This is a genomic window from Limosilactobacillus secaliphilus (assembly GCF_001437055.1).
Taxonomy (GTDB): domain Bacteria; phylum Bacillota; class Bacilli; order Lactobacillales; family Lactobacillaceae; genus Limosilactobacillus; species Limosilactobacillus secaliphilus.
Window position 1 is genome coordinate 1 of record NZ_JQBW01000004.1, and the last position, 115,343, is coordinate 115,343.

Annotated in this window: 123 protein-coding genes and 1 other annotated feature (1 of these 124 running past the window's edge); of the genes, 26 read left to right on the top strand and 97 right to left on the bottom strand. The window is 47.2% G+C overall.

What is annotated here, in order from left to right; translation table 11 throughout:
- Nucleotides 1-444 precede the first annotated feature (444 nt).
- Nucleotides 445-1,149: a VTT domain-containing protein gene (locus tag IV45_RS00025; protein ID WP_057739413.1), complete on the top strand. Its 705-nt coding sequence runs from the start codon at nucleotides 445-447 to the stop codon at nucleotides 1,147-1,149.
- Here IV45_RS00025 and IV45_RS00030 read toward each other — a convergent pair.
- From IV45_RS00030 to IV45_RS00110, 18 genes are all read right to left on the bottom strand, one after another.
- The gene (locus IV45_RS00030) at nucleotides 1,142-1,771 is read right to left on the bottom strand and encodes a TIGR01906 family membrane protein (protein WP_057739415.1); all 630 of its coding nucleotides are present in this window, start codon (nucleotides 1,769-1,771) and stop codon (nucleotides 1,142-1,144) included. The two genes, IV45_RS00025 and IV45_RS00030, sit on opposite strands and share 8 nt — an antisense overlap.
- A complete protein-coding gene (locus tag IV45_RS00035; protein WP_057739416.1) occupies nucleotides 1,752-2,537 on the bottom strand; it encodes a TIGR01457 family HAD-type hydrolase in 786 nt (261 codons plus the stop codon). The genes IV45_RS00030 and IV45_RS00035 overlap by 20 nt, the downstream gene beginning before the upstream one ends.
- Nucleotides 2,534-3,106 carry a YutD family protein gene (locus IV45_RS00040; RefSeq protein WP_057739418.1) on the bottom strand — a complete coding sequence of 191 codons (573 nt, stop codon included), beginning with the start codon at nucleotides 3,104-3,106 and terminating at the stop codon, nucleotides 2,534-2,536. The genes IV45_RS00035 and IV45_RS00040 overlap by 4 nt, the downstream gene beginning before the upstream one ends.
- The gene (locus tag IV45_RS00045; RefSeq protein WP_057739420.1) at nucleotides 3,103-3,732 is read right to left on the bottom strand and encodes a metallophosphoesterase; all 630 of its coding nucleotides are present in this window, start codon (nucleotides 3,730-3,732) and stop codon (nucleotides 3,103-3,105) included. The genes IV45_RS00040 and IV45_RS00045 overlap by 4 nt, the downstream gene beginning before the upstream one ends.
- A gap of 75 nt (nucleotides 3,733-3,807) precedes the next feature.
- On the bottom strand, nucleotides 3,808-5,007 hold the full coding sequence (locus IV45_RS00050; RefSeq protein WP_057739423.1) for an acetate/propionate family kinase: 1,200 nt from the start codon (nucleotides 5,005-5,007) through the stop codon (nucleotides 3,808-3,810).
- Between the two features lie 28 nt (nucleotides 5,008-5,035).
- On the bottom strand, nucleotides 5,036-6,052 hold the full coding sequence (locus tag IV45_RS00055) for a class I SAM-dependent methyltransferase (RefSeq protein WP_169790368.1): 1,017 nt from the start codon (nucleotides 6,050-6,052) through the stop codon (nucleotides 5,036-5,038).
- Between the two features lie 108 nt (nucleotides 6,053-6,160).
- The gene (locus IV45_RS00060; protein ID WP_162257102.1) at nucleotides 6,161-6,328 is read right to left on the bottom strand and encodes a hypothetical protein; all 168 of its coding nucleotides are present in this window, start codon (nucleotides 6,326-6,328) and stop codon (nucleotides 6,161-6,163) included.
- On the bottom strand, nucleotides 6,306-6,806 hold the full coding sequence (locus IV45_RS07835) for a hypothetical protein (RefSeq protein ID WP_162257103.1): 501 nt from the start codon (nucleotides 6,804-6,806) through the stop codon (nucleotides 6,306-6,308). The genes IV45_RS00060 and IV45_RS07835 overlap by 23 nt, the downstream gene beginning before the upstream one ends.
- Nucleotides 6,794-7,066, bottom strand: a complete 273-nt coding sequence (locus IV45_RS00065) for a hypothetical protein (protein ID WP_057739427.1) — start codon at nucleotides 7,064-7,066, stop codon at nucleotides 6,794-6,796. The genes IV45_RS07835 and IV45_RS00065 overlap by 13 nt, the downstream gene beginning before the upstream one ends.
- Nucleotides 7,038-7,466 (bottom strand): prepilin-type N-terminal cleavage/methylation domain-containing protein, encoded by a 429-nt coding sequence (locus IV45_RS08070; protein WP_057739429.1) that lies wholly within the window; start codon nucleotides 7,464-7,466, stop codon nucleotides 7,038-7,040. The genes IV45_RS00065 and IV45_RS08070 overlap by 29 nt, the downstream gene beginning before the upstream one ends.
- A complete protein-coding gene (gene comGC / locus IV45_RS00075) occupies nucleotides 7,463-7,774 on the bottom strand; it encodes a competence type IV pilus major pilin ComGC (RefSeq protein ID WP_057739431.1) in 312 nt (103 codons plus the stop codon). The genes IV45_RS08070 and comGC overlap by 4 nt, the downstream gene beginning before the upstream one ends.
- Nucleotides 7,771-8,835 carry a type II secretion system F family protein gene (locus tag IV45_RS00080; protein WP_083487208.1) on the bottom strand — a complete coding sequence of 355 codons (1,065 nt, stop codon included), beginning with the start codon at nucleotides 8,833-8,835 and terminating at the stop codon, nucleotides 7,771-7,773. Before IV45_RS00080 ends, comGC begins: the two co-directional genes overlap by 4 nt.
- A complete protein-coding gene (comGA, locus tag IV45_RS00085) occupies nucleotides 8,756-9,724 on the bottom strand; it encodes a competence type IV pilus ATPase ComGA (protein ID WP_235807639.1) in 969 nt (322 codons plus the stop codon). The genes IV45_RS00080 and comGA overlap by 80 nt, the downstream gene beginning before the upstream one ends.
- 98 nt (nucleotides 9,725-9,822) lie before the next feature.
- A complete protein-coding gene (locus IV45_RS00090) occupies nucleotides 9,823-10,563 on the bottom strand; it encodes a YebC/PmpR family DNA-binding transcriptional regulator (protein WP_057739435.1) in 741 nt (246 codons plus the stop codon).
- A 69-nt stretch (nucleotides 10,564-10,632) separates the two neighbouring features.
- Nucleotides 10,633-11,457, bottom strand: coding sequence for a hypothetical protein (locus tag IV45_RS00095; protein WP_057739437.1), 825 nt, complete (start codon nucleotides 11,455-11,457; stop codon nucleotides 10,633-10,635).
- Between the two features lie 11 nt (nucleotides 11,458-11,468).
- Nucleotides 11,469-12,476: a catabolite control protein A gene (ccpA, locus tag IV45_RS00100; RefSeq protein ID WP_057739439.1), complete on the bottom strand. Its 1,008-nt coding sequence runs from the start codon at nucleotides 12,474-12,476 to the stop codon at nucleotides 11,469-11,471.
- A 169-nt stretch (nucleotides 12,477-12,645) separates the two neighbouring features.
- Complete coding sequence (locus tag IV45_RS00105) at nucleotides 12,646-13,023, bottom strand: hypothetical protein (RefSeq protein ID WP_057739441.1); 378 nt, start codon at nucleotides 13,021-13,023, stop codon at nucleotides 12,646-12,648.
- On the bottom strand, nucleotides 13,023-13,445 hold the full coding sequence (locus IV45_RS00110; protein WP_057739443.1) for a DUF948 domain-containing protein: 423 nt from the start codon (nucleotides 13,443-13,445) through the stop codon (nucleotides 13,023-13,025). The genes IV45_RS00105 and IV45_RS00110 overlap by 1 nt, the downstream gene beginning before the upstream one ends.
- 129 nt (nucleotides 13,446-13,574) lie before the next feature.
- Between IV45_RS00110 and IV45_RS00115 the strand changes: the two genes are divergently transcribed.
- A complete protein-coding gene (locus IV45_RS00115) occupies nucleotides 13,575-14,417 on the top strand; it encodes a mechanosensitive ion channel family protein (RefSeq protein ID WP_057739445.1) in 843 nt (280 codons plus the stop codon).
- An 86-nt stretch (nucleotides 14,418-14,503) separates the two neighbouring features.
- Here the strand turns inward: IV45_RS00115 and murI are convergent, their stop codons facing one another.
- Nucleotides 14,504-15,304 (bottom strand): glutamate racemase, encoded by an 801-nt coding sequence (gene murI, locus IV45_RS00120; protein WP_057739447.1) that lies wholly within the window; start codon nucleotides 15,302-15,304, stop codon nucleotides 14,504-14,506.
- Between the two features lie 135 nt (nucleotides 15,305-15,439).
- Here murI and IV45_RS00125 point away from each other — a divergent pair, with 135 nt between their 5' ends.
- Nucleotides 15,440-15,955, top strand: coding sequence for a YslB family protein (locus IV45_RS00125; protein WP_057739449.1), 516 nt, complete (start codon nucleotides 15,440-15,442; stop codon nucleotides 15,953-15,955).
- 139 nt (nucleotides 15,956-16,094) lie between these two features.
- On the opposite strand, the gene trxA is transcribed toward IV45_RS00125, so the two are convergent.
- From trxA to IV45_RS00140, 3 genes are all read right to left on the bottom strand, one after another.
- Nucleotides 16,095-16,409 carry a thioredoxin gene (gene trxA / locus IV45_RS00130; RefSeq protein ID WP_057739451.1) on the bottom strand — a complete coding sequence of 105 codons (315 nt, stop codon included), beginning with the start codon at nucleotides 16,407-16,409 and terminating at the stop codon, nucleotides 16,095-16,097.
- A gap of 88 nt (nucleotides 16,410-16,497) precedes the next feature.
- Nucleotides 16,498-18,873 carry an endonuclease MutS2 gene (locus IV45_RS00135; protein ID WP_057739452.1) on the bottom strand — a complete coding sequence of 792 codons (2,376 nt, stop codon included), beginning with the start codon at nucleotides 18,871-18,873 and terminating at the stop codon, nucleotides 16,498-16,500.
- Nucleotides 18,874-18,889: 16 nt separating this feature from the next.
- Nucleotides 18,890-19,429, bottom strand: a complete 540-nt coding sequence (locus IV45_RS00140) for a CvpA family protein (RefSeq protein ID WP_057739455.1) — start codon at nucleotides 19,427-19,429, stop codon at nucleotides 18,890-18,892.
- 90 nt (nucleotides 19,430-19,519) lie between these two features.
- On the opposite strand from IV45_RS00140, the gene rnhC reads away from it, so the two are divergent.
- The gene (gene rnhC, locus IV45_RS00145; RefSeq protein WP_057739457.1) at nucleotides 19,520-20,434 is read left to right on the top strand and encodes a ribonuclease HIII; all 915 of its coding nucleotides are present in this window, start codon (nucleotides 19,520-19,522) and stop codon (nucleotides 20,432-20,434) included.
- Between the two features lie 124 nt (nucleotides 20,435-20,558).
- Here rnhC and rihA read toward each other — a convergent pair whose 3' ends face one another.
- The 6 genes from rihA to IV45_RS00175 form a co-directional block, all read right to left on the bottom strand.
- Nucleotides 20,559-21,506, bottom strand: a complete 948-nt coding sequence (gene rihA, locus IV45_RS00150; protein WP_057739458.1) for a pyrimidine-specific ribonucleoside hydrolase RihA — start codon at nucleotides 21,504-21,506, stop codon at nucleotides 20,559-20,561.
- Between the two features lie 43 nt (nucleotides 21,507-21,549).
- The gene (locus IV45_RS00155) at nucleotides 21,550-22,701 is read right to left on the bottom strand and encodes an iron-containing alcohol dehydrogenase (protein WP_057739460.1); all 1,152 of its coding nucleotides are present in this window, start codon (nucleotides 22,699-22,701) and stop codon (nucleotides 21,550-21,552) included.
- 8 nt (nucleotides 22,702-22,709) lie between these two features.
- Complete coding sequence (locus IV45_RS00160; protein WP_057739462.1) at nucleotides 22,710-23,342, bottom strand: YczE/YyaS/YitT family protein; 633 nt, start codon at nucleotides 23,340-23,342, stop codon at nucleotides 22,710-22,712.
- Between the two features lie 2 nt (nucleotides 23,343-23,344).
- Nucleotides 23,345-24,037 carry a phosphoribosylanthranilate isomerase gene (locus tag IV45_RS00165; RefSeq protein ID WP_057739464.1) on the bottom strand — a complete coding sequence of 231 codons (693 nt, stop codon included), beginning with the start codon at nucleotides 24,035-24,037 and terminating at the stop codon, nucleotides 23,345-23,347.
- A gap of 17 nt (nucleotides 24,038-24,054) precedes the next feature.
- Nucleotides 24,055-24,984 carry a carbohydrate kinase family protein gene (locus IV45_RS00170; protein WP_157051176.1) on the bottom strand — a complete coding sequence of 310 codons (930 nt, stop codon included), beginning with the start codon at nucleotides 24,982-24,984 and terminating at the stop codon, nucleotides 24,055-24,057.
- Between the two features lie 226 nt (nucleotides 24,985-25,210).
- Nucleotides 25,211-26,284: a PfkB family carbohydrate kinase gene (locus IV45_RS00175; RefSeq protein WP_057739465.1), complete on the bottom strand. Its 1,074-nt coding sequence runs from the start codon at nucleotides 26,282-26,284 to the stop codon at nucleotides 25,211-25,213.
- Between the two features lie 80 nt (nucleotides 26,285-26,364).
- Between IV45_RS00175 and IV45_RS00180 the strand changes: the two genes are divergently transcribed.
- Nucleotides 26,365-26,958, top strand: coding sequence for an XTP/dITP diphosphatase (locus IV45_RS00180; protein ID WP_057739467.1), 594 nt, complete (start codon nucleotides 26,365-26,367; stop codon nucleotides 26,956-26,958).
- 84 nt (nucleotides 26,959-27,042) lie between these two features.
- On the opposite strand, the gene IV45_RS00185 is transcribed toward IV45_RS00180, so the two are convergent.
- The 32 genes from IV45_RS00185 to ezrA all read right to left on the bottom strand — a co-directional run bounded on the left by IV45_RS00185 (nucleotide 27,043) and on the right by ezrA (nucleotide 65,673).
- On the bottom strand, nucleotides 27,043-27,351 hold the full coding sequence (locus IV45_RS00185; RefSeq protein ID WP_057739469.1) for a DUF1292 domain-containing protein: 309 nt from the start codon (nucleotides 27,349-27,351) through the stop codon (nucleotides 27,043-27,045).
- An 8-nt stretch (nucleotides 27,352-27,359) separates the two neighbouring features.
- On the bottom strand, nucleotides 27,360-27,800 hold the full coding sequence (gene ruvX, locus IV45_RS00190) for a Holliday junction resolvase RuvX (RefSeq protein WP_057739470.1): 441 nt from the start codon (nucleotides 27,798-27,800) through the stop codon (nucleotides 27,360-27,362).
- A 1-nt stretch (nucleotide 27,801) separates the two neighbouring features.
- Nucleotides 27,802-28,065, bottom strand: a complete 264-nt coding sequence (locus IV45_RS00195; RefSeq protein ID WP_057739472.1) for an IreB family regulatory phosphoprotein — start codon at nucleotides 28,063-28,065, stop codon at nucleotides 27,802-27,804.
- 81 nt (nucleotides 28,066-28,146) lie between these two features.
- Entirely contained in the window at nucleotides 28,147-30,801 is a 2,655-nt protein-coding gene (gene alaS, locus IV45_RS00200) for an alanine--tRNA ligase (protein WP_057739474.1), read from the bottom strand.
- Between the two features lie 244 nt (nucleotides 30,802-31,045).
- On the bottom strand, nucleotides 31,046-32,425 hold the full coding sequence (locus IV45_RS00205; protein WP_057739476.1) for a DEAD/DEAH box helicase: 1,380 nt from the start codon (nucleotides 32,423-32,425) through the stop codon (nucleotides 31,046-31,048).
- Nucleotides 32,426-32,441: 16 nt separating this feature from the next.
- Entirely contained in the window at nucleotides 32,442-33,392 is a 951-nt protein-coding gene (locus IV45_RS00210) for a DHH family phosphoesterase (RefSeq protein WP_057739478.1), read from the bottom strand.
- Between the two features lie 168 nt (nucleotides 33,393-33,560).
- A complete protein-coding gene (gene yajC, locus IV45_RS00215) occupies nucleotides 33,561-34,016 on the bottom strand; it encodes a preprotein translocase subunit YajC (RefSeq protein WP_057739480.1) in 456 nt (151 codons plus the stop codon).
- A 61-nt stretch (nucleotides 34,017-34,077) separates the two neighbouring features.
- Entirely contained in the window at nucleotides 34,078-35,124 is a 1,047-nt protein-coding gene (locus tag IV45_RS00220) for a tRNA-guanine transglycosylase (RefSeq protein ID WP_057739482.1), read from the bottom strand.
- A complete protein-coding gene (ruvB, locus tag IV45_RS00225) occupies nucleotides 35,117-36,145 on the bottom strand; it encodes a Holliday junction branch migration DNA helicase RuvB (protein ID WP_057739484.1) in 1,029 nt (342 codons plus the stop codon). The genes IV45_RS00220 and ruvB overlap by 8 nt, the downstream gene beginning before the upstream one ends.
- Before the next feature lie 11 nt (nucleotides 36,146-36,156).
- Entirely contained in the window at nucleotides 36,157-36,762 is a 606-nt protein-coding gene (gene ruvA / locus IV45_RS00230; RefSeq protein WP_057739486.1) for a Holliday junction branch migration protein RuvA, read from the bottom strand.
- 17 nt (nucleotides 36,763-36,779) lie between these two features.
- Complete coding sequence (mutL, locus tag IV45_RS00235) at nucleotides 36,780-38,756, bottom strand: DNA mismatch repair endonuclease MutL (protein WP_057739488.1); 1,977 nt, start codon at nucleotides 38,754-38,756, stop codon at nucleotides 36,780-36,782.
- A 9-nt stretch (nucleotides 38,757-38,765) separates the two neighbouring features.
- A complete protein-coding gene (gene mutS, locus IV45_RS00240) occupies nucleotides 38,766-41,429 on the bottom strand; it encodes a DNA mismatch repair protein MutS (RefSeq protein ID WP_057739490.1) in 2,664 nt (887 codons plus the stop codon).
- Between the two features lie 186 nt (nucleotides 41,430-41,615).
- On the bottom strand, nucleotides 41,616-43,166 hold the full coding sequence (rny, locus tag IV45_RS00245) for a ribonuclease Y (protein ID WP_057739491.1): 1,551 nt from the start codon (nucleotides 43,164-43,166) through the stop codon (nucleotides 41,616-41,618).
- Between the two features lie 257 nt (nucleotides 43,167-43,423).
- On the bottom strand, nucleotides 43,424-44,506 hold the full coding sequence (gene recA, locus IV45_RS00250) for a recombinase RecA (protein WP_057739492.1): 1,083 nt from the start codon (nucleotides 44,504-44,506) through the stop codon (nucleotides 43,424-43,426).
- Nucleotides 44,507-44,595: 89 nt separating this feature from the next.
- Nucleotides 44,596-45,828 carry a competence/damage-inducible protein A gene (locus tag IV45_RS00255; RefSeq protein ID WP_057739494.1) on the bottom strand — a complete coding sequence of 411 codons (1,233 nt, stop codon included), beginning with the start codon at nucleotides 45,826-45,828 and terminating at the stop codon, nucleotides 44,596-44,598.
- Between the two features lie 71 nt (nucleotides 45,829-45,899).
- The gene (pgsA, locus tag IV45_RS00260; protein WP_057739496.1) at nucleotides 45,900-46,484 is read right to left on the bottom strand and encodes a CDP-diacylglycerol--glycerol-3-phosphate 3-phosphatidyltransferase; all 585 of its coding nucleotides are present in this window, start codon (nucleotides 46,482-46,484) and stop codon (nucleotides 45,900-45,902) included.
- 17 nt (nucleotides 46,485-46,501) lie between these two features.
- Nucleotides 46,502-47,608: a helix-turn-helix domain-containing protein gene (locus IV45_RS00265; protein WP_083487209.1), complete on the bottom strand. Its 1,107-nt coding sequence runs from the start codon at nucleotides 47,606-47,608 to the stop codon at nucleotides 46,502-46,504.
- A gap of 83 nt (nucleotides 47,609-47,691) precedes the next feature.
- Complete coding sequence (yfmH, locus tag IV45_RS00270) at nucleotides 47,692-48,987, bottom strand: EF-P 5-aminopentanol modification-associated protein YfmH (RefSeq protein WP_057739498.1); 1,296 nt, start codon at nucleotides 48,985-48,987, stop codon at nucleotides 47,692-47,694.
- A gap of 1 nt (nucleotide 48,988) precedes the next feature.
- Entirely contained in the window at nucleotides 48,989-50,242 is a 1,254-nt protein-coding gene (gene yfmF, locus IV45_RS00275) for an EF-P 5-aminopentanol modification-associated protein YfmF (RefSeq protein WP_162257104.1), read from the bottom strand.
- Between the two features lie 245 nt (nucleotides 50,243-50,487).
- On the bottom strand, nucleotides 50,488-51,333 hold the full coding sequence (locus tag IV45_RS00280; RefSeq protein ID WP_057739500.1) for an amino acid ABC transporter substrate-binding protein: 846 nt from the start codon (nucleotides 51,331-51,333) through the stop codon (nucleotides 50,488-50,490).
- A gap of 16 nt (nucleotides 51,334-51,349) precedes the next feature.
- Entirely contained in the window at nucleotides 51,350-51,997 is a 648-nt protein-coding gene (locus IV45_RS00285; RefSeq protein WP_057739502.1) for an amino acid ABC transporter ATP-binding protein, read from the bottom strand.
- 12 nt (nucleotides 51,998-52,009) lie between these two features.
- Nucleotides 52,010-52,651: an amino acid ABC transporter permease gene (locus IV45_RS00290; protein ID WP_420806377.1), complete on the bottom strand. Its 642-nt coding sequence runs from the start codon at nucleotides 52,649-52,651 to the stop codon at nucleotides 52,010-52,012.
- 461 nt (nucleotides 52,652-53,112) lie between these two features.
- Complete coding sequence (gene mreD, locus IV45_RS00295; protein WP_057739506.1) at nucleotides 53,113-53,652, bottom strand: rod shape-determining protein MreD; 540 nt, start codon at nucleotides 53,650-53,652, stop codon at nucleotides 53,113-53,115.
- A gap of 12 nt (nucleotides 53,653-53,664) precedes the next feature.
- Nucleotides 53,665-54,516, bottom strand: coding sequence for a rod shape-determining protein MreC (gene mreC, locus IV45_RS00300; protein WP_057739508.1), 852 nt, complete (start codon nucleotides 54,514-54,516; stop codon nucleotides 53,665-53,667).
- 129 nt (nucleotides 54,517-54,645) lie between these two features.
- Nucleotides 54,646-55,674 carry a rod shape-determining protein gene (locus IV45_RS00305; RefSeq protein ID WP_057739510.1) on the bottom strand — a complete coding sequence of 343 codons (1,029 nt, stop codon included), beginning with the start codon at nucleotides 55,672-55,674 and terminating at the stop codon, nucleotides 54,646-54,648.
- Between the two features lie 119 nt (nucleotides 55,675-55,793).
- A complete protein-coding gene (locus IV45_RS00310; RefSeq protein ID WP_057739512.1) occupies nucleotides 55,794-56,414 on the bottom strand; it encodes a JAB domain-containing protein in 621 nt (206 codons plus the stop codon).
- A 53-nt stretch (nucleotides 56,415-56,467) separates the two neighbouring features.
- Nucleotides 56,468-57,790, bottom strand: coding sequence for a bifunctional folylpolyglutamate synthase/dihydrofolate synthase (locus IV45_RS00315; protein ID WP_057739514.1), 1,323 nt, complete (start codon nucleotides 57,788-57,790; stop codon nucleotides 56,468-56,470).
- 108 nt (nucleotides 57,791-57,898) lie between these two features.
- A complete protein-coding gene (locus IV45_RS00320) occupies nucleotides 57,899-60,559 on the bottom strand; it encodes a valine--tRNA ligase (protein WP_057739518.1) in 2,661 nt (886 codons plus the stop codon).
- 44 nt (nucleotides 60,560-60,603) lie between these two features.
- Nucleotides 60,604-60,814 (bottom strand) — a binding site (T-box leader).
- Nucleotides 60,815-60,844: 30 nt separating this feature from the next.
- Complete coding sequence (tpx, locus tag IV45_RS00325; RefSeq protein ID WP_057739519.1) at nucleotides 60,845-61,345, bottom strand: thiol peroxidase; 501 nt, start codon at nucleotides 61,343-61,345, stop codon at nucleotides 60,845-60,847.
- A 93-nt stretch (nucleotides 61,346-61,438) separates the two neighbouring features.
- Nucleotides 61,439-62,659 (bottom strand): tRNA uracil 4-sulfurtransferase ThiI, encoded by a 1,221-nt coding sequence (gene thiI, locus IV45_RS00330; protein WP_057739521.1) that lies wholly within the window; start codon nucleotides 62,657-62,659, stop codon nucleotides 61,439-61,441.
- Between the two features lie 14 nt (nucleotides 62,660-62,673).
- Nucleotides 62,674-63,822, bottom strand: coding sequence for a cysteine desulfurase family protein (locus tag IV45_RS00335; RefSeq protein WP_057739523.1), 1,149 nt, complete (start codon nucleotides 63,820-63,822; stop codon nucleotides 62,674-62,676).
- A gap of 150 nt (nucleotides 63,823-63,972) precedes the next feature.
- Nucleotides 63,973-65,673, bottom strand: a complete 1,701-nt coding sequence (ezrA, locus tag IV45_RS00340; protein ID WP_057739525.1) for a septation ring formation regulator EzrA — start codon at nucleotides 65,671-65,673, stop codon at nucleotides 63,973-63,975.
- 319 nt (nucleotides 65,674-65,992) lie between these two features.
- Here ezrA and rpsD point away from each other — a divergent pair, with 319 nt between their 5' ends.
- From rpsD to IV45_RS00360, 4 genes are all read left to right on the top strand, one after another.
- Nucleotides 65,993-66,604 (top strand): 30S ribosomal protein S4, encoded by a 612-nt coding sequence (gene rpsD / locus IV45_RS00345; RefSeq protein ID WP_057739527.1) that lies wholly within the window; start codon nucleotides 65,993-65,995, stop codon nucleotides 66,602-66,604.
- Between the two features lie 83 nt (nucleotides 66,605-66,687).
- Nucleotides 66,688-67,149 carry a YueI family protein gene (locus tag IV45_RS00350; RefSeq protein ID WP_057739529.1) on the top strand — a complete coding sequence of 154 codons (462 nt, stop codon included), beginning with the start codon at nucleotides 66,688-66,690 and terminating at the stop codon, nucleotides 67,147-67,149.
- A gap of 12 nt (nucleotides 67,150-67,161) precedes the next feature.
- Complete coding sequence (locus IV45_RS00355) at nucleotides 67,162-68,451, top strand: replication-associated recombination protein A (RefSeq protein ID WP_057739530.1); 1,290 nt, start codon at nucleotides 67,162-67,164, stop codon at nucleotides 68,449-68,451.
- Between the two features lie 367 nt (nucleotides 68,452-68,818).
- Entirely contained in the window at nucleotides 68,819-69,301 is a 483-nt protein-coding gene (locus IV45_RS00360) for a universal stress protein (protein WP_057739532.1), read from the top strand.
- 81 nt (nucleotides 69,302-69,382) lie between these two features.
- Here the strand turns inward: IV45_RS00360 and IV45_RS00365 are convergent, their stop codons facing one another.
- The 26 genes from IV45_RS00365 to IV45_RS00485 form a co-directional block, all read right to left on the bottom strand.
- The gene (locus tag IV45_RS00365) at nucleotides 69,383-70,216 is read right to left on the bottom strand and encodes a helix-turn-helix domain-containing protein (RefSeq protein ID WP_057739534.1); all 834 of its coding nucleotides are present in this window, start codon (nucleotides 70,214-70,216) and stop codon (nucleotides 69,383-69,385) included.
- Between the two features lie 336 nt (nucleotides 70,217-70,552).
- Nucleotides 70,553-71,683, bottom strand: a complete 1,131-nt coding sequence (locus IV45_RS00370; RefSeq protein WP_057739536.1) for a D-alanine--D-alanine ligase family protein — start codon at nucleotides 71,681-71,683, stop codon at nucleotides 70,553-70,555.
- 76 nt (nucleotides 71,684-71,759) lie between these two features.
- Entirely contained in the window at nucleotides 71,760-72,728 is a 969-nt protein-coding gene (locus IV45_RS00375; protein WP_057739538.1) for a DUF2785 domain-containing protein, read from the bottom strand.
- A 33-nt stretch (nucleotides 72,729-72,761) separates the two neighbouring features.
- The gene (locus tag IV45_RS00380) at nucleotides 72,762-73,073 is read right to left on the bottom strand and encodes a glycine cleavage system H family protein (protein WP_057739540.1); all 312 of its coding nucleotides are present in this window, start codon (nucleotides 73,071-73,073) and stop codon (nucleotides 72,762-72,764) included.
- Between the two features lie 14 nt (nucleotides 73,074-73,087).
- Complete coding sequence (locus tag IV45_RS00385; protein WP_057739542.1) at nucleotides 73,088-74,284, bottom strand: FtsW/RodA/SpoVE family cell cycle protein; 1,197 nt, start codon at nucleotides 74,282-74,284, stop codon at nucleotides 73,088-73,090.
- Between the two features lie 24 nt (nucleotides 74,285-74,308).
- Nucleotides 74,309-74,533 carry a DUF2969 domain-containing protein gene (locus IV45_RS00390; RefSeq protein ID WP_057739928.1) on the bottom strand — a complete coding sequence of 75 codons (225 nt, stop codon included), beginning with the start codon at nucleotides 74,531-74,533 and terminating at the stop codon, nucleotides 74,309-74,311.
- Nucleotides 74,534-74,546: 13 nt separating this feature from the next.
- Complete coding sequence (yidD, locus tag IV45_RS07705) at nucleotides 74,547-74,786, bottom strand: membrane protein insertion efficiency factor YidD (protein ID WP_083487212.1); 240 nt, start codon at nucleotides 74,784-74,786, stop codon at nucleotides 74,547-74,549.
- Entirely contained in the window at nucleotides 74,787-75,815 is a 1,029-nt protein-coding gene (mreB, locus tag IV45_RS00395; protein WP_057739544.1) for a rod shape-determining protein, read from the bottom strand.
- Between the two features lie 78 nt (nucleotides 75,816-75,893).
- Nucleotides 75,894-77,132: a hypothetical protein gene (locus IV45_RS00400; RefSeq protein ID WP_057739546.1), complete on the bottom strand. Its 1,239-nt coding sequence runs from the start codon at nucleotides 77,130-77,132 to the stop codon at nucleotides 75,894-75,896.
- 16 nt (nucleotides 77,133-77,148) lie between these two features.
- Entirely contained in the window at nucleotides 77,149-77,379 is a 231-nt protein-coding gene (locus IV45_RS00405; RefSeq protein WP_157051179.1) for a DUF1146 family protein, read from the bottom strand.
- 167 nt (nucleotides 77,380-77,546) lie between these two features.
- Nucleotides 77,547-77,978 (bottom strand): F0F1 ATP synthase subunit epsilon, encoded by a 432-nt coding sequence (locus tag IV45_RS00410; RefSeq protein ID WP_057739547.1) that lies wholly within the window; start codon nucleotides 77,976-77,978, stop codon nucleotides 77,547-77,549.
- A gap of 11 nt (nucleotides 77,979-77,989) precedes the next feature.
- Nucleotides 77,990-79,417: a F0F1 ATP synthase subunit beta gene (gene atpD, locus IV45_RS00415; RefSeq protein ID WP_057739549.1), complete on the bottom strand. Its 1,428-nt coding sequence runs from the start codon at nucleotides 79,415-79,417 to the stop codon at nucleotides 77,990-77,992.
- Between the two features lie 18 nt (nucleotides 79,418-79,435).
- A complete protein-coding gene (locus IV45_RS00420; RefSeq protein WP_057739551.1) occupies nucleotides 79,436-80,365 on the bottom strand; it encodes a F0F1 ATP synthase subunit gamma in 930 nt (309 codons plus the stop codon).
- Nucleotides 80,366-80,397: 32 nt separating this feature from the next.
- The gene (gene atpA, locus IV45_RS00425) at nucleotides 80,398-81,972 is read right to left on the bottom strand and encodes a F0F1 ATP synthase subunit alpha (protein ID WP_057739555.1); all 1,575 of its coding nucleotides are present in this window, start codon (nucleotides 81,970-81,972) and stop codon (nucleotides 80,398-80,400) included.
- Between the two features lie 27 nt (nucleotides 81,973-81,999).
- Nucleotides 82,000-82,545, bottom strand: a complete 546-nt coding sequence (gene atpH, locus IV45_RS00430) for an ATP synthase F1 subunit delta (RefSeq protein WP_057739557.1) — start codon at nucleotides 82,543-82,545, stop codon at nucleotides 82,000-82,002.
- Nucleotides 82,535-83,044 carry a F0F1 ATP synthase subunit B gene (gene atpF, locus IV45_RS00435; protein WP_057739558.1) on the bottom strand — a complete coding sequence of 170 codons (510 nt, stop codon included), beginning with the start codon at nucleotides 83,042-83,044 and terminating at the stop codon, nucleotides 82,535-82,537. The genes atpH and atpF overlap by 11 nt, the downstream gene beginning before the upstream one ends.
- A gap of 38 nt (nucleotides 83,045-83,082) precedes the next feature.
- Complete coding sequence (atpE, locus tag IV45_RS00440; RefSeq protein WP_057739561.1) at nucleotides 83,083-83,295, bottom strand: F0F1 ATP synthase subunit C; 213 nt, start codon at nucleotides 83,293-83,295, stop codon at nucleotides 83,083-83,085.
- A gap of 23 nt (nucleotides 83,296-83,318) precedes the next feature.
- A complete protein-coding gene (gene atpB, locus IV45_RS00445) occupies nucleotides 83,319-84,029 on the bottom strand; it encodes a F0F1 ATP synthase subunit A (protein WP_057739563.1) in 711 nt (236 codons plus the stop codon).
- 210 nt (nucleotides 84,030-84,239) lie between these two features.
- Complete coding sequence (locus IV45_RS00450) at nucleotides 84,240-85,505, bottom strand: uracil-xanthine permease family protein (RefSeq protein WP_057739565.1); 1,266 nt, start codon at nucleotides 85,503-85,505, stop codon at nucleotides 84,240-84,242.
- A 141-nt stretch (nucleotides 85,506-85,646) separates the two neighbouring features.
- Nucleotides 85,647-86,420 carry a YibE/F family protein gene (locus IV45_RS00455; RefSeq protein ID WP_057739567.1) on the bottom strand — a complete coding sequence of 258 codons (774 nt, stop codon included), beginning with the start codon at nucleotides 86,418-86,420 and terminating at the stop codon, nucleotides 85,647-85,649.
- Entirely contained in the window at nucleotides 86,407-87,534 is a 1,128-nt protein-coding gene (locus tag IV45_RS00460; RefSeq protein WP_057739570.1) for a YibE/F family protein, read from the bottom strand. Before IV45_RS00460 ends, IV45_RS00455 begins: the two co-directional genes overlap by 14 nt.
- Before the next feature lie 80 nt (nucleotides 87,535-87,614).
- The gene (gene upp, locus IV45_RS00465; RefSeq protein ID WP_057739572.1) at nucleotides 87,615-88,250 is read right to left on the bottom strand and encodes a uracil phosphoribosyltransferase; all 636 of its coding nucleotides are present in this window, start codon (nucleotides 88,248-88,250) and stop codon (nucleotides 87,615-87,617) included.
- An 86-nt stretch (nucleotides 88,251-88,336) separates the two neighbouring features.
- Entirely contained in the window at nucleotides 88,337-89,359 is a 1,023-nt protein-coding gene (locus tag IV45_RS00470) for an L-threonylcarbamoyladenylate synthase (protein WP_057739574.1), read from the bottom strand.
- An 11-nt stretch (nucleotides 89,360-89,370) separates the two neighbouring features.
- Nucleotides 89,371-90,219 carry a peptide chain release factor N(5)-glutamine methyltransferase gene (prmC, locus tag IV45_RS00475; RefSeq protein ID WP_057739576.1) on the bottom strand — a complete coding sequence of 283 codons (849 nt, stop codon included), beginning with the start codon at nucleotides 90,217-90,219 and terminating at the stop codon, nucleotides 89,371-89,373.
- The gene (gene prfA / locus IV45_RS00480) at nucleotides 90,212-91,294 is read right to left on the bottom strand and encodes a peptide chain release factor 1 (RefSeq protein ID WP_191980003.1); all 1,083 of its coding nucleotides are present in this window, start codon (nucleotides 91,292-91,294) and stop codon (nucleotides 90,212-90,214) included. The genes prmC and prfA overlap by 8 nt, the downstream gene beginning before the upstream one ends.
- A gap of 8 nt (nucleotides 91,295-91,302) precedes the next feature.
- Nucleotides 91,303-91,893, bottom strand: coding sequence for a thymidine kinase (locus IV45_RS00485; RefSeq protein WP_057739580.1), 591 nt, complete (start codon nucleotides 91,891-91,893; stop codon nucleotides 91,303-91,305).
- Between the two features lie 215 nt (nucleotides 91,894-92,108).
- Between IV45_RS00485 and IV45_RS00490 the strand changes: the two genes are divergently transcribed.
- The 3 genes from IV45_RS00490 to IV45_RS00500 are packed head-to-tail and all read left to right on the top strand — an operon-like array spanning nucleotide 92,109 to nucleotide 94,502.
- Nucleotides 92,109-93,443: a Mur ligase family protein gene (locus IV45_RS00490; protein WP_057739582.1), complete on the top strand. Its 1,335-nt coding sequence runs from the start codon at nucleotides 92,109-92,111 to the stop codon at nucleotides 93,441-93,443.
- Nucleotides 93,444-93,448: 5 nt separating this feature from the next.
- Nucleotides 93,449-94,180 (top strand): type 1 glutamine amidotransferase, encoded by a 732-nt coding sequence (locus IV45_RS00495; protein ID WP_057739584.1) that lies wholly within the window; start codon nucleotides 93,449-93,451, stop codon nucleotides 94,178-94,180.
- A gap of 13 nt (nucleotides 94,181-94,193) precedes the next feature.
- Nucleotides 94,194-94,502, top strand: a complete 309-nt coding sequence (locus IV45_RS00500) for a hypothetical protein (RefSeq protein ID WP_057739586.1) — start codon at nucleotides 94,194-94,196, stop codon at nucleotides 94,500-94,502.
- A gap of 44 nt (nucleotides 94,503-94,546) precedes the next feature.
- On the opposite strand, the gene IV45_RS00505 is transcribed toward IV45_RS00500, so the two are convergent.
- The 4 genes from IV45_RS00505 to IV45_RS00520 all read right to left on the bottom strand — a co-directional run bounded on the left by IV45_RS00505 (nucleotide 94,547) and on the right by IV45_RS00520 (nucleotide 99,845).
- Nucleotides 94,547-95,578, bottom strand: coding sequence for a serine hydrolase domain-containing protein (locus IV45_RS00505; protein ID WP_057739588.1), 1,032 nt, complete (start codon nucleotides 95,576-95,578; stop codon nucleotides 94,547-94,549).
- A gap of 10 nt (nucleotides 95,579-95,588) precedes the next feature.
- The gene (locus tag IV45_RS00510; protein WP_057739590.1) at nucleotides 95,589-97,421 is read right to left on the bottom strand and encodes an ABC transporter ATP-binding protein; all 1,833 of its coding nucleotides are present in this window, start codon (nucleotides 97,419-97,421) and stop codon (nucleotides 95,589-95,591) included.
- Entirely contained in the window at nucleotides 97,414-99,147 is a 1,734-nt protein-coding gene (locus IV45_RS00515) for an ABC transporter ATP-binding protein (RefSeq protein ID WP_057739592.1), read from the bottom strand. Before IV45_RS00515 ends, IV45_RS00510 begins: the two co-directional genes overlap by 8 nt.
- Nucleotides 99,148-99,278: 131 nt before the next feature.
- The gene (locus IV45_RS00520; protein WP_057739595.1) at nucleotides 99,279-99,845 is read right to left on the bottom strand and encodes a hypothetical protein; all 567 of its coding nucleotides are present in this window, start codon (nucleotides 99,843-99,845) and stop codon (nucleotides 99,279-99,281) included.
- 201 nt (nucleotides 99,846-100,046) lie between these two features.
- On the opposite strand from IV45_RS00520, the gene IV45_RS00525 reads away from it, so the two are divergent.
- From IV45_RS00525 to IV45_RS00535, 3 genes are read left to right on the top strand one after another with little or no spacing between them, the layout of a single operon-like run.
- Nucleotides 100,047-100,973, top strand: a complete 927-nt coding sequence (locus IV45_RS00525) for an AraC family transcriptional regulator (RefSeq protein ID WP_057739596.1) — start codon at nucleotides 100,047-100,049, stop codon at nucleotides 100,971-100,973.
- Nucleotides 100,963-103,023, top strand: coding sequence for a beta-glucosidase family protein (locus IV45_RS00530; protein WP_057739598.1), 2,061 nt, complete (start codon nucleotides 100,963-100,965; stop codon nucleotides 103,021-103,023). Before IV45_RS00525 ends, IV45_RS00530 begins: the two co-directional genes overlap by 11 nt.
- A gap of 13 nt (nucleotides 103,024-103,036) precedes the next feature.
- On the top strand, nucleotides 103,037-104,266 hold the full coding sequence (locus IV45_RS00535) for an MFS transporter (protein WP_057739600.1): 1,230 nt from the start codon (nucleotides 103,037-103,039) through the stop codon (nucleotides 104,264-104,266).
- Nucleotides 104,267-104,411: 145 nt separating this feature from the next.
- On the opposite strand, the gene IV45_RS00540 is transcribed toward IV45_RS00535, so the two are convergent.
- From IV45_RS00540 to IV45_RS07710, 7 genes are all read right to left on the bottom strand, one after another.
- Nucleotides 104,412-104,711 carry a type II toxin-antitoxin system RelE/ParE family toxin gene (locus tag IV45_RS00540; RefSeq protein WP_057739602.1) on the bottom strand — a complete coding sequence of 100 codons (300 nt, stop codon included), beginning with the start codon at nucleotides 104,709-104,711 and terminating at the stop codon, nucleotides 104,412-104,414.
- 2 nt (nucleotides 104,712-104,713) lie between these two features.
- Complete coding sequence (locus IV45_RS00545) at nucleotides 104,714-104,971, bottom strand: type II toxin-antitoxin system RelB/DinJ family antitoxin (RefSeq protein ID WP_057739603.1); 258 nt, start codon at nucleotides 104,969-104,971, stop codon at nucleotides 104,714-104,716.
- Nucleotides 104,972-105,181: 210 nt separating this feature from the next.
- The gene (locus IV45_RS00550; protein WP_057739605.1) at nucleotides 105,182-105,628 is read right to left on the bottom strand and encodes a hypothetical protein; all 447 of its coding nucleotides are present in this window, start codon (nucleotides 105,626-105,628) and stop codon (nucleotides 105,182-105,184) included.
- A gap of 180 nt (nucleotides 105,629-105,808) precedes the next feature.
- Complete coding sequence (locus tag IV45_RS00555; RefSeq protein WP_057739607.1) at nucleotides 105,809-106,897, bottom strand: site-specific integrase; 1,089 nt, start codon at nucleotides 106,895-106,897, stop codon at nucleotides 105,809-105,811.
- Between the two features lie 247 nt (nucleotides 106,898-107,144).
- A complete protein-coding gene (locus tag IV45_RS00560; protein ID WP_057739609.1) occupies nucleotides 107,145-108,065 on the bottom strand; it encodes a DUF5067 domain-containing protein in 921 nt (306 codons plus the stop codon).
- 10 nt (nucleotides 108,066-108,075) lie between these two features.
- The gene (locus IV45_RS00565) at nucleotides 108,076-108,435 is read right to left on the bottom strand and encodes a hypothetical protein (RefSeq protein ID WP_057739611.1); all 360 of its coding nucleotides are present in this window, start codon (nucleotides 108,433-108,435) and stop codon (nucleotides 108,076-108,078) included.
- Between the two features lie 49 nt (nucleotides 108,436-108,484).
- Nucleotides 108,485-109,042 (bottom strand): helix-turn-helix domain-containing protein, encoded by a 558-nt coding sequence (locus tag IV45_RS07710; RefSeq protein WP_083487226.1) that lies wholly within the window; start codon nucleotides 109,040-109,042, stop codon nucleotides 108,485-108,487.
- A 117-nt stretch (nucleotides 109,043-109,159) separates the two neighbouring features.
- Here IV45_RS07710 and IV45_RS00575 point away from each other — a divergent pair, with 117 nt between their 5' ends.
- The 11 genes from IV45_RS00575 to IV45_RS00625 all read left to right on the top strand — a co-directional run.
- Nucleotides 109,160-109,345, top strand: coding sequence for a helix-turn-helix domain-containing protein (locus IV45_RS00575; protein ID WP_057739613.1), 186 nt, complete (start codon nucleotides 109,160-109,162; stop codon nucleotides 109,343-109,345).
- 12 nt (nucleotides 109,346-109,357) lie between these two features.
- On the top strand, nucleotides 109,358-110,002 hold the full coding sequence (locus tag IV45_RS00580; RefSeq protein WP_083487214.1) for a BRO-N domain-containing protein: 645 nt from the start codon (nucleotides 109,358-109,360) through the stop codon (nucleotides 110,000-110,002).
- Nucleotides 110,003-110,011: 9 nt separating this feature from the next.
- The gene (locus IV45_RS00585) at nucleotides 110,012-110,296 is read left to right on the top strand and encodes a helix-turn-helix domain-containing protein (protein ID WP_057739615.1); all 285 of its coding nucleotides are present in this window, start codon (nucleotides 110,012-110,014) and stop codon (nucleotides 110,294-110,296) included.
- A 192-nt stretch (nucleotides 110,297-110,488) separates the two neighbouring features.
- Nucleotides 110,489-110,677, top strand: coding sequence for a hypothetical protein (locus tag IV45_RS00590; protein ID WP_057739617.1), 189 nt, complete (start codon nucleotides 110,489-110,491; stop codon nucleotides 110,675-110,677).
- Nucleotides 110,678-110,980, top strand: coding sequence for a hypothetical protein (locus IV45_RS00595; protein WP_057739619.1), 303 nt, complete (start codon nucleotides 110,678-110,680; stop codon nucleotides 110,978-110,980).
- Nucleotides 110,981-111,154: 174 nt separating this feature from the next.
- Nucleotides 111,155-111,364: a hypothetical protein gene (locus IV45_RS00600; protein ID WP_057739621.1), complete on the top strand. Its 210-nt coding sequence runs from the start codon at nucleotides 111,155-111,157 to the stop codon at nucleotides 111,362-111,364.
- Nucleotides 111,355-111,849 carry a hypothetical protein gene (locus IV45_RS00605; protein ID WP_057739623.1) on the top strand — a complete coding sequence of 165 codons (495 nt, stop codon included), beginning with the start codon at nucleotides 111,355-111,357 and terminating at the stop codon, nucleotides 111,847-111,849. The genes IV45_RS00600 and IV45_RS00605 overlap by 10 nt, the downstream gene beginning before the upstream one ends.
- Nucleotides 111,824-112,594, top strand: a complete 771-nt coding sequence (locus IV45_RS00610; protein ID WP_057739625.1) for a bifunctional DNA primase/polymerase — start codon at nucleotides 111,824-111,826, stop codon at nucleotides 112,592-112,594. The genes IV45_RS00605 and IV45_RS00610 overlap by 26 nt, the downstream gene beginning before the upstream one ends.
- Nucleotides 112,591-114,195 (top strand): DNA primase family protein, encoded by a 1,605-nt coding sequence (locus tag IV45_RS00615; protein ID WP_235807640.1) that lies wholly within the window; start codon nucleotides 112,591-112,593, stop codon nucleotides 114,193-114,195. The genes IV45_RS00610 and IV45_RS00615 overlap by 4 nt, the downstream gene beginning before the upstream one ends.
- A 292-nt stretch (nucleotides 114,196-114,487) precedes the next feature.
- Nucleotides 114,488-114,877: a hypothetical protein gene (locus IV45_RS00620; RefSeq protein WP_057739626.1), complete on the top strand. Its 390-nt coding sequence runs from the start codon at nucleotides 114,488-114,490 to the stop codon at nucleotides 114,875-114,877.
- Between the two features lie 69 nt (nucleotides 114,878-114,946).
- On the top strand, nucleotides 114,947-115,343 hold the 5' portion of the coding sequence (locus IV45_RS00625; RefSeq protein ID WP_057739629.1) for a hypothetical protein. The gene runs 5 nt beyond the window's last position; the window shows 397 of its 402 coding nt (coding positions 1-397); the start codon lies at nucleotides 114,947-114,949; the stop codon falls past the right edge of the window.

Consider the following 115,343-nt stretch of genomic DNA (forward strand, 5'->3'; position numbering starts at 1 on the left):
AAGGACCCTACACATTTGATTCGTCGAAACTTTGTTCAGTTTTCAAAGGTCTACCCTGTCAATAGGCACTGCCTATCGGCAATTACTAATTATAATTAACTGACAAGTAGATGTCAATAGTTAATTTTAATTAGGAAGGAAGTTGAAGGGTGAAACGAACTGTTCCGCCGCAACAACGTTATAAAATATACCAGTGAACCAGAGCCTTTGTCAACAAGATTATCGGAACTTTTTGACAAATTATTTAAATGTGTACAAACATTCATATTTAACGCAGATTGTTCGTCTATTCCAGCTCATTTTCGTTTATCATCGATCAATAGTTCTAACGTTACAAAGGCGTCACAAATGATAATAGAATATTAAATTCAATAATTATGGTTCCTTTAATATGCAAGTGCTGGTAAAATCGTGCTGTTAATAATTGAATAAGGAGTTTAACAAATGTCATACCTAATTGACTTCGTTCTACATATAGATAGTCATTTAGTTCAAATCGTCAATACCTTTGGTGACTGGTCCTATCCCCTACTATTCTTAATCATCTTCATTGAAACGGGCGCAGTCATCATGCCTTTCTTGCCGGGGGATTCATTACTATTTGCGGCGGCTGCCTTAGCTGCTAACACAGAATACCATCTCAGCATATGGACTTTTATAACCACCTTCTTGCTAGCATGTGTCTTAGGTGATTCACTTAACTTCCTGATCGGTCACAAAATCGGCAAGACACTGTCTAACCACTCTTGGTTCGGGCGGCTGATTGATAAGCAAAGTCTAGAAAAAGCAGAACGCTTCTTTGAAAAGCATGGTGCAGTGGCAATTATCCTCGCACGGTTTATGCCAATTATTCGCACTTTTGCACCGTTCGCAGCTGCCGGGTCCGGGCTGCCTTACCGTCACTTCATCCGCTATAACCTGACAGGCTGCATTGCCTGGGTCTTCCTCTGCTGCGGTGCTGGCTTCTTCTTTGGCAACATCCCCTTTGTCAAAGAACACTTCTCGATGGTCGTCATTGGAATCATTGCTGTCAGTCTCATCCCAGCAATCGCCAGTGCAATCAAAGCAAAACTTGGTAGCCACAAAGAAAAAAGCCAATCCGTCAAACACGGACTGGCAATTAAGTCCCAAGATGAAGAGATCAATTAAGTAATTTAATGATCCTCCGCCAGCAGAGCGCAGAAGCCACAAGACTTAACACGCTCCAGCAAGCGAATAACTTAGCAAAAAAGCTAGGTGTTAAGAGCAAAATGATTGGGTCAGTACGACTTGAAAAGACCCAATATGAATTATTGAACAACAAATGATGCATCAGAATGAAGCTATCATTAAAGCTAAGATACAGCATCAAGCAGATAACCAATAATAAAGCTAATACACGTGGAAAAAGAACTGCCAGCCGCCATAGCTGGTAGTTCTTTTTTGCATAATGAATACCAAAACCACCCGTCAAGAAACTAATGAGCGTCAGGGCCTGCAATTCAACTACTAACCTTTTAACATCTACAAAGTGCAGGGCAGCATGCCTGCTCATCGGTAAAGTCTGAAAATGCAAACCGGCTGGCACCCACTGCAGGTAAGTCAGGACCCGTCGATAATCAGCCATGACCTGTGAACCGACATAGCCATGCCAAACATTCCCTACATGTAGAAATAACACGGATATGTTCAAGGTTAGAAAGAAGCTGATCCCGATACAAACGATGCAAACCGCACAGACGACCAAGAGCGCTAACAACCAGTTAACGACATCACTGAACCGACCACTCATCTAAACTCTCCACCGTGTAAGTTGGCTGCACTTTTTCACGCTTAACGTCAGCTGGCTTTGATAAACCGGTATAAACCAACAACGTGTCCATACCAACGTTGATCCCAGCCTCAATATCTGTATGATAATTGTCACCAACCATCAACACGTCATCAACGCTTAAATGACACTTCTGCAAAGCCATCTTCATGATCGTGGTTTGCGGTTTACCAACCATTAACGGCTTCTTTTGCGTTGCGTATTCCACTAGCTTAACTAACGAACCAGCCCCGGGAGTCATCCCTCGTTCATTAGGGAGGTTACTATCACCATTCGTGCCAATGAAACGCGCACCGGCTCTGATATCCAAAACCGCCTGCTCTAACTTGTGGTAGTTAGTATTGGTATCTAAGCCCACAACTACATAGTCTGGTTGTACTTCTTCATCATCATTGGTCAGCTCAAAGTGCTTGGCTTGCAGTGCCGCTGCCAAACCGCTTTCGCCGACTATGTACACTTTGCGGCGATCGCCTGCGATACCGTCCAAATAGTCTGCCGTCGCAAGCGCGCTAGTGTAGACATTATCAGCACTAACATGGATGTCATGATTATGAGCCAGGTTGTCCGCAACGAAGGATGGTTGACGGGTACTATTGTTGGTCACAAACAAAATCGTCTTATGTGCGGCTTGTAAGCGACGAATAAAACGCGCCGCTGCCGGAATCCGATCTTTCCCCTTATAGACCGTTCCATCTAAATCAATAAAATATCCTTGGTATTTCTTCATGATTCATCCTTAGTCTTAGTTGTCCTCTTTTTACGTAAAACAAAATTGCGCTTGTGCCCATGGCTGACTGATGTGACCTCTTGACCATGCCGTTGTTTGACTGGCGGTTGCGATAATTTTTCACGCCGCTCATGGAAAGGATGATGACGCCGCCGACCACGACTCGACTTATGGCGCCGGTTATTTTTATGGGCATTTTTGGGCACATGGACGTCCAAGTTTTGAATGACAAAATAGGCACAGCCAAAGTTGCACTCTTCATCAATATATTCTTGAATCGTGTCCACACCACGATCCGCCTGATATAGAGGATTGCTTTCATCATAAAAGCCCCGTAAACGAAGCTGGTCGTAGCCCCAATCACCGACAATATAATCAAATTTGGCTAAGATACTGCTGAACCGATCCGCCAATTTTTCCGGGTCAAAGGCATTGCGATAGTTATCCACTAGCTGGTAGTGGTGACGATTAACCAGAAAGTGCTCCTCATCTTGCATCGTCACATGATAGACACCCTTCCGTTCCTCGGTCCGTTGGTCAATGTTGTTTTGGATTTCTGAGCGATTCATTTCTTAGTTCCTTTCTTAGCCGCCTCTTGATCCAGCAATGCGGACTTCTTCTCTGCAATCTCTTTGACTTCACGTAGGAGAATCGGTGCGCCGAAAGCTGGTCGTTTATCCAACAGATCTAACTCAGGGGCGTCAATGCCAACGTTGATGTTAGTCTTCGTCGGTACCATATAGTGATGAATGTGACCATGCAAATTCCAGATCTGAGGGGCAATCCCCAGCATCATCGGATAATGGGTCATGTAAAGCTGATGGTGATCATACTTGATTAATTTGCCGACATCATGGAAGGCAAACTTAGGGTGGCCAGCGTACTCATAGTTATGGTTGGCTAAAAACTTGAACAAATCTCTACGATCATGATTGCCCTTAATCAAAATCAGCCGCCCATTCAGCTGCTGCAAAATATTGAAAACATGGGTATCCCCAATTTTCGGCGGTTTGGTGTAATCCACTGCAATATCGCCCAAATGATAAACAATATCTTTCTCCTGTACCCGGCTATTCCAATGATCAATGATGGCCTGATCCATTTCTTCGACAGTATCGAACGGCCGCGGTGCAAAATTGTCGATCCCTAATAAATGCTCGTCAAGAAAATGAGTATCTGCAACTACAAATTGCATTGAATTCACCTCCTAGCAAAAAAGGGTGACAGACACAATATGCCTACTCACCCTTTCCTAAAAATAATTGTGAAGTTACTTGGCTTGCTTCTTTAAGCGTTCAATGTCGCGAACGATCATTAACTCTTCGTTAGTTGGAATCAGCAGTACCTTAACCTTGGAATCTGGAGTAGAAATAACGCGTTCCTCACCCCGGACATTGTTCTTGTCATGATCAATCTTAACGCCGAAGAAGCTCAGGCGACTGGCAACCTTTTCACGGAAGCTCATGTCGTTTTCACCAACACCGGCAGTGAAGGCAATGGCATCGACACCATCCATTTCGGCAACGTAGGAACCAATGTACTTAACGACGCTGTTAACGTCCTTGTCGATGGCCAATTGGGCACGTTGGTTACCTTCCTTAGCAGCCTTTTCAACGTCACGCATATCGCTGGAAACACCAGAAATACCCAGCAAACCAGACTTATGGTTCAAGATGTCGATCATTTCATCGCTAGAAATGTCCAACTTGTGTTCCATGAAGTTAACCAAGGATGGGTCAACGTCACCTGAACGCGTAGCCATCGTAATTCCGGCCAGCGGTGAGAAGCCCATGGACGTATCAAATGACTTACCACCCTTAATGGCAGTAATTGAAGCACCAGCACCCAAGTGGCAGGTGATCAGCTTCAAGTCTGATAATGGCTTGTTCAACATCTTGGCAGCCCGGCCGGCTACGTAACGGTGACTGGTACCGTGAGCACCGTACTTACGGGCACCATACTTTTCATACCATTCATATGGCACACTGTACAGAGCGTTCATCTTTGGCATGTCGGCGTGGAAGGAAGTATCGAAGACGGCAACGGCGAATGCGTCTGGCAGAACCTTCTTGAATGCCTTGATGCCCTCTAATTCAGCTGGGTTATGCAGTGGGGCGTATTCAGCCAGTTCACCGATCTTCTTCATTACGTCGTCATCAATGACTGCGGAATCCTTGAAGAATTCACCACCAGCAACGACACGGTGACCAACAGCCGTAATTTCGTTGTAGTCCTGAACGATCTTTAAGTTGATTAATTGATCCAGCAGGTATGAAACAGCTTCCCCATGGTTCTTGAATGGACGGTTGTCTTCATGAACCTGGTTATCACCATATTCAATCTTGGCGTGTCCCTGCTTTAAACCGATCCGTTCGATCAGCCCTTCAGCGACAACTTTTTCACTCGGCATATCGAATAACTTAAATTTAACCGTTGAACTACCCGCATTAACTGCAATTGTCTTTGACATATTAAATGACTCCTTAATTACTATTACTTTATCTAATATTCATTTTAACCCATTGGTCAACCTCAGCAACGAACTTTTGCATTGCTGGCTTGTTTTTCAGCGATGGGAAGGTACCTAACAACACCTTTTTGGCCTGCTTAGCACTACCACCCTGCCGCTGCAGAATCAGCACCGACTTTTGCGCCGCCTGATTAGCAAACAATTCCTGTGGCAAGTTGATCAGCCCTTGCAGATGGGCAACCGATTGGATCCATTCAACAAAGGATTTGGATTCTTTGGTCTGAAACAGGTTACTAGGAATGAGGAAGAAGCCCCAGCCACCTGGTGTTAGGTAATTCATTGACTGTTCAATCAGCAAGTGATGAACATAGGAATGACCCTTCTTAGCTCTGGTTCGGTAGTTAACCGTATTCTGGTCCAGCGGGTAATAGCCAATTGGCAAATCGGCAACCGCCAGATCACAAGTCGGGATATCCAGTGCCTGAATGGCATCTTGATGGTAAAGGTGAACCGGCAGCTTTTGCAGAGCAGAACTGACACTGGCTACAGCTAACATTGAGTCGTCGTTATCAATTCCATAAGCTTCAACTGGTTGCTTGATAACGGCTTTCAGATGGTTCATCACACACGTCAATAGGTTGGCCGTTCCAACCGTCAAGTCAAAGATACGATAAGGATGATCCAACTTCACAATCTGTTCGATCAAGTAGGCAATAATCATGCCGATCGTATCAGGCGTCATTTGGTGATTGGCCTGAATGGCATCCTTACGAATCACCTTTAACAAGGACAGTTGTAACAGCCGTCGAATGGTTTCCGCATCCTGATCATCGATATCTAACGACTTGTAAATATCAGTCAGTTGTTTGACCGCGGCAGCTTTTGGTATGTCATTCTCGACCCGCACCTTGCCATGATCTTCCAAATTCTCAGCGTTTTCCAGCAATGCGTCCAAGTAAGAAGATCTTAACTCAGACTGCATAATTTCGGTGCCTTTATCAAACTGCTTGAATAAATCCCCTGCACTTTGTTTGGCCAGGATCATCGCTCCCTTTCAATGTTCTTAACAATAAAAGTTTACTAACTTTAAAGGGCAAATTCAAGCAAGTTAAAGGGTCAAAAACGAACGTGTCATCAATTTTAACAGTTAATTTTAGTTTCTGGATGTTGCAGTTTGTTCACTCTGCTTTGGTGGTTGTTGGCCCTGATTATCTGCTTGCATCCGCTTTTGGGCCTGTTTCAAAAAGCAACTAACTAGTTGGTGGTCGACTTGACGCTGGATGGCTAAGTAATGGTAATTAATGACGATGATGCCCGTCATGATGCTCATCAACATAATGGCTATCAACATGACGTTGCCTGGTTTTCTGTGAAAAGCAAATGTTGGCATATTGCTTTTGACCGTCTTTAGTTTGTGCACTGACTTCCACCCTCCTCTGATCAAGTTGCTTCATTTGTAAAGTATGTGGTTGATAATCGGTTAATACTGGCAGGTAGCCACCCTTGGGCCCTCTCAGATAAATGGTTTGGTTCTCGCATAGCCAGTAAGTCTTATCATTATGACCGCTTTTTAATACTAAGTGGCTACCTTCCATTTTCTGCAAGGAAAACTGATGCTTGCTGCTCTCCAATTCCGTAACAAACAGGTACCAATTCGCACAGGACGATAATTCCATGGGCCGCAGCCGCTGACTGGTTTGAACTACCAATTGAATGATCACGCTAGTGCCTAATAACACGACCAAACTGATGACCGCCTCCACCAGAGTGAAACCCTCAGTTCGACCTACTTTATGCATAATTGCATCACCACACGCCCATCTTTGGTTACAGCGACTTGAGAACGACCGTGACTAACCGTCATTTCCCCAGACCTAAAAGTCCCATAATGGGGATCATCAACCGCTTCTTTTATCAACCGGGCAGCAACTAGTTGCTCATCCATCGATCGTTTCTGCCGCATCAATGCCTGGTAATTAATGGCAAAAAAAGCGATGGCAACGGTAATAATCGTCGCTGCCAGTAACTGGTTAGCTAGAATAAAGCCCGCCCTTTTCAATTCGATAGCCTCCCCACGCCATTTGGACCCGCATGTAATACACATGGTGATCAAGTTCACTGCAAAATTCCCAAGTACAAGGCCGGACGTATCCATCCGCATGCATTGTCAGATCAGTATGGTCACGCACCTTCAACTTCTTCGGTAGGTTCAAGCAATGGTGATAATGTTCATTATCAAAATGAATGCGATCATTGAGGAAACTAATCTGGGTTGCTTCATGATGGTCCTTAGCATTGCTTTGTGTCAGCTGCCACTCGGATTTTAGGCGTCGAAAGAATTGATCTTGCCGGAATTGGTCCCAATTATGCGTAAAATGTGGCCAGCTGATGGTGAAACTGATAGTAATTAAGAGGAGCACCAGCATTGATTCGAGTAAAGTAAAACCGGCTCTTTTCATCTGCGGAGAGCCTTTCCGTGACTCAAGACAATCTGCTCTCGACGCGCCCGGGCCAGTTGTGCTCCCGTCAAGTAGTCATTGGCTCTTAGTTGCGACAGGCTGTTAGCTTCATGGCCGGTTTCGTTCTCAAACAACTCCGCCTGCGTTTGTACCACGTTGACCATCGCATCTTGATGGACCGATATCGCATTGTGGCGCTGCTTACTGATATTGGGTAAGATAATCAAGATTAACAGGCTGATGATAAATAAGACAATTGACATCTCTAATAACGTGAACGCCGACCGCTTTTTCTTAATGAAATTCATTGTATGACCCCCTGCATCGAATGGTAGATTGGCAGCAGAATACTCAAGTACAGTCCAAGAACAATGAGAGCGATGAGGCCCAGCATCACCGGCGTAATCATTGTTAGCCAATGCTCAGTTAGCCGAATTAAATGCTTAAACTTCATCTGACTCAGGACCTGCAAGCGTTTGGCCAAATCATCGTTGGTCAATCCACACTTGACAAGCAAACTTAATTCTGCTGGTAAACAGCGATATTTTTTAACCATCAAATTGAAATCATAGTCGTGTTGTTCATACACAATTGCCAATTGGTGCAACAATGCATTGGTTTGAAACTCCTTAACATAGGCCACCATTTTTTGCTCTGAGATTCCTTGTTGAACTAAAAGGGCTAAATTACTGCATAGGTAATAAGCATAGTAATCACAAAAGCCCCGCCCGATTATTGGTAACCGACATAAGTATTCGACTTGCCCAATCCGTGATTGGTGATAAAAACGATCAAGCCGATACATAAGAAGCAACAAGCTTACACCTAATAGGCCACCGAGGCATTGCTTCAAGATGGGCCAATAAGGAAGCGTCCAAGTGGATTGTAACGATTGCATCTCTGGGATCAGCCAGCCCTTCATAGCCGCGGCAATCATCAAAAGCATTGCTAATAAGATCAGCGGATATTCCATCAATCCATGCATTTTTTGTTTTTGGCGTTGGTAAAGACTGCGAAAATCGCTAATGCTTTTCAGTGTATTCAGAAGCGCACCATGTTGCTCAGCTAATAATAACGAATAGAAGGTATCAATTTTTACTAGTGGCTTCATTGCTTGGGCAAACGACAAACCATTGGCTAGGCGTTGATCGATTTGCTTAACAAAGGGCTGCATCTTGGGTAAGAGAATCGCAGAAAAACGCACTGCCTGTTTTAAGGAGAAACCGACCGTTAGCAATTCATACAAAAGCTGAAACCATTGACCCTGGACCAGTGACAATGCTTGGTGTTTATGCCTGCAAGCGGGCGCCTTCTTCTTGCGGGATCTTACGGGTAGCCACCGCCTGTTTAACCAACTGTTGCCAATCATCACTAACGCCTCCCACCTGGCCTTTAGCCAAATCTGCTCGTAATCGCTCCCCACTAAGCTGGTCCATCAAAACTGCCTGCTTTCCGGAACAGGTCCGCGCCAATCGTTGATAACACACACCGGTGATGGCTTGCTGCAGCTGATCTGCTGGAATTCCCAATTGACGCAGCCGCATTATCACACCCACAGCACTTTGCGCATGGACGGTCGCCAAAACTAGGTGGCCGCTGAGTGCTGCTTGGACCGTGATTTGAGCGGTCTTCTGGTCCCGAATTTCTCCAATGATAAACACCCCAGGTCGATGTCGTAGTCCCAACCGCAATAAATCTTGATAACTCATCCCCGCGAGCTCATTGACTTGCAATTGGATAAAGTTGGGTTGGTAAATTTCCACTGGGTCTTCAATCGTCAGAACGACCTCTTTTTGGCTAAACTGACTTGCCAGGCGATACATCGTAGTGGTTTTGCCTGATCCCATCGGTCCCGAAAATAAAATCAAGCCTCTTTTGTGAGTCATCTTAATGAGATTGGCCCATTGTTTAGGGAACAACAGCTGATAATTTTCGTCTAACGGGTAGATGATGCGGATGACCAATGTCTCTTGGCCTCTAAAATCGCCCACCGTTGAGATGCGCAAATCAATTCCATTGTGATAACGTAAACCGCCTGCCTGTGGCCGTCGGTGTTCCGAGACAGCCATATCGGCATGGTACTTGAAATACGTGATTATCTGGCAGGCACTGGCCGGGCTGAAAAGATGGTCCTTGCTAAGGCAAGCATCATGCAATGTTAATAAACGATAATGATCACCTTGTGGAATTAGATAAATATCTGACACCCGTTCTTGAATCCAGCGGTCCATCAATGTCCAAATTGTTTTTTCGTCCACTGTTAATCCCCTCCATAATCTAGAGACGGCAAACAGTGAAAAATGCATTAAAAAAAGAGCTACGATTTCTCGTAGCTCTTTTGGGTGATGATTAATAACTAATCTTCGTCGTCGGATTCAACATAACCGGCTTCGTAAATGTCAGAAACATCATCGTTGTTTTGTAATTCGTTAATCAAGTGTTCGTATTGACCAACCTTGTCATCTGGAACCTTGGTCTTGTTTTCTGGAATCATGGTAACTTCGGCAGTATCCAGATCGTAACCCTTCTTCTGCAAAGCATCACGAGCAGACGTCAAAGCACTTGGGTCAGTGAAGATTTGGAACTTTTCGTCAGTGGCTTTCATGTCGTCAGCACCGGCATCCAAAGCATCCATCAACATGTCGTCTTCGCTCTTGTCCAAGCCGTCACGAAGGATTTCGATCAAGCCCAGGCGCTTGAATAAGTACGAAACAGAACCGCTAGCACCTAATGAACCGCCAGAATGAGTAAATGCGGAACGTACAGCGGCTGCCGTCCGGTTCTTGTTATCAGTCAGGCATAATACCATAACTGCGACACCACCAGGACCGTAACCTTCATAAGTGGTTTCTTCAAAGTGAGCGCCACCAGCACCCGTAGCCTTATCGATAGCCCGTTGGACATTTTGCTTAGGCATGTTAGCAGCCCGCGCCTTTTCCATTACCAACCGAAGTTGAGGGTTATTGTCGGGATCAGGGTCACCTGCTTTAGCGGCTTGGTACAAGTCACGTGAAATTTTTTGGAAAATCTTACCACGCTTGGCATCTTGAGCGTTTTTACGCCCTTGAATGTTATGCCATTTTGAGTGTCCTGACATTAGCTAACTCCTCTTTTCTATATATAGTTAAAACAAACAAATTGATTTTACCAAATAACCATGCTAGGTTCAAGCTCTTCGTCTTCTGCGGAGCAAAGACATTACTAACAGCACCAGTCCAATGGTGACCACACCAGCAGTTAGCCAATAGCCCTGCTGCAAAATATCGTTCACAATCGGCGTTGCCAACGAGTTCATCGTGACATCCGTGCTGATCACTTCATGGATTAATGGTTTTAAGAAATTCAAAAATAATGCAAATAAGCCACCACTAATCAACGTAATCCACCGAAAATCACGCAACAGAGTATGGGTGAACAGGTCATACAAGACCACCATGAACACCAAAGCCACACTGATAATCAGGCCCACGATCACAAGGGTCCGCATCAGCTTAATCCGGCTTTCAAACTGATTGACCGCGGGTGTATTAATCTTGCTGTTGATGATATTGGTGACCGCGCTATTGACACTGTCGGTCAGGGATCCGCTCACACTGCCAGATACACCGTAATTACTGAGTGTATTTGTCGTGTTGTCTTCCAGATTATTCAGAATGTCTGATAAATCCAGTTTGATTGGGCGACCCTCGTAGACCTGCTTAACCGCTGTCTGCAGCAATTCATTGGTCTGCTTCTTGCTAATAGCCTCACCTTCAACCCCGAATTGGGACAGGTTAGAGTTAATCTGCGACTGAATCTCTCCACCAACCGCCGATTGCGTAATTTCATCGGCAACAAACTTCTCATTCAATACTGTGGTGTTCAGCAATAGGCAAAACATCATGACCAGCATTGATAAGATACCAACCAAAGTACTCGACCAGTGCCGCCGTGGCGCCGGTTTAGATACCTGTGGTTGAGCCTGTTTTCGTAATGACTCCCTTGAAATCAAGTGGTCCCCTCCTAGCGAGTTGACTGTCTCTCTTCAAAGCCGTGCTGCAAAATAACTGGCTGCTTTTCCTCATCATCGTTATCGTTAGACATTAATTTAGTTAACAAACGCATTGCCACGGCACCGACATCGTACAGGGGCTGGGTAATGCTAGTCAACGTTGGCCGGGTGATGGTGGCCAGCTTAGTGTCGTTACCCGTGATGATTTCGAAATCTTCTGGAACCTTAACGTTACTGTCGGTCAAACCGTTCAGCAAACCAGCAGCACTGCTATCGTCACTGACAAAAGCAGCGGTAATTCCCTTCTTAACCATCTGCTTAGCCAGCTTGTAACCATTCTCGTATGAATCATCAGCTTCGAAGACCAATGAATCATTAAACTTAACGTGCGCCTGCTTCAAAGCGGCCTTGTAACCAGGAATCCGGTTAAACTTGTTGATTGTCGTTTCCCGGCTACCAATCAGCAAAGCAACTTTCTTATTGCCATGCTTCAACAAGAACGAAACGGCTTCCTTAGTGGCTTGTTCGTAGTCGATCCGCACACTCGGAATATTCTTGTCGTTAGTGAGTGACCCAGCGACGACAACAGGAACAGTTGCCTTGCTGAATTCAGCCTGCAGTTGGTCTTCGATGTCGTGACCCATGAAGATCACCCCGTCGACCTGCTTTGCAAACAGGTTCTGAACGACTTTAATGGCACTGCTGCCATCAGCATCGGAGTTGGTCAGAATCATGTTGTACTTGTACATCGTCGCAATATCATCGATCCCCAATGCTAATTCAGCAAAGTAGTCGTTGGTGATATCCGGAATAACCACCCCGATGGTCGTCGTCTTCTTGCTGGCCAAACCACGGGCAACCGCATTCGGACGATAATTCAACTTCTTGATTACGGCTAACACTTTGTCACGGGTCTCAGGCTTAACGTTTTGATTGCCGTTAACCACCCGTGATACCGTCGCCATGGATACATTTGCTTCACGGGCGACTGTGTAGATGGTAACTGATTGTTTTTCCATTTTTTACAAGCCCTTTCTTTGTTGATTTGGTTTGTTTTCATTGAATTTTCAGATCATAGGATAACAGAATAATTAACTAAATTCAATGTCAACGACTTTATACAAAAAAGCTGGTCAATATCAGCAATCTGCTAACGTTGATCAGCTTGGTTTTAAGCTTGTTTGAAAGTTATTTAGCGGTCTTGTCAATGATGATATCGTCATCGTCATTGTTGTCTTCTTGCTGTGACTTCAATTCTTCACGCAGGTCCGCAGTTTGTTCATCAAAGTCGTCACTCATGAAATGGTTGGCCACTTCATCACCCTTGTCCTTGACTTTTTCCGACCATTCGTTGGCCTTAGCCGTCATTTCGGGATGATCGGCTAACCATTCATCGAAGACATCCAGGAATTCAAGGGCATATTCGGTACTCTTGTCCAGTGCAAGGTTTTGTTTTTCTTGAATCCAATCTTTGACTGCTTTTTGCTGCGTTTCATCCATCATTCGCCATGCAGCGGCAGCACTCAAACCGCCAAATAATACTCCGGTTAAGAATTTACTTGCCATTACTTATCTTCCTTTCTTGCATTTCTTTTATTGTGCAAATGGCTGGCCATCATAAATGCCATTTTTCCCACACTGCCGATTAACTTGGATGAACGGCTGGCAGAGTGGTTAGTGATTTTATCCACGAACTGCCGTGATGCTTCGTTAACATCACTCACACTCTGTCCAACATCCGCGACCGCTTGAATTGCTGGATCAAGTTTATCCGCCTTATCGTTTACGTCTTCCAGCAACTGGTTGGTATTCCCTAAAACGTCCTCAAGTTCTTTGCTGATACTATCGGCATCCTCCGTCAGCTTGCTCAATTGATCAACGGTTTGGTTCAAACTCTTAACGGTTTTTGATAAGAACCAGCCAATCCAGATTACCAAGACAGCAAATGCGATGGCTGCAATTAAGGCCGCAATTTCACCAATGGTCATTATGAATCCTCCTCAAGTGGTTTTCTCAAACCATATCACGAAAACCGCCCTGCTTCAAATTAGGCGGGCTTTTTGATATGATATTTTATATTAATTCCAGTAGTCAAAGTATGGTAGGAGTGTTTACTTATGAATACACAGATCACTCAATACAGTCAACATTTGCAACGGCGACTTGCCCACCTTAATTGGGACCATATTGGGGATAATCTGTTACAACGATTTTCAACCATCATCTTAGCCACCGTTATATTTGCGGTCATTCTTTGGCTGGGCAAATGGCTGATCAATTCATTTTTCAAGCGTACCAGCAAAATTGAATTTATGGGCGGCTTTCACCGGGCAGCAACGTTTCGCGCGTTAACCCTCAATATCTTCCGCTACACAACCTACTTCTGCTACCTGTATGCCATTTTATCACTAATTGGTGTGCCAATTGGGACTTTAATCGCCGGTGCCGGGATCCTCAGTATTGCGGTTGGTCTTGGGGCACAAAGCTTTGTTAGCGACGTGGTCAATGGCTTCTTCATTTTGCTCGAACAACAATTTGATGTCGGTGATGAGGTCGATTTAGACAATATCCACGGCAAGGTTGTAGGTATTGGGATGCGAACAACCCGCGTCTTAAGCAGCGACGGCACCGTCACCTTCATCCCCAACCGGACAATCACGGTGGTTAAAAACTTTTCCCGTCATGATCATTCAACCAACATTGACTTGCAAATCACTGCCGATGCGCCGATTGAGCAAATCAACCAGCTAGTTGCGCAGGAAAATGATCAGTTTATGGATGAACACGCCAACTTAATCGATGGCAAACCGACTATCGTAGGACCAATCAGTGCTAACGGGCAGTTAGTCTTCCGTGTGGTTGTCACCTCCAAAAAGGACTCATCCGCTAACATCCACGCCATGTTACTATCCCGTTACTTAAAGGCACTCTCTGAAGCAAAGATTGAATTAGCCAAATAAATATCAACGACTTAAAAATGGGTCCCAACGCATATCAACCATGCGCTGGGACCCTTGTTTTTTTCGATTATGTAGCACGTTTTTGATTATTCATCCAGGTCTAAGTGGTCGCAGTGATAATCAGAACCTGCCAGCCACTTATCGGCACCCGTGATTAAATCGTTCACGTTGCCAGTACTGTATAGTTTAAAGCTTGGCTGAGCATTTTCATTGAGCTGATCATGCTGATTCAACCAATCATGGGCCTCACGAACAGTTTCCAAAGCCGGATCAACCAAGGTTACCTGCGTTCCTAAGCATTGCTTGATTTCTTTCTGCAGGAACGGAAAATGCGTGCAGCCCAGGACCAAAACATCGACTGGGTTGTCTTTATATTCGGCCAATTGCTGGTCAACCAGTTCTTGTGCTTTTGGCGTCCCGACTTCATCATGTTCAACCACTGAAACCAGGGGCTGGGTAGCCTTTGCTACGACCGTCACATCCGGATTCAATGACTTGATGGTTTTGACGTAAGCACCGGTCTTGGTGGTGCCTTCAGTGGCAATGACGCCAATCCGGCCGTGACGCGGTTGGGCAACAGCCGTCTTGGCACCTGGTTGGATCACCCCAATCACTGGAATCGGCAGTTCCTTCTGCAAGGCGGTCAAGGCCGCTGCAGTCGCGGTATTGCAAGCGATAATCATCATCTTGACGTCGTGCTCCATCAAGAAGTGGCCAATGTGCAAGGCTAATGTCTGCACTTGCGCCTGGGTCTTAGTACCGTACGGAAAATGACCTTCGTCACCAACAAAAATAATTGATTCGTGAGGCATCTGTTTTTGCAACACACGGACAACTGACAGTCCGCCTAACCCAGAGTCCATCACACCAATCGGTCGTTTATCCATTTTATTAACTCCTTTGGTCTTTTCTTAAACACCTATTATCCATTTTAACGCGTTCTTTTTCAAGAAATAGAAGGTCAAACGGACGACTTTTCGCTATAATATTAATGATTGTTATTTACAGAAAGGACTTATCATATGTCTCAAGAACGATATGACCAGCTAATCAACAGCAAGCGGGGCTTAATTGCCGGCACCATGCGTGATGTTTTGTTACCAGCAATCTTAGGTGACGAAACTGATGGCATCTTGTATTGGATTGGCAAGGATCTGGCCCGTCAATACCCGGTTGCCAGTGATGAAGACCTCGTCACCATTTTTGCCCAGTTAGGAATGGGTGACTTGAAGCTGGTAAAAAAGTCTGATACCCAACACATCTTTCAGCTTTCCGGACCCATTGTTGAAGAACGGATCGCTATCCAGAAGGAACACACCTCCTTCACCCTGGAGGCCGGTTTCCTGGCTCAAGAACTCGAATTTCGTCTGCAGACGGTCACTGAAGCCGAAGTCTCAGAACGGCGGCGCAAATTCGTCCAAATCTTGGCCCAAAACGACCCACAGGAACTGACTGACAACGAAGGCAGCGAGATGATCAAATTCATCCACCTGCACCGTCCAGGAGAATCAAAGGACAACAAAGACAAGAGTAAATAATTTTGGTCCAAGCATCACTTTAGGGCTTCACATGCTCCCTCATTAGTGAACAAGTTAATAAGACAACAACGGCCTCCAACGTCTATGCTGGAGGCCGTGTTTCGTTATCTGGGCGTGACTATCCTGTCACACCTCATTTTTACAGGTACTGTTCCAAAGTTTGTTGCAACTGTTCTTTAGAGTGGTAACCAATGATTTGATCAACCACTTGACCGTCTTTCTTGATCATCAGCGTCGGAATGCTCATGATCCGGAACTTCTTGGCCGTGTCTGGGTTCTGGTCAACGTCTAACTTGTAGAAGTTAACCTTCCCAGCCATGCTTTCTGACAAAGCGTCAACTACTGGTGATTGCATCTTGCAGGGACCACACCAAGTTGCCCAAAAATCAATCAAACTGAGGCCTTGTGCCGTGTCTTTTTCGAAAGTCGCATCAGTAGTCACGTTAACTGCCATAATCATTACCTCCTAATTTGTTACCTTGTGACTTAATTTTATCAAAAGCGGGGTAAAAGGCAATCTTTTTGCTTACTAATTGTAAGAATTATTCAAAGTGCACGATGGTCGCGCCGTCACCACCGTTATTTGGTGATGCATACTCAAATGACTTGACCCGTGGATTGCTCTGTAAGTATTGCTGCGTCCCCTTGCGGATGGCACCCGTCCCTTTACCGTGGATGATGGTGACACTCGGCAGGTTGTTTAACAAGGCATGGTCAATGAAATCAGACAGGTTGGCCATGGCTGGCGCGTAACGTTGCCCACGCAAGTCCAGACGAGCGGAAGTATGTCTGGTTTGAATTGTGCGTGACCGGGTCGGCTTCATTGGCTTTTGTTTCTGAGACCGGGCCAGTTCCTTTGCGGAAATCTTCTCCAGGTCGTCACTATCGATTTCCATCTTTAAGATGCCCAGTTGGACTTCCCACTTGTGCTTGCCACGTTTAGCAATCAGCGTCCCCTCTTGGCCATAGGATTTAACCTTGACAGCATCACCGACTTTGAGCTGGTGTTTAGCCTTTGCACGACGCAAGACCGAATTATGACGCAGCGGGCTGTCCTGATGCAGAGCGTTTAATTGACCCTGGGCATCAATCAACTCGTTCTCCTTGATCTGCTTACCCTGTGCAACCTCCATCTGGCGCAGATGATGAATGATCTGATTGGCTTTGCGCTTGGCAACCGAAACCTCATGATTGGCCTTGGAACGTGCTTGGTCAAAGAGGTGGTCACGATTTTCGTTAAAGCGGTTCAGTTGGCGATCCAGGTCGGCCTGTTTGCTCTCATTATCCGCCAAGAGTTTCTGCAGGTGTTCGTTGCGTTCGCGCGCCTGTTTGCGTTGTTCAACCAAATCACCAATCATGGCATTCAGTTCCTGACTGTCGTCTTTGATCAATGACTTGGCATCGTCAATGACTTGCTCCTTAATGCCCAGTCGTTTGGCGATGGCAATCCCATTCGACTGGCCAGGGATGCCTAACAGAAGCTTGTAGGTTGGCCGCAAAGTCTGCGCGTCAAATTCCATGCTGGCGTTAATGGTGTGGTGATGCTCAAAACCATACACCTTCAGTTCCGGATAGTGGGTCGTGATGACGACCTCGGCCTGACGCCGGTTGAGCTCGTTCAGAATGGCCATGGCCAAGGCGGCCCCTTCCTTAGGATCCGTCCCGGCACCAAGTTCATCCAGCAAAACTAACGAATGACTGGTAACCTTCTCCAGAATGTGCTTGACGTTTTCCATGTGGCCCGAGAAGGTCGACAAGTTTTGTTCCAAAGACTGTTCATCACCAATATCCGCGAAGACGTTGTCAAAGACGCTGATTGTTGAGCCATCGTAGGCTGGGATGAAGAGCCCTGATTGTCCCATTAGCTGCAAGAGGCCCAGCGTCTTCAAGGTAATCGTCTTACCACCGGTGTTCGGCCCAGTGATGATGATGGTCCGGTAATCCTTGCCTAACCGGATATCGTTGGCCACCACCTTCTCCTGGTCAATCAACGGATGGCGGGCCTGTCGCAGGTTGACAATCCCCTTGTCGTTGACGGTTGGTAATTCAGCGTCCATTGTCTGAGCCAGGCAGGCCTTCGCGTTAATCAGGTCAAGGTGGCCCAAGACCCGCTCATTTTCGCGAATATCATGGCGATAAGGGCGCAAAAGATCGGACAAGTTGGCCAAGACTTTGCGAACTTCCTGCTTTTCCTCAATCTGCAATTGCCGCAACTCGTTGTTCATTTCCACGATGTTGGCCGGTTCCAGGTAATAGGTCTGGCCGCTGGCACTCTGGTCATGGACCACCCCACCAAACTTGCGCCGATAACGTGCCTGCACCGGAATCACGTAGCGGTCGTTACGCATTGTGACAATCGGTTCACTCAGGTATTTGGCGTTGCGGCCCCGCGTATAACTATTGAGGCTGTCCTTGATCCGTCCCTCTGTGGCTTCAATTTGTTCCCGCAGATGGTGCAGTCGGGCTGATGCCTCGTCCTTGACCCGGCCGTCCGGATCGATGGACTGCTGCAGCTTTTTGGTTACTGCCGGGATGGTCACCAACTGGGCTTCAATGGCATACAAGCGTCTTAACTCGACCTCATCTTCTTGCAGGTGGTCGAAAAAGTTGTGCATGGCCATGGCAGTCGTTAGGACCTTGCTGATCTGGGCCAGCTCCGTCCCGTTAAGGTTGGCATGAATCCGCAGGCGCTTCAATTGTGGCTGGATGTCAGTCAATTCTGGTAGCGGCATCGACTGATTCAAGCGCAAAATGTCCGCCCCGTCCGTGGTCTCTGCCAGCATGTCACGAATCGTTTGCAGGTCACTCTGCGGGCGTAACTGCTTCAGTTCAACTAAACCGGCTGCTGAAGTCAGGTAGTGAGCAAGCCGCTGTTTGATCTGACCAAATTCTAGGGTCGTTAAAATCTTGTCGTTCATTTAATGGTTTACCTCCTCAAGAGAACCAATGAATCGCTGCCGTCGTTACAATCGGGGTCTCAGTGATCATCCATTGAGCTAAGCCGGACTGAGCCAATTGATCCTGCCACCAAGCGTTTGGCCACATCTGAAAAATCATCAGAAACATAAAAATAATCAGGTAGCCACAAATGACATCCAAAATGCCACCGGCCCAACCATTGACCGTGCCCACAACCGGCACTTTCTTTAAGAACCTAAGTCGGCGCAGCAACCACCGGCTTAACCAAGTCACCCCATAGAAGATGATCATGAAGGCAATCCCGTTGTACAGAAACTGGTTACTGCTCGTTGTGATAGCATTTGATAGGTGGCTGCCATCTAAAGTCGCTGGTTGACTGCCAATTGATGGTAAAATTGAGCTTAAAAAGAGGCCCAGCGGACGTGAGCCAACTCGTGCCAAAAGCCAACCGAGAAAGTAGGTTGCCGTAGAAATCACGATGGCAATCACACCCCGCTTGCGGCCATTGAGCCAGCAGCCCAACAATATTACTAAAATTACCGTGGTAAGGATCAACCTTATCCCTCCGTTTTCATAGTCTTTTACATTTTATCATTATGCCTAACAAAGTGCTATTTGAACGGCTCAGCAACACAGGAGGAGATTATGCCTGAAGTAATTAAAGCCGATCACGACTTATTCAAAAAGATGCAAGAAACTTATGCCACCCCCACTAGTAAACTGGCACCGGGCGCCGTTTTCCACGCTAAGATGCCAGGAGTCACTGTCACCGGTTATCGCACCGGCAAAGTCCTTTTTCAAGGCAAATTAGCCAGTGAAGAAGCGGCTCGGTGGGGAAAAGCCGGATCGTCAACGACCCCTGCCACTAAACAACCGGCACAGAAAGGCTCCCTGCCCAACGGCTTTTCCTCATGGTCGGTGCTGGGTTCTGACGAAGTGGGGACTGGCAGCTACTTTGGCCCCCTCACCACAGCAGCTGTCTTTGTCGATCAGTCCCAGGTGGCTGAATTACAAGGATGGGGTGTGCAGGACTCAAAGAAATTGACCGACCCCACCATCATCCGGTTGGCCAAGAAAATCATCAAATCGTGTCCCTATCACGTCGTTAACCTCGATCCCCAGGACTATAACCGCCTGATTAAAAAATACAATCAGGCCCAGTTAAAAGCCCTCTGTCACAACCTGGTTCTGGGCAAAGTTGAAGGTAAAATCCAACCGCAAAAGCCCCAAGCGGTTTTAATCGACCAATTTGTCAGCGCAAGCACCTATTACCGTTACTTGAGCGGGCAGCCAACCATCATCAAACAGAACGTGTACTTCCGTGAAAAAGGGGAAAGCTATCACGTAGCGGTCGCCGCTGCCTCAATCGTTGCTCGTTATTATTCCCTCTTATCCATGGATCGTCTTAGTCAAAAAGCTGGCATCACCCTCCCGATTGGTGCTGGCCAGCAAGTCGACCAAGTGGCGGTTAAACTGGTGAAAAAGGGCCTCGACTTGGGTGAATTTGCGAAACTGCACTTTGCCAACACCAAAAAAATTAAGTCAATGTTAAATCATTAAAACTAGAACAACACCAAAACGGCCGCTAGTGAAGTACTAGCGGTCGCTTTGTTTAAATAGATTTAATTGCCCTATTGTTATTTGCAAAAAATGCAGGTTGACTAATCAGTCTTAACTTCTTTTATTATTTAGAAAAACTCTTCAATGACTTCATGATCAAGTCAATGAATTTCTGCCGGTCAATGTCCAGCAAAACAGTGGTGTTCTGTGGCTTGTCAGTTTGACGGTAGTAGTCGCAGACCGTTTCACCACGGGTCAATTCACCCTCGGTTTCCACGTCCACGTTCATCTTAACGGCCTTGAACATATCAGGGTCGATCAACCAGGCAATGGTGCAAGGGTCGTGCAGTGGTGCGCCCTTGAAGCCCCAGCGTGGGTCTTCTTCGTCGTGATAGATTTCAAAGAAGTTCAACAGGCCGTGGAATGCTTGGCCGACTGGGTTGTCAATGTTCTTCAACGAAGCAATTTCGTCCTTCATGATTTGGGCTTTGTGGGTAACGTTCAAGCCTGCCATGACGGTCGGAATGCCAAAGTTCAGCACAATTTTAGCGGCTTCTGGGTCAACGTAGATGTTGAATTCAACGGATGGTACCCAGTTGCCAAAGCCCCAAGCACCGCCCATGAAGACGATCTGGTCAATCTTTTCCTTGGCCAATTCTGGGTAAACCCGCAGGAACAGTGCCGCATTGGTCATTGGGCCAGTGACTACCAAGGTGACTTTTTCGTTGCTTTCTTTCAAAGTCTTGGCAATCAGGTCAATGGCTGGCATGTCTTGAACCTTGAAGTCAGGATCAGGCAGGTCGGCCCCGTCAAGACCGGTCTTACCGTGAACGTTGCCGGCCGTTTCCAGCGGCTTAACCAGTGGTGTCCGGTTACCTGAAGCAACAGGAATGTCTTCACGGTGTAACAGGGTCAGCATCCGCATGGCGTTGTTTAAGGTTTTATCCGGCGTCTGGTTACCAGCAGAAGTCGTTACTGCCAGCAGATCAATTTTTGGTGAGGCAACGGCCAACGTCATTGCCAATGCGTCATCGTGCCCTGGGTCGCAGTCTAAAATAATTTTCTTAGCCATTATGAATCGTCCTTTCACTCAATAATTCAACAACCACAAAGAATTAACCAAAGTGTTTCAACAATTCCGTAACGTTATCCAGCGTCAGTTTAACTGGTGTGTTGCCAGCAAAGCGTTCATGCAGAACTTCATCGGCATTCTTAGCCAATTCATCGTTGGAGACACCATAGTCGGCAAATGGGTGCAGACCCACCATGTCGTCACGGAAGTGCTTGTAGGCCTTCACCGTTATGTCAGCAATCTCAGCTGGCGTTTCGTTACCGTCAAAGTGGGCGTTCAGAATCTTACCGATTTCCTTAACCTTCTTTGGTTCAACTGGAGCAACTAACTTCAGAACGGCTGGCAAAGCATAGGCAACGGCTTCACCGTGAACGAAGTGGTACTTGGTGCCTAAAACGTGGGCTTCAGAGTGGGCCACGATCGTCCCAGATTGGTTCAGCATCCAGCCGGCCAAGTCAGCAGCCACCAGAACCCGTTGCCGCAGTTCCAAGTTAGAACCATCGGCCACGGCACCTGGCAGGTAGTTGTACTGCAGGAACATGATCTTTTCACAGATGGCATCACATACTGGACTGCTCAACGTGGACAGGTAACCTTCTGCTGCGTGGGAGAATGCATCCAAACCACTGGCAATCGTCTGCTTCTTTGGCAGGCTCAAGGTTAATTCAGGAACCAACAGTGCGTAGTCGCTCAGCATCTTATCTGACAAGATGGCATTCTTTTCGTGGGTCGTGGTGTCCGTAACCACTAAGGCGTTGGACATTTCACTACCAGTCCCGGCAGTGGTTGGTACGCTGATCAATGGCTTCAAGTCATGAATACCATCTTCGTTCTTCACGTAGTCTTCAATCTTGCCGCCATCACTAGCAACGATGTTAATACCCTTAGCACCATCCAATGATGAACCACCACCGATAGCAATCACAGAATCGGCACCAAAGTCCTTCATTTCTTTGGCCCCGCTGTTGATCACACTGGCCGGTGGATCAGGAACAATCCCTGCGTAAACTTGGTAGTCAATACCCTGGTCCTTCAAAGCCTGGAGCATGTCCTTTACGGCATCGACATCCAGCAGGAATTTGTCTAAGACCACAAATGGCCGCTTAGCATTTTCCAATTGCAATAATTTGACAACTGATTTTGCCAAATCATGCTCAACGACAACTTTGACTGGTTGTTGCATCCTAATCTTCATATGTTCTTTCACGCTTCCTTAATATTGAATAACCGTTGAAACTTTTCGCTTAAAAACTGGATCGCCGGCCCCGTCGTGCAAACGGCCACAATCGTAATGATCCCGAATTTGCCACCCAAGAGAATGCCAATCAGGATCAGGACCACGTCAAAGGTGATCTTAGTCCGCCGCACACTCCACTTAGTGTGGTCACGAATGGTCAACATAAAGCCGCTGAACGGGTCCACCCCGATATCCGCACAAATGAACAAGCTGATACCGATGTAGTACAAACTGATACCAATGATGCCGCCCAATGCCCTTTGCCACATCGTGTTAGCTGGAAACAATGCCACATAAGCATGGGATCCCAGTAAGACAAAGAAGCCATAGGGAATCAGGTACATTAACGAACCAACATTGGCATAGTGGCGACCCACAATGAACAACAGCACCAAGAGGGCAATATTGATGAAGTTGGACACCATTCCCAAATTTATTCTGGGAACGTTGAATGTTGCTCTAATGCCATCATAGATAATCCCAACTGGGTCATTGCCCAAATCGGTGTTGTTGTTAAAGGCCACGCCAATGCAAACCAAGAAGATCCCGACCATCGCCAGCGTAATCCGCTTGGGCGTGAATCGTCTGCTTCTCTGCATTATTAAAGCCCCAGTTCTGCCGCAGCCTTGTCCGCAGCTTCACAGAATGCCTTGACTTTTGGAATGTCCTTTTCAAGGTAACCGTCATCATATTTGATACTGGTCTTTGTCAAGGAGTCAACCCCATATGGACGGATGGCCTTGATTGCTTCTGCAACGTTATCAGGGCCCATGCCACCGGCTTCAATAACCTTGGCATTAACTTCCTTAACGATTTGGGCATCGATGGACCAGTCGTGAGTCTGACCAGAAGCACCAATCCCGGTGTCGGCAGCCAAGCCAGAGTCCAGCAGGATGTAATCAACGAATGGGTCAACCTTCTTAGCCCGGTCGATAGCGGACTTGTTGTCAACCAATACGGCCTGCATCAATTCGGTGTGTGGAGCAACTTCCTTCAAACGCTTGGCGAATTCTTCATCGGCAGTGTATTCGTCACCGGCGATGTGCAGAATTTCTGGTTGCAGCCGCCGAGCCAAGTCGATCATTTCGTCTGGGTCGTTGGTCAGCATGATCAAAACCATCTTGACACCACGCTTCTTGCATTCTTCGTGGATCTTGTCAACCCGGTACAAAGGCACACGCTGACGTGGTACACCACCCATTTGCATTGGTACTAAACCAATGTTATCGGCACCGGCCTCCATCGTCTTAATTGCTTCGTCAACCTGAATAATTGAGTACAGCTGCTTAATCATTATGAAATTCCTCCTTATTACTTCTGCGCCTGAGCTAATTTATCAGCGATCATTTGTGGGTTTAAGTCAGGAACCGACTTGTCGCTTTCCAAAGCAATCGAAGCCGCTGCCTGCGTCTTTTCACAAATGGTCTTCAGATCGTTGATCCCGTCGTAACGGCACCAGGTGATCGTCGCCGTGCTGCAGTCACCGGCCCCATTGGCATTGACAATCTTGGTCGTCATCGTTGGCACTTTCACAACACCATCCTTGTTAGCGGCCAAAATCCCATCGGCTCCCAGTGAGATGAAGACATTCTTGACACCCATGTCGATCAGCTTTTCGGCGGCCTTCTGGACATCGTCGTTGCTTTCAATCTTGACGCCAGACAGTAATTCGGCTTCCATCTTGTTTGGCTTGAAGGTGTCCAACTTGTTTAAGATTGGCTTGATCCGGTCACCCTTGTTAACGGAGACTGGGTCAGCAAACAATGGCACGGTCACGTGATCGCCCAACCACTTGATTGATTCTGCTGGCAGGTTAGCGTCAACCATGACAATTTCGGCATTGTTCATGAAGTCCAACCGCTTAGCCAAGAATTCCGGCGTGATGTTCTCCGTGATCTTCATATCATTGATGCCGACCAGCATGTCACCAGTCTCATCAGTGATGTAGAGATAACCTGAAGAACGTTGTCCCTTCAGCTTTTCAGCATAGTCCAAGTGGATGTGGTTCTTGGCACACGACTGTTCCATGACGGTCCCGTTCATATCATCACCGTAAACGGTAATCAGGTATGTTGGCACCTCTAAGTGAGCCAAGTTTTGAGCAATGTTTTGACCAACACCACCAACAGCAGTCCCAATTTGACCAATGTTTGAGTCCCGTGGAATGATCTTCTTGTCGGGCATCCCGAAGATATCCATGTTCATCCCACCGACAACAACTACATACGGCTTCTTATCCAATATAACTCACCCTTTCAATCAAGTAAACATATGTTTAACGGCTTAAACTTTTTAACAGCCTAAACATAGCATGTACTGGAAGCGCTGTCAATTTTGTGAAGTGTTGTTTCACAGTAAAACCGTTTAAGTCATCAGAGTAACCCTCCGTAAAGGTTGATCTGATCGTCCTTAAACGGCATTTACAAAATTAAAAAATCCCGGCAACCACCGAGATTTTCACAATTCTTTATTTAGCTAGTTCATTATTGACCTGGTCACTGACGCTGGCACTGGTGGCCATCGTTCGTTCGCCCGCCAGAATCATGTGGTCGAGGGTTTGGTCTAAGGTCATGTGGCGGAGGTAGCAAGCCGCCGTCATTGCGATCATGGCGGCACCCACGCCGTTTGTATTCATCACCCGCAGATCACTTTCGTAGGGACGCGTCGCCTGCTGCTTACCATCATCATAGAAGAGTCCCCGTCGATCAACATAAAGATAGATGGCAGTGTGAAACATCGCCTGTAATTTGTGGGCACATTGACCAGCCGCCGTCGTTGAATTGGGCTTGATCCCCGACAAGAGGCTGGCTTCGACCCCGTTAATGACGAGACCGGTCAAATTGACATTATCTTGAACCAAATTCGGCGCTTTGTTCACTGACACCGACTTGGCAAACAATGGCACGGTCACGTGATCGTACAACCAACGAATGCTGGCGCTGGGAATGTTGGAATCAAAGACCACCAGTTGGCTATTGTTGATGCTGACGATTTCTCGTTGCAAATACGCCGGCGACAGTTGATTGTTGATGTCCATGTCATCGACCCCGATCAACCGCTGCCCATCTTTGCGGTTGATGTAAAGGTAGATCGAAGTTGGCTGGTCTAACAGCTGCTTGGCATAGGATAGGTTGATATTGCGGCGCAGTGCGTCCTCCTTGAAGGTCCGGCCATTTTGGTCGTTTCCATACACCGTTATCAAATTGGTGCTGACCCCTAATTGAGCCAGGTTGGCCGCAACGTTTCTGCCGACCCCACCCAGCTGGGTCACAATATGGCCGGCGTTGGAACCCTTGGGAACTAGCCGGTCTTTTTTGAGGATCCCGTAGACGTCCATGTTGGTGGCGCCGATCACCGTCACATATTTTTTGGCCGGCAAGACGTATCCTTTGCCGCTAATCAATCCCTCTTTGATCAAACGCGAGATATGGGAGGCCACTCCTGGCCGGGTGATCCCCAGACGTTGAGCCAGCTCCTTTTGCGTAATGAGTGGATTCTCCTGAATTAGTTTTAAAATCTGTGATTCACGTTCTGTCGGCATCAATATCCTCCTAAAAATGGATTGAAAAACGCTCCTTGTCCGTATTACAGTGTTAGTTAACAAACATAAGGAGTTATAGTATGCAAACAATTATTATTGCCACCAAAAACCAAGGGAAAGCGCGGGAATACCGCGAGATGTTTGCGCCACTTGGTTTCGAGGTCAAAACATTGAGTGATTTTCGTCCCCTGACGATTAACGAAAATGGCAATTCATTTGAAGAAAATGCCACGATCAAAGTTGAAGCCGTTGTCAAAAATCTGAACTTGCCAGCCATTGCCGATGATTCCGGCTTGGTTGTCGACGCATTAGGCGGCCGCCCAGGCATTCATTCTGCTCGCTACGCCGGTGATCATGATGACGCTGCTAACCGGGCTAAGTTACTCCGTGAACTGGCCGATGTTCCTGATGACAAACGGACTGCCCACTTCCATACTACCATCGTTGGCTTGAAACCGGATGGTAAAAAGCTGGTCGCCAACGGCCGGGTTGATGGTCACATTTTGCACCAAGAGGTCGGTCACAACGGCTTTGGGTATGACCCACTCTTCTATGTTGACCAACTGCAATGCTCAATGGCCCAACTAACGCCTGAACAGAAAAACGCCATCAGTCACCGGGGCAATGCCTTGCGCGAATTCATGAAGCACTTTGACGAATGGTGGCAAGGATAAGTTAATCCCTTCCAGTCATAATAAGAATGCCTCTCAGGTTTGAATCATCAAACTTGAGAGGCATTTCTTTTCTCTAAATTGTGATTAGGCGTTGAAATTGCCGTCATCGTCGATAAAGGTATTGATGACTTCTTGTACCATGTTCCATTCCTTATCATCTTCGATAGGCAGGAGCTGGACATCATCACCCTCACTGGCATCCGGATTCTTCAATTCAAATGCCTGGATGCTGACTTCATCGGCATGTTCCTCATCTGCCGGGTAAAGGCAGATGTACCACTTGCCAGTATCATCAGCTTGGAAACGCAGGGCCTCTTTGTAGAGTTCTTCGTTGCCTTTTTCATCAACGAGGCTAAATTCTTCACCTAAATCTTCAGGATGATTTTGACTCATTATAAACCTCACAGTTCTTTCGTCAGTTTGCCATGACGATCTAAATAGTTCTGTAAAATCAGGCTGGCCGCCAGCTCATCGATTACCTTTTTCTGCTTCCGTCGCGAAATGTCAGCCTCTTCGACCAGCATCCGGTGAGCTTCCACAGTGGTTAAGCGTTCATCTTGGTAATCAATTGGCAGATCAGGGAAACGTTTTTGCAACAAGTCCCCATAGTGGTGCGAGGCATCCACCCGGGGTCCCTCGGTATTATTCATATTCTTGGGCAAACCAATCACAAAACCAGCTACCTGCCGCGCCTTGACTAATTCGGCGACCCGATCAATGCCAAAAACACCATTATCTTCGTCAATCGGAATAATCTCGACCGCCTGAGCCGTCCAACCCAGGGGGTCGCTTTCGGCAACACCGACCGTCTTTGAACCAACATCTAAACCTAACAGCCGCATACTAATCCTCTCCGTTGTTCTTCAGGTAGGACCGGACCAATTCTTCAATGATCTCGTCGCGGGCATGTTCACGAATCAGATTACGTGCGTTGTTTAACCGCGGAATGTATGCCGGGTCTCCAGAAAGCAGGTAGCCCACAATTTGGTTAATTGGGTTGTAGCCCTTCTCCTCAAGCGCCTCGTAGACGGTCTTCAAGGTTTCTTTGACGTTTTTCTCATGGTTTTGGCCAAAATTGAAAAACATTGTTTCATCATTATTCGCCATTTGGGTCACCTCCAGCTTTAATCAATCTCTAATTTTACTATACCAATTCACAAATAACAATAATAATGAGTTGAATTAGCTTTAATCTTCATTCATGGCCTTAACGGCGTCTTCCATGGCTTTCTTCAAGCCGGCTGGATTCTTGCCACCAGCTTGAGCCAAGGTTGGCCGGCCACCACCGCCACCTTGAATGTCTTTTGCAACCTTCTTGATCAGGTCACCGGCCTTCAATGCTTTGGCTTTAGCGTCACTGACTGCGACCAGCAAGTTGGCCTTGCCCTTGCTTTCCGTACCTAATACCAGCACATCAGACAATGCCTTCTGCCGCCACTGGTCAGCTAACTGCCGTAATTGGCCCATGCCGGCGACTTTCACAACCGCTGCAATGATCGAGCCGTTCTTGGTGTCCTGTACGTTGTCGAAAACTTGACCAGCTTGCTGTGAAGCCATCTTCGCCTGCAAGGCTTCCTGACTCTTTTGGGCCTGCTTCAGTTGTTCTTGCAGTTCGGCAACGCGGTGTGGAACTTCCTTAACTTGAGCAACCTTCAGTTCAGCACTCGTCTCTTGCAGGTAGTCAACCCGTTCCTGCATGTACTTGAAGGCATCATCCGCAGTGACCGCTTCAATCCGGCGAATACCGGCACCGACTCCTGATTCAGAAACAATCTTGAAGAGGCCGATTTCGTTGGTATTGCCAACATGGTCACCGCCACAGAATTCGGTGTTGTAGTCGCCAATCTTAACTACCCGCACGGTCTTGCCGTACTTGCTATCAAACAGCGCAATGGCGCCCATCTTCTTGGCTGATTCGATGTCGGTTTCCACCGTGGTGACTGGCAATTGCCGCCAAATCTGTTCATTAACCATTGCTTCGACTTTGGCTAAGTCAGTGGCCGTAATCTGGCCGAAGTGGTTGAAGTCAAAGTGCAGGTAATGGTCGGCAACCACTGAGCCAGCCTGCTGGGTATGACCACCCAGGACGTTCCGCAGCGCCTGGTCCAGCAGGTGGGTTGCCGTATGGTTCTTTTCAATCTTCAAGTGCCGCAGACGGTCAACTACCAAAAGGTAACGAGCTCCCAGCTTTAATGGCGTTGCCAGCTTGATCCGGTGCAGATTCTGCTGGTGAGGTGCGTGTTGCACATCCATGACCCGGCCAACTTCATGACCATAATTGTCGATTACGACACCGGTATCGGCAATCTGACCACCCATCTCTGCGTAGAATGGGGTCTTGTCAAAGATAACTTCGGCATTCTGGTCGCCAGGCTGAGCCACCTTCACATGCTTGCCAGCTTGAACCAAACCGATGACTTTGGCGTTATCCACAGTCAGCTGGTCGTAGCCGACATATTGACTTGGGGTCGTAAATTCAGTCCAAACGTCTTTTTGAACACCCATTCCGTTGTCAATGTTCCGTGCTTTCCGGGCCCGTTCTTGTTGTTCAGTCATCGCTGCTTCAAAGCCCTTCTCATCAACATCCAGGCCTTCGTCAGCAGCGTATTCCTTCGTTAATTCAATTGGGAAGCCGTAAGTGTCATAGAGCTTGAAGGCCGTCTGACCATCGATTAGACCGTGCTGCTTCTTCTTGGCACTGGCAATCACACTGTTCAACAGGTTCAAACCACCATTCAAAGTCGAACTGAACCGCTTCTCTTCAGACAAGATGACGGAAGCAATGTAGTCCTCGTTCTTCTGCACATCTGGGTAGTAATCGGCCATGATCTTGGCGACGGTTGGGACCATCTTGGACAGGAATGGGTCGTCAATCCCCAACTTCTTGCCGGCAACAACGGCCCGCCGCAAGAGCCGCCGAATGACGTAGCCACGACCCATGTTGGATGGCAGTGCCCCGTCACCGATAGCAAAAGTGATGGCCCGAATGTGGTCAGCGATGATCCGGAATTGGATGTCATCAGCGTCGTTTTGGCCATAGACCTTGTTATCTGAGTATTCCTCAGCCTGCTTAATCAATGGCAGGAAGAGGTCGGTTTCAAAGTTGGTCTTGGTGTGTTCAAAAATGGAAACAACCCGTTCCAGGCCCATTCCAGTATCGATGTTCTTATGCGGCAGCGGTTCGTACTTGTCCTCTGGGGTGTGGTTGAACTGACTAAAGACAATGTTCCAGATTTCCAGGTAGCGCTCGTTTTCACCACCAGGATAGCTTTCCGGATCGTCCTCTGGCAGGTTGTTCATGGCTTGGCCACGGTCATAGAAGATTTCCGTATCCGGGCCAGATGGACCTTGACCAATGTCCCAGAAGTTGTCCTTGTTTGGTACCAAGTGATCCTTGAGCACACCCGCCTTCAGCCAATCCTGGTAGGCTTCGTGGTCCTTTGGGTAGTAGGTAATGTACAGACGCTTAGGGTCAAAGCCGAACCAGTCATCGCCAGTCAAGAGCTCCCAAGCCCACGGGATAACCTCGTCCTTGAAGTAATTACCAACGGAGAAGTTCCCCAGCATTTCAAACATCGTCTGGTGACGCGCCGTCTTCCCAACGTTTTCAATATCGTTGGTCCGCAGACTCTTTTGTGAGCTGGTCATCCGCGGATTTTCAGGAACAACCTTCCCATCGAAATACTTCTTCATCGTTGCCACACCGGAATTGATCCATAACAGGGTTGGGTCGTCTACCGGAACCAGTGACTGACTCGGCATTTCCTTATGACCATGTTGAATAAAGAAGTCCAAAAACATTCGCCGGACTTGAGCACTATTCAATTTCTTAAGCTCTTTCATGACTTTCTCCCTTCAAAAAAAAGAAAATCCATCAGTTTAGGCAGAGACGCCGAACGACGCGGTACCACTCTGCTTGCAACGATGGATTTCGTTTGCCTCTTAAAAAGCATTTTTAATTGTTATTCATTGGGTAGCAGCTGACAAACAAACACTAGCCTTCTCACCAACCAGGCCATCTCTGTGCCGCTTATTTATCAGTTATATCCCAAACCGACCATTATTATAGGCGGCTCCTCAAATAAAATCAATTGCCCCGCAGTTTGGCCGCCCGTTCTGCACGGTGCTGCCGCTGACGAGCACGACGGGCCTTGCGTTGCTTATGCCGCTGCAACTGTTGAATCTTTGCCCGTTCTTCATCCTTGATCTTATTCTTGATCCGTTTCTTATAGCCTGGTTTAACTTTTTTCTTGGTCTTCTTAATAAAGCCTTTCACACTCGGGTCCAGTTTTTGCTGACGACGCCGGTAGTGCTTGCGCCGGTTGCGGTCGTGGGTCGTCACAATCCGGCCATGGCTGATGGTCTTTGGAATAAAGTGGATTCCCCGTTCTTCCAGCTTACTGATCAAGTCATCTTCACCCGGCGAATACAGGGTAATGGCGGTCCCGGCTAACTTGCCCCGACCAGTCCGGCCAACCCGGTGAACAAAGTATTCCAGATCTTGGGGAATATCGTCATTGATGACCAGTGAAATTCCCTTCACATCAATCCCGCGGGCCGCCAAATCGGTTGCCACTACGTATTGATATTCAAGGTTACGCACCTGGCGCATCATTTTCTTCCGTTCACGCGCTGGCAGGCCACCGTGAATCAAGGCAACCTTCAGCCCCTGTTCGCTCAGAAAATGGTGTAACTCATCGGCCCGTTCACGCGTATTGGCAAAAACCAAGGCCAAAAATGGTTCACCCATCGTCAACAGCGAATAGATCAACTGGTTCTTGTCACGACCCTTGGTAGACATCAGCCAGTTCTCCACGTTCGGGTTGATGACTGTCTGCGGTGGGATCTCCTCTTCCACTGGGTTTTCCATGTACTTCTTCAAGAATGGCCGCAATCCCTTTGGAATGGTAGCGGAAAAGACCATCATCTGCGGTTGCTCAGCAAAGCGTGCCGCAATGCCGTCAACTTGGCTCAAGAAACCCATATCCAGAGTCATATCGGCTTCGTCAATAACTAGCTGGTGAGCCTCATGGATGTCAAGACTGCCGGAACGAATCAAGTCCATAATCCGACCTGGCGTCCCAATGACCAATTGTGGTTGATGATGATGCAATTGATTGATCTGCCGCTCCTTGTCGGTTCCACCGACATAATTGTGGATGGTGAACGGGTGCGGTGCAAACTTGTTTAGCTGCTTGGCTGCCTGATAAGTCTGGTTGGCGAGTTCACGGCTAGGATCCGTAATAACGGCTTGGACCTTATTTTCGTTGGTCAGCATGTTAAAAATGGGTAAAAGGAAGGCATGGGTTTTACCACTACCGGTTGCCGACTGACCGACAACGGCCTTTCCCTTCTTGATCACTGGGATGACCCGTTCCTGAATCGGCGTCGGTTCAACAAAACCCAGGTCCTTTACCGCTTTTAATAGCCAATCTGGCAAGCCAAAGTCCTTAAATTGAGCTGTCAATTAGCTGGCTCCTTTCTTACTTCTGTGCCTTGGCGGTTAATTCATCCAGTTCAGCGACGACCTGTTCAATCTCTTCTTGATCCTTGGCCTTGGCGCCGCTGGCTAAAGCATGGCCACCACCATTATGTTTCTTTGCTAATTCATTAATTGCTGGTCCCTTGGAACGCAGCCGTACCCTGAAGTGGCCGTCTTCCTGCTGAACAAAGATGGCCCAGGCGCTGACGTCGGTGATCCGTCCTGGCAGAGAAACCACTGCCGACGTCCCCGCTTCAGTCAGGCCGAAGCGTTTCAATACGTTATCGGTCAAAACCACGTAAGCAGCGCCAGTCTGGGTGATGGTTAAGTTTTCGTAGACATAGGCCGACAAGCGGGCAACGGCTGGGCTGATCTGGTTCTCGCGTTGACTGATGGCTGCTGCATGGGCGCCTGAAGCCATCAGTGCTCCTGCCACCAGCATGGTCTTGGCTGTGGTTGCTGGGTACAGGAAACGACCCGTGTCACCGATGATACCGGCATACAATGCGTCAGCGGCTGAAGATGGCAGCTTCAATTCCTTGGCGAAATGCTGGTAAAAGGCGTAGATCATTTCGGAACAGCTGGATGCTTCTGGTTCAACCCACATAATGTCGCCGAAGGGTTCGTCGTTGGGATGGTGGTCAATTTTGATTAACTTATCACCATTATCGAAGCGCCGGTCATCAATCCGTGGTGCATTGGCTGTGTCGGTAACGATGACCAGTGCGTCGTGATAGTCATCGCCGTTAACCTTATCCATCTTGCCAATCCATGACAGTCCTGGGATTTCCTTACCCACAACGTAAACTTCCTTATAAGGGAACGACGCCTTCAAGATCCGGGCCAGGCCCACTTGGGAGCCAATCGCATCCGGGTCGGGGCGCTGGTGCCGGTGGATAATAATGCGTGAGTACTTTTTGATTTCAGCCATAATGGCAGTCATTTGATCCATAATTACACCTCATAGTTCGCAAAAAAGCTGCGACACATTGGTTTAAAAGGCCACATGTCACAGCTACAACAGCCACTCTTTGATCGATGCTGGTCAACCAAAAAGGAGCGCTTTATTTACCTGGCTAGATGATCATCAACCAAAACAGACGATCATCGTCACCTTAACTTACTTTTCTGCAGAATCTGATGCCGAGTCTTCAGCACTGTCACTAGCAGCTGATTCGCTATCACTAGCCTCGCTAGCTGCGGCAGCACTGCTGTCTGAGTCTTCGCTGTCAGCACTCTCAGCGGCTGCGGAAGCACTGTCTGCGGAACTGCTAGAAGCAGCTTGATCATTGCTTTCTGTAGCGGAACTAGCCCGGGAAACGACCCGTTGAATAGCCACCATATCAAAGGTCAGGTAAATACCTTCACAGTCAAGCGTGACCGTACGTGCCTTTTCATTGACTTCGTTGACGACCCCGTGCAGACGGCCGATGGTAACTACTTCGTCACCTGGCTTTAACTTGCTCATCATATCAGCGTGTTGACGACGTTGCTTCTGTTGTGGCCGAATCATAAAGAAATACATCAGCGCGATCAGCAGCAGAATCATAATTAAGCTGGACGTACTAGAATTCAAATTATTTCATCCTCTCTAAAAATCAATTCCCTTCTAGGGTACCAAAAAATGGGCTAAAAAGCTATTTGTTTCCATGCTTGTCGGCACTTAAAAGGGCACCCGTGCGCGAATAGTTTTCATCAGCTTCCTGAACATCCTGGTTGACCGTTTCAATTAGGCGTTGCAGGTTATTGGCACTCAATCCTTGAATGCCCGCTCTGGACTTTTCATGGTGCAGGTAATGCCAATAGGCCAAGGAATGTCCATTCAACATCCTTGTGTCATCTTGATAGCTGCTTTCCTTGATGCGGTACCGGATCTGTTGACCGTATGCTTCTCCTTCAACGGCGTCAACTAATGGCAGTCCCGTCACAATCAAGTCAACACCTAAGCGCAAGGCGGCCAAAACCTGTTCGGCAGAGTCGGCCATCACAATGCGTAAACAATCAGCTGGCAATAAGTCGATCGTCGCCGAAACGATTCGTTGCCATTCTTGAATGTCGCCTGTTGGCAGTTGTGCGATCAAGGCCGCAGTCAACGATTGATCGCCAATCGCAAGTTGCCGAGCCTTCTTGATGCCGCCACCAAGGACCGCCGGGATCAAACCTGGCAGCAATGTACTTTCACTCGTTGCCAACTCAGCATTCACTTTGACCGCACTGAGCAAGTCGTCAACCGGCGCGTAATAATCGATCGTCTGAAAGGCTGCAACCGGTAAATCACCGGCCATGACCTTTTGTAACGTAGCCGCACTGGCAGCGTCCATCCGTTTTTCAGCTTTGGTAAATGGTTCCTGATAGCGAAAACCCAGCCGGCTAGCATTCTTCTTCAGCTTGTCAGCAGGTTCAAACAGGCCGGAAAAAGTCATGATGGGCCCTTGCCAGTTCAAGAAACCGGCCAAACCGTGACTAGCCTGAATCGTCTTGAGACCAGGCTCGACACTATACTCCAGTCCATCCGCGGCTAACAGCTGGACTTTAGCCTGCTGCAAGGTCTGTGAACCCAGCATGCCAAAAGTGCCCCTTTTCAGCAGTGGCACGATGCATGGCGTCTGTACCTGACCCCGCGCAGTCGTCAACAGGGCCGTCCGTGGATTTGTTGCTGTGACCTTGAAACTTCTCTTACTCATTCTTGCTACCCTTACCTTGTTTGAATGGAATTCCTAAATGTGCGTAAGCAGCCGGAGTGGCCACCCGTCCACGCGGCGTTCTAGTGATGAAACCAATCTGCAACAAATATGGTTCATACATCTCTTCGATAGTGTCCGTCTCTTCACCAATGTTAGCGGCAATCGTCTTGATTCCCACCGGGCCACCATTGTAATAGTTGATCATGGTGGTCAAGATCTTGCGGTCGGTGGCGTCCAACCCGGCGTCATCAACCCGTAGCAATTTCAGCGCCTTGCTGACCACATGGTTAGTGATGGAGGATTGACCGGCAACTTCCGCAAAGTCACGGACCCGCCGCAATAGACGGTTGGCAATCCGTGGCGTCCCCCGTGAGCGCAGGGCTAATTCTTTGGCCCCTTCTGGATCGATCTTGCAGTTGAAGATCCGGGCGCTCCGGTTGATGATCTGGTTCAACTCGTCCGGCGTGTAGTAATCCATGTGTTCAACAATGCCAAACCGATCCCGCAAAGGCGCCGACAACGCCCCGGCACGGGTGGTGGCCCCAATCAGGGTAAACGGCGGCAGCGGGAAGTGAACCGGGTGGGCAGTTGGACCTTCCCCAATAACAATGTCGATGTAGTAGTCTTCCATGGCCGAATAGAGCATTTCTTCAACCACTTTGGGCAAGCGGTGGATTTCATCGATAAACAAAACATCACCGGCTTGCAGTCCGTTCAACATCGCTACCAAGTCGCCAGGTTTCTCAATGGCGGGCCCGCTGCTGGTCTTGATGGACACGCCCATTTCGTTGGCAATCACCATGGCCAAGGTCGTTTTCCCTAAACCCGGTGGTCCATAAAGCAAAACGTGGTCCAACGCTTCCTGACGCTGTTTAGCCGCCTGAATGTACACCTGCAGTTTTTTCTTTAACTTCGACTGCCCGATGTAGTCAGCCAATGTTTGCGGACGTAAGGTTAGTTCCTCTTGCTCTTCATGACGATCAGTTGGTTGACCAGACATGAGATCATGTCCTTCACTCATCTCGCTTCACCTCAATTTCCGCTCAATAACGTTAATCCTTTACGTAAGTATTCGTCAGTGGTCAACTGATCTTCTTTAATCAGTGCCCGCTTGACCTTCTGTACTTCACGATCAGCATAACCCAGTGATTTGAGGGCCGCCAGTGCATCATTCAACTGCGGATTGGCAGAATCAAAAACGGTCGCTTGAATGTCCAAACTGACCTGATCGCTTTGCTGAAACGAGTCCAGTTTATCCTGCAGTTCAATGATGATCCGTGAAGCCGTCTTCTTCCCCACTTTCGGGAACTTGGTCAGATAGGCCACATCGTTGTTGGCAATGGCGTCGATCAGTCCTTGGTGGTCGGGGTTAGCCAAAATTGCCAAAGCACTCTTGGGACCGATCCCCGAAATGCTGATCAGTTTCAAGAATAATGCTTTTTCTTTGGCGCTCACAAAACCAAAGAGTTCCAGCCGGTCCTGTGAAACTGACTGGTAGACATAGACGCGGACATCTTTTTGTCCTTCTGAATAATGATAAGGGTTGGCCACCTGTACCTGGTAGCCGACCCCGCCAACGTCAATGACGATGTAGTTTGGTCTGACAATAGTGATGGTGCCAGTTAAATATTCATACACAAGACTGAACTCCTTTATTAAAACTCGTGATCATCAAAATCGTTAGCAAACGGCTGGTGGCTTTCCTGAATCCGCTTGAACATCTTTTCCAGATCGGTATCCGTGAAGTGAATCAGAACCGGCCGTCCGTGGGGACAATTGAACGGGTCCTCACACTGAGGCAGACGTTTCAACAAGGCCTTGGCCTGCAAGTCGTCCAGCCGGTGATTGGCCTTGATCGCCCGCTTACAGCTCATCATAATCGCCGTTTTCGCACGGAATTGAGCGACCGTCAAACGGTTACCGGTCAATACCCAGTCAATCATTTCCCGGGCCGTGGCTTCCTCTTGACCGTCGACAAACCAAGTCGGGTGACTGGCTAACAAGAAGCTGTTCTGCCCAAACGACTGCAAATGCAGACCGACCGCGTTCAACGTTTCCAACTGTTCCTTGATTTTCAGTGCTTCGGCCACCGAATAATTTAACACCAACGGCTGCAAGAAGTTTTGCTGGTCGTCGCTGACCTCACCAATGGTGCGCCGGAACTTTTCGTAGTTAATCCGTTCCTGAGCGGCGTGTTGGTCAATGATGTACAGACCGTCAGAAGCCTGAGCCAACAAGAACGTGCCTTGCAGCTGACCAATGTATTGCAAATCCGGAAAACGTTGCTCCTGGGGGTTGCTCTGGTCATCAATTGCTAGACTAATCTCTTCGGGCTTTGGTTTGTCTTTAACGGCGGCCGGCTCACTGTCATCACCAAATGGGCGGGCGTCTTCGTTCTTATATTTGTTGTCAAAGTCCGTTAAGGAAGCTGCCTGAAGGTCGTCCTTATGCTTGATCACGATCGGGTTGGCAACGACGCTGTCCTCACCATCCGCAGCGGCTGGATTGCCCTTTTCTTCTTCGTGGTTGACCGGCATGGTTGGCAATGTGCTTTGGCTTTGGTAACTATCTTGGCGCTCCTGAAAGGCCGGACCAACTTGTTTATCCAATAAATTTTGCGCCTTATCGCCGACATCCGGAATCAGGTTGCGTTGACCGATGGCTTGGGCGATCGCGTTGGCAATCAGATTGACCAGCTGAGGTTCCTTGCTCAGCCTGACCTCTCGTTTGGCCGGGTGAACGTTCACGTCGACTAAGAACGGATCCAGGTCAATGTTGACGACCGCCACCGGATAACGCCCCACCATGAGCTTCGAACCATAGCCCTGAATTATGGCCTTCGTTAATTGGAAATTACGGACATAACGATGGTTGATGGTCAATGTGATGTATTGACGACTGGCCCGCGTCAATTCAGGCAAGGACACCAGGCCAGTAACCTTAAAGTCGTTGTCCGCACCCGAAATTTTAATCATCTTCCGGCCGACTTGAATGCCGTAAATGGCCGCCACAACCTGGGCTAAATTGCCATTACCGGCACTACGAAAGAGTTCATGGCCGTCGGAAGTCAATGAGATCGCTACTTCAGGGTTGGCCAGTGCCAGACGGTTCACGATATCGGTCAAATGACTCAATTCGGTTTGGGGCGACTTCAGGTACTTCAAGCGCGCTGGTGTGTTGAAGAAGAGCTCGGTCACCGTCACATCCGTCCCGGGGCGTGACAGGGCTGGCTTTTCACTTACCACTTTGCCGCCATGCAGATGAATGCTATGTCCATCACTGTCGGCCGTGGCTGTGGTCATCTTGACGTCAGCAACCGAGGCAATACTGGGCAGGGCTTCACCACGAAAGCCCATAGTCTGGACCCGGAACAGGTCTTTTCTAGAACTGATTTTACTGGTGGCATGGCGTTTGAAGGCGAGTTGCAAATCGTCCGCCGCAATACCGTCACCGTCGTCAATCACTCGAATACTGCCTAAGCCTGAATTGGTCACCAGGACATCAATGCGCCGACTATGGGCATCCAGCGAGTTTTCTACCAGTTCCTTGACGATTGAAGCCGGCCGCTCGATCACCTCACCGGCCGCAATCTGATTGGCTAATACATTATCTAATTGATGAATCTTACCCATACAGACACCTTATTTCAGTTTTTGCTGCCATTGATAAACCTGCTGCATCACATCCATCGGGGTCATGCTCATCAGGTCCAGTTTGCGCAACTGTTTAACGACTTGCTGATCAGTCTTGTTCATATGTGGCTTCGGCGTTGGTGCAAACAATTCCAGTTGGCCGTTGTCCTCTTCAGCTAACGCCTTTTCTTGATGGTTGTCTTCCACTGCTGGTTCTTTTTGCTGGCTTGGCTTAGTTGCAGGCTCAGTTGCCGCACTTTGCTCACTGGCTTGATCGATACCGGCCACATGATCCTCCTCATGCTCGTTCTCCAAGGCATGCAGAATGTCCGTTGCCCGTTTTAACAGCGACTGCGGCATACCAGCCAGTTTGGCCACATGAATCCCATATGACTTGTCGGCCGGACCAGCACTGACTTTGTGCAGGAAGACCAGTTCACCGTTTTCTTCGGTTGCCCCCACATGCACGTTTTTCAGCCGCTTTAATTGCTGATCCAACGTGGTTAGTTCGTGATAGTGGGTGGAGAAAAGCGTCTTGGCATGGACATGGTTATGAACGTATTCGATGATCGCCTGCGCCAGGGCCATCCCGTCATAGGTAGCCGTTCCCCGACCAATTTCGTCGAACAAAATCAGACTATTCTTAGTGGCATGCTGCAGGGCGTTGTTAGCCTCCATCATTTCCACCATGAAGGTACTTTCACCGGAAACCAAATCGTCGGCCGCACCGATCCGGGTAAAGATCTGGTCAAAGATTGGCAGGTTGGCGCGACTCGCCGGGATGAAGCAACCCATTTGCGCCATGATGGCCGACAAAGCTAACTGCCGCATGTAGGTGCTCTTACCGGACATGTTTGGACCAGTAATCAACAGGATATCGGTATCCTTGCCCATGACCACATCGTTAGGGACATATTCCTGGTGGCCCATGAACTTCTCGACAACGGGGTGGCGACCGTCTTTGATGTTCAGTTCATGATCATGGTTCAACTTTGGCCGCACAAAGTGGTAGTTTTCAGATACCACCGCAAAGCTCTGCAGAACATCCAATTCAGACAAGGCCTTAGCCAATGCTTGCAGACGCTTAATCTGGCCCTTGACCTCATCCCGAATCTTGACGAACAGGTCATATTCCAAAGCGGTGGACTTTTCCTGAGCACCCAAGATCAGGGATTCCTTTTCCTTCAATTCAGGGGTGGAGAAGCGTTCTGCGTTGACCAAAGTTTGTTTCCGCTCATAACGATCTTGCGGCAGCTTATTCAGGTTGCCCTTGCTGACTTCAATGTAGTAACCAAAGACGTGGTTATAACCAATTTTCAGGTTATTGATGCCCGTTGCTTCGCGTTCCTTTTGCTGCAGGTCGGCGATCCACTGTTTACCATTGCTCATGGCGTCACGGTACTCGTCCAGCTTAGTGTTGTAACCATCTTTGATCACACCACCCTCCGTCACCGAAATCGGCGGTTCTTCGACGATTGCCCGGTCGATCAAACCCGCCACTTCGGACATGGGGTCCAATCGCTTGGCTAAGTCGTCCAAGGCAGGTGCATCCAACGTTTCCAAGACATACTTGATCTTTGGGACCTGCTCCAGTGAGGTCTTCAGTTGGATCAGATCCCGGCCGTTAACATTACCATAGGCCACCCGACCAGCTAAGCGTTCCAGGTCGTACACCTTGATCAACTCTTCTTGCAGGTTGCTGCGTTCAAAGTAGTTGTCTAACAATACCTGCACTTTGTCTTGACGGGCTTCGATAGCCGACTTGTCGATCAACGGCCGATCCATCCACTGTTTCAAAAGCCGGCTGCCCATCGCCGTTTTGGTTTCATCCAACAACCAAGCCAGGGTCCCCTGACGTTTGCCACTGCGCATGTTGGTCATCAGTTCCAGGTTGTGCTTAGAGAAGTGGTCAATCTTCATGTAGGCACTTGGCTGGTAGAAGACCGCCATCTGCATGTGGGCAAGCGACCGTTTCTGCGTCGTCAAGAGGTAGGAAACCAACAAAGCGACCACGCGCTTAACGTCGTCATCTTCTAATTTCTGTGTTAAGTAGGCCACTTCCGAATCTTTGAGCAACTTGTCTTGATGGGAAAGTAAGATGTTTAACTTCTTAAATTGGTTGACCAGTGAATCCGGCAGACTGCCTTCCTCCACGACTTCGCGTGCCGACAAGTTAATAATCTCGTTCATGAGGCTCGTCTGGTTGTCAAAACGGGTGGTCTTTAACTCACCGGTTGACAGGTCAGTGTAGGCCAGGCAATAACCGTTGTTTACCATCGTGACCGCTACCAGGTAGTTGTTGGTCTGGGCAGAATCACCCTTCAGATCCATCCGCGTCCCTGGGGTGACTAAACGGGTGACTGCCCGCTTAACCATTCCTTTGGCCTTGCGTGGATCTTCCATCTGATCACACACCGCGACCTTGTAGCCCTTGTCGACCAGGACATCAATATAGTTTTCAACCGCCTTATGAGGGACTCCACACATCGGGGTTGGGTGCTTAGTGCTGTGGCTGCGTGCCGTCAGGGTCAACTCCAACAGTTGCGCACCTTTCACCGCATCATCGTTAAACAGCTCATAGAAGTCCCCGATCCGGTAGAACAAGAAGGCGTCCGGATATTGGTCTTTTACGTGCTGATACTGTTCCATCATTGGTGTTGTTTTTTTAGCCAAATCTTTTTCTCCCTTCTGAACCCGTCACGTTATTAGCTTTGTCCACGTATTCAATACCTAGTTAAGTTTAAGGTGGATCTTGGCAATACGCAAATGGCCCCCAGTGTTCGTTACTTCGAACGCCAGAGGCCTCTTGCACTTTGGATTACAACTATCATTCAGCTAACAGCTGCAGTTGTATGCATTCTATTTTGCATAATCGATTGCCCGGACTTCACGAATAACGGTGACTTTAATGTGTCCAGGATATTCGAGCTGCTGTTCAATCTCGCGCTTAATATCATGCGACAATGCAGCAGCCTGATTATCACTAATCTTCTTTGGTTTAACGATTACTCGTAATTCACGACCCGCTTGGATTGCGTAACTGTGGTCAACACCCTTGTGAGCATCCGCAATTGCTTCCAACTTCTTGAGTCGTTGAATATACTCTTCCAGTGATTCACTCCGCGCACCTGGCCGTGCACCACTGATGGCATCGGCAACTTGAACCAAGACGGCAATTACCGATGTTGGGGCAACGTCGCCGTGGTGTGAGGCGATGGTGTTGATGACCACTGGGTTTTCCTTATACTTCCGTGTCAGTTCAACACCCAATTCAACGTGTGAACCTTCAACTTCATGATCGACCGCCTTGCCGATATCATGCAGCAGACCGGCCCGCTTGGCTAGCGTTGCATCTTCGCCCAGCTCTTCAGCCATGACCGCCGTCAGCTTAGCCACTTCAATTGAGTGCTGCAAAACGTTTTGGCCATAACTCGTCCGGTACTTCATCCGGCCAACAATCTTGATCAAATCTGGGTGCATGGTGTGAATGCCCAGGTCAAACAGGGTTTCTTCACCGACTTCCCGCAGCTGGCTGTCCATGTCCTGCCGGGCTTTCTCAACCGCTTCTTCAATCCGGGCTGGATGAATCCGACCATCCTGAATCAGCTTTTCCAACGCCATCTTAGCAATTTCACGCCGCACTGGGTCGAAACCACTCAAGACGACAGCTTCGGGAGTATCGTCAATGATCAAATCAATCCCCGTCAACGTCTCCAAGGTACGAATGTTACGGCCTTCACGACCGATGATCCGTCCCTTCATATCGTCATTTGGCAGGTTAACCACCGAAACGGTTGCTTCCGAAACCATGTCCGCTCCACTGCGCTGGATGGCACTGACAATTAAGCTCTTAGCCTTCTTATCCGCCGTCCGTTCAGCATCTTCTTCACTTTCACGGATCATCTTGCTCCGCTCTTCAGCCAGCTCGTCTTTCAGTTTACTGAATAAAATTTGCTGGGCTTGATCGCGGGTTAAATTAGCAACCTGTTCCAGCTTTTGACGTTGCTGATCAATCAGCTTTGTTACTTGTTCTTGATCTTTCTGAATTTGCTCTTTTTGCTGTTCTAGTTTGTCCTCACGTGAACTAATAGCATCTTCTCGATCTTCTAAGGCACTGTCCTTGTGATCTAAACTTGCCTCCCGGGTTAACAAGCGGTTCTCTTGCTTTTGAACCTCTTGCCGCCGACTTTGCAGGTCCTTTTCCACACTTTCACGATATTGATGGCTTTTTTCCTTTGCCTCTAAAATCGCTTCTTTTTTTGCAGTCGCGGCATCTTTTTTTGCAGCCGCAATGATTTCCTTAGCATTATTCTGGGCACTCTGTACTTGCCGTTCAACAATGAATTGACGAACAAAATAGCCCAAAACACAAGCAACAATAGCGATTGCAGCAGTCAATCCCATACTCATATTGACTCCTCCATTTTCACTATTGCTTGTGAGCAATATTAGTAAATCTGTACAGTTCTTATTAAAAAAGCACGTACCATTCAAGTTTAATCGCTGCTGTTTGAGGTGTCAATAATGAGCAATCCTAATCAATTTGCCCATCTTCTTATTGAAATGATCAATGAACACTGACTATTTCAGTCGTTGCGCAAATCAAGAGCTAAAAAGACCTTCAGTGAGTTTTTTCCACTGGAGGTCTCCTGAATTAGTTTTGAATATTATTTGTTTTCGTGAGCGCTGGCTTCTTCGAGCGTTTCCTGTTTGCTCTGCTTGCTCTTCTTTTCATCGTTGGCCGACTTGTCAGCCGGATCCACTGGCAGGCCATAAGCTTCACGAACCTTGGTCATCAGTTCATTCATCTGATCAGGGTGGTCAGCCAGCCACTGCTTGGCATTTTCACGACCTTGGCCAATCCGTTCGGAACCGTATGAGTACCATGCACCACTCTTGTTGACCAGATCCTTTTCAACGGCCATGTCGAGTAGTTCACCGGTCTTCGAGATACCCTTACCGTACATGATATCAACTTCGGCCCGCTTGAACGGCGGAGCAACCTTGTTCTTGACAATTTTAATCTTTGCACGGTTACCGATCACATTGGTGCCATTCTTCAGCTGTTCACCACGCCGAATTTCCATCCGGATCGTTGCATAGAACTTCAGTGCCCGGCCACCAGGAGTGGTTTCAGGGTTACCAAACATGACCCCAACTTTTTCACGAATTTGGTTGATGAAAATGGCGATTGTCTTGGTCTTGTTAACCTCACCGGAGAGCTTCCGCAGTGCTTGTGACATCAGCCGAGCTTGCAGACCAACGTGGGCGTCACCCATTTCACCTTCAATTTCAGCCCGTGGGACCAGTGCCGCAACGGAGTCGACAACCACAATATCAACAGCACCACTGGCAATTAAGGCATCCGCAATTTCCAAACCTTCTTCACCAGTATCTGGTTGCGAAAGCAGCAAATTATCAATATCAACGCCTAAGGCTTGTGCGTACTGTGGATCCAGTGCGTTTTCTGCATCGATGTAGGCCGCCGTGCCGCCGCGGTGCTGAACCTCAGCAACGGCGTGCAAGGCAACAGTCGTCTTACCAGAACTTTCTGGACCGTACATTTCGATGATCCGGCCCCGTGGGTAACCACCGACCCCTAATGCTTCGTCGATGGCCAAAGAACCACTGGAAATGGTTGCAATTTGCGTGTCGGCCGCATCGCCCATCCGCATAATCGAACCCTTACCAAAGTTCTTTTCAATCTTCTTTAAGGCATTATTTAATGCCGCTTTTCTTTGATCAGCCATTGTTGACCTCCTCGTCGACAATTATCTGTAAATATGATATCAGTTTATCGCTAAAAGATAAACCTTTTAATCGAACCCTTGTTCGCCTATTATTTTAACCCATGATAAATACGGAGTAAAGCCCGTTGCACACTTTGCCGGCGAATATTTTGACGCCCTAGTTTTCCTGACAAATGCAGTTCAAAGCTCTCAACATGGTCGGGAAAGGCAATCCCGATCCAGACCGTGCCAGCGGGATGGCCTTCTAATGAGTCCGGGCCGGCAACACCGGTAAAGCCCACACCAATATCGGCATGCAAAAGCTTTTGCACATGACTAGCCATCGCCTCCGCAGTGGCAGCACTGACGACTCCTTGTTGATCAATGACCTCCTTGGGCACCCCCAGCAGGGATTCTTTGACCTTGATTGCATATGTGACCAAACCGCCATCAAACACGTTGGAAGCCCCTGGGACACTGCAAATAGTCGCTTGGAAAAGACCACCCGTGAGACTTTCAGCAGCGCTGATGTGCAAATGCTTTTTCTTCAAGCAATCAACCACCTGCTTGGCCAATGAAACCTCTTCGCCGGTGCCAAAGTAATAATCGCCAACCGCTTGCAGAATCTTTTCTTGAGCGGTATTCAGCAATTCATCAGCGTTAGTGGTGGTTTCATTATGGACAGTCAACCGAACTTGAATTTCATCTGGCTGGACATAGGAAGTGGCAACAACCCGCTTGTCGGGCAAAACCGCTTGGATCCGGTCCATTAACTCAGATTCCGGACAGCCAACAAAGTGCAAATTGCGGCTGATAATCGGTTTGCCCATCAAGTTTTTCAGCTTAGGCAACAAACTTTCACTGACCATCGCCTTAAACTCACGCGGTGGTCCGGGCAAAACCACAACGGTGTGGTCCTTGCCCTGCCAAAAAGAGCCGACCGCTAGCCCCACTGGGTTGGCCAATGGCATGCCGCCATTTAGAAAGTATGCTTGGCGCTTGTTCTCTGGCACCATCTTCGCTTGGCGACGCTTGAAGTCAGCTTGAATGGCTTGCCACTGGTCTTCATCAACGGCCAAGTCAACGCCTAGAGCATCAGCCGTCGATTGCAAGGTGCGATCATCATCGGTGGGCCCTAAGCCGCCACAAACAAACAGCAACTGATTTCGCAACCATGCATTATGAATTGCCTCTGAAATACGGGCGGGATCGTCATCCACCGTCACCTGCCAGTGACTTTCAATCCCTAACCGCCGCAATTGGTCTGCTAAGAAGCGGGCATTGCTATTAACAATCTGTCCGAGGGTGATCTCAGTCCCCACTGCAATAATTTCTGCTTCCATTTTTAACCCTCCATAACTTATAAACGAAAAAAGACTGGAAAACCATCAAAGTTTTCGCAGTCCTTATACGATTATTTAAAACCATCCGCAAAGGCACCTTTGCCTTGAATGAAGTAGTCGATGCCAGAGTAGATTGTGAAGAACAAGCAAATGTAGAGCATGATTTGCCCAAATGGAATGTTCCAGTAGGCAAAAATCGCGTTCTTCAACAACAAGAAGATAATCGCAATGAATTGAGTCGTCGTCTTGATCTTGCCGGGCATTTTAGCTGCCAGCACCGTCCCGTTTTGTTCAACCAGGAGCAGACGCAGGCCGGTCACTGCCAGTTCCCGCCAAATGATGATCGAGGTAACCCAAGCTGAAACGTCATGGCTAGCCGTCAACACAATGAATGCCGTCATGACTAAGAGCTTGTCGGCCAGCGGATCGGTAAACTTACCAAAGTTGGTAATCAAATGCTGGCCCCGGGCAATCCGGCCATCGAGGTTATCCGTGATAGTTGCAGCAATGAAGAGAACTGCAGCAATCACTTGAGCGATGGGAACGGTGGTGCCTAAGAAGCTAACTGTGCCCCAACCAAAGGGTACCACCATCAAAATCAGGAAAAACGGAATAATGATCAAACGCACAATTGTTAATTTATTGGGTAAATTCAAAATAACTTCCTCCCTGATTAATGAGTAGCGCCACCGGCTGTAGCGCCAGAAGTACCAGCAGTCGATTGACTAGCACCACCAGTACTACTGTTGCCACCTTGATTTGATGGGCTCGTAACCTGCGTGTTTGGTTCGCTGGAACGGCTACCACCACCGTTGTTGGTCGTGTTATTGCCGCTCGTGTAGCCACCGTTGTTGGTCGTGTTGGTAGTACTCCGTTGGTTATTACTGTTGTTCGTGGTTGAAGACGATGATGATGAATCACTGTCGCCAAATTGAATCGTGACCGTATGCGTTGATGGGTAACGATTGTGGTCGGTGATGTCCAGAGTCTGGTTGCCAATCTTGATCTTGGTATTCCGTGCATTACCAACCCGAATCGTAATGGAATGAACATTCTTGGCGATCGTCACAGTCGACTTATCACCATTGCTCATATTCTTGGACAAGCGTTGCCGATCATCAACCCGGACCACGTTGTTACTGTCACCGGTCGTTGAAACCGTAAGCTTGGTGGACTTCTTCAAAGACTTATCGCTCTTGAACGTAACGGCGGAATCAGTCCGTTGAGTCTGGTGGAGCTTAATCGTATCAGCCTTCTTAGTGGTCTTCTTGGCCTTCTTGTGTGATGACTCACCAGACACCTTAACCGAACTGCTGTCAATCTTGGTCGAAGAATTATTGTGGTTACGTACGATAGCTGTCAGCCAAATGGCACCCAGTACCACCACCACGATTAACACCACAATGATCGTTGGCAGGTATTTGCGCAGTTGGTCAATCCGGTCCACCGTGTTCTGGTGGTGTTGGCCAGTCCGCGTCTCAACCGCCTCATCCAAATGCTCGGTGTAGGTCTCGGTTTGTGTCTTTGGCAAATAATCGTCATATTGCTTGAGCAGGTCATTGCCATCAAGACCAACCGTGTTTGCGTACTGCTTGACGAATGCGCGCACGTAAAAATCACCAGGAAGCTCGTCAAACTTTTCGTCTTCAATGGCAATTAAGTAACGCTTTTGGATCTTCGTCTCTTGTTGCAGATCGTCTAAAGTCATGCCCTTAGCAACACGGGCATCCTTCAACTTTTGTCCAATATGTGCTTGTTCTGCTTCTTTTCCTTCACTCATTGCTATTCCTCAGTTCCTAACTCTAAAAACTTATAACCTAAAAAAGTATAACATACTTAGCTGAATCTAAATTGTAAGAATCATTAACGTTCTGTGCGCGGCATGATTGTAAAAGTCGTGGTCAAATTAGGCTTGATGAACTGATCTAATGCCCGCCGCAAGTCAGCCAGCGTCAATGATTGCAGCTGCTTAAGTTCGTCGTAAATTGTCACATCCCCGAACAAACGACTGGAGTAACGATTGGCGATCAGTTCCGGCGAATTCAGACTGGCCACTAGCCGTCCCACGGCACCCCGCTGCATGCTTTCAAATTGATCCTGCATGCGGGCCAAGTTTTCCTGCGCATGCATTAAAATTTCCCGGATTGCTTGCGTGAATTCTTGGGGCTGGTTAGTTTCACTGCTCCAGGTTGCAAAATGAAAACCGCGTTCCATTTCGAAGCTAAAGGAGAAGGAGTCGTCAATGACCCCCTGATCATAAAGACGTAAAAAGTTGTCAGTTGTATCATCAAATAACATTTCCAGCAACAATTCCACCGCCAGTCGGTAACGCAACCGTTCTGCCGGATCGGCCACGTGGTGACTGCCACGCAAAGCCATCATGACGTGAGGTCGTTGAACATCCATCAATAGCTCTTGATGGTCAACCAATTGACTCGTCGCCGGATCGCTGAGATTAGCCACGCGCTTTGGGAATGGTTCTTTAGTCGTGGAATATTGACTTTCCTGGTCAACCAGCCAGTCATACAGGGCATGAGGATCAAAGTTTCCAGCGACAACCAGTTTCAGATTGCTGGGCCGGTAGAATTCTTGGTATGCACTGTACAAAACGTCCGGGTTAATCTTTTCAATGCTATTTTCGGTCCCGGCAATGTCTTCTCTCATTGGATCATTGGGGTAGAGATTGGCAACCGTGCCCGTGTACAGACGCGAGCTCGGTGAGTCGGCGTACATTCGAATCTCCTGGCCGATGATCCCCTGCTCCTTTTTGACGCCTTGAGTTGAGAAATACGGTTTCTGCACAAAATCCAGCAAGATCGCCAGACACCGGTGCAGGTTCATCGTCGTCGAAAACTGGTAGCTGGTCTGTGTATAACTGGTAAAAGCATTCGAATCCGCTCCCAGTTCCCCAAAGAGGTCAAAGGCGTCGTGATCTTCTTTTTCAAACAGCTTGTGTTCCAAAAAATGGGCACATCCGGCAGGCAGCGTCACTACTTTCTGGTCGCTATTTGTAAAAGATTGGTCGATCGAGCCAAAGTCAGTCGTCAAAACGGCATAGCTTTTCTGAAAAGCCATCGGAATCAGGACCACTTCCATACCGTTGTCCAGTTGACCGGAAACTAATCGTTGATTGAATTCCGGATAGGTTTTCTCCTTCAAATTATCGTCCTCCATTTAGGAAAAAGATGGCTTGCAGACTCATTTTTGACGCTAAGTCCATAATCTTTTGCCGATCAACCTTTGCCAAGCGACTGGCGACATCCTCTTTAAAGGACACGCCCAACACTTGGTTGATTAAGCGCCGGCTGGCCACCGCACTCAGGTTATCCATGCTGCCGCGGTATTGGTTCAACAGGTTCTTCTTCACCTGATTGAACTGTGTGTCGGAAAACATCCCGTGGCGCAGTTTGGCGAGCTGCTCATCAATCAGTTGTCGCACTCGTTGATAGGTTGACGCGTTAATGCCAGTCTCAACTACCAAATGGCCACTCAACGGGCGCAGACTGCTCTCCGCATAGTAAGCCAGGCTCTCCTTCTCACGGATATTGTTGAACATCAATGAGTAGGCGCTCCCGCCAAACAGGCTATTCAAGACGACCATTGCATCATAACTGCTATCGCCATAATAAACCGGCAACGAGTAGGCCAGATCCAGCTTGGCCTGCATCACAGACTGGTGCTCGATCTTTTGGTGCGGTTCACGCCATGACGGCTGGGAATAATACAGCGAATTGATCGCCAATGCCTGCCGGTCCGCCAGCGGCCATTGTTTCAACTGAGCAACAACGGTCTCCGGATCCACATCACCAATCACCACAATGTCGACCTGGTCATTGGCCAACATAGAGCGGTAAGCGGCCACGGTCTGGTCATTGTCGACACTGGTCAATCGTTCGCTCGTCCCCGCACTTGGCATTTGCATGGGTGAGTCGTCACGATAATATTCTTTCATCAGTTGCTGGGCCGAATAATACTGCTTGTCATCCTTGACTGATTGGTAGGCTGCCTGCAGATTGTCTCTCTGCACGCGCCAGATCTGCGGATCAAAACGGCCATTCACCAATCGTGGTTGAAAGATGATCTCACGCATAAAGTCCAGCTGCTTGCCTAGCATTCCTGGTTGCGAAAAGCGGTCATTGACAAAGGTGCTGCTGAAGCGAACGGTATGGGCCGTACCAATCCGCGCAACATAAGCATTCAAGTCGGCCCCATACATGTCAGCCAATCGACGAGCAATCGCCGTTTGGCTAGGATAATGTTGACTCCCAGAAACAAGGAGGTTTGCCAGTAAATTGCGCGTCGTTGCGTTGGTAAACGTCTGTGGGGTGGCAAAACTGACCAACAACTTTGTCACCGTGAATTTTTGCGTTGGCTGCACCTGTAGATTCACGCCTTTGGCAAGCTGATAACGCAATTTATGACCCCTCCTCATGAATTTAAATGCAACCACCATCATACGTTAATTGACATATAAAAACAAGAAACGTTACCATCTGAGACCTCGGAGTCGCCAATTTGTTTCCATCACCCATTTGAGGACGACAAAACCGTCAACGAGCAATCGCTGACGGTTTTTTATTGACGCGGACTGGCCATTTCATTTGGCTTCGTCCAGCATTTCATTTATTCGGTTATCATATCAATCATTAGCTGCATGACTTACTTAACTGGCCCCAGGTAGTTGCTGTTCTTGCCAAACCACTTTTCGTTAATTTTCTTTAACTGGCCATTCGTCTGCAGCCGACCCAGTCCTTCGTTAACCTTGTTGCGCAAGGTTTTATCGCCCTTACGCATCCCAACGGCAAACTTGTCAGTCGGCATCTTTGGATCACTGTAGGTGGTGTAATCATTCTTGTTGGCCTGGTGCTGGATGTAGTAATCAGCGTAAACCTGGTCCATCAAAATTCCCTGGATCCGGTTGGCATTCAAATCAATGAACGCATTCGGGAAGGTATCGTATAAGACCGGCTTCTTGTCCTTGATCTTGTCTTTCAATAACTTCGGCTGGTCGTCCAAAGCCGTCATCCCGGTGGAACCATTTTGCACCCCGAGACTCTTGCCCTGCATGTCGTTGAAGTTGCGGATTCCTTCAGACTTGCGGGTAACCAGGATCTGTTTGTTCAACAGGTATACCCGGCTGAAAGCAACCTTGGCCTGCCGTTCTGGTGTGACTGAGTAACCATTCCAAAGCAGGTCAATGGTCCCGTTCTTTAATTCCGTTTCCTTCATTGACCAGTCAATCGTTTGAAAATCGACTTTGATGCCATATTGTTTGAACACGGCCCGGGCCAAATCAATATCGTAGCCCACCAATTTACCATTCTTCTGACGAAAGCCCATGGGTACGAAACTATCGTCCAAACCAACAACCACTTTTCCCCGACGTTTGATTCGCGCCCAAGTATCTTGGTGGTTGGCACGATAAGTTACGCTTTGGCAGCCGCCTAGCAAGAAGGTCGACATCACCATTAGGCAAAGAACAAATAAAATTTTAACCTTCTTCATTCTGCCATCCCCATTCTTAAGCCTGCTTACTATCCAATGCTTGGACTTTCAACATATTGTCGGCAATCTGCTTGGCAAATTCCATATCGTGAGTAACGACTAGCTGGGTCATGCCCTGCTTCTTGAGTCCTAAAATCAGTTGGGCAACTTCATCCCGTAAATTCGGGTCCAGTGCACTGGTTGGTTCATCATAGCACAGGATCTTTGGTTTCATTGCCAATGCCCGTGCAATGGCCACCCGTTGCTTCTGCCCACCAGACAGCTGGAATGGGTAAAGGTTGCCCTTGCCTGCCAGCCCTAACTGTTGCAGTAATTTTTCGGCATTCTGGTTAGCTTCTTTGGTGCTTTGCTTGAGTACCATGGTTGGCGCCAGCGTAATGTTTTCTAAGACTGACAAGTGTGGAAACAGGTTAAATTCTTGGAAGACAACCCCGATCACGGTCTGTTCCGGTTCAACGCTTTCCGGATCAAATGGTTTGCCGTCGATCAGGAATTCGCCACTGTCGGCACTTTCCAGCCCGGTCACACACCGCAGCAAGGTCGTTTTCCCGGCACCAGAAGGACCAACAATGGTCAGGATTTCGCCATCCTTAACGGTGAAGTTAATCCCATCTAAAATTGGCCGATCGCCAAAACTCTTTTTTAAATTTCTAACTTCTAACATATGGGCCCCTCCTTACTTGTAGTATGCGTAACGCTGTTCAACCTTGTGCAGGACGTAGGTACAAATCCCGATCATCAGCAGGTAGATTAAGCCAACCAGCAGCAGTGGAACCAACGTAACATCTCTTGACGTCGCAACGTTTCCGGCCCGCAGCAGGTCGCCTAAACCAATGACATAAACCAATGAGGAGTCCTTAACCAGGTTAATGACTTCGTTACCGATGGACGGGATCACGATCTTAACCACTTGTGGAATCACAATCTTACGGATCGTCTGCCAGTAGCTCAACCGCAAAACCCGGGCACCTTCGTACTGGCCTTGGTCAATGGACTGCAAACCGCCACGGAAGATTTCAGCGAAGTAAGCAGCATAGTTAAGAATGAAGGCAACCAAAGCAGCGTTAAAACGTTGGAAAACGATGCCCACAATCGGCAAACCGTAGAAGACGAAAATCAGTTGCAACAGCAATGGCGTCCCCCGCATCAGCCAAACATAGATCTCCAGCACCCATTTGAGGGGCTTGATCTTCGAAGTTAATCCTAAACTAACAATAATTCCTAATGGTAATGAACCAATTAAAGTCAACGCGAATAATTCAAGCGTCATGCCGGCACCTTGGAAGAGCGACGGCAAAACTTCAAAAACGTAGTGCAGTGACAATATGATGACCTCCCTTTTTAAACAACAAAAGCGTTCCCTCAGACTTTTCATCCAAGGGGACGCTCAACCGTGGTTCCACCCCAATTCGTAACGGACTCACATCCGCTACCTCAGTAAGTTTGCCCACAAAAAAAGCCCCCAGCTGCATAACAGCTAGAGGGCGTTTCCGCGGTTCCACCTCATATCACCTGATTCTCACAAACCAAGCCTCAGCGAGTTCAAACAAACTCCGCGCTATAACGGGCTTCCCCGGACCATTTTTCGATGATCAACTCACAGTTGTGATTCAAAAGGTTTCTCCATGCCCTTCCCATTAACGGGCACTCCCTGACGAAGATAACCTTCCTACTAGTCTGCTCTTTGTCGTTTATTTATTGTCTAGTATGTTAAGCGGCAAGCAAGTAAATGTCAATACTTTCTCACAAGAAAATTAAAATTTAATGATAATTATCTAATCAGTTGTGCTGGCGTTCGGCCAATGCTTTGGTGAACATTGACTGGATCGGCCAATACAGCAGGACGAAGTAAACCAGGTTCAAGGCCAGCGTTGGGGCCAACGTGTCAACCAGGAAATCACCAAGGCTGGCATGGGTAATCCCAATGACGTAGTAAGCCCAATAATTCAGCAATTCAAACACGACCAAGTCAACAAAGAAGATCAGAATCATGTTCAAAAATGTGTCGCTGAAATACCGTGCCAGAGTCTTGGTCAGCCAAACGATCAACGGGTACAGGACGATAAACAGGCCCCACACACCTGAATAGTAAAGATCGCAGATGACCCCGACCGCAACGGCAAACCAGGTTAAGGGAATCTTGATGTTCCCCTCAAAGAAGTACGCCAAGACCAGCCATAACAGCACTAAATGGCTGACCATGTTGTATGGGTAGCTGAAAAACAGGCTTGCCCATACCTTACTCAGTGAACCATCCAAAAAGAGGGCGACAAACAAACCAATTGGGAACAGAAAACGTAAACGCGATAATCGATACATTGCTTATCACCCCTATGAATTCAGTTCTGGAACCGTGACGATATTGACATCGTTAAAGTCGGCGGCTGGCTTGATGTAGATCTTTTGGGCCAGGCCATAATCGTCTTTCCCAATCCGTGAAACCTTGCCGACGTACAGGCCCTTTGGTGTGATACCGCCTAGGCCACTGGTTGTTACCTTGGTGCCCTTCTTCACTTTAGCCTTGGAAGTAACTTGACCCATCACCAGTTCGTTGGTCTCTGAATCATAACCAGTGATAATCCCGTTGATCGTCTTGCCTCCTTCACCATCCAGCTGGATAGCAAAACGGTTAGCCGACTCACTGGTATCACTGAGCAGTTCGACCTTGCTGTTGGTTTGGTTAACTTCCACTACCCGACCAACAAGGCCACCAGCAGACATAACCGGCATGTCTTTCTTCACACCACTAGTCTGTCCTTTGTTAATAATGATTTGCTTTTGCCATGAAGACGGTGAACGGGTAATGACAGCCGCGTTAATGGTGGAATAATCAGTCATCGTGTGATTAACTTTTAATTCCTTCTTCAGCTGCTTATTTTCATGTGCCAGCGTTTCATCACGTACTTTCACCTGAGCTAAGTCGGAAACTTGTTGCTTCAGTTTGCGGTTTTCGGAATAGGTGTTCAGCAGGTCGGAGAATGAAGCAAGACCGTTATGAACAGCATTCACAGGGACCGCCACAATATCATTGGCAATTCCCACAACGTCATTACCAAACTGCTGGATTAGCGGTGGCGTTGCCCGTCGTTTCCGTAAAGCAACTGAACCACCCATCAGGCCGAAAGCAAGCACCAAAACGACGACAATGAAAACCAAGCGCCGATTTGAAAAAAACTTATGCATGTCTTTCAATCCTCCACTGCAACTTAGGAATAAGTAAACGGGGCTGGGGCAAAACAACTGTTTTGCGGCCAGCCCCATCCGTACAACTTTCCCTCGTTGTTTTTCTCTCAGTATTTAGTAAATCGAAGCTTACTTTTTCTTCTTCATTACATCAATACTCTTCAAGGATTCACCAGTACCGATAGCGACACAGTCAAGCGGGTCGTTAGCGATAAATACTGGCACCTTGGTAGCATCCGAGATGACATCAGGAAGGTTCTTCAATAACGAACCACCACCAGTCAGGACGATCCCATGGTCGATGACATCGGCAGCAATTTCAGGAGAAGTTTCTTCCAAAGTGCCCTTGATGGCCTCAATGATGGTCTGAACGCAGTCTTGCAGTGCGCCCGCCAGATCAACGGCCGAAACCTCGATCGTCTTTGGTAAGCCGGTGACCAGATCACGACCACGAACTTCAGTGGTTCCCATTTCCTTAGCGGCTTCAACTGATGCGGAGCCAATGTCCCACTTCAGCTTTTCAGCGGTCCGTTCACCGATCAAGAGGTTCTTGTCGGCACGAACATATTGGGCAATGGCATCATCCATCTTGTCACCAGCCATCCGGATGGAACGACTAGAAACAATGCCGCCCAGTGAAATGGTAGCAACATCGGTGGTCCCACCACCAATATCAACAACCATGCTACCAGTTGGATCCATGACTGGTAAACCGGCACCAATAGCGGCAGCAAATGGTTCTTCGATCACGTAGGCATCATGTGCACCGGCAACCCGTGTAGCGTCGATTACCGCACGCTTTTCAACTTCCGTGACTCCGGTTGGGACACAAACCATTACGTATGGCTTGCCCGCATTCCGGCCTAAAGCCTTGGACATGTAATACTTCATCATAGTGACCGTCGTATCGTAGTCAGCAATGACCCCATCCTTCATTGGACGGATAGCAACAATGCTAGCTGGGGTCCGACCGATCATATCACGTGCTTCTTCACCGACAGCGATGACTTCACCGCTCTTTTTGTTACGTGCAACCACGGAAGGTTCACGGAGTACAATCCCCTTGCCTTCGATGTAAACAATCGTGTTTGCAGTACCTAAGTCAATACCAATATTCTTGGTTCCCATTCCTAATGGCAATCTGTTTCGTCCCTTCATGAATTAATTATCGTTGTTTAATCATTATATAAACACAGCTATTATAGCATAGCCACTTTTAGGTTTAACAGTGACAATATACACCTTGGGGTAAGAGAAAAAAAGGGCTGAAAGAAGCGTTAAACAGATTTTAATGAATTTATGGCGGCCATTCCCTCAGACCAGCTGAAGTAATGATCGGCACCCACAATTAAAAAATCGAGCAGGCGTACTCCCAACAGCTGGCCCGCCTTTTGTACCCGACTGCGGAACTGCTCGTCACAGTCGGATGGGGCCACATCGCCACTGGGATGATTATGAACCAAGATTAAACCGCAGGCGTTGTGCAAGAGGGCAAAGCGAAAAATATGATCAACATAGAGCCGACACTCCACGCTGCCGCCCATAAACATTTTGCGTTTGGCTAGAATGTCGTTGTGCGGATCAGTGCATAAAACCATCACGCTCTCTTGGTTATCACCTGCATATTCCTCAATCATTTCTTGACCGACCATCATGCTGGAATACGCTCGGCCACACAATTCCCGTGGGCTTTTCACAATCAACCGGCCCAGTTCGATCGCCATCAAGGCTTTCTTAACCTGCTGGTCGTGAGCACCCAATCGACTTTTGGTTTGGTCGTCCAGGTTGCGAAAGTCATCAACCGTCGGCGCCTGTTGCAAAAACCAGGCTGCTAAACGTTCATCCGGTGAAAAGACTTGCTTCACCATCAACTCGTATTGCGAATTACTATTCGGCAAAAAAACACCTCCCTTCATCTTCTAAAGACGGCAAGGAGGCGTTATCGCATCAATCAATTTTCAAATAAATAGTTACGTACGTCAGAAATTAGATAGAGCGAACCGGTCACCACTAACACATCATCGGCTGACATTTCCCTGCTAATCGTCAACAGGCCGGCCTGCCAATCGTCAGCCTGCTCAATGGGGTAGCGGGTCTGAATGTCTGCTTCCATGTCTTCAGGCAATGCACTGGGACGCTGCTTGCTGGGGCCCGCAAACGGCGTCAACATCAAGTGCACATTCTTCAAGCTGGCTAACTCACCCAACATCAGCTGGTACTGCTTGTCCGCTAAAATGCCAACCAAGAGGTAGATTTCACGATCATTGAAATCGTCACGCAGCGTTTTCACCAAAGCCTGGATGCCCGGCAAGTTGTGGGCACCGTCCAAAAACATCAGTGGCTCCTCGTTGACCATTTCCATCCGCCCCGGCCAAGTAACATTAGCCAATGCCTGGGTAATCGCGCCTGGGTCAACCTTCAACTGCAACTTTTGCAGCGTGACCTGCAGCAAGGTGATGGCACAGGCTGCGTTCTCTGCCTGATAGTCACCGGCCAGATTCAAGCGACATTGCAAACGACCTAGACCCAATCCCTGGTAATTGATCGTCAAATATAATCCAGGTTTGACAACCGTTGCACTAAAGTCTTTGCCCAAGCAGTATAACTTGGCGTCTTTTTGCTTAGCGGTGTCCCTAACCACTTGTTCAGCCTCCGCCGGCAGTTTGCCAATTACGACTGGGCAATTCTGCTTGATGATTCCTGCTTTTTGGGTCGCAATCTCCGCCAGCGTGTTGCCCAAATACTTCATGTGATCATAGCCCACGGTAATGATTGCCGAAGCCAGTGGCGATTCGATGACATTGGTTGAATCCCACAGACCGCCAATCCCGACTTCCAGGATGACCACATCTGGTTGGACCTGGGCAAAATAGCAGAACATGATGGCGCAATCAATCTCAAACTCCGTCGGGCCACCTGAAGTCAACTCTTGATCCAACTGGTCAACGACCTTGGCCACCTTTTGTGTGTATAAAACCAGGTCGTCGTCACTAATCGGCTGGGCATCCAGACAGATCCGCTCGTTGAAACGCGTGATGAACGGGGATGTAAAGCTGCCAACAGTTAAACCGTGCTCCATCAGCATCGCTCTCAGCATGGCCACCGTTGACCCCTTGCCGTTCGTCCCAGTGACGTGCACATACTTCAAATTTTTCTGCGGGTTTCCCAGTCGTTGTAACAATAAGCGCATCCGCTGCAATGTGGGTTTCTTCTTGAAGCGGGGCCGGCCGTGAATGAAGGCAAGGGCCTGTTCGTAGTTGTTAATTGTTGTCATCAAATTCCTCCGCATCTTAGCTATTCACAAAGAGCCTCCCGCGCCCTTCAAAGAACACAGGAGACTCTCTTGACTCGCACATAACGTCACGAGCTTAACTATTTAATCTTAATCGGCATCGTTCAATGAAGCTAACCGTTCCTTGGCGCTATCCAGCTTCTGTTGCCAATCACTGGCCTTTTGCTTGGCCTTTTCAACAACGGCTTCTGGCGCGTTGGCGATGAACTTCTGGTTGCCCAGCTTCTTGTTTGACCGTTCAACCTCTTGTTCGAGCTTCTTAATTTCCTTTTGCATCTTGGCCCGTTCAGCGTTCAGGTCAACTAACTGAGCCATTGGGATGTAAACCGTTGCCCCAGCCAGGATACCACTCATTGCCAGCTTTGGTTCGGCAATATCCTTACCAATCGTCAAGTTGGTTGGGTGGCAGAAGCGGTCGATGTAATCACGGTTGCTTTCAAAGATCTGCTTCAGCGAATCATCATCAACCTTGATTAACATTTCAACCGGCTTGGACATTGGGGCCCCAGCATCGTTACGGATCGTCCGGACCGCCTTGATCAGGTTGATCAGGTCGCTCATCTGTTCAATGGCTTCAGGGTCATCCAATTCAGGCCGGTCAACTGGGTAGTCGGCCAGCATGATGGTCTTGCCTTCATGCGGCATTGATTGCCATAACTTTTCGGTAACAAATGGCATGATTGGGTGCATCAGCCGCAATGTCTGGTCCAGAACGTAGGCCAAGATCTCTTCGGTATTATGCTTCTGTTCAGCCGTACCGTTGTTGAGCGTTTCCTTGGTCATTTCGATGTACCAGTCACAGAAGTCGTCCCAAATGAAGTTATAGAGTGCCCGGCCGGCTTCACCAAATTCGAACTTATCGAACTGTTCGTTAACTTGCTTAATCGTGGCATTCAGGCGGGCCAAGATAAAGCGGTCAGCCAAGTTGAATTGACTAGCATCCGGCAGTTGCGGCTCACCTTGGACATCCTTCAGGTTCATGATGACGTAACGGCTGGCGTTCCAGATCTTGTTGATGAAGTTCCAGGCAGCATCCATCTTCTTGTAGGAGAAACGAATGTCTTGACCAGGAGTAGAACCCGTAATCAGGAACCAACGCAGGGCATCAACACCATACTTCTTGATGACGTCCATTGGGTCAATCCCATTACCCAAGGACTTACTCATCTTGCGGCCTTGTTCATCCCGAATCAGACCGTGCAGCAAAACATTGTGGAATGGTGCCTTGTGCGTGAATTCCAGTGACTGGAAGATCATTCGAGATACCCAGAAGAAGATGATGTCATAACCGGTAACCAGGGTGTCCGTTGGGAAGTAGCGCTTAAAGTCCGCAGAATCAGTGTCTGGCCAGCCCATCGTTGAGAATGGCCACAATGCACTGGAGAACCAGGTGTCCAAGACATCCGGATCCTGCTTCCAGTTTTCGGCATCCTTAGGGGCTTCCATGCCAACATAGGTTTCACCCGTCTGCTTGTTGTACCAAGCAGGAATCCGGTGACCCCACCAGAGTTGACGGGAAATAACCCAGTCATGCACGTTTTCCATCCACTGGGTGAAGGTGTGTTCAAAACGCTTTGGCACGAAGTTAACCCGGTCGTCGGTCTGCTGGTTCTTCAAAGCTTGTTCTGCCAGTGGCTTCATCTTGACGAACCATTGCGTCGATAAGCGAGCTTCAACCTGAACACCGGTCCGTTCAGAGTGACCAACTGAGTGCACGATCGGCTTGATCTTCAGCATGTAGCCTTCCTTCTTCAGGTCGTCCACAATGGCCTTCCGCGCTTCAAAACGATCCATGCCTTGGTACTTGCCCCCATTTTCATTCAGGGTGGCATCTTCGTTGAAGGTATTCAGTTCTGGCAGGTTGTGCCGCTTACCAACCTTAAAGTCGTTCGGGTCGTGAGCTGGCGTAATCTTAACCATCCCAGTCCCAAAGTCAGGAGTTACGTAGTCATCGGCAATGATTTCGATTTCACGGTTAACCAATGGAACCCGGACATGCTTGCCCACTAATTCCTTGTAACGGTCGTCGTGAGGGTTAACGGCGACGGCTTCATCACCGAACATGGTTTCAGGACGCGTCGTAGCAATTTCAATGTAGTCCTTGCCATGGAAAGTCGTGCCATCGGTAAATGGGTACTTGACGTGGTAGAAGGCACCCTTATCATCCTTGTGCACAACTTCGATGTCTGACAGTGCCGTCCGTGCCTGTGGGTCCCAGTTAATGATGTAGGTACCACGGTAAATCAGGCCCTTCTTGTAGAGGTCGACGAAGACTTTCCGTACCGCCTTGTTCAGGCCGCTGTCCAGCGTGAAGCGTTCACGGTCGTAATCAACGGAGATCCCTAACTTTGACCATTGCTTGTGGATGATGTCGGCATATTCGTCCTTCCAGTCCCAAACCTGTTGAACGAACTTTTCCCGGCCGAGGTCATAACGTGAAATCCCCTTTTCGCGTAACCGGGCCTCAACCTTTGCTTGGGTGGCAATGCCGGCATGGTCCATCCCAGGAAGCCACAGGGTGTCGTAACCCTGCATCCGCTTGCGCCGGATAATGATGTCCTGCAGCGTCGTGTCCCAGGCGTGGCCTAAGTGCAGCTTACCGGTAACATTCGGTGGTGGCAAAACGATTGAATACGGATGTGCTGATTTGTCACCACTTGGCTTAAAGAATCCATTGTTGCGCCACCAATCATAGCGACCGGCCTCAACGGCAGCCGGATCAAACTTGGTAGCCATTTCTTCTTTGCTCATGACTATATCCTCCTCTCGATACCAAAAAAAGCTCGCCCTATTCAAAATAGGACGAGCTTACTCGCGGTACCACCTAAATTAAGACTAATTGTCTTCACTTGATCATTTGATATCGGTAATGAACCGAGCCGACTTACTGAAGATTCAGCCGACTTACTCGCGAGCTACTTTCGTTTGTGTCAATCCTGTCTTTTCACCAACCAGACAGTCTCTAAAGATTTTTCACAAACTAATCTTCTCGTTCATTGCTAATTGTTGTCATAATACGCTATCCGCTTTATGGCGTCAAGCCTGTGTCACCTTTTTTAAGGCTGAAAGGGCAGCATCATAGTCTGGCTCATCAGTCAGTTCACTCACGATCTGACGGTAGACAATCTTACCGTCTGCATCGATAATCCAAACTGACCGGGCCAAGACATCTTCATCGGGAATTAACAGCTTCATTGCGTAACCAAACGACTGCTCGTGGTCAGAAACCAATTCCAGCTTCTTAACCCCTTCTGCGGCACACCACTTCTGCTGCGTTTCGGCTAAGTTAGTGGAGACCGTCAAGAAACGAACATCCTTAAACTGGTCCACGGCTTCGTTGAACCGTTTGGTCTGCAGGCTGCAAACCGAAGTGGTAATGTCAGGAACGACGCTGATTAAAGTCACCTTCCCCAACAGAAAACGGGTCTTAATCTTCTCACCTGCACCGTTGAACACTTTAAAGTGGGGTAATTCTTCACCAACTTCCGGTGGATTGCCCACTAGTTGCCGGTGCTGACCATTGATCGTAATTTCCACAGTGATGACTCCCTTCTCATTAATTTTTAATGTTGTGTCCACAGTATACCAAATCCGCCCTGCCTTGTGAATGAGCAGGACGGATTATTTTTATTATAAAAGATCGGCGAAAACGTCTTGGTTCTGGTTCAAAAATTCTTCGCCAGCATGGATCCGCGTAATCTTGATGTTTGCCAGCGACTTTTGCATTAAGCCGTCAACATCAATCAGCTGTTCGTACTTCCGTGCCCGGTCAACTCGTGGCATCGTCTTTGGCGACGGTGGCGTAAAGACTGTGCAGCAGTCTTCGTATGGCAGAATTGACAGATCATAGGTGCCAATCTGCTTGGCAATCTTAATGATTTCGTTCTTATCGTAAGACAGGACTGGCCGCAAAACCGGCATGTTGGTGACGTCTTCGATTGCCCGCATGCTCTGCATGGTCTGCGAAGCCACCTGGCCCAACGATTCACCGTTGAAAATGGCCAGACCATGGCGCTTCTCAGCCAGTGCCACTGCTAACCGCAGCATCAAGCGGCGCTGAACCGTCATCAAATAGCCTTCAGGAACCTTTTCCTTAATTGTTTCCTGAATTTCGGTGAACGGAACCTGGATGAAGTTGATACTGCCACAGTAATGGGCCAGCTTGCCCGTCAATTCCTTAGCCTTGGCCAAAGCCTGTTCGCTAGTGTACGGCGGACTGAAGAAGTGGACCATTTCGACCGACACACCCCGCTTCATTGCCAGGTAGGCGGCAACTGGGGAATCAATACCGCCAGAGAGCATCATCATTCCCTTGCCGGCGGTGCCCACCGGCAGGCCACCAGCTCCCGGAACTTTTTCACTGGTCAAGAAAATGCCGTTCAGGCGAATTTCGACCCGCAAGGTTAAGTCCGGATGGTGCACATCGACCGTTAACAAGTCAGGAAACTGCTGTAACAGGTAGCCACCCAACTCACGGTTCATCTGGAAGGTATCCATTTCGAAATGGTGGTCGCTACGCCGCGTTTCGATCTTAAAGGTGATTGGGTGCTTAACTTGTTCCTCAATCATCTCTTTGGCGGCCTTGCAAACGGCATCATAATTCTTGTCAACCTTGAGGGAAGGTGAAAAGTTCTGAATTCCAAAAACCAGCTTCAGGTGCCGCATTACCTCATCACTGTTGGCACCATTCAAACTAACGTGCAAACGGTCAGGATTGGCGTGCACCTTAACTTCAGGAAACTTATGTAAGGCGTCACGGACATTGCTGCCTAAACGGTCAATGAAGTTTTTCCGGTTATGACCCTTAGTGGACAGCTCACCGTACCTGACCATGATTTCATCGTATTGCATGGTTAGCCTCCTTTTTAGTCAATAATCTTTTTGAAGCCTTCGTACAATTCATCGAAGACGCGGTTGAACTCATCGGCATCCGCCAGTGTGTTCTGGTCACCCAGGCTCACCCGTACGGCACATTCGGCAACCTTCTTTGGTACCTTCATTGCCGACAAAGTGCTGGTCGTGTCTTCGTCCTTAGAAGAGCAAGCAGAAGTCGTTGAGATGTAGATGTCGTGCTCTTCAAATGCGTGGACCACCGTTTCACCACGCACACCAACAATGGCAAAGCACAGGATGTGGGCAGCAAAACTATCATCGTCCTTGGAGAAAATGCGGACATGATCGAATTGCTTCAGGTGCTCGATGATTTTGTGCTTGATCGCCCGTTCACGCTGCACGCTCTCGGCCTGACCGTCTTGGACTAAGCGTACGGCCCGGGCCATTGCGGCGTCACCGGGAGTGTTTTCGGTCCCACTACGGAGTCCTTGTTCTTGGCCCCCACCGGCAATCAACGGTGCAATTTGACGGCCACGTTTCTTGTAAACGAAGCCGGTTCCCCGTGGTGCATGGAACTTGTGGCCGGAGAAGGTGGCAAAGTCAACCCGGTCGGAGAAGACCATGGAGTCAACACCCTTGCCAATTGCCTGAACGGCGTCAACCATGTAGTGGATATTTGGATACTTCTTTAAGATCTCACCAATCTCTTTAATTGGCTGGACGGTCCCGATTTCGTTGTTGATGGCCATGATGGACACCAAAATCGTATCAGGTCGGATAGCATCCTGGACATCCTGTGGGTTGACCCGCCCTTCGTCATCAACAGGCAGGTAGGTCACATCAAAGCCCAATTCTTCGAGCTGCTTCATCGCATTGCGGACCGCAGCGTGTTCAACCGAGCTCGTAATGATGTGCTTGCCGAATTGTTGTTTAGCAAAGGCCGTTCCTTTGATGACCCAGTTGTCACCTTCAGTACCACCACTGGTAAAGATGATCTCACCAGGTTCAACACCGTACAGGTCAGCAATCTGCTTGCGTGACTGTTGCAGCAAATTCCAGGCCACTTGCCCTAAATGGTGCAGGCTGGATGGGTTGCCCCAGACTTCGTTAGCGACCTTTTCATAGGTTGAGAGGACGGACGGCCAGATCTTGGTCGTCGCGCTGTTATCAAAATAGATCACATTAATCTCCCTTTCTTTTGCTTAAAATCCTCAACGATTATATCAGATTTACTTACTATTGATAACCAAGAAAGCTCAAGACAAAGAAAGGAGTGGGGCAAAGCACTGGCAGCTTGCTTTTCCACTCCTTCATCAAGGTAGCTTGATCAATTAATTTTTCGTCTCGCTATAGTATTCCTGTTCCAAGCGCTTAAATGAGCCCGGTTCAGCTTCTTCCAGCGCGGTTCCAATGGTTTGCAGACTCTCGCTGTATTGGTGCTGGTTAAACTGCTTCTGGGATGCTTGAATGGCGTCTTCGATCTTTTGGTCGTTGCCACTCAGGCGGTTGGCATACTGGATCAGCCGTTCCGTCAACGCAGCGCTATCGCGAAGGTTGTCTGTCTTATCATGCAGGTTTTCCAAGTCATCCTGCACGATCAACAATTGCTTAGTAATGTCTTCCATATTGATCTGTGACTGATTCATCGCGTGTGACAACTTGCTGATTTCATCGCTGACCACGAAGAAGTAGTCCATGTAGTCTTTAGGAATGCCCGGCAGGTTCATCTCTTCCACGCGCCGCTTAGTGGTCCGGATGCTGGTGATGAACCGTTGCAGGGCTTGCCGTGCCCGTTTTTCATCGGTTGACAGGTTGGCAACCCCGTCATTAATCTTCTTTTGTTCCTCTTCAATTTCGGTTAAATGCTGCTCATGGTCCTGCTGTTGCTGCCAGATCTCACTGTAAATTGCGGTCTGATCCTTCAAGGCCCCTTCAATCTCGTCAACGTCTTCTTGAATGGTCTTCAGCTGCTCGTTTAATTCCCGCGTATTAACCAGTTCATTATTATTCAAGGTGTAGCTGATGCTCAGGTGTTCCAGTTCATTCAGCAGCTCTTCATTCTGCTTCTTAGCATGGGCCAAGTGCTTCTTGAGCTTTGGTGCGGCCTTCAATACATGCGGCTTGGCATCTAATTCCTGCTGCATTACATCGTATAAGTGGTCAATTTGATCAGCCAGTTCCTTATTGGTCCGTTTGACAACCCCTAAGTTCAGCTTGGTTAACTGTTCCAGCGCGTCCGTGCGTTGCTTTTCCATTTCGTCAACTTGCTTGTCAATGTCGTCCTCCGTGAAGCAGTAGTGTTGTTGACTCAAGTCTTCGTAACCCTTCTTTAACTCCTTCAGTTGGTCAGGAAATTCGGCATACAACGGCCGGTATAAAGTTGGGATATCCTTCATCAGTTCTTCAAAATCGTGGGTCTGGCTTTGCAAATCCTGCAATAATTCAGCGGCGGCATCATGATCACCCTTGCGAACGATATCGCTGAAGTGTTCATACTTCTTCTCCAGTTGAACAAGGCGGTCCTTTAATTCGTCCTTGCTCTTACCATACTGGAAGCCCTTCTCGTCTAAGAGGCGGCCAAATTGATTGTATTTGGTTCTTAATGAGCTGACCGCTGCCATCTGCTGATCAACCGCTTGACTCAAGCTGGCCAGCTGCTGGGTTAATGACTTGTATTGACCAATGACCGCATCCGTCTCGTCCTGCAGCACACTCAGTTCACGGCCTACTGAGAACAAGGCGCTGCCGTGCAGGTTATTCTTAATGGCCTCCACTTGCTTGCGGGCCTTCGTCAATGTTGGTACCAGCTGGTGGTCATAGCGGTCCCGCAGTTCGGTGAACCGCTTCAAAGATTCACCCATTAAAGTATCCAAACGACTCTTATCCAGTTGTTTGGCTAAATTATCCGTATTAACCTGGGACAGCCCAGCGCTCAATTCCTTCAGTTTGGTTGAACACCGACGCTGATACAGCAGAACAACCACCATCGCAATGGCAGCAACGATTAAAATACCAATTAAAACTTGCAGCATGTAACCCACCTATTTTCAAAAATTAACTTTTGCCGATTGACCGGCATTTTCAATTGAATTATAGCATATCTGTCTTACAAAAACTCCGTGGAAAAATTGATATGCCGCTATTTTTCCTTGACTGGGCTTCGTCAATCATTGTAGAATAGTTTTTGTGTAAAATAATGCAGCAGTAAGGAGCAAGCTCGTCAACAGACCAGTGCCTTTTTGGTGTTTCTAGTAACCCGGCTGCTAGGGTGAACGATCCAACTGGCCTGCACGAATGTGACCTTACAATCGGATTATTTTACTCCAACAAAATACATTGGAGGATTATTTTATGTCTCGTTACACTGGTCCTAGTTGGCGTAAGTCACGTCGTCTGGGTGTTTCACTTTCAGGTACTGGTAAGGAATTAGCTCGTCGTCCATATGCTCCCGGTGATCACGGTAATGATCGTCGTGGTAGTCTGTCAGAATATGGTACGCAACTGCGTGAAAAGCAAAAGCTGCGTTTCATGTACGGTCTGACTGAACGTCAATTCCGTAACCTCTTCGTTCGTGCCGGCAAGATCAAGGAAGGTACTCACGGTACTAACTTCATGGCTTTGCTGGAACGCCGGTTAGACAACATGGTTTACCGTTTAGGTTTGGCTACTACTCGTCGTCAAGCACGTCAATTGGTTAACCACGGTCACATTACGGTTGATGGCAAGCGTGTCGACATTCCTTCCTACGAAGTTTCTGTTGGCCAAGTGATCTCCGTTCGTGAAAAGTCTAAGAACTTAGACATCATCAAGAACGCTGTTGATGCCGTTGTTGCACGTCCTTCATACGTTGAATTCGATGCTGACAAGCTGGAAGGTAAGTTAGTTCGGATTCCTGAACGTGAAGACATGAACGCCGACATCGATGAATCCCTTGTCGTTGAATTCTACAACAACCTGCTTTAATGTTTGGTTGTTCATTACCTGGACTGGTGTTTATTCACCAGTCCTTTTTTGTATCAATTGTTTTTTAAAGGAGGCCATGATCGATGGAAAAGCACGACTCTGATGTTAATGATCGTTTGAAACAGGAAATTTATGGTCAGCCCAAAATTAAACCTGATGAACAGCGTCGTTACATGGGCACCTTCCGAGAACGGGTGTGGCTGACAATCAGCATTGCGGAAATCAAGCAGCAGGATTGGATGACAATCTTCAAAGAAACACTGCAAAAGCATCCGGACAGCCTGGTCATCATCAACGGCAACATCGACGATCGCTACACGAGCAAATACTTGACGGCCGCCAACCAGTTGAACGTTGACTTCACGATTAAAACGGGCGCTGAAATCAAAACCAAGCCCGACAGTCTCGCCGTCGTCGTCACTGCCCACGAAGCGGTGTTTGCCAACCCGGTGGATGTGGCCAAGTTAAGTCAGCAGCCCGTTAAATCCGAGGATCAGCCCAAAGAAAAACATGAATCCTTCTTCAAACACCTTTTTCACAAATAAGGAGGACCATCTATGAAACCTTTAGCTTACCGCATGCGGCCAAAGAAACTGGCGGATGTGGTCGGACAGTCAGATTTAATTGCTCCGGGCAAGATCATCTGGCGCATGGTGAAAGCTCGCCGTCTATCCTCGATGATCTTGTATGGACCGCCGGGTACGGGAAAGACCAGCATTGCCAGTGCCATCGCTGGTTCGACTAAATACGCCTTCCGTAAGTTGAACGCCGCAACCGACAGCAAAAAGGATTTACAGGTCGTCGCCGAAGAAGCCAAGATGAGTGGCACTGTCATCCTCTTGTTGGATGAAATTCACCGGCTCGACCGCAACAAACAGGACTTCTTGCTCCCCTTGCTGGAAAGTGGCCGGATAGTGTTGATCGGGGCCACGACCGAAAACCCTTATATCAACATCAGCCCAGCTATCCGCAGTCGGACCCAAATTTTTCAAGTCCACCCCTTGTCGGTAGCCGATATGCACAAAGCTATCCAACGTGCCTTAAGCGACAAGGAGAACGGTTTGGGCAAGCTTAACGTGAAATTGGATGACGATGCGGAACAACAGCTGCTCTTAGCCAGCAATGGTGATCTCCGCAGTGCCTTAAACAGTCTGGAACTGGCGGCCATGTCGACCCCGCCGGACAATGATCACGTCATCCACTTGACCATGTCCGTGATTGAGGAGAGCACCCAGCATCCGCAAATGACCGCCGATAAAAATGGTGATGCCCACTACGACATCATCTCGGCCTTTCAAAAATCCATTCGTGGCAGCGATACCGATGCCGCCCTCCACTACCTAGCCCTCTTAATCAATGCCGGCGACCTGCCTAGCATTGCCCGGCGCCTCATGGTCATCGCCTATGAAGATATTGGTTTGGCTAACCCTCCGGCAGCGGCTCGTGCTAACTTAGCCATTCAAGCTGCCCAGAGTTTAGGCCTGCCGGAAGGACGGATCCCGTTGGCCAACGCAGTGATCGAACTGTGCCTCTCACCAAAGTCGAATTCGGCCATCACTGCAATCGATAGTGCCCTGCAAAGAGTTCAGCAAGGCCACTACGGTGAAGTTCCCGATTACTTGAAGGATGCCCATTATAAGGGAGCCCATCAGTTGCACCATGGTAACGACTACCTTTACCCGCACGATTATCCAGAAGATTGGGTGCGGCAACAATACCTGCCAGATCAGATTAAAAATGATCAGTATTATTATCCGAAAGCTAACGGTCGCTTCGAACAGGCATATGGCCGGCAATATTCGCAGTTGTTCGTTGCCCAACGTCACCGTAAGCCACGGAATAAGTAATCGCTTTCATTGCACCTTTTCGTCGGTTGTGCTAGCATGCAAATAGTGGCTCTGTTGTGTACGCCTTGTCCATATCGCAGGTTTGCCTTACAGTCTTATTACTTTGGGATTAGTGTTTAAACTTAATGGACAACATGCCCTTTCACTCGGTAGCTGAAAATTAAGTACCGTATCCCACCTGTCTTACACGCAGGTCAACACTGTCGGATCAATAACGGCACGAACGGAGTCTTTCAGGGGTTGAGTTTTTACTCAATCTCTTTTTTTGTCTGTAAACGGTTGTGTGTCTAATTACTGGCAATCAGCTTTACGTATTCGGGTTAAATGCTGTAAAATAGGGATAAGAGCAAAGAAGGAGGTTCTTCTTATGAAAACACAACAATACCACCATATTTTGGTCCCTGTTGACGGGTCAAAGGAAGCTGAATTAGCTTTTAAAAAGGCCGTAGCAGTTGCTAAGCGTAACGGGGCGGATACCGAACTGCAATTACTGCACGTTGTTGATACCCGGGCCTTTCAAAATATCTCCAGCTTCGATAGCTCAATGGTTGAACAGGTCACTAAGACGGCCAAGAAGACTTTGGATGAATACATTGACTATGCTAAAGAGCAAGGTCTGAACAAGGTTAGTTACACCATTGAATATGGTTCACCAAAGACGATCATTGCCCGCGATGTCCCTGCAAAAATGCATGCTGACCTGATCATGATTGGTGCAACTGGTCTCAATGCGGTTGAACGGATCCTGATTGGTTCAGTTACCGAGTTTGTTACCCGCACCGCTATCTGTGATGTAATGGTTGTGCGGACGGACCTCAACAACAAGCCAATCGCATTACCAAAGAAGTAATTTCAAACTTAATAAAAAACAAAAAAGAAGCGCGATAAATTTCATCACGCTTCTTTTTATTTATGTTATGTTATGTCTCAATTATTTCAACAGCTGATTGACTTCATCGACAACCATTTGTTCTTCGTTAGCAATTGCCACGCTGCGGGCAATGACCAAGTTGTCATGACCTTCCTGATCCTTGCCTTCCTTCAAATCAGCCTGTCCTACTAAGCTGTAGTAAGAAGCCAGCAGGAACAGTGATTCGTTTTGCCGGCACAGGTCAATCCCGCGCTTAGCCATCTCGACTGCCTGTTCAGGCTTCCCTAATTCCAGATACAAGGAGGCAATGTCACGATACAAAATCTGCCATTGACGACGGCCACCAGCCATCTTCTTCTTGTCAATCAAATTAACTGCCCGTTGCACAAATTTGAGGGCCCGATCGGAATTACCGCGCTTCTCGTAGGCACGCGCCATACCAACAGTGGTGAGTGCCCAATAAATGTTGGCACTCATGGTGGTGAACTGGGTCAAAATCAGTTCAAAGTTAAAAATGGCCTCATCAACTTGGTCGTTTTGAACTTGTTCCATCCCCAGCAGGTAGTAATAACGTTGTTTATCAAATTCGGTTTCCAGCTTTTTGACTTTAATCTGGCCTAATTCTTTGCGAGCGTTCTTAAAGTCATGACGAACCAGCATTAAACTAATTTCGTCAAACAGGGCCGTCATGGAGACATCATCATCCTGAATTAATGTCCCAACTTCAACATTCAGCCGGGAACAAATAGCGTTCAGGATGTTCATTTTTGGTATCCGGTTCTGTTTTTCCATCAGGCTGATGGTAGCTTGGGTACAAATGCCTTCAGCAAGTGCAGTTTGCGATAACCCGCGCTTACGCCGAATATCTTTTAGTTTTTCACCCTTTAGTTTCATGTTGATTCTTCCTCTCCACGAATTAAATTAGCCTTTTTATAACATATTAACTTAGGCTTTTTTCATCATATTATCATTTTTGATTAATATCAAGTTTATCGATTTATCCTATATTGACTAGTAGTAAAAACAGGTTATACAAAAAATGTCATGAACTCTTTTCCGATTATTATCCACCAACATGATTATAATCGTCAATCTGTCGATAAGCAATCACTAAATCATAATTTTCTAGCCCCTATTTTAAATTAATAATTCATGAGGAAATAAAAAGACGTGTTGTCACCATTTATGATGACAACACGTTCATTGATAATTGATCAATAATTAACTTTATTAATGGTATTCCTTCCTACCAACATGCTCCTGACCCAGGGCCTTGAAGCTGTACTTGATCTTCTGCTGACGCTTGAATTCCTTCAAGCCTAATTCGATCAGACGGTCAATCAAGTCAGAATACTTAATTCCGGAAACATCCCACATCTGTGGATACAAACTAATATTGGTAAAGCCAGGCAAGGTGTTTGGTTCGCCCAGGTAAGGTACGCCATTGGCATCAACCAGGAAGTCAATCCGTGCCAGCCCCTTCATGCCAAGGACCCGGTAAGCCTTCAGTGCCATGTCGGTGATTTCCTTGGTCAACTTTTCAGGTAACTGTACTGGCAAGTCAAAGACCACGCCGGATGCATCCACGAACTTGTTTTCGTAATCGTAGAAGGCATCGCCCTTTGGTACCCGAATGCCACCTAACTTGGAGGCAATTGGCTTTTCGTTACCTAAGATTGAAATTTCGACTTCCCGAGGATGGTCAATCCCCTTTTCAACAATGACCTTGTAGCCGTATTGAAAGGCATCCGTCAAGCCGCGTTCATATTCCTCTTCATTAGTGACCTTGGTGATCCCTACTGAAGAACCTTGCTTAGCAGCTTTGACAAACACCATTGAGCCTAATTCACGCTCGATCGTTTGCCAATCGTATTGCCGCCGATTTTCTGGCGTAACCAATACGTATGGCGTATTCCGAATCCCGGCATGATCCAGAATCCGCTTGGTGTAATCCTTATCGAAGGAAATTGCACTGGCCGCGATTCCGGAACCCACGTAAGGCTTCTTCAACAGACGGAAAAGACCTTGAATGGTTCCATCTTCACCCAAGTTCCCATGGATCACGGGGAAGAAGAAGTCAATCGGTCCGGCCGACTGCAGAGCATTCAAGTTGGCCATCGGTGAATCAAAGTCCATGTGGGCATATGCTTCCTTTACCACTTGGTCTTCAGGTTCGCCGTCAAAAATCCGCTGTGAATACTCGTTGTTGAGCAGCACTCCGTCTTTAGTGAACATGAACAACGAAACATCATATTTGTTCTTGTCCATGCCATCATAGATGTTGTGTGCAGAACGCTTAGAGACGTCGTGTTCGGAAGAGTTACCACCGAACAGTAAAGCGACTCGCAGTTTCTTAGTCATCAATATCTACCACCAATCTATTTATTCTCGCGCTCATGGAAACTCAAGTTTACCACATGAAATGAAACTTGACTAGCTATTCTTGCTGATCCGTCCCAACGATCTGTTTAACAATGTCGCGCGGCAGGCGACCATCCAACAGCATCGATTGCATCAGATGCCGATAATTGAAAATCCGGCTCCAGGATTCACTGCTGGCTGGATCATCGCTATCTAAATCAGCCCGCCAGCGCGTCAATTGAGCCTTGAAGAACTGTTGATACAGCTGATGCTGCCCCATTAAGGACAAGAGGAAGGCGCCAACCTCCTCATTTTCTCCCATTGACAACACGTGTGGCATCAGCCGGTAGCTCTCCACAATCACCGCTTGTAAGAAGATTTTATCCCCGCGAACCAACTCATTATGCTGACACAGTTCATCACCGATACTAGGCAAGGCCGAGAACACGTGGACCCAACCAGAACCATTGACAAATCCCCGCGGATCCCTTTCCAGTACCGCGTACAAGCCGATCTTCTCCACCAATGACTGAACGTCTTTGCTCGTGAGGAAAAAGTAACCCGCCCGATCACCATACAGAATGAGCCGCAGCAAGCTTAAAGCCAACGTCCGACCGAAGACTGCCTTATTCTTAGGTTCCAAGATGTGGCTGAATAAGAGTTTAGGATCCGTCAAATGACGATAAAACTTCTTCAAATCATCTTTGGCCAATTGATTCTTTTCCAGCAAACTGCTCATCAGCATCATAATCTCTTCACGCAGGTCGCCACGATCAGTCGCCAAAACAGCCATGAGCTTTTCCTTAAAGTCATCGTCTAAATTAACTGCCTGCTTCTCCTTGGCGAGCTTCAAATAGTGGTCTAACTGATGCTGAAAACGCATGCTGACCGTTGGCAAATCGACGGTCGTCCGCGCATGATGTGGCCGTGCCAAGATCAATTCATCGATGGCCGGCAAGACTTCCGTAAAGATCGTACCGTCATTCAAACCGGCATGTAGTTCTTTGAGTTGCAAATTAATGTTTTGAACGGTTAATTTAGGCATGACTTACGCCTCCTTCAATAAAAAAGAGTTGTGTTAATTCAAGTCACAACTCTTGCTTTCGATTTTAATAAGATAATCTTGATTGTTTACAGACGGCGCCACCAGGCCGGCTAGTTCAGGATTGACGGCGACAACTCGGCCCTTGACCGGACTATCAAGACTGATCACCATCCGCGTCCCCTCAAAAGAGGCAAACGGCATCCCGACAGTTAACTCCGCACCCTTATTCGGCAAGTCCACAAAAGACAATTGTCCGAGCAATTCACAAGCGTGGTGCGTTAAGCCGAGAGCCATCATATGATCACCACATGGTTTCAACCACCATGGATGGGCCAATAAACGCATTCAAACCGCCGTCCTTAGTGAAAGTCTTTCTGGTTGCTGAACATGTAGGAATGATGGTGGTAACGCATCGACATAATCATTCCAATCCCAATCAAGTTACCGATCAAAGACGAACCACCGGCAGAAATAAATGGCAACGGGATACCGGTCAATGGCAAGAGACCGATGTTCATCCCGATGTTTTCAAAGACGTGGAAGAGGATCATCATGATGACCCCCGTCGCGATGTAGGCGTAAAACTCGTTACGCGTATCAAAGGTGACCCGGATCATCAGGTAAATCAGCAACAGGTACAGCAAGATCAACAGGATGCTACCAATAAAGCCGAAGTTTTCACCGATGACTGAGAAGATCATATCCGATTCACGCACCGGCACATAAACGTGCGAGTTGTTGAAGCCAGTCCCGGTAATACCACCAGAACCAACCGCCTTAATACTTTGCCAGAGTTGATAACCTTGGTTACTGGTATCTTGGGAAGGGTTCAACCAGGTGTCCACCCGGTCAAATTGGTAGGCCTGGAAGCCCAGGTGTTCCAGAATGTGGCGGCCAAAGGTACTCGTAACCATGGCCAAGACAGTGGAACCGACAACGACTAAGCCGGCAGCCACTGGTGCAATGATCCGCCAGGTAACCCCTGAAACCAGCACCATACCACAGAAGATCGCAAAGAAGACCAGCGCCGTCCCAAAGTCGTTTTGGAACTTCAGTGAAACTAGGACGGGGAAGAGCCAGAGAAACATCTTCCCGATCAAACGCCAGTCGTTGCTGACACTATGGACGGCATACTCGCTATTATGGGTCGTGATCACCCGCCCCATCATCAAGATATAGGCCGGCTTCATGATTTCCGATGGTTGGAAAGTAAACGGCCCGATCGCAAACCAACTTTTGGCCCCAGTATTAGCAAAGTAGGACCGACTGTAGAAGACCAGGATGGCATACATCAGGAAGAGGCCGACCCAGTAAGCAATCGGGGCAATCTTCCATAGTTGCTCCGAATCAAATTGCATGATGACCACAATCAAGATTGAGCCAATTACGTACCAGCTTAATTGTGTAATCACTTGCCGGACAACATTAACCGGCTGCCGGTCATGCGTCCCAGCCACGTAAATTGAAGCCAGGCCGATCAGAGCCAGCAGGAGGACACAGAAGATGATCCCCCAGTCAATCCGTGATTCACTTTCTTCGCTTTGTGAACGTTGCATGCGTTACTGCTCCTTTAACAATTGTTAATGCTGGTGGAGATGATATTGTTGCAGAATCGTCTCCAAGCCTTCCTCTTGTGACTGCACCGTGAATTGCTGATTGTTCATGGCAATGGTAGCCGCAAACTTGCCATCAGCTGCAGCGACCTCGCCAATCAAGGTATTACCGATAAATACTTGTTGGACTGGTTGCCCATTTTCTTCAATGTCTTTTACATTGACTTCAATATTTTTTTCTTTCTTAGACACTTTCTCACCCTGCCTATCGTAAATGATGGAATGTAAACTTTTGCGGTACGGGGTCATATCCCCCTTTAGCGAATGGATGACAACGTAAAAGACGATTAATGCCGAGCAGAACCCCTTTCAAACCAAATCGTTGGATGGCCGTTAACATGTACGCTGAACATGTGGGCTCGAAACGACATACTCGAAATGGCCGTCGCGCAGAAATCGTCTTTTGGTAGAAACGAATCATCGCTATTAAACAGCGACTAATCATTTAGTCTTTTTTCCGAGAAAACCAGCTGGTGTGGCTGGACTTTTCATTTGAGGTCTTTTGCATCCGTTCCAGCATTTCACCAGCACCCTTAGCAACATTGTCCAATGGCTTTTCGGAAACGACAACGGGTACCTTCAAGTGACTACTGAACAGCTGGTCAATCCCCTTCAACAGTGACGTCCCACCAGTCAGCATGATACCACGATCAATGATGTCGCTAGCCAATTCAGGCGGTACTACTTCCAGAACGGAAATGGCGGCCCGGATAATCTGACTCAAGGTGTCGTGGAGGGCTTCTTCCATTTCATTCTCGTTGGTTTCAATCTGCCGTGGCATACCAGAAGTTACATCCCGGCCACGAACGTCCATCTTTTCAGGATTGTCGACCTTGAGAGCTGTCCCAATCTTCATCTTGATTTGTTCAGCGGTGTGTTCCCCAATGATCAAGCCATGGTGATCCTTGATGTAAGCGGCAATGTCTGAGTTCAGTTTATCACCGGCCATCCGGATTGAACGACTGCATACGATGTCACCTAATGACAGGACGGCGATATCTGAGGTACCACCACCCATATCGATGACCATGTTGCCAGATGGCTTGAAGATGTCCAAACCAGCACCAATAGCAGCGACTTTTGGTTCATATTCCAAGTAAACCTTGCCGCCACCAGCTTGTTCGGCCGCCTGGATAATGGCTTTCCGTTCAATTTCGGTGATGTTCGTTGGGGCACAAATCATAATGTTTGGTTTCGACATAACCCCCTTAACGCTTAACTTACCAATGAAGTAAGACAGCATTTCCTGGGTAACGTCAAAGTCTGAAATAACCCCATTCTTCAACGGACGGATGGCCCGGATGTTGCTCGGAGTCCGTCCAACCATCCGGTAAGCTTCAGAACCCACTGCCAGGACCTTGCCTGACTGAGCATCAATTGCCACGACGGATGGTTCATTTAAAACAATGCCCTTTCCTTGGACATAAATAAGAACATTGGCTGTACCAAGATCAATACCAATATCTGTTGCCATGTTGTTTTCCCTCCACACAAGTCATTAAATCGTATGATATTATACCACAATCACGTCTGTGTCCTAGTCAACACTGAACTAATCGAAGCTAATCTGGATGTCAGCACCCAATTCGATCAGTTGATCCAGCAGATGGTCAAAACTTTCACCTGCTGGTTCGGCCGGCGTTAACGTGACCGATTGCTTATCTGCCAGACCCATCGTCAAAGCGGCGAGGCCAACTAAAGCATTCGGCGTCGCAATCTCATCAGGCAGATCAAACTGGCCGCCATTTAGCGTCAAAATACCGTTCTTAAAACTAGCATCAACGCTTTCGGTCACCGACTTGATTGCGGCCCGACATTCCTTGGGACAGTGCCAAACCTGGCTTTTGCCTAGGGCATGCAGCTGCAAAGCTAACAGGGCGACCATCAAATAACGGTTGCACTGCTGGCTCAACGTTGGCATCACGTTCTGTGGCAGCAAAACGTGAGTACCAATGATCCGGACCCCGTTCCGCTGCACGACTAACGTATTGCCCATCTTCTCCAGGTGGTTCATCACTAAACGTAAATGGATGGCTGAGGCTCCTTCGACGAAAACATCACCGCCAGTCAAAGCCCCCATCACGAGGTAAGCGCCGGCCTCATCTTGGTCGTCCAACGCATAGTAGTCGGTTGAATGCAAGAAAGTTACGCCTTGGATACGGATCGTATTGGTCCCCGCACCGTGAACTCGGGCGCCCATCTTGTTCAGGATCTTTGCCAGTTCAAAAATTGCTGGTGAGTAAGGCGGGTTATTCAGAACCGTAATCCCCTGTGCCATAGTGGCGGCCATCATGAGGGCCAAGACACTCTCCAGACTTTTGCCGACCAGAGAAATCACTGTGCCCTTCAGATAATCTGCTTGAATATGGAAACCATTGCGTCGCTCTTCTACGTGCGCACCCATCATTGCCAACAACTGCACTAATTCAACGATCAATTGACTGTTGGCCGGATCTAAGCCATTATCCACCAGGTCAACTTGGCGGCAGCGAGCCAAGATTGAACCGGCTGCCAACAGCGACTGCCCGCTCAACGGTACCGGCTGCAAGTGCTGGGTGATATCCATTTTCAAAACATGTTGGCGACGATCAAAGAGCACTGCGCCCTTGATGGATCGCAGTAACTTAATCATCGTCGTAATCGAAGCAGTGGCTGGCACATTATCGACAATGACCGTGCCGCTGGTCGACAAAATTGCGGCTGCCTGGATGGCCAAAATGGTTTGTTGATCACCACTTAAGGTTACTTTTCCATGCAGTTCTTGGTTCCCATTAATAACTAACTTACTCATCTCAAAGCCTCAACGTTTAATGCCACATATTCAAAGCGCCGTGCAGAATCACGAAAAACTCCGCAAAAAAACTGCCACAGGCGCTGCCGATGGCGATTGATAAAACCACGATCAACCATCTTAATCCTTCCGGCGGGCGGCGAAAAAAGTTTTCTAAGTGAAAGCTACGCAATGCGCGCAGGGTAACCATGATGAATAATAATTGCAAAATCAGTGTCAGTATCGACTGCATCCCTTCAAACTGCATTGTGAACGCCTCCTAACCTAACCATGATACCACTTGTCCAAATGTGACCTATTTGTCTGTACCGATTTTAAACGATAGTTAAAGAAGTAACCAACGATTAACGCAAAAAGGCTCTTAAAGTTCACCTAAATGAACTCTAAGAGCCTAAAAGTTTTTCCTAGATGACCTTATTTCAGGTTTCCAGAAACACGCAGACGGTTCAATGCACGAGCTAAGTGGACTTGACCACGTGACAATTCATCGGGGTCATGAACCTCCTTAGCATGGGCAATCGTCTTTTCAGCGCGAGATTTAGCATTTTGTGCCCGTGAAACATCAATCTGTTCACGGAGTTCGGCACTGTCAGCCACCACTGTAGCCTTATTGCCATCAAACCGAACGTAGCCACCGTTAACGGCGACTTCGGTATCATCGGCTTGGCTGTCAGCATGTTTGAGGGTGAGTCGACCAATTGCTAGGGCTGCGATCATCGGCAAGTGATTAGCCATGAAGCCTAATTCACCGTCATCCGTCGTAACCACCAGCATGGTGCTGGTATCATCAAAGACTGTGCCATCTGGGGTGACAATGGTAACGTTAAATGTTGCCGCATCAGCCATAGTCATCCCTCCTATTTCTCGTTAGCTTCTTCGTGTTCCTGTTTCATCTTCTTGGCCTTGGCCACTGCGTCATCAATGGTCCCAACCAAACGGAATGCTTCTTCTGGCAGGTCGTCATACTTACCTTCCAGAATTTCCTTGAAGTCCTTAACCGTTTCCTTCAGTGGAACATAGGTACCAGGCGTCCCGGTAAATTGTTCCGCAACACTGAAGCTTTGGGACAGGAAGTTTTGAATCCGCCGTGCACGTGCAACGATCGTCTTTTCTTCGTCAGACAGTTCATCCATCCCTAAGATAGAAATGATGTCTTGCAGTTCGTGATAACGTTGCAGAACGTGTTGAACACCGGTAGCAACTTCATAGTGTTCCTTACCAACAATTTCTGGTGCCAAAGCAGTTGAAGTTGAGGCAAGTGGGTCCACGGCTGGATAAATACCAATTTGCGTCAACCGACGTTCCAGGTTGGTAGTGGCATCCAAGTGGGCAAAAGTCGTTGCAGGTGCTGGGTCGGTGTAGTCATCGGCTGGCACATAAACGGCTTGAATAGAAGTAATGGAACCCTTCTTGGTTGAAGTAATCCGTTCCTGTAACTGACCCATTTCAGTAGCCAGCGTTGGTTGATAACCAACGGCTGAAGGAATCCGGCCTAACAGGGCAGAAACTTCTGAACCGGCTTGGGTGAACCGGAAAATGTTGTCGATAAACAGCAGCACATCTTGGCCCTTAACGTCACGGAAGTATTCCGCAATGGTCAAACCAGTCAAGGCAACCCGCATACGGGCACCTGGTGGTTCGTTCATTTGACCATAAACCATGGCCGTCTTGTCCAGAACACCAGAGCCTTTCATTTCGTAGTACATGTCGTTACCTTCACGACTACGTTCACCAACACCGGTGAATACAGAAATACCATTGTGACCTTGTGCAATGTTGTGAATTAACTCTTGAATCAGAACGGTCTTACCAACACCGGCACCGCCGAACAGACCAATCTTACCACCACGAACATAAGGTGCCAGGAGGTCAATAACCTTAATCCCGGTTTCCAGAATTTCAGTGTTGTTGTTCAGTTCAGTGTACTTTGGTGCGTCACGGTGAATTGGCATCCGCTTAGCGTCAGGCCCGAATTCAGGGCCACCATCAATTGGTTCACCCAGAACGTTAAATACCCGTCCCAGAGTATCATCACCAACTGGCACGCTAATGGAAGCACCAGTGTTTTCAACTTCCATCCCACGGGTTAATCCATCGGTACCGTCCATGGCAATCGTCCGTACAACCCCATCACCAAGTTCAAGGGCAACTTCGACCGTCAAGGTATCATCCTTAGCCTTGTGGATCTTTAATGCCGTGTTAATGTCAGGAAGCTTTTCATCCAAGGGAAACTCAACATCGACAACTGGTCCAATAACTTGAACAACTTTACCAGTAGTACTCATGTGTTTCCTCCATCTCCATTAATTATCTTCTGCGGTCATCCCACCAGTAATTTCGGTAATCTCAGTGGTAATGGCAGCTTGACGAGCCCGGTTATACTGCAGCTGCAACGTCGAAATGATATCACTGGCGTTGTCAGAAGCAGACCGCATCGCGTTGGCACTGGAGGCATGTTCGGACGTTTTGGCATCCAGAATGGCTCCATAGACCAAACTATTAGCGTATTGCGGAACTAAGACAGAAATCATCTTAGTCAAATCGGGTTCCAATTCATATTCAGATTCAATCTCACTTGTAACCTTTTCACTGGTTTCTTCTTCCAGTGAATTAGGTGAAATCGGCAGGAATAACTCCGACTTTTCGTGGGAAATGATCCGGTTAACGTAATGACTGTATGATACATACAGCTGATCATAAACACCGTCACGATACAATTTCACGGCCTTACGTACAATCCCGCGCACCTCGGTGTAGGATGGCACGTCGCTAATGCCCGTGTATTCGTAAACGACATTCATGCCACGTTTCTTAAAGAATTCGCTCCCATTTTTACCAATGGTGAGAAAAACTGTGTTATCAGCATTCAAGTGATGTTTAGCCATCATATCCATCGTCGCTTTGATGACGTTACTGTTGTAACTGCCAACTAAGCCACGGTCAGAAGTGATCACTAACACCCCAACCTTCTTAACCTCACGCTGGGCAAAAAGGCTGCTGATCCGTTCATCAATCTTTGAGTCCTCATCCTGCTCACGCAATTGCGCGATGTGGGATTTAACCAGACTTGCCAAGATCGCACGGACCTGACTCTCATATGCTTGATAAGTTTTGGTGTGATGTTGAACCTGGTTCAATTTGGCCGTAGATACCATTTGCATGGCAGTAGTAATCTGCCGTGTACTGCGTGTCGACTCTAATTTCCGCTTAACAGCAGCTAAAGAAGCTGGCACTATATCTCACCGTCCTTTCTACAGGTTCAAACTTAATTGTTTGCATCCTCTGAATCATCAGAATTGTCAGAAGCTTCGTCAGCTTTTTCACTCTTCTTCTGATCAGAAGTCTTGAAAGTCTCCTTGAAGTCGCTGATAGCCTTATCCAAGCTGTCGCCTTCAGGAAGCTTACCAGTGGACTTAATCTGGTCATACAAGTCTTGGTGGTTAGCCCGCATGTAGTTGGCTAATTCACTTTCGAAGCGTTGAATGTCATCTACCGGAACATTGTCCAGGTAGCTGTGACTCAATGCATACAGCGTAACAACTTGTTGTTCCACTGGTTGTGGTTCATGCAGACCTTGCTTCAATACTTCCATGGTCCGCTGACCACGAGCCAGCCGGGCTTGCGTTTCGGAGTCCAGGTCGGAACCGAATTGCGCAAATGAAGCCAGTTCGTTGTAGGAAGCAATATCCAGACGCAAGGTACCGGCAACCTTCTTCATAGCCTTGATTTGGGCGTCACCACCAACACGAGAAACAGAAGTCCCGGCATCAATGGCTGGCCGTTGACCGGCATAGAAGGAATCCGCATCCAAGAAGATTTGACCATCGGTGATGGAAATAACGTTGGTTGGAATATATGCGGAAACGTCACCAGCTTGGGTTTGAATGATTGGCAAAGCAGTCATTGAACCACCACCCAAGTCGTCAGACAAACGTGCAGCACGTTCCAGTAACCGTGAGTGGGTGTAGAAAATATCACCAGGATAAGCTTCACGGCCAGGTGGACGCCGCAGAATTAAGGAAAGTTCACGATAAGCATCGGCTTGTTTTGAAAGGTCATCGTACACGATCAAAACATCCTTGCCGTTGTACATGAATTCCTCACCCATGGCAGCACCGGCATATGGTGCAATGTACAGCAGTGGTGCTGGGTTGGAAGCACTAGCTGAGACCACGATGGTGTAGTCTAAGGCGCCATACTTACGTAAGGTTTCAACTGAAGCTTTAACAGTTGATTCCTTTTGACCAATGGCGACATAGACACAAATCATGTTTTGATTCTTTTGGTTAATGATTGTATCAAGGGCGATCGAAGTCTTACCAGTCTTCCGGTCACCAATGATCAATTCACGTTGTCCCCGGCCAATCGGAACTAAGGCGTCAATCACCTTAATACCGGTTTGAACAGGAACAGAAACACTTTTACGCTCCATAACGTCTGGGGCTTTGTGTTCAATTGGACGAGTCTTATCAGTCTTAATCTCACCTAAGCCGTCAAGTGGGCGCCCAAGTGGGTCCACAACCCGGCCCAGCAGTTGATCACCAACTGGGACTTCCATGATCCGGCCAGTCCGTTTAACGGTATCGCCTTCACGAATGCCCGTAAAATCACCCAGAACAACAATACCAACGTTGTTAGATTCAAGGTTTTGGGCCATCCCATAGACTCCATTACTAAATTCTAGCAGTTCGCCGGCCATGGCATTTTCCAAACCATCGGCACGAGCAACACCGTCACCAACGTAGGTAACGGTACCAGTTTCCTGGACAGAAATGGAATCTTCGTAGTTGGCGAGCTGTTTCTTGATGAGTGAACTGATTTCCTCAGTTTTAATGCTCATACAAATCTCACCTCTATCAAGTACACACTAATTGTTAACAAGCAAGCGGCGCATCTCCTGCAATTTGGTGTTGACGCTGCCATCCAGGGTTTGGCCCCCGACATGAACAATCGCGCCCCCAATAATTGAAGGATCCACCTTTTCATCCAAAACAACTTCTTTGGCGTCAAAACGTTTTGCCAGTGCTTCGGACATTTCCTTACGTCGTTTTTCGTCAAGTTGCACGGCTGTGACGACCACAGCATGAATTCGCTTGATCAAAGCATCATACTGTTTCTCAAACTCATCAATGATTGCAACCATGTCGTTAATCCGACCATAATCAAAGACCATCTGAATCAGGTTGGCAACATACTTAGATGCCCCCTGCTTCAAATCAGAAATCAGGCCCTTTTTTTGGCCCACAGATAAACTGGTTCCGTTCAGAGCCGAAAGCAATCCTGGATTGTCCTTAAAGACATCCCGCAGACTGCTGAGTTCTTGACTCGTTTGCTTTAATTGGTCGTCTGCTTGTGCAAGCTCAATGAGTGCCTTAGCATAACGCCCTGCAACCGTTTTTTGATCAAGACTCATGTTTTACCAGCCCTTCAATATAGGAATCAATTAATTCTTGCTGATCATCCGCATTTAACTGCTTCTTAATCAGTTTCGACGCAATCTCAATCGATAGGTTTGCAACGTCATCTTTAGCACCCTTCAGTGCGTCTTGACGTGCTTGTTCAGCGTCACGTTGTGCTTGTTCTTGAATAGTACGAGCATCGTTATGAGCATCATCAATAATCTTGCTGCGCAGATCTTGGCCGTTTTTCCGTGCGTCATCAACGATCTTCGTGGCTTCCGCCTTGGAGCCCTTCAATTCTTCTTGACGTTGAGCAGCCAATTTGGCAGCTTCTTTACGGTTATTTGTTGCATTGTCAATATCATTGGCAATCTTATCGGCCCGCTTTTTCATCATGTCCGTGACTGGCTTCCAAGCAAAATGCCAAACTAGAATCGTCATGATGAGAAATGAAATCAGGTAAAAGAGCATGTCACCCATGTACAGCTGATTAGATTGTGCAAGAACTTGCATCAATTGACACCTCCTTTCCTATTCTTAATGATTGCTGATTACTTATTCATAACCATGAAGGCAACAACAATCGCCAGAATAGGAACGGCTTCAATCAGACCAACACCGATAAACATGGTGGTCCGTAATTGACCAGCAATTTGTGGCTGACGTGCCATTGAATCGATAGTATGTGAAATAACCAATCCGTTACCATAACCAGCAGCAAGTGCGGCAGCAGCAGCGGCAATACCAGCAGCAATTGTACCCATTTTAATTCCTCCTAAAAATGTGGCTAATCTCCATAAACCTTCCTAGAGATATAAACCGTAGTTAATGTTACAAAGACATAAGCTTGAATAGCCCCGATAAATACTGAGAAGCCTTGCCAGATCATTTCAATTGGCAGTGCCACAATGATTGTTGGCCAACCATGTGAAAATGCCAATTTGCCAACCAAGCCTAACAGCAATTCACCGGCATAGATGTTACCAAAGATACGTAAACCAAGCGTCAGGAAGTTAGAGCATTCCTCAATCAGGTTAACTGGCAGCATCAAAGCATTTGGCGATACCAGTTCACTCAGATAACCCTTTAACCCCTTAAACATAACACCAGAATAATGGCTTAATGTCAGAACGACAAAAGAAAACGTCAAGGTAACAATCGGGTCAGCAGTTGAACTCTTAATCAACTCATGTCCATTCCAGCCAACTTGTAGAATCAAGCCTAACTGGTTAGCGATGAACAGAAAAACAAATAGAATAAATGCAAAGAAGCTATATACACTAGCAACCTCTTGTGACATTTGTGCACGCACAATGCTGTTAGTAAAATCAATGATCCACTCCATTACATTTTGTCCGCCTTTCGGCTTCATCTGGATATGACGTGACAGTCCGAACAAGAAGAAGAACACGATTAGCATGATTAACAAGCCAGACAACATGTTCGTAATATTAAAAGTCAGGCCGCCAAGATTAAAAGTGTACGCATCACCACCCATTCATATCTCACCTCTTTCCTTATAACAAATAGGGTCTGTAAACTTGAGTCAAGGTTTGCTTACTCAAATTACAGACCTAAATATATCATCTTTAAAGGCAAATATCAAAACCGATTAAAACGCTGTCATGCCTGTCAACGTTGATATTAGCGGATTTAATTGATAAATGTTTAAATTTTAATCCGGTTCTAATAACCTTCTCAGATATAATTATTCGTTCCCCGCTTTTTCAGGCAAAACCAAGTTCAGAATCACACCTAAAACAGCGGCAACGGCCAGGCCTGAGAATTGATACTCGCCCAGTTGAAGGTATGCATTCCCAATCCCGATGACCAAGATCACCGATGAAATCATCAGGTTGCGCTTCTTATTGAAGTCAATCTTGTGTTCAACCATGACCCGCATCCCGCTGGAGGCAATGACCCCGAACAGGAGGAAGGAAATACCACCAATTACCGGTGACGGAATGGATTCGATTAAAGCACTCAGCTTACCCACGAAGGCAAAGAAGATGGCAAACATAGCCGCGCCCATCAAAACGTAGACACTGTGCACCCGAGTGATGGCCAGGACACCAATGTTTTCACCGTAACTGGTAACCGGGGGCCCACCAACGAAACCGGCAATGATCGATGCTGTCCCATCACCAGCCAGCGTGTGGTTCAAACCTGGATCCTTGAAGAAGTTACGATCGGTCAATTCGTTTAAGACCATGATGTGACCCATGTGTTCCGTCATCGTGACGAATGCGATCGGCGCCATACTGAAGATTGCACCCCAATAAACGCGCGGATGGTAAGTCAGAAACGGCACTTGGAAGTCTGGCAGGCTGAACCAGTGAGCACTCATTACTGGCCCAAAGTTTACGATGCCAAAGAAGCAGGCAATAACGTAGCCGCAGACAATCCCTAAAAGGATCGGTACCAGACCTAAAAAGCCCTTCAAATACATGTTGAAGATGATCGTAATGAGCAGGGTCAGCATGGCAACTGCAAAGTAGCGCAGGTCGTAATGGGAACCGTTCATCGTCGCATCTTTAGCGGCAGTGCCGGCCAGCGACAAACCAATGACCATGACAATTGGGCCCACAACGATCGGGGGCAGGACGCGGTCAATCCAGTTCGAACCGACCAGACTGACAATCAATGAGACAATCAAATAGACACAGCCAACAGCGACGGTCCCTTGAGCAATGCCCGGGTAGCCAGTCGTCTTCATCAAAGCCATCATCGGTACGACAAAGGAGAAGCTGGAGCCCATGTAGGCAGGGATCTTATGCTTGGTAATCAACAAATAAATCAGCGTGCCCACACCGGAACTAAACAGCGCAATGCCTGGATTCAACCCGACTAAGATCGGAACCAGCACTGTCGATCCAAACATCGAGAACATGTGTTGCAACGATAAACCGAACCATTGTCCCAAGCGGGGCCGTTCGTCAACGTCCAGCACCACGTCCGGTCGTTTCTTTGACATAAACTTACCATCCTTTCAAAAAAAGTCCCTGGATCCACTAGACCCAAGGACTTTTATAAAGGACGCACTCCGCCCCGTATTTCATCTTTGGGGCCTCACTGGACCCGATTAAAGACTCAAGCTATTCACATTGTGACCACTCTACTGTTTTTCCTCGTGCTTGTCAAGGTGTTTATGAAAGTGATAAACGCATAGCAAGGTCGCCGATGGAACCGTTAACACTACTCCGATAAAGGATATCAAGACGGTAATCAGTTCAGCAACAAAAATTCGGTTGTTAATGATTGTGCCCAGCGAATAATCCAGGCCCACAAACCACACAAGCAAAGCCAACAGTCCACCAAAGAAGCCAAAGAAGAGCGTGTTCAGCGTGGTCCCGATGATCTGTTGGCCAATCGTGAAACCACCGTTCAACAGCGAAGTAATACTTTGGGTAGCATCCGAACGCATCATTGCAAAAACACCAGTGGCAATGGCCATCGCGGCTTCCGCAATCGCGCCCAGCACACTCAGCAAGGTGACCATCGTTGCCACTTTGGCATAGTTGATGCCGATCAAAACCGACATACCTTCCAGTTCCCCGCTGTCCTCATTGGCAAATCCGGGAACTTGCGCAAAATGTTCAACCACTAAGACCAGCGACAATAAGCAAATGAAGATCACAAAGGCAGCGAAGAAGGCCGCCCTGGCTACCTCCAAATCGTTGGTTCCCATAAAGATGGTGACGGCTAAAATACAAACGCTCAATCCCAAGGTCACTGCCAATGGGGGCACGTGAAAGTCAACCAAAATTAAGGCTAAAAAGAAGAGGCCAAAGTTGACCAGCAGGCTGAGAAAGGAAAGCCAACCCTGCCGGCCGCCAACAATCAACATCAACACCAATAGTACTAATCCCAGTACGTTAATCGTTGACACTTTCGTCACTCCCTTTCAATACGTAGGCAATCAAGGTACTGATTAAAGGCACGTTGATCACAATCCCAATGCCGGCCGCTAAACTCTGCACCATTCCTAAGCACATGCTCATGTCAAAGGTGTAGCCCCATGAATTGCCGTTCTTCAGGTAAAGCAGCGCACAGGTGAAGGTACTGGCAAAGAAAATCAATAACAAAACGTTGATCAAGGGACCCATGACGGACTTCCCCACCTGCATGCCGGCCTTGAAGAGCTTCTTGAAACCAGCCCGTTGATCGACACGTTTCAGTTCGAACACGGTGGCTACGACATCACTGCTCTCATCCATGACGGCCCCAAGAGAACCCAGCAAGATCTCAGCGATGAACAATGTCCGCGGGTTCTGGGTGACATACTGCATTGATTCGTAGTAGATCCCTTTTTGGTTGGTCAGGGCCATAACAACTAAACAAATTCCCAGCGAAACGAATGTGGATAATAAGGTCGCCACCATCGCTAACAACGACTGGAGGTTGGCGCCAAAGACCAGCAAGAGGGTCACGATGGTGAAAATCACCGCCAACAAACTGAAGATCAACACCACATGGCTTGCCTGCAAGCGCAGGTTGACGCTAATTGCGCCTAAGATCAAGCCAAAGTTCAAAACAACTGACAAGGCCGCTCGAGCACCAGCGCTCCCCAATAAGAGGATCAATGCGGATAAGGCCAGCCACAGCAAAAAGACCAGGATGGTATCCCGTTTGAGGCCATTCAGGCTGGCACTGTATCCGTGACGATCATGGTTGATCTGTGACAAGAATCCCTCCTGACCGACACGGTAATGTTGATCAAGCGCGCCCGAAGCAGAGTAACGGTTGTGGACCTGGACGATTTTTCCCTTATAACGGCCGTTCATCACCTTGACCGTCAGCTTTTGGGTCATCTGGTAGTCAACGTTCTTAAACTCATCCGTTCGTTTGTGCCGGCTTGTTTCCTTTACCGTCAGCACCCGGCCAATGGGTTGGCGATACAGGAACTGGTCATGAGCCGTGAACAGGATTAAAGCGAGACCCACCACAAGGAGAAACAGCGCTAGCCATGCCTTTTTTGGATGTGTCTTAAAAAATTGAGTCATATTAGACAGTACCCCTATCAGAAACAGAAAAACCTCCGTACACGGAAAACCGGACGGAGGTTAATAGCATTTAATTTATGCTACTTGGTACCAAAGAGACGGTCACCAGCATCACCCAAACCAGGTACGATGTAGCCATTTTCGTTCAGATGGTCATCTAAGGCACAGGTGTAAATATCAACATCTGGGTAAGTGGACCGAACCGCCTTAACACCTTCAGGAGCAGCAACCAAGCAAGCAAACTTCATGTTCTTTTCTTGGCAGCCACGCTTCTTCAAGGCACCAATTGCATCGATGGCAGAACCACCAGTGGCCAGCATTGGGTCAACGATGAACAGTTGCCGTTCCGTAATGTCATTTGGCAGCTTAACGAAGTATTCGTGCGGCTTCAACGTCTTTTCATCACGATACATCCCAATGAAACCAATTTTAGCAGCTGGAATCAGCTCGGTCATTCCATCCACCATGCCTAAGCCTGCCCGCAGGATTGGTACAATGGCAACTTTCTTGCCCGCTAATTCCTTTTGTGTAGTCTTAGCAATTGGAGTCTCAACTTCAACGTCCTTTAACGGCATGGAACGAGAAACCTCATAAGCCATCAGTGTAGCTATTTCACGTACAGTCTCCCGAAATACCTTTGTTCCAACATGTTTGTCCCGAATCATCGTCAACTTATGCTGAATCAATGGATGGTCTAAGACTTCAAATTTTGCCATGATGCAAACACTCCTTTTTGATTTCTCAACTATTGTACCAAAAAGCAGCAGCCATGACTGACGTAAATTTAAAAAAAGCAGGTTTTCTACTGCCGATCAGCAAAGTGCATGCCGCCAGCAGATTTATTCAGCCGATTCATGTAAGCAACCCCAAGACCCTTTGCTGGGAATGCCTGGGTCACAATAGCTTTGATCCGTGGTTCGGTATCAAAATGACGAAGGCCATCAAACAGCTCCGCACTGGCGCTAACCACATCGTCGCCTAAGCTGAACGGTTCAGCATTGTCGGCCCAATCCTGCTGAGCCAAGATGTCGCTGGTGGCCATGACCCCAACTGGGTAGCTTAGACTCTTAATCCAATTGGCAACATCCGCCCAGTCGTCACTTGGATCAACAATGTAAACCTGAGCTGCCGGGGCATAGTGCTTATACTTCATGCCAGGAGCCTTTGGAATTTCGTTTTTACCGACGTGGTGGTGGTTGTTTTCAATACTGCCGATCACGCTCTCGATATCTTCTTTGGTGACGGCACCGGGCCGCAAAATCGTTGGTTGGTCAGTCGACATGTCCAAGACCGTCGATTCAACCCCCACTTGGGTCGGGCCATCATCCAGGATGCCCTTGATCTTGCCATGCAAGTCATGGTAAACATGCTGGGCCGTCGTTGGGCTCGGCTTGCCAGACGTGTTAGCAGATGGTCCCACCATTGGGACGCCCGCGCGCCGAATCAATTCGATCGTGGCTTGGTTGTTAGGAAAACGGAAGGCCACCGTCGACAGGCCACCCGTAACCGTCTTAGACAAAGAGCCTGGCTTGATTTTCAGGATAATCGTCAAAGAGCCTGGCCAGAAATGCTTCATCAGTTTCCAGGCCTTATCGGGAATTTCGGCCGCATACTTTTCCACCATATCAATTGAAGCAACGTGAACGATCAGTGGGTTATCGCTTGGCCGTCCCTTAGCTTTGTAGACCTGTTTAACGGCATCTTCATTAGTTGCATCCGCCCCTAAGCCATAAACGGTTTCGGTCGGAAAGGCAACCAGCTGACCGTCACGTAGATCCTTAGCCGCCGCATCGATTTCTTTAAAATGATAAATCTTAGTATCCATCAAGCTTCCTCCTAACGAAAGTTCCATGCCTGAATCATTCGCATCTTGTCAGCTTCGTCATGCCGGGTTTCAATCTCGGCTTGCGGATTTAGGCGCTTTAGCAATTCTTGAATTGTCTCTTCCTGGTCATAGCCGGTTTCACCAAACAAACGGCCATTTGGTGTCAGATGGCGTGCCGCCTCAGCAAACAAGCGATGGTAGAAGCCCAAGCCGTTTTCCGAAGCAAACAATGCCAGCGGCGGCTCGTACTTCAATACTGACTGGTCCATCTGGTCAACCGCGCTGGGTGAAACATAGGGCGGGTTCGTGACGATGACGTCGAACTTTTCATCTTCCAAAGCTGAAAACAGGTCACTTTCTTGCACCGGCAGATTGGTGCCGTGAAGGCGTTGGTTAGCCTGCGCCACCCGCAGTGCGTCGGCAGAAATGTCACTCAGCATGACCTGCCAATTGGGCCGCTCCAGCTTCAAGGTGATCCCAATGACGCCACTCCCGGTTCCCAGATCCAAAACTTTTAACGGCTGGTCTTTTGGCATGTCTTTCAACACCCATTCGACCAGGTCCTCGGTCTCGGGTTCGGGAATCAGCACATCTGGGCTAATGACGAAGGTCCGGTTGAAGAACGGGGCCTTGCCCACAATGTATTGAACGGGTTCATCTTCGGCCACCCGCTTAATGGCGCGACAAAAACGTTTTTGTTCATCGGCCGGCATCGGATCACGATGGTGCATTAAAAGAGTCGTTGTGTCCCAATCATGCAGCATCTTGAGCAAAAACTCCGGTGCATACGGATCTTTGCCCCGGCTTTTTAAATAATCAACTGCCCAGCGCTGGGCTTGCAGGTAATTCCAATTATTCATCACGGAGTTGCTCCAGCTTCTTGGCCTGGTCGGCAACAATTAATGCTTCGATGATTTCATCTAAGTCGCCATCCATTACCTTGTCCAACTTGTTCAGGGTTAAACCGATGCGGTGATCAGTGACCCGGTTTTGCGGATAGTTGTAAGTCCGGATCCGTTCTGAACGATCACCAGTACCAATTGCGTCCTTACGCTGTTTATCGTAAGCACTCTGTTCCTTTTGCTGATAGTAATCGTAAACCCGGGCCTTCAAAATCCGCATGGCCTTCGCACGGTTCTGCTGTTGTGACCGTTCATCCTGCATTGCAACCACAATCCCGGTTGGCAAGTGGGTCATCCGGACAGCTGACGAGGTCTTGTTGACGTGTTGACCACCGGCACCAGATGAACGGTAGACATCCACCCGAATATCCTTAGGGTCCAAGTCAATCTGGACATCCTCTTCTTCCGGCAACACACCAACCGTCGCAGTGGAGGTGTGAACCCGGCCGGCAGATTCGGTAACGGGAACCCGCTGAACACGGTGCGCCCCATTTTCGAACTTCAACTTGGAATAAACCTTGTCACCGGTAATCATCAACACGATTTCCTTGAAGCCACCGACTTCAGTTTCCGTCTTATCAATGACTTCGACCTTCCAGCCTTGCCGTTCAGCGTAGTGGAGGTACATGTTGTATAAATCGGCCGCAAACAAGCTGGCTTCATCACCACCGGCGGCACCCCGAATTTCCATGATGATGTTCTTGTCGTCATTCGGATCTTTCGGAATCAGCAATACTTCCAGTTCCTTTTCCAATTTGGCCTGACGATCACGGGATTCGGAAAGCTCATCCTTCGTCATGGCCGTCAAGTCCGGATCATCCGTCTCACGCAGCAGGTCTTCATCATCCTTGATCGTCTGCGTCACTTTTTGGTATTCGTGGTACTTTTCAACCGTTTCACGCAAACTGCCCTCTTCCTTCGACAGCTTCATGAAACGCTTGGTGTCAGCGATAACGGAAGGGTCGCTGATCAATTCGTTCAGCTCGTCATAACGGTCAGCCACCGCTTGGAGCTTATCGAAAATTTCGTTCATTTCCATTATTATTCATTCTCCTCTACATTTTTAAGATCGGGGTGAAAATAATGCTTCCGGCACACGGGATAGTAGGACTCATTTCCACCAATCTGCACTTGATCGCCTTCATAGACTGGTTTGCCATTATGAATGCGCAGGTTCATCGTTGCCTTGTGGGGGCAGAACCAGCAAATCGTCTTCATTTCTTCAATCTTATCTGCGTACAGCAAAAGGTATTTGGAACCCTCGAACAACTCGTTCTTGAAGTCATTCTTCAGACCAAACGTCATGACGGGGATGTTCAAATCATCCACTATATGGCAAAGCTGCAACACGTGCTGCTTGGTCAGAAACTGGGCTTCGTCAATCAAGACACAGTAAATCCGATGATCAAGCGACTTCACTAGTTTGAAAATATCGGTGTCATTTAATACGGGGGTCACCTTCCGCTTCAGACCGATCCGGCTGGCGATTACACCTCGGCCGGCCCGGGTGTCGACCCCACTGGTCATCAATTCCACCGGCTTGTTTTGTTCCTCATAGTTATGGGCAACTTTCAGAATATCGATCGACTTGCCAGAGTTCATCGCACCGTATTTAAAAAATAGTTGTGCCACTGTTTTCACCTTTCTAACGCATAGTGCATATAATTATAGCTGATTTCCGGTCCCTTGAAAATATATTCGGACCACTTTCACCTTTTCCTATCATAGCACCGCTTAGCTTCATGCCAACAGCCAATCTATTAAGAGAGCGGATACTTTCAATTTTTGCTTATAACGGTTAAAATTAGAATTTACGAACACTTATGATTTTTGGAAGGATTATTAACATGTCTTTAAAGAGTTCTTTTGCTGAGTTTGCCGGCCGTTCAAGCTACTGGGTGCTCCATAACTTGTTTCACGGCGGCAGCTCTTTGCCTGGCAAGATCACTTTGAAATTAGATCCCAACATTCTCCAAGCATTTAGCAAACGTTACGATTTGATCATCGTGACCGGTACTAATGGTAAAACCCTGACCACAGCATTGACCGTCCGGGTGGCTAAGGAAAAGTACCCGTCAGTCTTGACAAACCCTTCTGGCTCCAACATGGAACAAGGGGTCGTCACCGCCTTCATCACCGGTCCGCGTCCCCACAAGAAGGGCCTGGCCGTCTTGGAAATCGATGAAGCCTATGTCGTCAGAATCACCCGCTACATTAAGCCCATCGCGATTGTGATGACCAACCTCTTCCGTGACCAGATGGATCGTTACGGTGAAATCTACACCACCTATGACAAGATCTTAGCGGGAGTCAAGCTAGCACCAAAGGCCACCATCATCGCTAACGGTGACGACCAGATCTTCAACACGAAGAAGTTGCCTAATCCGGTCATCTACTACGGTTTCAACCATGAACACCATGATGACATTAAGGCGCCGGCAAACACTGACGGACTATTGTGTCCCAAGTGCCACCACATCCTGCACTACCATGCAATTTCTTATGCCAACCTGGGCAACTATTTCTGCCCACACTGTGGATTCCACCGTCCTGAGTTGACTCACCAAGTCACCGCACTAGGCAAAATGACGCCTACCAGCTCCGACTTTGAAATCGATGGTCATAAGATGCACATTGGCGTTGGTGGTCTCTATAACATCTACAACGCCCTTGCCGCTTATTCCGTTGGCCGTTTCTTAGGTATTGACCCAACGAAGATTCAACAGGCCTTCATGGGTGATGAACGGGTCTTCGGTCGGCAAGAAATCATTCACGTGGGTAATAAGGATGTGACCTTAATCCTCGTGAAGAATCCGGTGGGCTTGAACCAAGTGCTCGACATGATCACGACTGACCCTGAACCGTTCAGCTTTGGTTTCTTGTTGAACGCCAACTACGCCGATGGGATCGACACCAGCTGGATTTGGGATGGTCATTTTGAAAAACTACTGGATTACCCAATCGCCCAATACTTAACCGGTGGCGAACGTTACCGTGATATCAGCACCCGTCTGCGGATGGCCGGCGTCGACCAGATCCATGAAGAACCCGACCTGACCAAGGTACTGGAACAGATTCCGAACATGCCAACGAAACACATCTATTTATTGTCTTCGTACACGGCAATGCTGCAGATGCGTAAGTTAATGAAGGAAAAAGGATTTATTAAATCAGGGAGGTAGAAAAGATGGCAAAATATCATTTGCGCCTCGCCCATTTCTACGGCGACCTAATGAATACTTACGGTGATATTGGCAACATCATTGCATTACGTTACTACGCCAAGATGATGGATGCAGACATTGCCGTTGATGTCATCAGTATCGACGATCAGTTCAATCCTGATGATTATGACCTGGCCCTTTTCGGCGGTGGCCAAGACTATGAACAGATGGTGGTCTCAAAGGACTTACCAAGCAAGAAGGCCGGCATTGAGAAGTTCATCAACGATGGCAAGCCGTTTTTGGCAGTCTGTGGTGGTTACCAACTGTTGGGCAAGTACTACGTGGGTGCCGATGGAGAAAAGATTCCGGGCATTGGCGTTTTAGACCACTACACGACCACGCAAAGTTCTCACCGTTCGGCCATGGAAAACCAGAGTCGTTTCATTGGTAACGTATTGATCAAAGACCCACGCACCGGTGAAGAATACCATGGCTTTGAAAACCACAACGGCCGGACCTTCCTGGGTAAGGATGAACAGCCTTTAGGGATCGTTGAACAAGGTCACGGCAACAATGGTGAGGACAAGACTGAAGGTGCCGTTTACAAGAACACTTATTGCACCTACTTCCACGGTCCCATCTTGACCCGTAACGGTGAGATTGCCAAGAAGATGCTTTTAGCTGCATTGAAGAATCGTTACCCAGATGCGGACCTGAGCCAAGCAGAAGCATTGCAGATTGCACCAACTTTCTAAGAAGGTGGAATTCATGAACGCAGTTTTCATTACAATCATGACTTTGGTGTTCGTCGTCGAATCCTTCTGGGAATACCGCTTGTTTGTCCAACTTTCAGCGGTTTTACAAGAGATCGGTGCCAAGGATGACGACGAGCAACGCCACGTCAAGAGCGTGTTGGTGATGGATCGTCGCTGGAACTGGCTTTCCTGGATTTTAATCATCGGAATCCTCGTAGTGCCAACCAGTCAGGCCATGCCGTTCACCTGTTTTCTGGTCCTATTAGAAACATTGATGCTCATGCGCCTCGACCGTGTCAAACGGCGCTATGTCGACCAATAAAGAAAAAGAATCAGCTTTGCAATCAAAGCTGATTCTTTTTTTGTTTATGCATCTTTGTCCATTAAATAGGCGGCAATAATTCGTGCCCGCCAATCCAAGAAGGCTTCATTGGCAGCAGTTGGGTGAACTCGGTTGGACAAGAAAACCAAGCCTGCATCCGCCTGCCGGTCCAAAATCATGAAGGTACCCGTAAAACCAGGGTGAAAAATCATAGTGTGGTGATCGTCTGCATGCGAATGGAGCAATTTCCAACCAAATGCCCGATTGTGCAGCCCACTCAACGGTGTTTGGTCAATAAACATCATCTGCAGAGTATCTTCAGACAGCAAGCCGTCTAAGTGATCTTCAATCAACAAGCGGCCGTACTTGGTTAAGCCGTCAATGCTGGCAAACAGGCCAGCACTGCCACACTGGGGCCCCAAGATCGCCGCTTTCGGATCGTGAACCGTTCCCCGGATCAAGCCCCCACGAGCAGAGTTGACCTCAGTTGGCACGGCGCGCTGTTTATCGGGATGAAAAGTCATCTCGTCTTCAAGACCTAAGTGCTCAATCACCAGTTTTTGAGCCAACTGTTGGATCGGTTGACCAGTAATGCGTTGAGCAATCAAACCCAGGTAGACATAGCCAATGTCTGTGTAAGCGATGTTCAAGCCCAAGTTGTGACCAATATGCTCCTGCGTCAACAAGGCATGGATCAAATCGGAAGCCGCCAATTCGTTACGGTGTGGAATGTAACCCTCAATGGCCGCAGTATGCGTGAGTAAGTGACGAATCGTTACCTCTCGATTCTGAATTTCCGGCAAGTATTTTTGCACCGGATCGTCCATCCGCAATTCATGCTTCTGCATCAGCCAGGCAATCACTGGGGTCGTGGCCACCACTTTGGTCAACGAAGCCAGGTCGTACAGCATGCCATCGCGCAAGTCCTCGTTCTTTGGAACCAGTTGAGCCTTGCCAACAACGGCCTTTTCTTGCTGAGAATGATCAAAAATCACGTAAGACATGCCAGGAACCACCCCGGCTTGATACATTGCGTTCATTAAATCAATTGTGTGTTGATAACGCGTATCTGTCATCTTCGTCTCCCTAGTCTGCCAACTGATTGCCCATAAATTGACTATTGTAAAGGTCGGCATAGAAGCCATTTGCCTTCAGCAATGACTCGTGCGTCCCGGTTTCGATGATCCGGCCGTGATTCATCACGATGATCTGATCGGCATTCTGGATCGTCGACAAACGGTGGGCAACCACAAAACTGGTCCGGTTCTGCTGCAGCCGTTCCATTGCCGATTGGATCTGCTCTTCCGTCCGTGTGTCAACCGAACTCGTGGCTTCATCCAAAATCAGGATTTCAGGGTTGGCCAGAAAAGCCCGCGCAATCGTCAACAGCTGCCGTTGCCCCTGCGAAATGTTCGATGCCGATTCGTTCAGGATGGTATCGTAACCGTCTGGCAGTGAGCGAATGAAGTCGTCGGCGTGGGCCATCTTAGCAGCAGCCACCACCTCTTCGTCACTTGCATCTTCACGACCGTACTTAATGTTATCAAAGATCGTCCCGGTAAATAGCCAAGTATCTTGCAGAACCATCGCAATATGTTTACGCAGTCCCGGCCTGGTCAACGCCCGGGTATCATGACCACGGTAATAGATATGGCCACCCTTTACCTCGTAGAAACGTTCCAACAGGTTGATAATCGTCGTCTTACCGGCACCAGTAGGACCAACAATGGCAACCATTTTGTTCTCTGGCACCTTCAGATTGAAGTCTTCAATCAACGGCTGGTCTTCCTCATAACTGAATTGGACGTGGTCGAATACCAGCTCGTCACCGGCGTCAACTTTGGCTGCCTGATTGTGCAGCTGCGTATCCATTTCCGGTTCGTCCAAAATGGCAAAGATCCGTTCTGCTGAAGCAATCGTCTGCTGGATCGTACTAGCCAGGTTGGCAATCTGACTGATCGGTTGTGAGAACTGGTTGGTATATTGCAGAAAGGCTTGGACATTCCCCAAAGAGATTTGTCCGTGGGCAACTTGAATGGCCCCTACTACCGCGACCATTAGATAACCGGCATTGCGGACAAAGTTCATGCAGGGCCAGATTAGAATGGAAAAGAACTGGGCTTTCCAAGCAGCCTGATAGTATTCTTTGTTATTCTCAGCAAAAGCCTTTTCTTCATCGGGTTCATGGTTGAATACCCGGACAATCGTGTGCCCGTTGTACACTTCTTCCACTTGACCGTTGATTTTACCGAGACTGTCCTGCTGGCGCTTGAACAACCGTTGGGCAACTGGTGCAACGAAGCCGACGACCAACAAACTCATCGGCACGGTAATGCAGGCCACCAGGGTTAACTTCCAGCTGATGGAGATCATTAACGCCAAAACACCAATGAAGGTGATCGCACTGGTAATAATCTGGATCAGGCTCTGCTGAATGGTCCCGGCAATGTTATCCATATCGTTGACCATCCGGCTCATGATGTCACCGTTCTGGTGGGTGTCGTAAAAGCTAACCGGCACGCGTGCCATCTTCTGCTTCAAATCTTGACGGAGGTTAAACACAACACGTTGGGAAATCTTGGTCATCAGGGCCTGTTGACCAAATGAGAAGAGACCTGAAAAAGCATACAGGGCCACCACGATGATGGCGATGTGCCCGATCTTGGTGAAGTCAATCGGCATCCGGCTCAAATGGGCTCCGGCACGCATTTGCGCATAGCCCTTCATCAGGCCTTCATAAATGGTCGTCGTTGCTTCACCTAAGATTTTCGGCGCCATGATTGATAACAGAACCGACACAATGGCCATGATCACTGACAAGATCACGCCCCAGCGCCAAGGCCCCAGATAGGAGATCAGCCGCTTAGTTGTCGGCCAGAATGCTTGTGGTTTTTCATGTCCACGACGATGATTATGCATTCTTATGACCTCCCTTCAATTGTGAATCCAGAATTTCTTGATATACCCGGTTGTGGGCCTTCAATTCAGCATGGGTGCCTTGACCGGCTACCTCACCGTCATCCAAGACAATGATCGTGTCCGCATCCGCAACCGTGGAAATTCGTTGTGCGACAATCACCATCACGGCCTTCTTCATTGCTGGGTCGGCCTTCAGTGCCAGCCGCAACTTCGCATCCGTCTTGAAGTCCAAAGCGGAGAAAGAGTCATCAAAGATATAGATGGAAGCCGGTTTAATAATGGTCCGCGCAATGGCCAACCGCTGTCGCTGACCACCAGAGAAGTTAGCCCCATCTTGTTCAACGACCGCATCCAATCCGCCAGCGTCTTTAACAAAGTCTGCCGCCTGGGCAACTTTTAGCGCGTGCCAGATTTGTTCATCGCTCGCGTGGGGTAAACCAAATTGCATGTTGGAACGGATGGTACCGCTGAAGAGCACGGCTTTCTGTTGAGTGATCGAAATCAGACGGTGGAGGTCATGCTGAGTCAACTTACTAATGTCTTCCCCGTTGACCTTAATCGTCCCGGAATCCGTATTGAAGAGGCGTGGGATCAGGTTGACCAAAGTGGACTTCCCGGATCCCGTTCCCCCGATGATCGCCAAAGTTTGACCAGCCTTTACCTGACAGGAGAGGTCGTTCAAAGCCAGCTTCTCCGCCGATTCATAACGGAAAGATACATGGTCGAAAGTGAGTGATGCTGGTTGATTAGGATCAACTGTCACTGGTGATTGAGGATCTTGGATCGTTAATGGATGATCAAGCACTGCATTAACCCGCTTGGCAGACGCCTGGGCACGCGGAATGAAGACGAAAATCATCGACAGCATCATGAAGCTGATCAAGATCTGCGTTGAATAGGTCATGAAAGCAATCAAATCACCAATGTTCATCGTCATTCTGGCAATCAGCTTGGCACCCAGCCAGACGATCCCAACGTTGGTAAAGGACAGAATCAGTGTCATGACGGGGAACATGCAGGAAACGATGATGAAGGCCTTCGTACTGGTGGAAGTGTAGTCTTCATTGGCCACCCGAAAGCGTTCCTGTTCGCGCTGATCCTGATTGAAGGCCCGAATCACCCGCACACCGGTTAATCCTTCCCGAAAAATCAGGTTGATCCGGTCGGTTTTCTGCTGAATACTCCTAAATAACGGCACCGCAAAATACATGATTAAAACCACGGCGACTCCCAGCAGTGGCAGAGAGATCCAGAACACCCGTGACAAACGCGGTTCACGGTTGAAAGCCAGCACTGATGCCGCCACCAGCATGATTGGGGATTGCAGCATCATCCGCAATACTTGGACCATCACGTTTTGAATCTGCACAATGTCGTTAGTGGACCGCGTGATTAATGAAGAATCACCAAACTTGTTGACGTCTTCGCTGGAAAAGTTCAACACGTGGGCAAAAATCTTTTTACGCAGTTTGGCACCAACTTTCATCGCCTGGGTCGAGGCAAAATATACATTACCAGCGGCCACCAGCAGGCCAATGGCGGCAACGAGCAGCATCATGCCACCCATGTGCCAGATGTAGTTGATATCGTGTTTTAATACCCCTTTATTGATCAAGTCAGAGGTAATTGTCGGTAAATATAAGTCCGCAGCCACTTGGGCACATAGAAAAATGACTGCCAGCATTGTCGGCAGCCACTCTAAATTACGGCGAGCAATTTTCAGCAATTTTACGACCTCCAATTTAAGTAATAGGATTATTCTACTCCAAATCAGAGTTCTTTAAAAAAGATACGACTAAAAAAGGATTAGGCGTTACTCACGTCTAATCCTTTTTTGATTCTTTTAATTCTCAATAATTATTTGTATTGGTTAGTGGTAATGTCCAACTTGTGAACTGCATTGGTTTGTGGGTTGTATTGGTACAAGCCCTTCAAGTTAGCAACGTTTTGGTCTTGGTTGGCACCCGTGTGACGAACTTCAACTTGGTAGTTGCCGTTGCTTTCCTTGGTTACCATGTAGGCGTCACCATTTTCTTGCTTCAAGCCGCTGGCAGCCAAGAATTGATTCAGCACGCTAACCTGCTGGGCTGGAGCTTGCTGATGCTTTGCTACCCGAGAGCTTTCACTCACAGCACTGCTTTGCGTAACACTTGCTGGTGCTGCTGCATTGTAACGTGCGGCTGAGCTCGATGATGCAGCCTGGTGTTGATGACTCTCACTAACTGCCGAGCTGCTGGAGCTAGAACTCTTTTCAGATGAAGCAGCACTCTCCTTGTGTGACTTGTGATTATTACTTTTGACAACCTTTGTTGATTCAGCTTTGTGTGAACTCGTTGTTGTTGCCGTGCCGAAAGCACAGCCACCGAGGAGGAAAGCGGACATCAATAAAACTGTCCCGGTAATTAACTTCTTTTGTGCTTTCATAATAATCCCTCCTCAACCTATGCCAGTTGATTAATCATTTCTTTTACATTTTCATTGTAACCCCAATGTAACATTTTTGAAACATGCTTATTAAAATTGTAACTTTTGATTTGGCATTTTATTTTCAGCATTCTGGCACTGACCCACTATTTTTATCGTTTATAATGAAAACGCTTTCGAAAGCTAGGAGGCGATGAATTAATGCAATCTGACTTAGAAATGATCGATTTCAATTCTGAACTACCAGTCAAATCATTTGTGACCTCAATCGTACAAAGCAAACTCCATTGGCATTATGCGTATGAGTTATTACTAGTGCTCAAAGGTAAATTACAAATCTTTGCTGGAAAGAAGTCATTTATTCTGACCGCTGGTAATTTGTACCTTTTTAATTCGCGAGAAATCCATGCCATCCATGGAAACGCATCAAATATCGTTGCAATTATTCAAATCGATAATAGCTTAGTTGAACGGGCTGAGAAGAATCGTTGGCGCTACCATTTCTACCTCAATTCACAAATTGATGATGAAAGGCCACACCATTTTTCAAGACTTCGTTCACTAATTGCCAGTCTGGTGCTTTCTTCAGATAAGCAATCACTGCCATCCTATTATCTGATACGTGGGCAACTAATGATGATCATTGCTGCCCTCTTCCAAGATTGTGTTTTTGATAAACAACCTAATAAGCCTGAAGATACTAATACTTTAGACGATACAATCCGCTTTGTTGATCTGTTACAGGAACACTTAGCGGTGATTGATCCCATCGCCTTTCTAAAAGAGAAAACCAAGATGGATCCTAATGTAATTGCCAGTAACATAGAGCGCAACTTAGGCCAGACAGTCAATCAATTAATGATTCAATTACGCGTTCAAAAAGCAATGCATTTGCTAAGAACCAGTAATCAACAAATCGACTACATTATCGATATTTGCGGCTTCAGCTCCCGACGGACATTTTATCGTGAATTCAAACAGACAGTCGGGGTCACACCGCTGAAATACCGTCATGGCAACAATCAAGAAATTCATGATACTAAGATTCGCGGTTACGTTAGTTATGACAATGCTGAAGCAATTCAATTACTTAAAAGATTGAGAGATGAAATAAACAATGAAAATTGATCAAAAAATTCGTATGCAAAGCGATCAACGGGCGCGTCAGATCGTCAGCAAGCTGTCGTTAGCTGAAAAGGTTGAACTAATGAGCGGCAAAATGACTTTTAAAGAAGTACGCGGAGCCATTAAAAAGCAGACTGGTGAGCACTATAACCAGTTCCCTTATCCTGCTGGCGGCAATGTTAAGGCAGGAATCCCAGCAATGCGCTTTGCTGACGGACCGCGAGGCGTTGTCTGCGGAATCAATCACAGTACGGCATTCCCAGTTTCAATGGCGCGCGGAGCAACATTCAATCCTCGCCTTGAAGAACAAGTTGGTGCTGCCATGGGCGCTGAAGTTGCTGCTTATGGTGGCAATTTGTCGGCTGCTGTCTGCATGAACCTTCTATATCATCCGGGCTGGGGTCGTGCTCAGGAAACTTATGGTGAGGACACTAACCTCATTGGGACAATGGCCAGTGCGTTAGTTAACGGCATTCAAAGCCAAGGAGTCATCGCCTGCCTGAAACACTTTGCTTTTAACCAGATGGAAAATGCCCGTTTTAAAGTCAACATTACCGCTGACAAACGGACTGAACAGGAAATCTTCCTACGTCATTTTCATCAAGCAATTAAAGCTGGGGCAGGTGCAGTAATGACTGCCTATGACAAATATCAAGGCGCCATGTGTGGAGAAAATAAGTATCTCCTCACCGACGTCTTGAAGAAGCAATGGGGCTTTGATGGTTTTACTCTCAGCGACTTTGTATGGGGCGTTAAGGACACTATTAAATCCGCTTTAGCCGGCGAAGATATCGAAATGCCATTAACTAAGTATTATGGCGAAGCATTAGTCAAAGCCGTCCAAGATGGACTGGTGCCGGAAGAAAAGATTGACGACTCTGCAATTCGGATTGTACGGACGCTTTTGGCATACCAGCCTTACTTGAAACACGTTGATTATGAAGTTGCTGGCTCACAAGCTCATCAACAGTTAGCACTTAAGGTTGCGCACGAATCAATCACCTTGTTAAAGAACAACCAACAATTGCCATTAAAAGAGGATGGCCAATCAATTCTGGTTTTAGGCAAATTAGCCGAAGCGGACAACTTAGGTGATCGTGGTTCTAGCCAAGTCTATCCGCCTCGAGTTGTTAATATTTTGGATGGTATTCGCCACGTTGCCGGTAACAATATTCAACTCAATTATTACAACGGTGAAGACCTCAATCATAGTCAACAGTTGGCCGCAAAAGCCGCTCATGTCATCTTAGTGGTTGGAAATGACTATAACGATGAAGGTGAGTTTGTCGCTCAGGATGCTAAGGATAATTATCTAGGCGCTCGTGGTGGTGACCGTAAAAATGGACTGGGCCTGCATGAACATGATGTTCAATTGATTTCTAAAGTCAGTGAAGTTAATAGCAATAGTTCAGTCGTTCTCATTGGCGGAAGTGCAATCACAGTCAACAGCTGGAAAGACAAAGTCGCCGCTATCATCGACGCTTATTATCCCGGTATGTTGGGTGGAATTGCTGTAGCTGACGTGCTTTTTGGCAAAGTAAATCCAAGTGGTAAGTTGCCATTTTCGATCGTGAAAGATGAAAAAGACTTGCCAGCAATCGACTGGGAAGCCACTGAACAACATTACGGCTACTTTAATGGCTACCGCCTGTTGGATCACAAACACCACCAAGCTGATTTTCCATTTGGCTTTGGTCTCTCATATACCAAGTTTAAATTTGATCAACCTCTTGTTTGGCAAGACGACCAACAAATCAAAGTTGCCGTTCAATTACATAACTGTGGCGACCGTTATGGTCAGGAAGTTATCCAGGTTTATGCCGGTGCTCCAGATTCAAAAGTTATGAGAGCCAAGAAGTCGCTGGTTGCTTTTGCCAAAGTTGGCCTACAACCAAGTGAAAAACGGACTTTCACTCTAAATATTCCGTTGGCCAATCTTGAATGGTTTAACGAAGATCATAATCAATTCGAATTGGAACACTGTACCTACCGCTTTTATGTTGGTTCCTCAAGTGCTGATGATGACTTATTAACCACTGATATTAAACTTTAAGGAGGAAAGAAAGATGAATAAAGAAGAAAGCGAACACGCACCTTTTCGAGTAGGAGTCGGGCTCTTTGTCGGTGTAATGTCATGGATCCTTCCCTACATTGGCGTAAATAACACCCTGTTACCCGCAAAAGTACAAGCTATTGATCCCAGTGGAAAAGTCCAGATCATTGCTGAACTGGCAACTATGTCCATGATTGTCGCTGCCATTGCCAATGTTGTCTTAGGTGCTTTATCTGACCGTACTCATACACGTTTAGGTAAGCGTACTCCTTGGATTATCGGCGGAGAAATCGTCTCAATGATTTGCTTTGCCCTTCTGACCACCGTTAACAGTATTGCCATGCTCTTCCTGATCTGGGCAGTCTATCAGATCGGTCTAAACGGCATTGTTGCTCCCTTAATTGCCATTCTTTCCGACATGGTTCCTAAGAAATTTAAGGGTACAATTTCATCATTCTATGGGATTGCAATGTCAATCGGTAATCCGCTGGCCACGATTATCGCCGCACGGTTTATCACTAGAATCAACGTCGGGCTTTGGAGCTTGTTAGTCCTTCAAGCCATCTTGACCGTTATCTGCCTGCTTTGTATTCACGAACCCAACAATCTTCATGAACAAAGTAAACCATTGCACGGCCGTGAACTTCTGGAAGCATTTATTTTCCCACTTCATGGTGATATTCGTGATTTTTACCTTGCCGTCTTCGGTAAATTATTCTTTGTTGCTGCCCACTTTGTGATTGTGGGTTACCAACTTTACATTTTTACTGACTACATGAAATTAAACCCTCACCAGGCTGCTGGTAGTCTGTCAATGATGTCAACGTTCCTGTTAATTACGGGTCTGATTTTTGCTGCTGTTTCTGGCCCAGTTGCTGACCGTATCCACAGCATTAAAAAAGTCGTTGCCGTTTCAACCATTTGCCTTGGTGTTGGGGTATTATTCCCACTCTTTGACCCTGCCCCATGGACAATGTTTGCTTATGCCATCATTGGCGGATCAGCCATTGGAATTTATAACTCAGTCGACCAAGCCTTGAACGTTACGGTGTTGCCTAACAAGAACAATGCCGCTAAAGACTTAGGTATCATGAACTTAGCAAATACTCTGGGACAAATTTTAGGACCAGTTGTTGCTTCCATCACGATTACTAGTCTGGGCTACCATGCCATTTTCGCCGTTGCGGGCATCATGTGCCTGTTTGGTGCATGTCTGATCATGTTAATTAAGAGTGTTAAGTAGTTATTTAAGGTCATTATTGAAAAAAACGAGCTCCACAAAAGGGGCTCGTTTTATTTGTCTATTTGTATTCATAGTGAAAACAGCATTAGTAGATCAGCCTACTAATGCTGTTTAACAGTCAACTGAGGAAATAATGGTATCAAAATCATTTGAGCAAATGATCATGATCACCGGTCTTAAGTAAATCAAGAATGTGTAAATTAAGTTGACCATTACGAATTTGATAAATCATGATCCAATTATCGTTGTATGAACGATCAACATGAAGTTCGCGCAAGTTCTTGTATTTTCCTTTCAGCTGATGGTCCTTATGTTTATGAACTAATTTCTCAGTATTACCACTAACAATTAGCTCAATCACATGCTTAAGCCTTTCCATATCATAATGCTTACGCTTAAGTCTCTTAAAGTCGCGTTTAAATTCGGCAGTTCGATTAATTATCATTGTTAATCGTCCTTGCTATTTAAATCTTCAAACAACTTATCAACAGATTTAAATGATTTATAATCACCGTTTTTCAGCTCTTGTAAAGAACGTTCAAGTCCAGACTCATTACTTAATTCAAAAGGGATGCCATTTAACTTAATCACTTGTTTTAAATAGATTTTAATTCCAGTTGAGAAGTCCATCCCTAAATCATTAAAAATTTTTTGTGCATCGTTTCTAGTATTTTCATCTAAGCGAATGCTATAGGTTTTCGTCATGATATCACTTCCCATCTCACATTATAGTACAATACACATACACTGTATATACAATGATGGCAATTCACATGGTGAATCTATAATGATAGCTTAAATTCACAAAGAGTTTCCTTTACTAGTTTTCTTTTCAGTAAGTAAATGTTCATATTCAATCAGAATACAGTTACTGATCTTTTCTAACTTAATTTTGTTAATGGTAAGAAAAACAGTTTATTTAAACGGATCTTTTCCCTGTTGCAACATGATTGTATCCTGTATTTCACCTGATGACTTCATGTTGTTTGGTACAGATTGAACAGCTTGCTCCGGTGACATTCCATAATGGTCCGACAAATATGCTGCTGGTGATTCCCCATAGCGATTCACAAAATCATGCAGGTCGCTAGCTGGAGGTAATTGTCCGTTAGCAGATGCTTGTGTCTGCTGGCCATTATTGTTCGGTTGCCGACCTTGTGAACTATTTGTTCCATTGGCGATGGATGAACTGCTATTAGATTGTTTTTTGCTATTAGCTTTCTTTTTCGACTTTTTATGGTGCTTCACAACCTTGGAAGTAGCGTTCTTTCTTGAACTTCCCTTCTTGCTCGAAGAATTACCACAAGCCACTAATGAGCAACCAGTTAGCAAAACAGTTAAAATCAACCCAAATTTTTTCATAATTGTTTTCCATCCTCTTTTTGACAAAAAATAAAAGTTGACGCATTATTTCACACGTCAACCTTTAAAAAATGTTGTTATATCAACGTTTAAAGTTAATACCTATCACCCGCACGGGGACAACAACCCCTTGATATATCAAGGCTTAGCGCTGTTTTTTCCGCACTTTTTCCGCAGCTTTTACAGTTGGGCCAGCTTGTCGATGATTAAAGTATCATTCTTTGCCTTATACTCATCAATCAAATATGAGTATGTGTTTAGCGTTACGGTAATGTTAGAGTGACCTAACCGTTTACTAATAGCATAAATGTCCACACCCTGCCCTAATAAATAGGCTACATGAACATGGCGCAATGAGTGAAAATGAAATCCTTGCTTTTCTATCTCGCAATCACTCATAATAGAGCGTAAACACTTATTAAGAGCGTTGCTAGTTGGTATCGTACCTAAGCTATTTTGAAATACCATAACGCTATGATTGGCTTTTAAGTCTGCTAAATGTTTGAGCAATTTCCGGTTAACCTTAATGGTCCGGTTACTTGACTCTGTTTTAGTGGGCTTAAAAGCCTTTTTCTTTTCGTCCCAGGACTTGTTGACTTTGATGGTGGAATGCAGAAAGTCAATGTCTTTCCACGTCAACGCCTGGACTTCACTTTTTCTCATCCCCGTGTAAATCGCCGTTAATATCATGTAACGGCTTGTATTATACCGGTTCAGCTTAGCTAACACAGCAGTTTTAAGGGTGGCTAACTCATCATTAGTTAAATACTGGACTTTAACTTTTTTATCACGGTTATAAGTCACCGTGACGTTATGGGTAAAGTCCTTAGTGATAACATCATCGTCAATCGCATAACTAACCGCTGTTCTGATAGCACCATTTAACTTGCTGACTGACTTATAAGCATGGTTAGCACCATACCAGTTAATAAAAGCCTGGTAGTCTGACCGCCGTATATCACGTAAGCGGGTATCTTTCCAATACTCGGTAATCATCTTTTGCATAATTCGGTACTGATTACGGGCGCTAGCGCTTTGAGCCTTGCTAGCCTTGTACAGCTTAAACCAGCGTTTGAAGTATTCGGCTAGTGATACATCTTTAAGCACCACATTAACCGCCGCTAATTCTTTTTCTAATTTATCGGCAGCCGCCAACGCTTCCCGCTTCAACTTAAAACAACCAGCTGACTTTTGCCGCCGCTTACCGTCCTTGTCTCGCCACTCAGCAACGCCGTAGTAGCCGTTTTTGCCTTTTCTCGTATAACTCATGTAAATACTTCCTTTCGTCCGCACAGCTCCCCAGCGTGGCTAATTGAAAGGACGTTTTTATGATGAGTGGGCCAGCCCGGACGTGTACCCGGTCTAGTCCATGATATGAAAATAAAGTAGTGTTAACGGTGCTTTTATGAGTGGTGATAACAGTAGCATAAAAATTAATCTTTTAACGCATTTAAACGCTTTTAACGCAATTAACATCCCCCACTTGTGGGGATGATTACCACAAGCTACTTATATATTACTGTGACCCTGCCCCATAGATGGCATTAACTTTAGATTGCATATTAGGGTCTTGTTGGCCTGTGGGACTATTTACAGCCCATTCGGTAAGTTCACCTTCACCGTTATCTCCAACAAGCATATCGTAGTTATTATCACCGTCATTAAAGTTTTGATGGTGAAAACTATGGCCATCAATTACGACTTTCCCATCGTCTTTTTTATCACTGCTTTTTGAGGAACTATCTGAATTACTTGTAGCAGTCGAAGAACCACCGTTTGAATCGTTATGACCACTTGCTACTTGTTTATCATCATTGGAAATGGTGTCTTTTGATGAGGCGTTCTTAGACGATGTTTTTATCTTGAATTTATATTTATGTTCACCAATCGAGTTACCGCTATCGTCGTGTGCTTTTAAAACAACGGGCCGCTTGGTACTTTTTAGTATAGCAATGTACTCACCACGAGCATGACCACCCTTATTAATTTCCTGGTTCATTTCATCGCTTATTGAATCAGGAACATCCACTTCATCGACGAGCTGGTTCTGTGTGTTTCTATCAGGCTGGCAAACATCAAAAGTTCGCTCCCATGCGTCTGCCGCTGACATATTTTTAACCGACTTATTATAGGCCGTATAGTCAAAGATTATGCATTTATCACCATCATTATTTTCACCAATTGAAACTTTTCTAATCTTAATAGAGTACTTAGGAAGTTTAGCAGTGTGTCCATCGAAACTACCTTTTGCTTTTGAAATATCAGTAATTTTATCGGTATCACTAGTAGTGGTGTTTGATGATTTGGTGCTTCCGTCATCGAAAATAGCAGTAATGATAATTCCGCCAATTCCAATGACAAATGCTGCGATAATTACCCATCCCCAAAATTGTTTATACCAAGCAGTAGGAGCGTTCTTATATCTATCTGACCGCATATCATTCACCTTATTTCTTGTTGTTATCTTCTAGTTTGTGCCAGGCAAAGAATACGATACCAATGATAAACGCTAACCATGACCAGATAATTAGGTCTTTGTAGATACCAGCGTTGATAATACCGAGCAACCAAGCAACCAGCATCATAATCATAGAAGCAATGTCAGGGCCAAAGTTATCTTTATTGCGTGTAACGATGTAGACAATGCCGGACGCAAGATAAAGCATAGCGACAATTAATCCTGCCGTACCTGCGTGGCCACCGGATTGGACGAATGCTTCACTCATCCCGGCCATTACCGATTGAATAGCGATAAAGAATGCTACAACAATCATAATGATTCCTACTACCAATTTCGTTGTTTTCATTATTTATTCCCCCAATAGCTTTTAACGTCAATCACGCTTGGACGTAACACTAATCAACAAATAGTCCATTTATTTTATTAAGTACTTGTAATAATTCTTTTTGATTTCCTGGACAAAATGTTGGAACGCCAGATGATATAAGTGGTTTTTTCCCAAGAAGAACATATGATAAATTACCGATTAATTTATAGAACTCTTTTAGATTCTTCTTACGTGTTTCACTATCACAATTAGCATTAGCATACGGCAGAATATTAGTAATAAAACCAAGCAAGTTACCAATAGCAATTGTTAATTCATCCTGTTCAGCATTAGTAAGATTAGTCTTATTGTTTTCAAAATCTAATATCCTCATTAAACTTTGACCGTAGACATTACTTTTAGAAACAATCTTTGATACATCAAATCCCTGTAAATAAGTAACCGGAACATCAAAAAAATCAGCCAATTTTAACCACGTTTCTAGTTTTGGCTCACGTTTTCCGGTTTCGTACCGGCTAATCGTATTGTTACCAACACCGATAGCGTCGGCAACTTGCTGTAAGGTTAGCCCCTTTTCTTTCCTTAGCTCCGCAATTCTATTGTGGGGCTTTTCGTTTTTACTCATATATATCACCCAAACAAATTTTAGCACTTATTCTCCCACTTTGGTATAAAATCATTGACATTCCCAAAATGGGAGAATAATATTATTACCGAAATGGGAGAAAAGGAGGCGGAATTCATGACCGAGTATTTAAGCTACCGGGAAGCAATGAACTACATGGGCTTCAAAACCCAAGACACTTTGCGAACCTACATCAAGCAAGGCTTACCCACCATTCAAGTAGGCAAGTCCAAGCGCATTAGCAAGTCTGACATTGACGACTTCATGGCTGCTCATCGTGTAGTAGCAACGCAGGACAAGTAAGGGGATGAATTCATGACTGAAAAGGTTATCGAAGAAGCAGCAAAGGACAAAGGATTAATCATCAAGATTGAGCATTGGGCCGGTTTCCCTATTCGTTTTGTCCAGATTAACGATGATTGGCCGGTAGTAGCTCAAGACGTAGCAGCAGCTTTGGGTTATTCAGATGCTGAACACCTTACCCGGCGGATTCCTGCTAAATACAAACTAACCCCCATTTTGGGGGTTAAGGCTCAAGGTGGAAAAATCATTCTGCTAACTGAACCAGGTATCTATAAAGCCGTGTTTGGTAGTCATAAACCCGAAGCTGAACAATTTCAAGATTGGGTTTACAGCGTTATCCAACATTTACGTAAACAAGCCGGTTTGCAAGGCTACCAGGCTTTCAGAATGCTAGATAAGCAAATTCAGCAGCAGGCAATGGCCCGGCTGGACGCTTACAACAAGGTGGACTATATCAAAGCCAACACCATTGCTAACAAGGCAATCGCCAACAAGTACGGTTTGCCAAAGATGATTAGCAAACGGGAAATGACCCCAGAAATGAAAAGAGCCCGCCCGGCCGTTCTAAATGACGTGGTGGACTTAATGAATATTAAAAGGCGTTTCGGCCTTGATTTCTCAGTATCGCAAACCATTTACAGCAAGTTAAAAAAGTGAGGTAGCAGCATGGACATTGGATTAAACCTACCACCAGAGCTGGAAACGTCAATCAACGCTACCGTTTCCGCTGCTGTTAATAAAGCTGTCGAGAACACGAAGCGGGCCAATAGTTACCCGCCGTATATGAACCAACGGCAGGCTGCTAAATACCTAGGAACATCCCCCGCTACTGTTATCAGGTGGGAAAGAGCAGACATTGACTTCCCCACCATCACAATCGAAGGCAGCAAGCACTACTGTAAATCATCCCTTGACCAATGGATGAAGTCACAACAACAGCAAAAGAATTAACGCACAGCGCCCCAGCGTGCAATGAGAGGTAATTAATCACGATGAAAGCATTACGCACTATTGATAATCAAATACTGGCCTTCTGGTATACGGAACCAAGTGACCGCTTGTGGGCTTACCTAGCAACGTTTGTACCAGTAGCAGCCTTTATTATTGGCACAGTCGCTCAATTTACTAATTAGGGGTAACGATATGAAGCTAAGTAAGGACGACAAGTTATTAAAGAGTTCGCTTCTTTCTGACATTGAAGGCAATATCAAGACGCTAAATGGCACCGCTAAAACATACACCGACGGTCAAGAGGTTAGCGCCCTCACCTTGATTGATGAAAGTATCCAGGAACTAGCAGAGCTTAAAGACCTATTGAAGGGGGCCAAGTAGATGGAACATTTAGACAAGGACGAGCAGCGAATTATGGAGCTACTACCAAGAGGAATTGATCGACCACGCCCGTTGAAAGAGATTATGAAGATTACGGGTTGGAGCAGCCGCCGGATTCGCTTAACCATCAATCGTCTGATTGTACTTCACCACAAGCCAATCGGAGCGGTATACCGGAAGCCCCATAACGGTTACTTCATTATCACTAACGACGAGGAACGGCAGCTAGCATTGGAACCGCTGGCCTCACAGATCGCTGAATTGAAAAAACGGACACAAATAATCAGAGGCGTTGAGTTTTAGAAAGTAAATGATGATTATGTTTCATGAAATAAAAAAGCCGTTAACGCTGGATAACTACCACATCAAACAGCATTAACAGGCTCACAAATATAGACATAGCGGCAATATGTACCGCCTTGTCTATTCTATCATGAAGCAATTCAGTGGGGGACATCCCCAGAAAGGAATAAGACAATGACAAATAGTAATTACAAATTCATGTTAGCGGACGACCACAAGGGCAACAAGGTACTCGCAGTAATTAAGGGTGATTTTACGGCTGATCTAGTAAGTCAAGCTAAGATCATCGACGATAGCCGTTTTAAGGACACCGCAGACCAGCTCAAGCACATTATTGACGCTTCTAGCGTTAAAGAAATGGATGGTGACAAACCATGCAACTAATCACCCTCACAGCCCCAGACGGGCACCGAGAACGTTGGGAACCATGCTTAGCAGCCAACACCTTAAAACAGCTATACCGTTACCTCATCAACCCGAACCAGGCCACAGTTAGTAAACTAGCCCAACAGGTAGAAGAATTTGTAGGAAATGACCCGGCACGAGTACGTAACGCCCTCGTCTACGCACAATCGGTCCAGAATGGCCTATTCCACAAACTGGCCCTAATCAGTAACAACGGTGAACGCAGTATGGCCAGGATATTCTTCCTACTACGTTCACTGGACAAAGACACAGGCATTCACCGCAATATTTACGACCGCCCGGCAGATGATAATCCAATGATCGCCGTTATTCAGCAAGTGACGAACCGGGACCAGCGGACCATTAAAGGACTGGCCGCCCTTGCCAAGCTATTTGTTGATGGTCAACTTAGTTACGACAGTTTGGGGATGAACGACAATGAGCAAGTTACAGAGTGCAATTAGATATGCAAAATTAGGGTATTCAGTTCTGCCAATGAACTGCAAGAATCCCCTAATCAAGTTCGCAGGCCGCCCGACACTCACTACCGACCAGATAAAGGAATACTGGACTAAATACCCTACCGCCAATATTGCATTACGTACTACCAGTTTTTTCGTGGTAGATATTGATACGAAGCAGGCACATGGCAAGGACGGAATGAAGTCCATTAAACAGTTACCATCTGGCATCATCTTGCCCACACGGACACAAAAAACAGCAAGTGGTGGTTATCAAATGTTTTACATGAAACCACCAGACAGCCAATTAACGCAGGCAATTGGTCTGCTGCCAGGCGTTGACATCAAGGCACACCCTAATAATTACGTGCTAGTGCCACCGTCAACAACAGAAAAAGGTGTGTATAGGTGGCTTAACGCTACCGCAGCAATAAAACAGCCAAGTCAAACCCTATTAAAGATGATTTATAACCACCATCCTACCGTGAGAGAACCACGCCAGGCTAGTTACCATGCAAAAAAGAAATGGACCGGAATGGTGCTAGACAACATCGTTACAGGAGCGCCAGAGGGTTGTCGCAATGATTACCTAACTCGCTTGTGTGGGCAGATGATACACGCAGGCGCAGAGAATGAAACCGTTTGGATATTGCTAAACTATGCTAACCAATTCAATACGCCGCCGTTGGATGATACCGAAGTTGGTAGGATTGTTGCCAGCGTCTTAAAAGAGGAGTTGAGAAAGTGAGTAAGAAAAGACAAGCACTAGACCCCAATAATCCAGTAGTAAAGAAATTAGGAATTAATGCTTTATTTCGTGACCTTGACCAACAACGTAAGCAGGAGACACCGCCGCAATCTATGAAAGAGTTAGAACAACAATTACAACATGATGGCCAAAAGTGGCGAGATAAGCATAAAAAGGAATTTAAGAATGGCAACGTTAAGGTATTTCACCCCTCACCACGTATAGTAGCGGACATATTAGAGCGTCACCTAAATTACGGGATAATTGCCAATGATGATGAAGAAATGGAGCATGGCCAGGTTTCATTTTATGACCTAGACAGTGGCACATATAAAGAAAGCCGCCGCTTATTGAAAAAACTAGCTACTTGTGTGGAGCGGACCCTAACCACTCGCCAACTAAAAGAAGTTATGAACTACTTATTCCTAGATAGCCACCGCCTTATGGAAACTCGCAGTAAATGGCTTATTCCCGTTAATAACGGTGTCTTTAATCAGCATACCCACCAATTAGAGCCGTTCTCGCCTAAATACGTATTCAGACATAAGATCATGACCAACTATAATCCCAACGCAACAGAGCCATCATTCAATGGCTGGAGCTTGTCGGAGTGGTTTCACCAGATCGCAGGCGATGACCAGGAAAAGTTATTGCTATTGTGGCAAACCATTTCAGCCGTTGTTAATCCTAACCTAACCACTGACGTTGCTATTTTTCTGGTAGATAGTGGACAAGGCCGCACCGGAAAAAGTACGTTTGAACGGTTGCTAGAGAACCTGGTAGGCGCTGGTAACTACGGCTCATTGAAACTAAAAGAGTTTGAAGATGATTTCAAGCTGGCCAGTGCAACTGGTAAGGCCCTACTAATCGGGGATGATAACAATCCCAATGACTATAACCGCACCAGCGAGAATTTTAAGAGTGTGGCCACTGGTGAGAACGTCCTCATCAATCCTAAAGGACTAGCCCCGTTTAACTACCGTTTCAATAACTTTATTATCCAGTCCATGAACGGCATCCCCCGTTTTAGTGACACCACAGACGCCCTTTTTAGGCGTTTCCGGGTAATCGTATTCAATCATCAATACGAAGCTACTCCAGCCAATAAGCGCATCAAGGATGAATACATCAAGGACCAGCGGCTGCTGGAGTTCGTATTAAGAAAAGCCCTTAGCATGACCCCAGACGTGTTACAAGACACCGCAGAAAGTCGGGAGATCATTAAGGACATCAAAGAGGACAACGACAGCGTAGATCATTTTATCGAGGAGTATTTGCCAGAGCTGGAAAGCACTCGTATTCCCGTCTCATTCCTATTTAAGTTTTTCCTAGCCGCTATGGACTTTGAGAACAATCCACAGAAGATTAAACAGAATACATTTACCAGAAGAGCCAAACCACTAATGGCCAATAAAGGGTGGGAATACTTGAGAAATAACTTAGCACCACTTACTTGTTGGAATAATAGCGATATAGATAAACTGGACCGACTAGATATTCACTATAAATATGGAGTTAAAGTTAATCCAAATAAGTACCAACCGCTTTTTTTAAAAACCAACAAAGAGAATAATAAACCGACAAGAAAACAAAATGATTGAGTATGTGTTGGTTTCTGAATTACTTGATACATAAGGATTGGCTTACTAAAAACCAACATACCAACAAACCAACATAGAAATATTACATATAAAAGAAAGCATCCCAAAATACGTGTTTTCTCTTTAAAAGAGATTTTTCTTAAAACATTTGTTGTTTTGTTGGTAATGGTTAGTTAATCCATTCGTATCAAGGGGTTGAGTTACCAACAACAGATACCAACAGTCATTTTGTAATTGTTAGTTGTCGGTATAGGCAGATTAGACACCCTATAAAAAGAAAGCAGGTGTAAGCATGGTTAAACAATTGAGCAGTAAACAATTTAATTCCTTACAGCAGAAGATCGGTGCTGAACGAAAAAACACCAATGTTTTGTATGTTCAGCTCAACGAAACAGTTGGCGCTGGCCTGGAGTATTACACCGACACCGGAACATTTGACCTAGATATATTGGAGCTGCCACTAGGGGATAGCAGCAAGTGCCTGGCCCGTTACTCACACAGTTACCCACCGTGTTTAGTTCCGACTGTTATTAGATTGTTACGGCAGTACGTAGAGGCACACGGTGGCAACTTTGAACACGTGAGAGAATATGAAGCCAATTCAAACAAGGGGTTCGCTGATTACTTCCAGGACAAGACAAGCATCCCCTATGCTGACCTGGTGGACTATGAACCACGTTAAAAGCATATTGGCCACACTAGAAAAAGACATTCAGATTTTTCATGCACTAAAAAGAGAGGACGAAAAATAATGAAATTCAATATCAAATATCCACCACTCATTGAACAGTCGTATAGTTTCATGATCGCCGCTGGCATCAAGGCAACTAAGGACGCCGTTTATAGAAACATGGTAGCTAGTGATTTGATTGATGAGAACGGCAATCCCACACAGAAAGCAATTGACGAGGGATTAATCGAAGTTGCTGGTGATGACCTCATCAAACAATTTAAGGCAACTAATCCGGTTATAAGCAGCATCCCTAATCAACACTTTAAAGTTCAAAACGGCCGGGTGTTGATGGATTGCTACGCAGTCAAGGCAGCAGCTACCACCGTATTAAATGACCCTACAGCAACGCCAGAACAGCATGACAGCGCACAACACTTGCTGGACCAGGTAAACAACCTGGACCATAACGAATGGC

Coding starts and splice junctions, on each gene's coding strand:
- IV45_RS00025 (WP_057739413.1), top strand. CDS start 445: ATGTCATACCTAATTGACTTCGTTCTACATATAGATAGTCATTTAGTT.
- IV45_RS00030 (WP_057739415.1), bottom strand. CDS start 1,771: ATGAGTGGTCGGTTCAGTGATGTCGTTAACTGGTTGTTAGCGCTCTTG.
- IV45_RS00035 (WP_057739416.1), bottom strand. CDS start 2,537: ATGAAGAAATACCAAGGATATTTTATTGATTTAGATGGAACGGTCTAT.
- IV45_RS00040 (WP_057739418.1), bottom strand. CDS start 3,106: ATGAATCGCTCAGAAATCCAAAACAACATTGACCAACGGACCGAGGAA.
- IV45_RS00045 (WP_057739420.1), bottom strand. CDS start 3,732: ATGCAATTTGTAGTTGCAGATACTCATTTTCTTGACGAGCATTTATTA.
- IV45_RS00050 (WP_057739423.1), bottom strand. CDS start 5,007: ATGTCAAAGACAATTGCAGTTAATGCGGGTAGTTCAACGGTTAAATTT.
- IV45_RS00055 (WP_169790368.1), bottom strand. CDS start 6,052: ATGATCCTGGCCAAACAAAGTGCAGGGGATTTATTCAAGCAGTTTGAT.
- IV45_RS00060 (WP_162257102.1), bottom strand. CDS start 6,328: ATGACGGGCATCATCGTCATTAATTACCATTACTTAGCCATCCAGCGT.
- IV45_RS07835 (WP_162257103.1), bottom strand. CDS start 6,806: ATGCATAAAGTAGGTCGAACTGAGGGTTTCACTCTGGTGGAGGCGGTC.
- IV45_RS08070 (WP_057739429.1), bottom strand. CDS start 7,466: ATGAAAAGAGCCGGTTTTACTTTACTCGAATCAATGCTGGTGCTCCTC.
- comGC (WP_057739431.1), bottom strand. CDS start 7,774: ATGAATTTCATTAAGAAAAAGCGGTCGGCGTTCACGTTATTAGAGATG.
- IV45_RS00080 (WP_083487208.1), bottom strand. CDS start 8,835: ATGATTGGCAACAGTTGGTTAAACAGGCGGTGGCTACCCGTAAGATCC.
- IV45_RS00090 (WP_057739435.1), bottom strand. CDS start 10,563: ATGTCAGGACACTCAAAATGGCATAACATTCAAGGGCGTAAAAACGCT.
- ccpA (WP_057739439.1), bottom strand. CDS start 12,476: ATGGAAAAACAATCAGTTACCATCTACACAGTCGCCCGTGAAGCAAAT.
- IV45_RS00105 (WP_057739441.1), bottom strand. CDS start 13,023: ATGGCAAGTAAATTCTTAACCGGAGTATTATTTGGCGGTTTGAGTGCT.
- IV45_RS00110 (WP_057739443.1), bottom strand. CDS start 13,445: ATGACCATTGGTGAAATTGCGGCCTTAATTGCAGCCATCGCATTTGCT.
- IV45_RS00115 (WP_057739445.1), top strand. CDS start 13,575: ATGAATACACAGATCACTCAATACAGTCAACATTTGCAACGGCGACTT.
- murI (WP_057739447.1), bottom strand. CDS start 15,304: ATGGATAAACGACCGATTGGTGTGATGGACTCTGGGTTAGGCGGACTG.
- IV45_RS00125 (WP_057739449.1), top strand. CDS start 15,440: ATGTCTCAAGAACGATATGACCAGCTAATCAACAGCAAGCGGGGCTTA.
- trxA (WP_057739451.1), bottom strand. CDS start 16,409: ATGGCAGTTAACGTGACTACTGATGCGACTTTCGAAAAAGACACGGCA.
- IV45_RS00135 (WP_057739452.1), bottom strand. CDS start 18,873: ATGAACGACAAGATTTTAACGACCCTAGAATTTGGTCAGATCAAACAG.
- rnhC (WP_057739457.1), top strand. CDS start 19,520: ATGCCTGAAGTAATTAAAGCCGATCACGACTTATTCAAAAAGATGCAA.
- rihA (WP_057739458.1), bottom strand. CDS start 21,506: ATGGCTAAGAAAATTATTTTAGACTGCGACCCAGGGCACGATGACGCA.
- IV45_RS00155 (WP_057739460.1), bottom strand. CDS start 22,701: ATGAAGATTAGGATGCAACAACCAGTCAAAGTTGTCGTTGAGCATGAT.
- IV45_RS00160 (WP_057739462.1), bottom strand. CDS start 23,342: ATGCAGAGAAGCAGACGATTCACGCCCAAGCGGATTACGCTGGCGATG.
- IV45_RS00165 (WP_057739464.1), bottom strand. CDS start 24,037: ATGATTAAGCAGCTGTACTCAATTATTCAGGTTGACGAAGCAATTAAG.
- IV45_RS00175 (WP_057739465.1), bottom strand. CDS start 26,284: ATGCCGACAGAACGTGAATCACAGATTTTAAAACTAATTCAGGAGAAT.
- IV45_RS00180 (WP_057739467.1), top strand. CDS start 26,365: ATGCAAACAATTATTATTGCCACCAAAAACCAAGGGAAAGCGCGGGAA.
- IV45_RS00185 (WP_057739469.1), bottom strand. CDS start 27,351: ATGAGTCAAAATCATCCTGAAGATTTAGGTGAAGAATTTAGCCTCGTT.
- ruvX (WP_057739470.1), bottom strand. CDS start 27,800: ATGCGGCTGTTAGGTTTAGATGTTGGTTCAAAGACGGTCGGTGTTGCC.
- IV45_RS00195 (WP_057739472.1), bottom strand. CDS start 28,065: ATGGCGAATAATGATGAAACAATGTTTTTCAATTTTGGCCAAAACCAT.
- alaS (WP_057739474.1), bottom strand. CDS start 30,801: ATGAAAGAGCTTAAGAAATTGAATAGTGCTCAAGTCCGGCGAATGTTT.
- IV45_RS00210 (WP_057739478.1), bottom strand. CDS start 33,392: ATGGATCAAATGACTGCCATTATGGCTGAAATCAAAAAGTACTCACGC.
- IV45_RS00220 (WP_057739482.1), bottom strand. CDS start 35,124: ATGAGTAAGAGAAGTTTCAAGGTCACAGCAACAAATCCACGGACGGCC.
- ruvB (WP_057739484.1), bottom strand. CDS start 36,145: ATGAGTGAAGGACATGATCTCATGTCTGGTCAACCAACTGATCGTCAT.
- mutL (WP_057739488.1), bottom strand. CDS start 38,756: ATGGGTAAGATTCATCAATTAGATAATGTATTAGCCAATCAGATTGCG.
- rny (WP_057739491.1), bottom strand. CDS start 43,166: ATGAGTATGGGATTGACTGCTGCAATCGCTATTGTTGCTTGTGTTTTG.
- recA (WP_057739492.1), bottom strand. CDS start 44,506: ATGGCTGATCAAAGAAAAGCGGCATTAAATAATGCCTTAAAGAAGATT.
- IV45_RS00255 (WP_057739494.1), bottom strand. CDS start 45,828: ATGGAAGCAGAAATTATTGCAGTGGGGACTGAGATCACCCTCGGACAG.
- IV45_RS00265 (WP_083487209.1), bottom strand. CDS start 47,608: ATGAGTGAAGGAAAAGAAGCAGAACAAGCACATATTGGACAAAAGTTG.
- IV45_RS00280 (WP_057739500.1), bottom strand. CDS start 51,333: ATGAAGAAGGTTAAAATTTTATTTGTTCTTTGCCTAATGGTGATGTCG.
- IV45_RS00285 (WP_057739502.1), bottom strand. CDS start 51,997: ATGTTAGAAGTTAGAAATTTAAAAAAGAGTTTTGGCGATCGGCCAATT.
- mreD (WP_057739506.1), bottom strand. CDS start 53,652: ATGTATCGATTATCGCGTTTACGTTTTCTGTTCCCAATTGGTTTGTTT.
- mreC (WP_057739508.1), bottom strand. CDS start 54,516: ATGCATAAGTTTTTTTCAAATCGGCGCTTGGTTTTCATTGTCGTCGTT.
- IV45_RS00305 (WP_057739510.1), bottom strand. CDS start 55,674: ATGAAGGGACGAAACAGATTGCCATTAGGAATGGGAACCAAGAATATT.
- IV45_RS00315 (WP_057739514.1), bottom strand. CDS start 57,790: ATGACAACAATTAACAACTACGAACAGGCCCTTGCCTTCATTCACGGC.
- IV45_RS00320 (WP_057739518.1), bottom strand. CDS start 60,559: ATGAGCAAAGAAGAAATGGCTACCAAGTTTGATCCGGCTGCCGTTGAG.
- thiI (WP_057739521.1), bottom strand. CDS start 62,659: ATGCAATACGATGAAATCATGGTCAGGTACGGTGAGCTGTCCACTAAG.
- ezrA (WP_057739525.1), bottom strand. CDS start 65,673: ATGCTGCAAGTTTTAATTGGTATTTTAATCGTTGCTGCCATTGCGATG.
- rpsD (WP_057739527.1), top strand. CDS start 65,993: ATGTCTCGTTACACTGGTCCTAGTTGGCGTAAGTCACGTCGTCTGGGT.
- IV45_RS00350 (WP_057739529.1), top strand. CDS start 66,688: ATGGAAAAGCACGACTCTGATGTTAATGATCGTTTGAAACAGGAAATT.
- IV45_RS00355 (WP_057739530.1), top strand. CDS start 67,162: ATGAAACCTTTAGCTTACCGCATGCGGCCAAAGAAACTGGCGGATGTG.
- IV45_RS00360 (WP_057739532.1), top strand. CDS start 68,819: ATGAAAACACAACAATACCACCATATTTTGGTCCCTGTTGACGGGTCA.
- IV45_RS00365 (WP_057739534.1), bottom strand. CDS start 70,216: ATGAAACTAAAGGGTGAAAAACTAAAAGATATTCGGCGTAAGCGCGGG.
- IV45_RS00370 (WP_057739536.1), bottom strand. CDS start 71,683: ATGACTAAGAAACTGCGAGTCGCTTTACTGTTCGGTGGTAACTCTTCC.
- IV45_RS00375 (WP_057739538.1), bottom strand. CDS start 72,728: ATGCCTAAATTAACCGTTCAAAACATTAATTTGCAACTCAAAGAACTA.
- IV45_RS00380 (WP_057739540.1), bottom strand. CDS start 73,073: ATGCGTTTATTGGCCCATCCATGGTGGTTGAAACCATGTGGTGATCAT.
- IV45_RS00385 (WP_057739542.1), bottom strand. CDS start 74,284: ATGCAACGTTCACAAAGCGAAGAAAGTGAATCACGGATTGACTGGGGG.
- yidD (WP_083487212.1), bottom strand. CDS start 74,786: ATGATTAGTCGCTGTTTAATAGCGATGATTCGTTTCTACCAAAAGACG.
- mreB (WP_057739544.1), bottom strand. CDS start 75,815: ATGGCAACAGATATTGGTATTGATCTTGGTACAGCCAATGTTCTTATT.
- IV45_RS00400 (WP_057739546.1), bottom strand. CDS start 77,132: ATGAGTAAGTTAGTTATTAATGGGAACCAAGAACTGCATGGAAAAGTA.
- IV45_RS00405 (WP_157051179.1), bottom strand. CDS start 77,379: ATGCAGTTTGAAGGGATGCAGTCGATACTGACACTGATTTTGCAATTA.
- IV45_RS00410 (WP_057739547.1), bottom strand. CDS start 77,978: ATGGCTGATGCGGCAACATTTAACGTTACCATTGTCACCCCAGATGGC.
- atpD (WP_057739549.1), bottom strand. CDS start 79,417: ATGAGTACTACTGGTAAAGTTGTTCAAGTTATTGGACCAGTTGTCGAT.
- atpA (WP_057739555.1), bottom strand. CDS start 81,972: ATGAGCATTAAAACTGAGGAAATCAGTTCACTCATCAAGAAACAGCTC.
- atpH (WP_057739557.1), bottom strand. CDS start 82,545: ATGAGTCTTGATCAAAAAACGGTTGCAGGGCGTTATGCTAAGGCACTC.
- atpF (WP_057739558.1), bottom strand. CDS start 83,044: ATGCAAGTTCTTGCACAATCTAATCAGCTGTACATGGGTGACATGCTC.
- atpE (WP_057739561.1), bottom strand. CDS start 83,295: ATGGGTACAATTGCTGCTGGTATTGCCGCTGCTGCTGCCGCACTTGCT.
- atpB (WP_057739563.1), bottom strand. CDS start 84,029: ATGGGTGGTGATGCGTACACTTTTAATCTTGGCGGCCTGACTTTTAAT.
- IV45_RS00450 (WP_057739565.1), bottom strand. CDS start 85,505: ATGTCAAAGAAACGACCGGACGTGGTGCTGGACGTTGACGAACGGCCC.
- IV45_RS00460 (WP_057739570.1), bottom strand. CDS start 87,534: ATGACTCAATTTTTTAAGACACATCCAAAAAAGGCATGGCTAGCGCTG.
- upp (WP_057739572.1), bottom strand. CDS start 88,250: ATGGCAAAATTTGAAGTCTTAGACCATCCATTGATTCAGCATAAGTTG.
- IV45_RS00470 (WP_057739574.1), bottom strand. CDS start 89,359: ATGGATACTAAGATTTATCATTTTAAAGAAATCGATGCGGCGGCTAAG.
- prmC (WP_057739576.1), bottom strand. CDS start 90,219: ATGAATAATTGGAATTACCTGCAAGCCCAGCGCTGGGCAGTTGATTAT.
- prfA (WP_191980003.1), bottom strand. CDS start 91,294: ATGAACGAAATTTTCGATAAGCTCCAAGCGGTGGCTGACCGTTATGAC.
- IV45_RS00490 (WP_057739582.1), top strand. CDS start 92,109: ATGTCTTTAAAGAGTTCTTTTGCTGAGTTTGCCGGCCGTTCAAGCTAC.
- IV45_RS00495 (WP_057739584.1), top strand. CDS start 93,449: ATGGCAAAATATCATTTGCGCCTCGCCCATTTCTACGGCGACCTAATG.
- IV45_RS00500 (WP_057739586.1), top strand. CDS start 94,194: ATGAACGCAGTTTTCATTACAATCATGACTTTGGTGTTCGTCGTCGAA.
- IV45_RS00505 (WP_057739588.1), bottom strand. CDS start 95,578: ATGACAGATACGCGTTATCAACACACAATTGATTTAATGAACGCAATG.
- IV45_RS00510 (WP_057739590.1), bottom strand. CDS start 97,421: ATGCATAATCATCGTCGTGGACATGAAAAACCACAAGCATTCTGGCCG.
- IV45_RS00520 (WP_057739595.1), bottom strand. CDS start 99,845: ATGAAAGCACAAAAGAAGTTAATTACCGGGACAGTTTTATTGATGTCC.
- IV45_RS00525 (WP_057739596.1), top strand. CDS start 100,047: ATGCAATCTGACTTAGAAATGATCGATTTCAATTCTGAACTACCAGTC.
- IV45_RS00530 (WP_057739598.1), top strand. CDS start 100,963: ATGAAAATTGATCAAAAAATTCGTATGCAAAGCGATCAACGGGCGCGT.
- IV45_RS00535 (WP_057739600.1), top strand. CDS start 103,037: ATGAATAAAGAAGAAAGCGAACACGCACCTTTTCGAGTAGGAGTCGGG.
- IV45_RS00540 (WP_057739602.1), bottom strand. CDS start 104,711: ATGATAATTAATCGAACTGCCGAATTTAAACGCGACTTTAAGAGACTT.
- IV45_RS00545 (WP_057739603.1), bottom strand. CDS start 104,971: ATGACGAAAACCTATAGCATTCGCTTAGATGAAAATACTAGAAACGAT.
- IV45_RS00550 (WP_057739605.1), bottom strand. CDS start 105,628: ATGAAAAAATTTGGGTTGATTTTAACTGTTTTGCTAACTGGTTGCTCA.
- IV45_RS00555 (WP_057739607.1), bottom strand. CDS start 106,897: ATGAGTTATACGAGAAAAGGCAAAAACGGCTACTACGGCGTTGCTGAG.
- IV45_RS00560 (WP_057739609.1), bottom strand. CDS start 108,065: ATGCGGTCAGATAGATATAAGAACGCTCCTACTGCTTGGTATAAACAA.
- IV45_RS00565 (WP_057739611.1), bottom strand. CDS start 108,435: ATGAAAACAACGAAATTGGTAGTAGGAATCATTATGATTGTTGTAGCA.
- IV45_RS07710 (WP_083487226.1), bottom strand. CDS start 109,042: ATGAGTAAAAACGAAAAGCCCCACAATAGAATTGCGGAGCTAAGGAAA.
- IV45_RS00575 (WP_057739613.1), top strand. CDS start 109,160: ATGACCGAGTATTTAAGCTACCGGGAAGCAATGAACTACATGGGCTTC.
- IV45_RS00580 (WP_083487214.1), top strand. CDS start 109,358: ATGACTGAAAAGGTTATCGAAGAAGCAGCAAAGGACAAAGGATTAATC.
- IV45_RS00585 (WP_057739615.1), top strand. CDS start 110,012: ATGGACATTGGATTAAACCTACCACCAGAGCTGGAAACGTCAATCAAC.
- IV45_RS00590 (WP_057739617.1), top strand. CDS start 110,489: ATGAAGCTAAGTAAGGACGACAAGTTATTAAAGAGTTCGCTTCTTTCT.
- IV45_RS00595 (WP_057739619.1), top strand. CDS start 110,678: ATGGAACATTTAGACAAGGACGAGCAGCGAATTATGGAGCTACTACCA.
- IV45_RS00600 (WP_057739621.1), top strand. CDS start 111,155: ATGACAAATAGTAATTACAAATTCATGTTAGCGGACGACCACAAGGGC.
- IV45_RS00605 (WP_057739623.1), top strand. CDS start 111,355: ATGCAACTAATCACCCTCACAGCCCCAGACGGGCACCGAGAACGTTGG.
- IV45_RS00610 (WP_057739625.1), top strand. CDS start 111,824: ATGAGCAAGTTACAGAGTGCAATTAGATATGCAAAATTAGGGTATTCA.
- IV45_RS00620 (WP_057739626.1), top strand. CDS start 114,488: ATGGTTAAACAATTGAGCAGTAAACAATTTAATTCCTTACAGCAGAAG.